At 43.1% G+C, this 113,883-nt stretch carries 120 protein-coding genes, 1 pseudogene and 3 riboswitches (2 of these 124 running past the window's edge); of the genes and pseudogenes, 77 read left to right on the forward strand and 44 right to left on the reverse strand.

The features are described from left to right. The 4 genes from CSV80_RS08045 to CSV80_RS08060 all read left to right on the forward strand — a co-directional run. Positions 1-97, forward strand: the final stretch of a protein-coding gene (locus CSV80_RS08045) for a PhnD/SsuA/transferrin family substrate-binding protein (protein WP_369802811.1). It extends 947 nt beyond the left edge of the window; only the last 97 of its 1,044 coding nucleotides appear in the window; its start codon lies beyond the left edge, outside the window; it ends in the stop codon at positions 95-97. 77 nt (positions 98-174) lie between these two features. Continuing rightward, on the forward strand, positions 175-957 hold the full coding sequence (gene phnC, locus CSV80_RS08050; protein WP_099670399.1) for a phosphonate ABC transporter ATP-binding protein: 783 nt from the start codon (positions 175-177) through the stop codon (positions 955-957). A 13-nt stretch (positions 958-970) separates the two neighbouring features. Beyond that, positions 971-1,759 carry a phosphonate ABC transporter, permease protein PhnE gene (gene phnE / locus CSV80_RS08055; protein ID WP_099670400.1) on the forward strand — a complete coding sequence of 263 codons (789 nt, stop codon included), beginning with the start codon at positions 971-973 and terminating at the stop codon, positions 1,757-1,759. After that, positions 1,759-2,607, forward strand: a complete 849-nt coding sequence (locus tag CSV80_RS08060) for an ABC transporter permease subunit (protein WP_099670401.1) — start codon at positions 1,759-1,761, stop codon at positions 2,605-2,607. The genes phnE and CSV80_RS08060 overlap by 1 nt, the downstream gene beginning before the upstream one ends. A 145-nt stretch (positions 2,608-2,752) precedes the next feature. Here the strand turns inward: CSV80_RS08060 and CSV80_RS08065 are convergent, their stop codons facing one another. Then, positions 2,753-3,403 carry an SDR family oxidoreductase gene (locus tag CSV80_RS08065; RefSeq protein ID WP_029053991.1) on the reverse strand — a complete coding sequence of 217 codons (651 nt, stop codon included), beginning with the start codon at positions 3,401-3,403 and terminating at the stop codon, positions 2,753-2,755. 138 nt (positions 3,404-3,541) lie between these two features. Here CSV80_RS08065 and CSV80_RS08070 point away from each other — a divergent pair, with 138 nt between their 5' ends. The 4 genes from CSV80_RS08070 (at position 3,542) to proS (ending at position 8,663) form a co-directional block, all read left to right on the forward strand. Beyond that, positions 3,542-4,816 carry a sensor histidine kinase gene (locus CSV80_RS08070; RefSeq protein ID WP_099670402.1) on the forward strand — a complete coding sequence of 425 codons (1,275 nt, stop codon included), beginning with the start codon at positions 3,542-3,544 and terminating at the stop codon, positions 4,814-4,816. Beyond that, positions 4,813-5,688, forward strand: coding sequence for a response regulator (locus CSV80_RS08075; RefSeq protein WP_099670403.1), 876 nt, complete (start codon positions 4,813-4,815; stop codon positions 5,686-5,688). The genes CSV80_RS08070 and CSV80_RS08075 overlap by 4 nt, the downstream gene beginning before the upstream one ends. A 98-nt stretch (positions 5,689-5,786) precedes the next feature. Then, complete coding sequence (locus tag CSV80_RS08080) at positions 5,787-7,076, forward strand: cation:dicarboxylate symporter family transporter (RefSeq protein ID WP_099670404.1); 1,290 nt, start codon at positions 5,787-5,789, stop codon at positions 7,074-7,076. Between the two features lie 150 nt (positions 7,077-7,226). Continuing rightward, the gene (proS, locus tag CSV80_RS08085) at positions 7,227-8,663 is read left to right on the forward strand and encodes a proline--tRNA ligase (protein WP_099670405.1); all 1,437 of its coding nucleotides are present in this window, start codon (positions 7,227-7,229) and stop codon (positions 8,661-8,663) included. A gap of 117 nt (positions 8,664-8,780) precedes the next feature. Here proS and CSV80_RS08090 read toward each other — a convergent pair whose 3' ends face one another. Next, positions 8,781-10,973: a DNA topoisomerase III gene (locus tag CSV80_RS08090; protein ID WP_099670406.1), complete on the reverse strand. Its 2,193-nt coding sequence runs from the start codon at positions 10,971-10,973 to the stop codon at positions 8,781-8,783. A gap of 296 nt (positions 10,974-11,269) precedes the next feature. On the opposite strand from CSV80_RS08090, the gene CSV80_RS08095 reads away from it, so the two are divergent. After that, on the forward strand, positions 11,270-11,707 hold the full coding sequence (locus CSV80_RS08095; RefSeq protein WP_099670407.1) for a GatB/YqeY domain-containing protein: 438 nt from the start codon (positions 11,270-11,272) through the stop codon (positions 11,705-11,707). 51 nt (positions 11,708-11,758) lie between these two features. Here CSV80_RS08095 and CSV80_RS08100 read toward each other — a convergent pair whose 3' ends face one another. Beyond that, entirely contained in the window at positions 11,759-12,361 is a 603-nt protein-coding gene (locus CSV80_RS08100; RefSeq protein ID WP_099670408.1) for a hypothetical protein, read from the reverse strand. A gap of 402 nt (positions 12,362-12,763) precedes the next feature. Between CSV80_RS08100 and CSV80_RS08105 the strand changes: the two genes are divergently transcribed. Next, positions 12,764-14,005 carry an acyl-CoA dehydrogenase family protein gene (locus CSV80_RS08105; RefSeq protein WP_369802812.1) on the forward strand — a complete coding sequence of 414 codons (1,242 nt, stop codon included), beginning with the start codon at positions 12,764-12,766 and terminating at the stop codon, positions 14,003-14,005. Between the two features lie 267 nt (positions 14,006-14,272). Here the strand turns inward: CSV80_RS08105 and CSV80_RS08110 are convergent, their stop codons facing one another. Next, positions 14,273-15,790, reverse strand: coding sequence for an ABC transporter permease/substrate-binding protein (locus CSV80_RS08110; protein ID WP_099670409.1), 1,518 nt, complete (start codon positions 15,788-15,790; stop codon positions 14,273-14,275). After that, entirely contained in the window at positions 15,783-16,733 is a 951-nt protein-coding gene (locus CSV80_RS08115) for an ABC transporter ATP-binding protein (protein WP_099670410.1), read from the reverse strand. Before CSV80_RS08115 ends, CSV80_RS08110 begins: the two co-directional genes overlap by 8 nt. A gap of 169 nt (positions 16,734-16,902) precedes the next feature. On the opposite strand from CSV80_RS08115, the gene CSV80_RS08120 reads away from it, so the two are divergent. The 3 genes from CSV80_RS08120 to CSV80_RS08130 all read left to right on the forward strand — a co-directional run bounded on the left by CSV80_RS08120 (position 16,903) and on the right by CSV80_RS08130 (position 19,401). After that, a complete protein-coding gene (locus tag CSV80_RS08120) occupies positions 16,903-17,934 on the forward strand; it encodes an ABC transporter permease (protein ID WP_099670411.1) in 1,032 nt (343 codons plus the stop codon). Position 17,935: 1 nt separating this feature from the next. Beyond that, a complete protein-coding gene (locus tag CSV80_RS08125) occupies positions 17,936-18,613 on the forward strand; it encodes an ABC transporter ATP-binding protein (RefSeq protein WP_099670412.1) in 678 nt (225 codons plus the stop codon). A gap of 158 nt (positions 18,614-18,771) precedes the next feature. Continuing rightward, positions 18,772-19,401: an alpha/beta hydrolase gene (locus CSV80_RS08130; protein WP_099670413.1), complete on the forward strand. Its 630-nt coding sequence runs from the start codon at positions 18,772-18,774 to the stop codon at positions 19,399-19,401. Positions 19,402-19,477: 76 nt separating this feature from the next. Here the strand turns inward: CSV80_RS08130 and CSV80_RS08135 are convergent, their stop codons facing one another. The 3 genes from CSV80_RS08135 to CSV80_RS08145 all read right to left on the reverse strand — a co-directional run bounded on the left by CSV80_RS08135 (position 19,478) and on the right by CSV80_RS08145 (position 21,106). Next, positions 19,478-20,389, reverse strand: a complete 912-nt coding sequence (locus CSV80_RS08135; protein WP_369802813.1) for an EamA family transporter — start codon at positions 20,387-20,389, stop codon at positions 19,478-19,480. Positions 20,390-20,544: 155 nt separating this feature from the next. Then, complete coding sequence (locus CSV80_RS08140) at positions 20,545-20,784, reverse strand: hypothetical protein (protein WP_099670415.1); 240 nt, start codon at positions 20,782-20,784, stop codon at positions 20,545-20,547. 16 nt (positions 20,785-20,800) lie between these two features. Beyond that, complete coding sequence (locus tag CSV80_RS08145; RefSeq protein WP_369802814.1) at positions 20,801-21,106, reverse strand: DUF3243 domain-containing protein; 306 nt, start codon at positions 21,104-21,106, stop codon at positions 20,801-20,803. A 151-nt stretch (positions 21,107-21,257) separates the two neighbouring features. Between CSV80_RS08145 and CSV80_RS08150 the strand changes: the two genes are divergently transcribed. Further along, positions 21,258-21,731 (forward strand): YflT domain-containing protein, encoded by a 474-nt coding sequence (locus tag CSV80_RS08150; RefSeq protein ID WP_158231872.1) that lies wholly within the window; start codon positions 21,258-21,260, stop codon positions 21,729-21,731. Between the two features lie 97 nt (positions 21,732-21,828). Here CSV80_RS08150 and CSV80_RS08155 read toward each other — a convergent pair whose 3' ends face one another. Continuing rightward, positions 21,829-22,038, reverse strand: a complete 210-nt coding sequence (locus CSV80_RS08155) for a CsbD family protein (RefSeq protein ID WP_099670417.1) — start codon at positions 22,036-22,038, stop codon at positions 21,829-21,831. A 173-nt stretch (positions 22,039-22,211) separates the two neighbouring features. Continuing rightward, complete coding sequence (locus CSV80_RS18000) at positions 22,212-22,334, reverse strand: hypothetical protein (protein ID WP_255397532.1); 123 nt, start codon at positions 22,332-22,334, stop codon at positions 22,212-22,214. A 145-nt stretch (positions 22,335-22,479) separates the two neighbouring features. On the opposite strand from CSV80_RS18000, the gene CSV80_RS08160 reads away from it, so the two are divergent. Beyond that, complete coding sequence (locus tag CSV80_RS08160) at positions 22,480-23,679, forward strand: MFS transporter (protein ID WP_099670418.1); 1,200 nt, start codon at positions 22,480-22,482, stop codon at positions 23,677-23,679. Positions 23,680-23,723: 44 nt separating this feature from the next. Here the strand turns inward: CSV80_RS08160 and CSV80_RS08165 are convergent, their stop codons facing one another. Further along, positions 23,724-25,373, reverse strand: coding sequence for an SLC13 family permease (locus tag CSV80_RS08165; protein ID WP_099670419.1), 1,650 nt, complete (start codon positions 25,371-25,373; stop codon positions 23,724-23,726). A gap of 255 nt (positions 25,374-25,628) precedes the next feature. On the opposite strand from CSV80_RS08165, the gene CSV80_RS08170 reads away from it, so the two are divergent. Together CSV80_RS08170 and CSV80_RS08175 are read left to right on the forward strand one after the other, a co-directional pair. After that, positions 25,629-26,708 carry an AI-2E family transporter gene (locus CSV80_RS08170; protein WP_099670420.1) on the forward strand — a complete coding sequence of 360 codons (1,080 nt, stop codon included), beginning with the start codon at positions 25,629-25,631 and terminating at the stop codon, positions 26,706-26,708. Between the two features lie 98 nt (positions 26,709-26,806). Beyond that, positions 26,807-27,085, forward strand: coding sequence for a hypothetical protein (locus tag CSV80_RS08175; protein ID WP_099670421.1), 279 nt, complete (start codon positions 26,807-26,809; stop codon positions 27,083-27,085). Positions 27,086-27,122: 37 nt separating this feature from the next. Here the strand turns inward: CSV80_RS08175 and CSV80_RS08180 are convergent, their stop codons facing one another. After that, entirely contained in the window at positions 27,123-27,830 is a 708-nt protein-coding gene (locus CSV80_RS08180) for a hypothetical protein (RefSeq protein ID WP_099670422.1), read from the reverse strand. 107 nt (positions 27,831-27,937) lie between these two features. Between CSV80_RS08180 and CSV80_RS08185 the strand changes: the two genes are divergently transcribed. The 4 genes from CSV80_RS08185 to CSV80_RS08200 all read left to right on the forward strand — a co-directional run bounded on the left by CSV80_RS08185 (position 27,938) and on the right by CSV80_RS08200 (position 32,231). Further along, positions 27,938-28,756, forward strand: coding sequence for an ABC transporter permease (locus CSV80_RS08185; RefSeq protein ID WP_099670423.1), 819 nt, complete (start codon positions 27,938-27,940; stop codon positions 28,754-28,756). Positions 28,757-28,761: 5 nt separating this feature from the next. Beyond that, positions 28,762-29,541 carry an ABC transporter ATP-binding protein gene (locus CSV80_RS08190; protein ID WP_029053964.1) on the forward strand — a complete coding sequence of 260 codons (780 nt, stop codon included), beginning with the start codon at positions 28,762-28,764 and terminating at the stop codon, positions 29,539-29,541. 32 nt (positions 29,542-29,573) lie between these two features. After that, the gene (locus CSV80_RS08195) at positions 29,574-30,644 is read left to right on the forward strand and encodes an ABC transporter substrate-binding protein (protein ID WP_099670504.1); all 1,071 of its coding nucleotides are present in this window, start codon (positions 29,574-29,576) and stop codon (positions 30,642-30,644) included. 693 nt (positions 30,645-31,337) lie between these two features. Beyond that, complete coding sequence (locus CSV80_RS08200; protein ID WP_099670424.1) at positions 31,338-32,231, forward strand: DMT family transporter; 894 nt, start codon at positions 31,338-31,340, stop codon at positions 32,229-32,231. Positions 32,232-32,280: 49 nt separating this feature from the next. On the opposite strand, the gene CSV80_RS08205 is transcribed toward CSV80_RS08200, so the two are convergent. The 4 genes from CSV80_RS08205 to hutG form a co-directional block, all read right to left on the reverse strand. Further along, positions 32,281-33,234, reverse strand: coding sequence for a DMT family transporter (locus CSV80_RS08205; RefSeq protein WP_099670425.1), 954 nt, complete (start codon positions 33,232-33,234; stop codon positions 32,281-32,283). A 4-nt stretch (positions 33,235-33,238) separates the two neighbouring features. Then, complete coding sequence (pepT, locus tag CSV80_RS08210; protein WP_099670426.1) at positions 33,239-34,465, reverse strand: peptidase T; 1,227 nt, start codon at positions 34,463-34,465, stop codon at positions 33,239-33,241. A 596-nt stretch (positions 34,466-35,061) separates the two neighbouring features. Beyond that, complete coding sequence (gltS, locus tag CSV80_RS08215) at positions 35,062-36,252, reverse strand: sodium/glutamate symporter (protein WP_099671858.1); 1,191 nt, start codon at positions 36,250-36,252, stop codon at positions 35,062-35,064. Next, entirely contained in the window at positions 36,249-37,208 is a 960-nt protein-coding gene (gene hutG, locus CSV80_RS08220) for a formimidoylglutamase (RefSeq protein WP_099670427.1), read from the reverse strand. The genes gltS and hutG overlap by 4 nt, the downstream gene beginning before the upstream one ends. 113 nt (positions 37,209-37,321) lie before the next feature. On the opposite strand from hutG, the gene CSV80_RS08225 reads away from it, so the two are divergent. Beyond that, positions 37,322-38,233 carry a LysR family transcriptional regulator gene (locus tag CSV80_RS08225; protein ID WP_099670428.1) on the forward strand — a complete coding sequence of 304 codons (912 nt, stop codon included), beginning with the start codon at positions 37,322-37,324 and terminating at the stop codon, positions 38,231-38,233. Positions 38,234-38,464: 231 nt separating this feature from the next. Further along, positions 38,465-38,707, forward strand: a complete 243-nt coding sequence (locus CSV80_RS17790) for a DMT family transporter (protein WP_233201549.1) — start codon at positions 38,465-38,467, stop codon at positions 38,705-38,707. Here the strand turns inward: CSV80_RS17790 and CSV80_RS08235 are convergent. Then, positions 38,690-39,346 carry a LysR substrate-binding domain-containing protein gene (locus CSV80_RS08235; RefSeq protein WP_158231873.1) on the reverse strand — a complete coding sequence of 219 codons (657 nt, stop codon included), beginning with the start codon at positions 39,344-39,346 and terminating at the stop codon, positions 38,690-38,692. The genes CSV80_RS17790 and CSV80_RS08235 overlap by 18 nt on opposite strands. 107 nt (positions 39,347-39,453) lie before the next feature. Beyond that, positions 39,454-39,675: a DUF2187 family protein gene (locus CSV80_RS08240; protein ID WP_029053955.1), complete on the reverse strand. Its 222-nt coding sequence runs from the start codon at positions 39,673-39,675 to the stop codon at positions 39,454-39,456. 287 nt (positions 39,676-39,962) lie between these two features. On the opposite strand from CSV80_RS08240, the gene CSV80_RS08245 reads away from it, so the two are divergent. The 7 genes from CSV80_RS08245 (at position 39,963) to CSV80_RS08275 (ending at position 45,462) form a co-directional block, all read left to right on the forward strand. Next, the gene (locus CSV80_RS08245; protein WP_099670430.1) at positions 39,963-40,226 is read left to right on the forward strand and encodes a metal-sensitive transcriptional regulator; all 264 of its coding nucleotides are present in this window, start codon (positions 39,963-39,965) and stop codon (positions 40,224-40,226) included. A gap of 90 nt (positions 40,227-40,316) precedes the next feature. Then, positions 40,317-40,796 carry a DsrE/DsrF/DrsH-like family protein gene (locus CSV80_RS08250; RefSeq protein WP_099670431.1) on the forward strand — a complete coding sequence of 160 codons (480 nt, stop codon included), beginning with the start codon at positions 40,317-40,319 and terminating at the stop codon, positions 40,794-40,796. A 45-nt stretch (positions 40,797-40,841) separates the two neighbouring features. Then, complete coding sequence (locus tag CSV80_RS08255) at positions 40,842-41,420, forward strand: sulfurtransferase TusA family protein (protein WP_099670432.1); 579 nt, start codon at positions 40,842-40,844, stop codon at positions 41,418-41,420. Then, complete coding sequence (locus CSV80_RS08260) at positions 41,417-42,538, forward strand: MBL fold metallo-hydrolase (RefSeq protein WP_099670433.1); 1,122 nt, start codon at positions 41,417-41,419, stop codon at positions 42,536-42,538. Before CSV80_RS08255 ends, CSV80_RS08260 begins: the two co-directional genes overlap by 4 nt. A gap of 57 nt (positions 42,539-42,595) precedes the next feature. Continuing rightward, positions 42,596-42,823: a sulfurtransferase TusA family protein gene (locus CSV80_RS08265; protein ID WP_029053950.1), complete on the forward strand. Its 228-nt coding sequence runs from the start codon at positions 42,596-42,598 to the stop codon at positions 42,821-42,823. Positions 42,824-42,880: 57 nt separating this feature from the next. After that, positions 42,881-43,657 (forward strand): sulfite exporter TauE/SafE family protein, encoded by a 777-nt coding sequence (locus CSV80_RS08270; RefSeq protein WP_099670434.1) that lies wholly within the window; start codon positions 42,881-42,883, stop codon positions 43,655-43,657. 260 nt (positions 43,658-43,917) lie between these two features. Then, a riboswitch (SAM riboswitch) is annotated at positions 43,918-44,021 on the forward strand. Between the two features lie 160 nt (positions 44,022-44,181). Next, entirely contained in the window at positions 44,182-45,462 is a 1,281-nt protein-coding gene (locus CSV80_RS08275) for an O-acetylhomoserine aminocarboxypropyltransferase/cysteine synthase family protein (protein ID WP_099670435.1), read from the forward strand. Between the two features lie 42 nt (positions 45,463-45,504). Here the strand turns inward: CSV80_RS08275 and CSV80_RS08280 are convergent, their stop codons facing one another. Further along, the gene (locus CSV80_RS08280; RefSeq protein ID WP_099670436.1) at positions 45,505-46,995 is read right to left on the reverse strand and encodes a glycine betaine uptake BCCT transporter; all 1,491 of its coding nucleotides are present in this window, start codon (positions 46,993-46,995) and stop codon (positions 45,505-45,507) included. A gap of 370 nt (positions 46,996-47,365) precedes the next feature. Here CSV80_RS08280 and CSV80_RS17635 point away from each other — a divergent pair, with 370 nt between their 5' ends. The 6 genes from CSV80_RS17635 to CSV80_RS08310 all read left to right on the forward strand — a co-directional run bounded on the left by CSV80_RS17635 (position 47,366) and on the right by CSV80_RS08310 (position 55,827). Then, positions 47,366-47,542: a hypothetical protein gene (locus tag CSV80_RS17635; RefSeq protein ID WP_099625366.1), complete on the forward strand. Its 177-nt coding sequence runs from the start codon at positions 47,366-47,368 to the stop codon at positions 47,540-47,542. Between the two features lie 142 nt (positions 47,543-47,684). Continuing rightward, a riboswitch (cobalamin riboswitch) is annotated at positions 47,685-47,869 on the forward strand. A 146-nt stretch (positions 47,870-48,015) separates the two neighbouring features. Continuing rightward, the gene (locus CSV80_RS08290) at positions 48,016-50,124 is read left to right on the forward strand and encodes a DUF4430 domain-containing protein (RefSeq protein ID WP_099670437.1); all 2,109 of its coding nucleotides are present in this window, start codon (positions 48,016-48,018) and stop codon (positions 50,122-50,124) included. A gap of 79 nt (positions 50,125-50,203) precedes the next feature. Continuing rightward, positions 50,204-52,540: an S-layer homology domain-containing protein gene (locus tag CSV80_RS08295; protein WP_099670438.1), complete on the forward strand. Its 2,337-nt coding sequence runs from the start codon at positions 50,204-50,206 to the stop codon at positions 52,538-52,540. Positions 52,541-52,622: 82 nt separating this feature from the next. After that, positions 52,623-53,501, forward strand: a complete 879-nt coding sequence (locus CSV80_RS08300) for an energy-coupling factor transporter transmembrane component T (protein ID WP_099670439.1) — start codon at positions 52,623-52,625, stop codon at positions 53,499-53,501. Further along, on the forward strand, positions 53,483-55,156 hold the full coding sequence (locus tag CSV80_RS08305; RefSeq protein WP_099670440.1) for an ABC transporter ATP-binding protein: 1,674 nt from the start codon (positions 53,483-53,485) through the stop codon (positions 55,154-55,156). Before CSV80_RS08300 ends, CSV80_RS08305 begins: the two co-directional genes overlap by 19 nt. After that, positions 55,129-55,827 carry an ECF transporter S component gene (locus tag CSV80_RS08310; RefSeq protein WP_099670441.1) on the forward strand — a complete coding sequence of 233 codons (699 nt, stop codon included), beginning with the start codon at positions 55,129-55,131 and terminating at the stop codon, positions 55,825-55,827. Before CSV80_RS08305 ends, CSV80_RS08310 begins: the two co-directional genes overlap by 28 nt. 110 nt (positions 55,828-55,937) lie before the next feature. Here CSV80_RS08310 and CSV80_RS08315 read toward each other — a convergent pair whose 3' ends face one another. After that, entirely contained in the window at positions 55,938-56,120 is a 183-nt protein-coding gene (locus tag CSV80_RS08315; RefSeq protein WP_099670442.1) for a hypothetical protein, read from the reverse strand. 296 nt (positions 56,121-56,416) lie between these two features. On the opposite strand from CSV80_RS08315, the gene CSV80_RS08320 reads away from it, so the two are divergent. The 11 genes from CSV80_RS08320 to CSV80_RS08370 all read left to right on the forward strand — a co-directional run bounded on the left by CSV80_RS08320 (position 56,417) and on the right by CSV80_RS08370 (position 66,377). Further along, on the forward strand, positions 56,417-57,106 hold the full coding sequence (locus CSV80_RS08320) for a response regulator transcription factor (protein ID WP_099670443.1): 690 nt from the start codon (positions 56,417-56,419) through the stop codon (positions 57,104-57,106). Continuing rightward, positions 57,084-57,263 (forward strand): hypothetical protein, encoded by a 180-nt coding sequence (locus CSV80_RS08325; protein WP_029053940.1) that lies wholly within the window; start codon positions 57,084-57,086, stop codon positions 57,261-57,263. Before CSV80_RS08320 ends, CSV80_RS08325 begins: the two co-directional genes overlap by 23 nt. Then, the gene (locus tag CSV80_RS08330) at positions 57,263-59,461 is read left to right on the forward strand and encodes a sensor histidine kinase (protein WP_099670444.1); all 2,199 of its coding nucleotides are present in this window, start codon (positions 57,263-57,265) and stop codon (positions 59,459-59,461) included. The genes CSV80_RS08325 and CSV80_RS08330 overlap by 1 nt, the downstream gene beginning before the upstream one ends. A 147-nt stretch (positions 59,462-59,608) precedes the next feature. Next, positions 59,609-59,971 carry a hypothetical protein gene (locus CSV80_RS08335; protein WP_099670445.1) on the forward strand — a complete coding sequence of 121 codons (363 nt, stop codon included), beginning with the start codon at positions 59,609-59,611 and terminating at the stop codon, positions 59,969-59,971. Positions 59,972-60,026: 55 nt separating this feature from the next. After that, a complete protein-coding gene (locus CSV80_RS08340; RefSeq protein WP_099670446.1) occupies positions 60,027-60,488 on the forward strand; it encodes a DinB family protein in 462 nt (153 codons plus the stop codon). A 1,389-nt stretch (positions 60,489-61,877) separates the two neighbouring features. Next, positions 61,878-62,222: a lmo0954 family membrane protein gene (locus tag CSV80_RS08345; RefSeq protein ID WP_099670447.1), complete on the forward strand. Its 345-nt coding sequence runs from the start codon at positions 61,878-61,880 to the stop codon at positions 62,220-62,222. Between the two features lie 15 nt (positions 62,223-62,237). Beyond that, entirely contained in the window at positions 62,238-62,870 is a 633-nt protein-coding gene (locus CSV80_RS08350; RefSeq protein ID WP_029053935.1) for a PspA/IM30 family protein, read from the forward strand. Positions 62,871-62,920: 50 nt separating this feature from the next. Then, entirely contained in the window at positions 62,921-63,622 is a 702-nt protein-coding gene (liaF, locus tag CSV80_RS08355; protein ID WP_099670448.1) for a cell wall-active antibiotics response protein LiaF, read from the forward strand. Continuing rightward, on the forward strand, positions 63,619-64,662 hold the full coding sequence (locus CSV80_RS08360; protein WP_099670449.1) for a sensor histidine kinase: 1,044 nt from the start codon (positions 63,619-63,621) through the stop codon (positions 64,660-64,662). Before liaF ends, CSV80_RS08360 begins: the two co-directional genes overlap by 4 nt. After that, positions 64,637-65,272 carry a response regulator gene (locus CSV80_RS08365; RefSeq protein WP_099670450.1) on the forward strand — a complete coding sequence of 212 codons (636 nt, stop codon included), beginning with the start codon at positions 64,637-64,639 and terminating at the stop codon, positions 65,270-65,272. Before CSV80_RS08360 ends, CSV80_RS08365 begins: the two co-directional genes overlap by 26 nt. A gap of 274 nt (positions 65,273-65,546) precedes the next feature. Further along, on the forward strand, positions 65,547-66,377 hold the full coding sequence (locus CSV80_RS08370) for an undecaprenyl-diphosphate phosphatase (RefSeq protein WP_029053931.1): 831 nt from the start codon (positions 65,547-65,549) through the stop codon (positions 66,375-66,377). A 561-nt stretch (positions 66,378-66,938) separates the two neighbouring features. Here CSV80_RS08370 and CSV80_RS08375 read toward each other — a convergent pair. Continuing rightward, the gene (locus tag CSV80_RS08375; protein WP_099670451.1) at positions 66,939-67,676 is read right to left on the reverse strand and encodes an MBL fold metallo-hydrolase; all 738 of its coding nucleotides are present in this window, start codon (positions 67,674-67,676) and stop codon (positions 66,939-66,941) included. Positions 67,677-68,081: 405 nt separating this feature from the next. On the opposite strand from CSV80_RS08375, the gene CSV80_RS08380 reads away from it, so the two are divergent. The 5 genes from CSV80_RS08380 to CSV80_RS08400 all read left to right on the forward strand — a co-directional run bounded on the left by CSV80_RS08380 (position 68,082) and on the right by CSV80_RS08400 (position 73,495). Next, positions 68,082-69,278: a class I SAM-dependent rRNA methyltransferase gene (locus CSV80_RS08380; RefSeq protein WP_099670452.1), complete on the forward strand. Its 1,197-nt coding sequence runs from the start codon at positions 68,082-68,084 to the stop codon at positions 69,276-69,278. Positions 69,279-69,361: 83 nt separating this feature from the next. Further along, positions 69,362-69,748, forward strand: coding sequence for a hypothetical protein (locus CSV80_RS08385; RefSeq protein WP_099670453.1), 387 nt, complete (start codon positions 69,362-69,364; stop codon positions 69,746-69,748). Positions 69,749-69,764: 16 nt separating this feature from the next. Then, entirely contained in the window at positions 69,765-70,259 is a 495-nt protein-coding gene (locus CSV80_RS08390) for a DUF1648 domain-containing protein (protein WP_099670454.1), read from the forward strand. 78 nt (positions 70,260-70,337) lie between these two features. Beyond that, a complete protein-coding gene (locus CSV80_RS08395; protein ID WP_099670455.1) occupies positions 70,338-72,068 on the forward strand; it encodes a DUF2207 domain-containing protein in 1,731 nt (576 codons plus the stop codon). A 23-nt stretch (positions 72,069-72,091) separates the two neighbouring features. Next, positions 72,092-73,495 (forward strand): cryptochrome/photolyase family protein, encoded by a 1,404-nt coding sequence (locus CSV80_RS08400; RefSeq protein WP_158231874.1) that lies wholly within the window; start codon positions 72,092-72,094, stop codon positions 73,493-73,495. Here CSV80_RS08400 and CSV80_RS08405 read toward each other — a convergent pair. After that, a complete protein-coding gene (locus tag CSV80_RS08405) occupies positions 73,492-74,382 on the reverse strand; it encodes a MerR family transcriptional regulator (RefSeq protein ID WP_099670457.1) in 891 nt (296 codons plus the stop codon). The genes CSV80_RS08400 and CSV80_RS08405 overlap by 4 nt on opposite strands. A gap of 119 nt (positions 74,383-74,501) precedes the next feature. On the opposite strand from CSV80_RS08405, the gene CSV80_RS08410 reads away from it, so the two are divergent. The 3 genes from CSV80_RS08410 (at position 74,502) to CSV80_RS08420 (ending at position 76,929) form a co-directional block, all read left to right on the forward strand. Next, entirely contained in the window at positions 74,502-74,948 is a 447-nt protein-coding gene (locus tag CSV80_RS08410) for a hypothetical protein (protein WP_099670458.1), read from the forward strand. Between the two features lie 207 nt (positions 74,949-75,155). After that, positions 75,156-76,226: an ABC transporter permease gene (locus tag CSV80_RS08415; RefSeq protein WP_099670459.1), complete on the forward strand. Its 1,071-nt coding sequence runs from the start codon at positions 75,156-75,158 to the stop codon at positions 76,224-76,226. 4 nt (positions 76,227-76,230) lie between these two features. Then, positions 76,231-76,929 (forward strand): ABC transporter ATP-binding protein, encoded by a 699-nt coding sequence (locus CSV80_RS08420; RefSeq protein WP_099670460.1) that lies wholly within the window; start codon positions 76,231-76,233, stop codon positions 76,927-76,929. A 430-nt stretch (positions 76,930-77,359) separates the two neighbouring features. On the opposite strand, the gene CSV80_RS08425 is transcribed toward CSV80_RS08420, so the two are convergent. From CSV80_RS08425 to CSV80_RS08440, 4 genes are read right to left on the reverse strand one after another with little or no spacing between them, the layout of a single operon-like run. After that, positions 77,360-78,376: a ThiF family adenylyltransferase gene (locus tag CSV80_RS08425; RefSeq protein WP_029053920.1), complete on the reverse strand. Its 1,017-nt coding sequence runs from the start codon at positions 78,374-78,376 to the stop codon at positions 77,360-77,362. Next, positions 78,373-79,146 (reverse strand): thiazole synthase, encoded by a 774-nt coding sequence (locus CSV80_RS08430; protein ID WP_099670461.1) that lies wholly within the window; start codon positions 79,144-79,146, stop codon positions 78,373-78,375. Before CSV80_RS08430 ends, CSV80_RS08425 begins: the two co-directional genes overlap by 4 nt. Beyond that, positions 79,143-79,349, reverse strand: a complete 207-nt coding sequence (gene thiS, locus CSV80_RS08435; protein WP_081657899.1) for a sulfur carrier protein ThiS — start codon at positions 79,347-79,349, stop codon at positions 79,143-79,145. Before thiS ends, CSV80_RS08430 begins: the two co-directional genes overlap by 4 nt. After that, positions 79,333-79,932, reverse strand: coding sequence for a thiamine phosphate synthase (locus CSV80_RS08440; RefSeq protein ID WP_099670462.1), 600 nt, complete (start codon positions 79,930-79,932; stop codon positions 79,333-79,335). Before CSV80_RS08440 ends, thiS begins: the two co-directional genes overlap by 17 nt. Before the next feature lie 70 nt (positions 79,933-80,002). After that, a riboswitch (TPP riboswitch) is annotated at positions 80,003-80,111 on the reverse strand. Between the two features lie 420 nt (positions 80,112-80,531). Between CSV80_RS08440 and CSV80_RS08445 the strand changes: the two genes are divergently transcribed. The 5 genes from CSV80_RS08445 (at position 80,532) to CSV80_RS08465 (ending at position 85,115) form a co-directional block, all read left to right on the forward strand. Then, positions 80,532-81,212 (forward strand): phosphoribosylaminoimidazolesuccinocarboxamide synthase, encoded by a 681-nt coding sequence (locus tag CSV80_RS08445; protein ID WP_099670463.1) that lies wholly within the window; start codon positions 80,532-80,534, stop codon positions 81,210-81,212. A 606-nt stretch (positions 81,213-81,818) separates the two neighbouring features. Beyond that, a complete protein-coding gene (gene ectA / locus CSV80_RS08450) occupies positions 81,819-82,343 on the forward strand; it encodes a diaminobutyrate acetyltransferase (RefSeq protein WP_233201551.1) in 525 nt (174 codons plus the stop codon). A 67-nt stretch (positions 82,344-82,410) separates the two neighbouring features. Further along, positions 82,411-83,691 carry a diaminobutyrate--2-oxoglutarate transaminase gene (gene ectB / locus CSV80_RS08455; protein WP_099670464.1) on the forward strand — a complete coding sequence of 427 codons (1,281 nt, stop codon included), beginning with the start codon at positions 82,411-82,413 and terminating at the stop codon, positions 83,689-83,691. Between the two features lie 15 nt (positions 83,692-83,706). Next, on the forward strand, positions 83,707-84,096 hold the full coding sequence (locus CSV80_RS08460; protein ID WP_099670465.1) for an ectoine synthase: 390 nt from the start codon (positions 83,707-83,709) through the stop codon (positions 84,094-84,096). Positions 84,097-84,518: 422 nt separating this feature from the next. Continuing rightward, positions 84,519-85,115 carry a superoxide dismutase family protein gene (locus CSV80_RS08465; RefSeq protein ID WP_199083951.1) on the forward strand — a complete coding sequence of 199 codons (597 nt, stop codon included), beginning with the start codon at positions 84,519-84,521 and terminating at the stop codon, positions 85,113-85,115. A 681-nt stretch (positions 85,116-85,796) separates the two neighbouring features. On the opposite strand, the gene CSV80_RS08470 is transcribed toward CSV80_RS08465, so the two are convergent. From CSV80_RS08470 to CSV80_RS08480, 3 genes are all read right to left on the reverse strand, one after another. After that, the gene (locus CSV80_RS08470; protein WP_099670467.1) at positions 85,797-86,087 is read right to left on the reverse strand and encodes a DUF2653 family protein; all 291 of its coding nucleotides are present in this window, start codon (positions 86,085-86,087) and stop codon (positions 85,797-85,799) included. Further along, positions 86,072-86,521 carry a hypothetical protein gene (locus CSV80_RS08475; protein ID WP_029053911.1) on the reverse strand — a complete coding sequence of 150 codons (450 nt, stop codon included), beginning with the start codon at positions 86,519-86,521 and terminating at the stop codon, positions 86,072-86,074. Before CSV80_RS08475 ends, CSV80_RS08470 begins: the two co-directional genes overlap by 16 nt. A gap of 98 nt (positions 86,522-86,619) precedes the next feature. Beyond that, on the reverse strand, positions 86,620-87,747 hold the full coding sequence (locus CSV80_RS08480) for a CAP domain-containing protein (protein ID WP_099670468.1): 1,128 nt from the start codon (positions 87,745-87,747) through the stop codon (positions 86,620-86,622). A gap of 119 nt (positions 87,748-87,866) precedes the next feature. Here CSV80_RS08480 and CSV80_RS18005 point away from each other — a divergent pair, with 119 nt between their 5' ends. Genes CSV80_RS18005 through CSV80_RS17500 form a run of 3 tightly spaced genes read left to right on the forward strand, consistent with a single transcriptional unit; the run spans position 87,867 to position 88,675 of the window. Further along, complete coding sequence (locus CSV80_RS18005; RefSeq protein WP_255407643.1) at positions 87,867-87,992, forward strand: hypothetical protein; 126 nt, start codon at positions 87,867-87,869, stop codon at positions 87,990-87,992. A gap of 32 nt (positions 87,993-88,024) precedes the next feature. After that, positions 88,025-88,486, forward strand: a complete 462-nt coding sequence (locus CSV80_RS08485) for a hypothetical protein (RefSeq protein ID WP_099670469.1) — start codon at positions 88,025-88,027, stop codon at positions 88,484-88,486. A gap of 21 nt (positions 88,487-88,507) precedes the next feature. Next, entirely contained in the window at positions 88,508-88,675 is a 168-nt protein-coding gene (locus CSV80_RS17500; protein WP_157129966.1) for a hypothetical protein, read from the forward strand. A gap of 397 nt (positions 88,676-89,072) precedes the next feature. Here the strand turns inward: CSV80_RS17500 and CSV80_RS08490 are convergent, their stop codons facing one another. From CSV80_RS08490 to CSV80_RS08500, 3 genes are all read right to left on the reverse strand, one after another. Continuing rightward, a complete protein-coding gene (locus CSV80_RS08490; RefSeq protein WP_009766462.1) occupies positions 89,073-89,273 on the reverse strand; it encodes a cold-shock protein in 201 nt (66 codons plus the stop codon). Positions 89,274-89,465: 192 nt separating this feature from the next. Further along, the gene (locus tag CSV80_RS08495; RefSeq protein ID WP_099670470.1) at positions 89,466-90,464 is read right to left on the reverse strand and encodes an inorganic phosphate transporter; all 999 of its coding nucleotides are present in this window, start codon (positions 90,462-90,464) and stop codon (positions 89,466-89,468) included. 13 nt (positions 90,465-90,477) lie between these two features. Beyond that, positions 90,478-91,098 (reverse strand): DUF47 domain-containing protein, encoded by a 621-nt coding sequence (locus CSV80_RS08500; RefSeq protein ID WP_099670471.1) that lies wholly within the window; start codon positions 91,096-91,098, stop codon positions 90,478-90,480. A 223-nt stretch (positions 91,099-91,321) separates the two neighbouring features. Here CSV80_RS08500 and CSV80_RS08505 point away from each other — a divergent pair, with 223 nt between their 5' ends. From CSV80_RS08505 to CSV80_RS08535, 7 genes are all read left to right on the forward strand, one after another. Further along, a complete protein-coding gene (locus CSV80_RS08505) occupies positions 91,322-92,512 on the forward strand; it encodes a chromate transporter (protein ID WP_099670472.1) in 1,191 nt (396 codons plus the stop codon). A gap of 71 nt (positions 92,513-92,583) precedes the next feature. Then, positions 92,584-93,801, forward strand: coding sequence for a multidrug effflux MFS transporter (locus CSV80_RS08510; RefSeq protein WP_099670473.1), 1,218 nt, complete (start codon positions 92,584-92,586; stop codon positions 93,799-93,801). Positions 93,802-94,350: 549 nt separating this feature from the next. After that, the gene (gene fumC, locus CSV80_RS08515; protein ID WP_099670474.1) at positions 94,351-95,736 is read left to right on the forward strand and encodes a class II fumarate hydratase; all 1,386 of its coding nucleotides are present in this window, start codon (positions 94,351-94,353) and stop codon (positions 95,734-95,736) included. An 84-nt stretch (positions 95,737-95,820) separates the two neighbouring features. Further along, entirely contained in the window at positions 95,821-96,345 is a 525-nt protein-coding gene (locus CSV80_RS08520; RefSeq protein WP_029053903.1) for a PCYCGC motif-containing (lipo)protein, read from the forward strand. A 670-nt stretch (positions 96,346-97,015) separates the two neighbouring features. Continuing rightward, complete coding sequence (locus tag CSV80_RS08525) at positions 97,016-98,008, forward strand: GNAT family N-acetyltransferase (RefSeq protein ID WP_233201552.1); 993 nt, start codon at positions 97,016-97,018, stop codon at positions 98,006-98,008. Beyond that, a complete protein-coding gene (locus tag CSV80_RS08530) occupies positions 98,005-98,679 on the forward strand; it encodes a Dph6-related ATP pyrophosphatase (RefSeq protein ID WP_099670475.1) in 675 nt (224 codons plus the stop codon). Before CSV80_RS08525 ends, CSV80_RS08530 begins: the two co-directional genes overlap by 4 nt. A gap of 61 nt (positions 98,680-98,740) precedes the next feature. Then, a complete protein-coding gene (locus tag CSV80_RS08535) occupies positions 98,741-99,178 on the forward strand; it encodes a GNAT family N-acetyltransferase (RefSeq protein ID WP_099670507.1) in 438 nt (145 codons plus the stop codon). 223 nt (positions 99,179-99,401) lie between these two features. Here CSV80_RS08535 and CSV80_RS08540 read toward each other — a convergent pair whose 3' ends face one another. The 5 genes from CSV80_RS08540 to CSV80_RS08560 form a co-directional block, all read right to left on the reverse strand. Then, positions 99,402-99,992, reverse strand: a complete 591-nt coding sequence (locus CSV80_RS08540; protein ID WP_099670476.1) for an alpha/beta hydrolase — start codon at positions 99,990-99,992, stop codon at positions 99,402-99,404. A gap of 19 nt (positions 99,993-100,011) precedes the next feature. Beyond that, on the reverse strand, positions 100,012-100,635 hold the full coding sequence (locus tag CSV80_RS08545) for a flavin reductase family protein (RefSeq protein WP_099670477.1): 624 nt from the start codon (positions 100,633-100,635) through the stop codon (positions 100,012-100,014). A 3-nt stretch (positions 100,636-100,638) separates the two neighbouring features. Further along, positions 100,639-101,532, reverse strand: coding sequence for a VOC family protein (locus CSV80_RS08550; RefSeq protein ID WP_099670478.1), 894 nt, complete (start codon positions 101,530-101,532; stop codon positions 100,639-100,641). A gap of 23 nt (positions 101,533-101,555) precedes the next feature. After that, complete coding sequence (locus tag CSV80_RS08555; RefSeq protein WP_099670479.1) at positions 101,556-102,509, reverse strand: ring-cleaving dioxygenase; 954 nt, start codon at positions 102,507-102,509, stop codon at positions 101,556-101,558. Between the two features lie 79 nt (positions 102,510-102,588). Continuing rightward, on the reverse strand, positions 102,589-103,044 hold the full coding sequence (locus tag CSV80_RS08560) for a MarR family winged helix-turn-helix transcriptional regulator (protein ID WP_099670480.1): 456 nt from the start codon (positions 103,042-103,044) through the stop codon (positions 102,589-102,591). A 357-nt stretch (positions 103,045-103,401) separates the two neighbouring features. Here CSV80_RS08560 and CSV80_RS17640 point away from each other — a divergent pair, with 357 nt between their 5' ends. Then, a complete protein-coding gene (locus CSV80_RS17640; RefSeq protein ID WP_199083952.1) occupies positions 103,402-103,641 on the forward strand; it encodes a hypothetical protein in 240 nt (79 codons plus the stop codon). Positions 103,642-103,665: 24 nt separating this feature from the next. Continuing rightward, positions 103,666-104,229 (forward strand): amidohydrolase family protein, encoded by a 564-nt coding sequence (locus CSV80_RS08565; RefSeq protein WP_199083953.1) that lies wholly within the window; start codon positions 103,666-103,668, stop codon positions 104,227-104,229. Positions 104,230-104,550: 321 nt separating this feature from the next. On the opposite strand, the pseudogene CSV80_RS18160 reads toward CSV80_RS08565, so the two are convergent. The 6 genes and pseudogenes from CSV80_RS18160 to CSV80_RS18165 form a co-directional block, all read right to left on the reverse strand. Next, positions 104,551-104,727, reverse strand: a pseudogene (locus CSV80_RS18160) (helix-turn-helix domain-containing protein); the annotation flags it as partial. Between the two features lie 6 nt (positions 104,728-104,733). After that, positions 104,734-105,138: a type VII toxin-antitoxin system HepT family RNase toxin gene (gene hepT / locus CSV80_RS08580; protein ID WP_099670482.1), complete on the reverse strand. Its 405-nt coding sequence runs from the start codon at positions 105,136-105,138 to the stop codon at positions 104,734-104,736. Next, positions 105,131-105,541, reverse strand: coding sequence for a type VII toxin-antitoxin system MntA family adenylyltransferase antitoxin (gene mntA / locus CSV80_RS08585; RefSeq protein ID WP_099670483.1), 411 nt, complete (start codon positions 105,539-105,541; stop codon positions 105,131-105,133). Before mntA ends, hepT begins: the two co-directional genes overlap by 8 nt. Before the next feature lie 149 nt (positions 105,542-105,690). Next, the gene (locus tag CSV80_RS17800; protein WP_099670484.1) at positions 105,691-106,062 is read right to left on the reverse strand and encodes a hypothetical protein; all 372 of its coding nucleotides are present in this window, start codon (positions 106,060-106,062) and stop codon (positions 105,691-105,693) included. 22 nt (positions 106,063-106,084) lie between these two features. After that, positions 106,085-106,321, reverse strand: a complete 237-nt coding sequence (locus CSV80_RS17805) for a helix-turn-helix domain-containing protein (protein WP_099670485.1) — start codon at positions 106,319-106,321, stop codon at positions 106,085-106,087. Between the two features lie 127 nt (positions 106,322-106,448). Continuing rightward, the gene (locus tag CSV80_RS18165; RefSeq protein ID WP_099670486.1) at positions 106,449-106,841 is read right to left on the reverse strand and encodes a tyrosine-type recombinase/integrase; all 393 of its coding nucleotides are present in this window, start codon (positions 106,839-106,841) and stop codon (positions 106,449-106,451) included. A gap of 184 nt (positions 106,842-107,025) precedes the next feature. Here CSV80_RS18165 and CSV80_RS08605 point away from each other — a divergent pair, with 184 nt between their 5' ends. The 5 genes from CSV80_RS08605 (at position 107,026) to CSV80_RS08625 (ending at position 113,298) form a co-directional block, all read left to right on the forward strand. After that, on the forward strand, positions 107,026-108,504 hold the full coding sequence (locus CSV80_RS08605) for an S-layer homology domain-containing protein (RefSeq protein WP_099670487.1): 1,479 nt from the start codon (positions 107,026-107,028) through the stop codon (positions 108,502-108,504). A 140-nt stretch (positions 108,505-108,644) separates the two neighbouring features. Then, positions 108,645-109,544 carry an ABC transporter ATP-binding protein gene (locus tag CSV80_RS08610; RefSeq protein WP_099670488.1) on the forward strand — a complete coding sequence of 300 codons (900 nt, stop codon included), beginning with the start codon at positions 108,645-108,647 and terminating at the stop codon, positions 109,542-109,544. Next, positions 109,544-111,124 (forward strand): ABC transporter permease, encoded by a 1,581-nt coding sequence (locus CSV80_RS08615; protein WP_099670489.1) that lies wholly within the window; start codon positions 109,544-109,546, stop codon positions 111,122-111,124. The genes CSV80_RS08610 and CSV80_RS08615 overlap by 1 nt, the downstream gene beginning before the upstream one ends. Before the next feature lie 162 nt (positions 111,125-111,286). Then, positions 111,287-111,730, forward strand: a complete 444-nt coding sequence (locus CSV80_RS08620) for an acetate uptake transporter family protein (protein WP_099670490.1) — start codon at positions 111,287-111,289, stop codon at positions 111,728-111,730. Between the two features lie 332 nt (positions 111,731-112,062). Continuing rightward, the gene (locus tag CSV80_RS08625) at positions 112,063-113,298 is read left to right on the forward strand and encodes an S-layer homology domain-containing protein (protein WP_099670491.1); all 1,236 of its coding nucleotides are present in this window, start codon (positions 112,063-112,065) and stop codon (positions 113,296-113,298) included. A gap of 267 nt (positions 113,299-113,565) precedes the next feature. Here CSV80_RS08625 and CSV80_RS08630 read toward each other — a convergent pair whose 3' ends face one another. After that, positions 113,566-113,883, reverse strand: partial view of an Nramp family divalent metal transporter gene (locus tag CSV80_RS08630; RefSeq protein WP_099670492.1) — the final stretch only. It continues 933 nt past the right edge of the window; only the last 318 of its 1,251 coding nucleotides appear in the window; its start codon lies off the right edge, out of view; the stop codon is at positions 113,566-113,568.

Genomic DNA, 113,883 nt, shown 5'->3' on the forward strand with positions numbered 1-113,883 from the left:
TAATGCAGCAGGCTTATTCTTTAAAACGGAAGAAGAGCGTTTTGTGCCAGTTGAAGACGCCTGGTTTACCCCGGTCCGAAATCTTTTTAATGAATAGGTGAGTTCAGTCAGAGCGTGCATGTAATTGTACGCTTTGATTGTATATATATTCGAATAAAAGAGGAGCGAGAAAATATGTCTTTATTAACAGTACAACAACTTGGGAAATCATATAACAATCAAAATAAAGTCTTGAAGAACGTAAACTTTGAAGTGGATGCTGGTGAATTTATTTCCATTATTGGCCCTTCAGGCGCGGGAAAGTCTACCTTACTTCGATGCATCAATCGAATGGTTGATATTGATGAAGGTGCGGTAATCTTTGATGGAGCAGATGTAGGGACGTTGAACAAAAAGGAATTACGAAAGTTACGAACGGATATTGGTATGGTTTTTCAGCATTATAATTTGGTGCCAAGATTATCTGTCATTGAAAATGTTCTGCATGGTCGATTTGGTTACAAAACGACATTGCAGGGAGTTATGGGTAGATTTACTGAGGAAGAAAAAGAGCGAGCATTTTCCTTATTGGAAAAACTGGGGATTGTTGAACAAGCCTATAAGCGCTGTGATCAACTAAGTGGTGGACAGCAACAGCGAGTGGGAATTGCACGTGCGTTGATCCAAGAACCTAAAATTGTTTTATGCGATGAACCTATCGCTTCTCTTGATCCGAATGCCTCCAAAATTATCATGGATCATTTAAAGTCCATTACGATGGAACTTGGGATTACATGCATCGTGAATCTGCATCAAGTGGAGGTGGCACGTGATTATTCGGATCGTATTATAGGGCTCAGGCAAGGACAAGTGGTCTTTGATGATGTGAGTCATCGCTTGACGAGGGAACGTACGGATGTCATTTACGGCACCAAGACAAAGCCCGTGCCAGTAGTAAGAGAACTAGCAACGGTATGAGGAGCTAACTATTGTGAATGAAAATAGAATGCGATACAAGAAAAACCAACAGATGATAGTAGTGGTCCTTCTTCTTGCGTTAGTAACGTATCTGTCATCCGTGCTCACCGACTTTAATATTTTACATGGACTCGCGACATTACCAGAAGCTTTTGTTTGGATATTTTCCAACTTGGTAGTCACTGAGGCATCACTTGAACGTATGCCAACCATTCTAGACAAATTAGTTGAAACGATCCTCATGTCTATTGCGGCAACAACAACAGCTACTATTCTTTCACTTTTCTTGGGAGTGATGGGCTCAAAATCGGTGGGGACGAGCAATTTACTTGGCATCTTGGCGAGGTTTATAGCATCTCTTTCAAGGAATATTCCCGTCGTAGCCTGGGCTTTGATTTTACTACTATCGTTTGGGCAGAACTCTTTAACAGGGTATCTCGCTTTATTCGTTGGTTCAGTCGGTTTTCTAACTCGGGCTTTCATTGAGGTCATTGACGAGTCGAGTCAAAGTGCGGTAGAAGCGTTACAAGCAACAGGTGCAACATATATCCAAATTATAATGAAAGCAGTCATTCCCGAGTGTTTACCGCAAATGATTAGTTGGATACTGTTTATGATTGAAACCAATATACGCAATGCTACGCTAGTAGGAATCTTGACAGGGACAGGGATCGGCTACACATTTGACTTGTATTATAAAACACTCAACTATCACGGGGTGGCGTTAGTTACTGTCAGTATCGTCGTGGCTGTCATCCTCATTGAACTACTTTCAAACCATGTACGGAGGGTGATTCTCTAATGCAAGCGACAACACATATGAAACGACGGAGTGATGGTCGTATTAGCATAAAGTCGGGCAATGAAGTACAGCTAATCATGCAGTTAACCATCCTCATTCTAACCGTACTGACTGTCTTAGCATTCCTGTTCTTTGACTATACAGGGCTCGACATTCAACGAGCTATAAAGGAAACAGCTTATAATTTACGGGTTATGTTTTTAGAACCTGCCCTCAGTCATTTCGGTTGGGGAGAAGCCTTCTATCAAGTGGGTATTACGCTTGGACTCGCCTTTTTATCTACGATTCTAGGAGCGGTTCTTTCGTTTTTTCTAGCACTAACTGCAGCGACTAATTTGACCAATGAATGGATCACCAAAATAGTTCGCATCTTCTTGGCCTTTATCCGTGCAGTCCCAACGGTTTTATGGGTTTTGATCTTTGCTATTGCGGCTGGATTAGGGAGTGAAGCTGCAGTGCTAGGTATGCTGTTTCATTCTATTGCGTATTTAGTAAAAGCTTTTTCTGAAGCGTTTGAGGAAGTGGACAAAGGAATTATCGAGGCGTTAAGGGCTACGGGCGCGGGTTGGTGGCACATTGTAGTACATGCCATACTTCCTTCGACATTTACATATCTTATGTCCTGGACTTTTCTGCGGTTTGAAATTAACTTTGCGGTAGCAGTTGCAATGGGAGCGGCAGCCGGAGCCGGGGGGATCGGTTTCGAGCTGTTTATGGCCTCGAGCTTCTACTTTGATTTGCGTGAAGTAGGAATGATTACATATATGATCCTAGTACTGGCGATCATACTGGAGGTCATATCGACATTGTTGAAAAACCGCTATTTTCCTGCAAGTATAAAAAATTGAGTTTGCTGCTCCATGCAAATGGAAGAGGAGTAGTAATTAGAATGATTTGTAAACTAAAGACCAACTCATTTGGAGTTGGTCTTTAGTTTATTTTTATTCCGTGATTATAGTTACTATCTAAATTGTTGATTCTATTGCTTTGCCTTTATAGCGCATCGATCGCTTCTCTAATCGGTGTAGAGCCACCAATGACTTGGAACTCTTTGCCGATCGTTGAATCGTTTTCTAAACAAGCGAAAATGACTTCTGCGATATCATCTCGTGGTACTTCGTTTGGTTCGACAGTATTCGCGGCTTTTACTTTGCCTGTTCCTTTGTCGTTTGTTAAAGCACCTGGATGAATCATCGTATAGTCTAGATCAGTCGAACGTAACCATTCATCTGCGTAGTGTTTTGCTACAACGTACGGAGCAAATGATTCTGACGCTTCCTGGATTGCTTTGCGTGTTGTGTCGTACGAACTAATCATGATGAAACGTTTAACGTCGGCTTTCTCCGCTGCTTGTATAGTTTTGATAGCGCCGTCGAGGTCAATCATCATAGTTTTATCTGGACCGGTTTTTGGGCCGGAGCCGGCTGTGAAAACGATAGCGTCTACACCATCTGCTGCTTTTACGATGTCTTCTACTTCGCCTTCAAGATCTACAAGCACGGTTTCCGCACCGATTTTCTCGAAATGTTCTGCTTGTTCTTGCTTACGGATCATTGCTTTTGCTTCAAGTGTGTTGCTATCTTGAATCAATGATACTAACTGTTTCCCGATCTGACCGTTTGCACCTACAACTAAAACTTTCATTTATTTCATCCTTTCAATATATAAATATAATAAATATTCCTTCTTACTGTACCCGTAATATCCAAGTCCAAAACTGTACATTGCTTTCCTGGTTGCTATAATACGTGTACGATTACTTATTTTATTAGGAGCAAAATAATGAATGCAAAATTAATGTGGCGCCATGTATATCAATCAGAAGCGGCAAGAATTGCATTTATTGCAATCTTGACAGCTCTTACCGGTGAATTGAAAGTGATGCCGTTTGACGGAGAAATGTTCCGTTTTGCGTTAGGCGGTATATTGTTCTTTTTACTGATTCTTATTTATCCACCTGCTTCCATTTTGCGCACAGGATTCGTTACGGCAGTTACCGTAGTAGTATTTCGCGTAACGAAAGAGATGTGGCTTGGTGCTGAGTTGTTTGAGAGTTTACAGATGCATGTACCCGTCTTTTTATTTTACTTTATCGTGGCGGTCGGCTGGCACTTCGTAGGTCTTGAAAAGTATAAATCTTTACCACTTCGACTGGGTGCATTAGCTTTCTTATTTGAAGTAGTGAGCAACACATCCGAGCATGCACTGCGTAATTGGTGGCAACATGGTTCACTACTTAATGGTAAAGAGTGGGGCATTCTAGTTGGGGTGGCACTATTGCGTAGTTTCTTCACGGTGGGGTTATATAGTTCTGTGGCGTTATCAAAAGAGAAGCAGCGTGTAGAAGAGATGCTTGGTGTGGGTTCAGAGCTATATGCGGAAGCACTGTATTTACAAAAATCCATGAACCATATAGAACAGATCACCGCGTCAAGTCATGACTTGTACCGCAAGCTTAAAAAAGAGAAACAACGGGAACTTAGCACCCAAGCGTTGCATATAGCGCAGGAAATCCACGAAGTGAAAAAAGATTCCCAACGAATTTTGGCGGGATTATCAAAGTGGACTACGCGGCAACAAGTAGAGGCATTTTATCTATCTGATTTACTCGACATGGTCGTCACTGCGAATGAAAAGTACAGTGATATGATCGGTAAGGAATGCACGGTGGAAAAAACAATTGATGGGGACTTCCAAACAGGACAGCATGTACCTTTGCTTGCTGTGTTGAACAATTTGACGGCAAACGCGGTAGAAGCTATTGAAGAAAAAGGTCATGTACACATTACAGTCGAGAGGGATGGAGCGTGGGTGCGTTTTAGTGTGTGTGATACAGGAAAAGGAATTCCTTTTGAACATGAAGACGTAATATTTGAACCAGGATATACGACGAAATTTACGGATCAAGGAACAGCAGCAACAGGTATCGGGTTATCGCATGTATGTACAATTATCGATGCGATGCAAGGTGCAATTGCTGTAGAGCGCCTAGATAATGGACTGAATGTACTAGTGGAAATCCCTATGGAATCCATTATGAAGGAGATAGAAGCATGAGATATTTTATCGTAGATGATGACAAAGCAAGCCGTGTGATGCTAAAAAATATTCTAGTAGAGCAAGAAGGGATTGTAATTGGCGAGGCTGACAGTGGAGTGAAAGCTATTCCTCAAATTCTATCCTTAGCACCAGACGTCGTATTGATCGATTTATTGATGCCAGAACTCGATGGGATCGAAACGATTCAACAGTTGAAATCGCAAGGCTACTGCGGACAATTCATTATGCTAAGCCAAGTAGTTAACAAAGAAATGGTTGGCGAAGCCTATCAAGTGGGCGTCGAATTCTTCATACATAAGCCGATCAATCAAATTGAAGTACAGAGCATCGTGCGACGTACAGCGGAACAGTTACGTCTGAAAAACTCCTTATTGACGATTCGGGAATCACTGGCGCAATTCGGTTCTGTTGAACAACCTAAAGTGCAACAATCGGTGAAAGATATAGTTCTAAAGAAGCTGCATGACATGGGAATCTTCAGTGACAGCGCGAGTCGCGACATCGTAGCCATCATGGAAGTCTTGAACGAGCAGAGAGCTGTACAACTACCGCCTTTAAAGGGGCTGTATGAATCCGCGTTGACCAAACTGGGTGTGCCAGATGGGGACATCTCCAAAGAAAGCAAGGCGATGGAGCAGAGAATCCGTCGATCAATCCTTACCGCAATGGAACATTTGGCATCACTTGGCGCAGTGGATTATACAATCGATGAATTCGAGTACTATGCACCACGCTTCTTTGATTTCCAGGAGATTAGTATGAGAATGAAACAGATTCAAGAAGAAAGTTTTGATATCAGACCTGTCAAAGTGAACAGTAAGAAGTTTCTGCATGTGTTATATATGGAGACAATGGAAGAACGGAAATAATTATTGTAGGATGTTGTAGAATTTTGTAGGGTCCCCGTAAGATATGAATAAGTTACTGAAAGAAAGCGTTTTCAGAGAACGTCAAAGGGGGATTATCGATGAAAAAGATATTTAAATTGTCTTTGGCTTACCAAATATTAATTGGATTGGTTTTAGGTATTGCAGTCGGTGCAATCTTCTATGGTAATCCTAATGTAGAGAGATACTTACAGCCAATCGGCACGATGTTCATCAATATGATTAAAATGATTGTAGTACCTATTATTATTTCAACGCTAGTAATCGGAGTAGCAGGTACAGGTGATATTAAGAAATTAGGTAAACTTGGCGGTAAAACGCTTTTATATTTTGAAATTGTAACAACGATTGCGATTATTGTGGGACTTATGTCAGCTAATATTTTCAAGCCGGGTGAAGGCATCGATATGTCTTCTCTTGAAAAGGGTGACATCTCGCAATACGTAGAAACGACAGAAGAAGTGCAGAATGGCGGCTTCATGGATGTATTAGTCGGCATCGTACCAAGTAATATCGTAGACTCGATGGCGAATGGCGATATGTTGCCAATCATTTTCTTCTCTGTGTTATTCGGTTTAGGTGTAGCTGCAATCGGAGAGCGCGGCAAACCGGTTCTGGAAGTTTTCCGAGGAGTCGCAGACGCGATGTTCTGGGTAACGAATATGATCATGAAATTTGCACCGTTTGGCGTATTCGCGTTAATTGGTGTAACGGTATCTAAATTCGGTTTGGAATCACTCATTCCGATGGGTAAATTAATGGTTCTTGTATATGCCACGATGATATTCTTCATCATCGTTGTGTTAGGTGGGATCGCGAAGATGGTCGGCGTGAACATCTTCCACTTCATGAAGATCTTGAAAGACGAATTAATTCTAGCATTTTCAACATCCAGTTCGGAAACGGTGTTGCCGAAAGTAATGGAGAAAATGGAAAAGTTTGGAAGTCCGAAAGACATCGTATCTTTCGTGGTACCGACAGGTTATTCGTTTAACCTAGATGGATCTACACTTTACCAAGCATTGGCGGCCATGTTCATTGCACAAATGTATGGAATTCAGTTGAGTATTACGGAACAAATCACATTGGTATTAGTGCTGATGATTACCTCTAAAGGAATTGCGGGCGTACCTGGCGTTTCATTCGTCGTGTTACTTGCGACACTTGGAACAGTAGGCATTCCGCTTGAAGGCTTGGCGTTTATCGCGGGTATCGACCGTTTGCTGGATATGGCACGTACGGTAGTTAACGTAATCGGAAACGCTCTTGCAACCGTAGTTTTGTCGAAGTGGGAAGGTCGCTTCGGTGAGGAAACAGTGAAGACAGAAAGCGAACCTCAATATGTCTTTGCAGAAGAGAAATTAGTTTAATTGAACGCTGTCCTCTTAATTGAGGACAGTTTTTTTACGGAGACAGACAGGCATAGTGACGACATTCAATTGTAGGAATGCTTGATTTGTTATATGATTAGCAGTATGGAATAACAAGAGTGCGGTTTTTACTAAGGAGGAAATGAAGTAATGAGCAATCAGCAAAATGATTTTACGAAGTGGTATATCGATACGATTCAGAAAGCAGATTTGATGGATTATACACCAGTGCGTGGATGTATCGCGTTTAAACCAGACGGCTATGAAATCTGGGAGCATATTCAGGATGAAATGAATCGTCGTTTTAAAGAAACAGGTCACCGTAATGCCTATTTCCCAATGCTAATTCCAGAGTCATTTTTCGAAAAAGAAAAAGATCATATCGAAGGATTCTCTCCAGAATTGCCATGGGTGACAGAAGCAGCGGGCGAGAAATTGGAAGAACGTTTGGCGCTACGTCCGACGTCTGAAACGATGATTGGTCATTTGTATTCTGACTGGATCAAGAGCTATCGTGATCTTCCAGTACTAATCAACCAGTGGGCAAACGTATTCCGCTGGGAGAAAAAGACGCTACCATTCATTCGGACATCAGAATTTTTATGGCAAGAAGGACATACTGCACACGTAGATGAAGAAGAAGCGCGCCATGAAACGATGCAGATGCTGGAAATTTACAAAGAAGTCGTAGAGGACTTATTAGCGATTCCTGTATATGACGGACAGAAAACGCCTTCTGAGCGCTTTGCGGGAGCAGTTGATACGTTCTCGATTGAAGCGATGATGAAAGATGGTAAAGCGGTACAAGCTGGAACTTCACATTATCTTGGAACAAAGTTTGCGGAAGCATTTGATATTAAATATTTAACAAAAGAAAATAAGCACCAGTTCGTGCATACGACATCATGGGGAACGTCAACACGCTTGATCGGTTCCGTTATTATGGTACATGGCGACGAGCAAGGTCTTGTATTGCCTCCGCGCGTTGCACCGACACAAGTCGTGCTAATCCCAGTTGGACCTTGGAAGAAGAATCCGGCGATTATGGAAAAGCTAGACGAGATCTACGCTGAATTAAAATCTAAAGGCATTCGTGTCCGTTTGGATGATTCGGATCAGTCTCCAGGCTTCAAGTTTAACGAGTACGAATTAAAAGGTGTTCCGGTACGTCTAGAGCTTGGACCACGTGATCTTGACAACAATCAAGCATTGATGAAAGCGCGTGACGGCGGTGAGAAAGTAGCAGTTGATCTGACTGAAGCTGTGGCTAGCATTGAGCAAGAACTACAGACGATGCAGAAGCGTTTGCTTGAAAATGCGCGTACGTTCCGTGACGAACATTCCCATACGAATATCGATACGTTAGATGAGTTGAAGAAGCATATTGAAGATAGTGCGACCAACGAAGTAACTCCAGGTTGGATCCTTGCAGGCTGGTGTGGCGATGACGCATGTGAAGAACATGTCAAAGATGAAACGAAATTTACGACACGTAATATTCCATTCAACCCACCAGCAGAGAAATCCGCTTGTATTAACTGTGGAAATGAATCGAAGCATACAGTTTGGTTTGCAAGAGCTTACTAATAGAGAAATCAAAAGCTGTCCCACGAAGTTTTGTGGGACAGCTTTTTTAATGATTTTAAGTTCAAATACTGTAGAGAGTGAAGTGTTGTGGTGGGGATTGAAGCTCCAGCTTATTTATCAGTCGTCCAACTTCAAACCTTTTAAAGCATCAGCAAATGGATTGTTGATAGGCTCATCATCATTATTCTTCTTCAAATACTTCTGTACATCACGCTTGTTGACCTTACCTTTTGAATTCTTATCGCGACGTGCCTTAAATGTAGAAAGTTTTTCGCGGTAACCACACTTACACGTAAAGATCTGTCCTTCACCTTCGCCGCGCAGCTCCATCTTCTTCTTACACTGCGGACAACGTGCGTTCGTGACACGGGAGACGTTTTTACGGTGACCACACTCGCGGTCCTGACAAACAAGCATCTTGCCATGCTTGCCGTTTACTTCAAGCATCGGCTTCCCGCAGTCTGGACATGTTTTCGTAGAAATATTATCATGCTTGAACTTTGCTTCACTCGCTTTAATCTCTGAAACAATTTCTTTCGTATAGCCTTTCATTTCATTAATGAACGCTTCTTTTTTTAACTGCCCTTTGGCAATCTTCTCTAATTTTAGTTCCCACTCAGCTGTTAGCAAAGGAGATTTCAATTCGTCCGGTACTAGCTCGAGCAACTGTTTTCCTTTGTTCGTGACGTGGATGTCTTTCCCACGTTTTTCGATCAAGAAGGAGTTGAATAGCTTGTCGATGATATCAGCACGTGTTGCCACTGTCCCTAGTCCGCCTGTTGATTTCAATGTGTCTGCGAGTTTCTTATCCTGTAATCCCATATACTTCGTTGGGTTTTCCATGGCGGATAATAGTGTGGCTTCATTGAAACGCGCAGGGGGCTTCGTTTGACCAGATGTCTCTTTGATGAGCTTGATGTCGAGCTGATCACCTGCTACTAGCTTAGGTAATAATTGTTCTTTCGTATCCTGTTCAGTTTCTTCTTCGTCGAATTGGTTGTCATACACTTCTTTCCAACCAGCAGCCAAAATCGTTTTTCCGCGTGCTGTGAACCGTTCGTCTGCTATTTTTGCATGAACCGTTAATTGTTCGTATTCATGTGCTGGGAACAAAACAGCTAAGAATCGCTTGACGACCAGATCATAGATTTTTCGCTCGCGATCAGACAATTTATCAAGAAATACGATTTCTTCTGTCGGAATGATTGCGTGGTGATCAGATACTTTGCTATCGTCAACGAATGATTTACTCGTTTTAATCGGTTTCTTCAATATTTTATTCACAAGGGAACGATATTCGCCTATACCAACTGTTTTCAAGCGCTCGGGAAGTGTTGCGACGAGATCATTTGAAAGGAAACGAGAGTCGGTGCGTGGATAGGTCAGTATTTTATGTTGTTCATATAATTTCTGCATAATGTTGAGTGTATCTTTTGCTGAGTAGCCAAACATTTTATTGGCATCACGTTGTAATTCAGTCAAATCGTATAGGCCTGGTGAGAAGGATTTTTTCGCTTTCTTCTCGACATTTTCAATTACAGCTTGTTTACCATCGACTTTTTTGACGATAGCAGATAGTTTGTCGCGGTCAAATGAACGTGTATCGCCTGTTTTTGCATCCTGCCAAGTCAGTTTTAATTTCGAATCAGACTGCGCTTCGACTCCGTAAAATGTTTTAGGTCGGAAAGTGTTAATCTCTTCTTCGCGCTGTGCAATAATTGCGACGACAGGCGTCTGCACACGTCCGCAGTTAAGTTGTGCGTTAAACTTGGTTGTCAGTGCACGCGTGGCATTAAGACCGATATACCAATCGGCTTCAGAACGTGCGACTGCTGCCTCAAATAAATTTTCATATGCTTTACCTGGCTTTAACTGGGCGAAACCATCTTTAATTGCTTTGTCCGTGACGGATGAAATCCACAGACGTTTGATTGGCTTCTTTACCTTCGCTTTTTCAATAATCCAACGAGCAACTAATTCTCCTTCACGTCCAGCATCTGTACCAATAATAATATCTGAAACGTCCGTGCGAAGCAGTTGCGCTTTTACGGCATTGTATTGTTTGCTCGTTTGTTTGATGACCGTTAGTTTCAAATCCTTAGGCATCATCGGCAAATCATCTAGTTTCCATGTCTTGAATTTCGTATCGTAGTTCTCTGGATCAGCGAGCGTTACTAGGTGTCCGAGTGCCCACGTCACAATATATTTATCGCCTTCTAAATAGCCGTTACCTTTTTTATTGCAGTTCAGCACACGGGCAATATCCCGCGCTACGGAAGGTTTCTCCGCCAGTACTACACTTTTTTTCATACAATGAACTCCTTTTTATATACATGTCGAAAAACTCCTCCAACAGATAAGGGTTCTGTCCTTATGCTATATGAAGGAGTTACTTACTAAAAAGTGTAAACCAGACCGGAAGTTTCGTCAATTAAGGCGGATGTATACGTTTTGTGAGTTCATTAATAGAGGTATAGGAGTTGAAAAGAGGAAAGTAAAGTCTACCGCTAAAAAGGGGGCGGTATTTCAGACGGAGTAAGAATACAAGACTGAATGTATGATTTTTTTGTATACTGTACGTAACACTATAGAAACGAGGGATTTCCATGTCAGAATTACAAGATCGTTTAATGGCCGATATAAGGACTGCGATGAAGGAAAAAGACACAATGAAGAAAGGTGTCATTAATTTATTGCGTGCAGGTCTACAAAATGAATCGATTGAATTAAAGCGCGAACTGACGAAAGAAGAAGAAATCAAAATCGTTCAGCGTGAGCTAAAGCAAACAAAACAATCACTCGATGAAGGTCAAAAAGCCAATCGCGAAGACATTGTGGAAGCAGAAAAAGCGAAAATCGCTATTGTCGAATCCTATTTGCCGAAACAGATGAATGTGGAAGAAGTAAAAGAATTGATTGCTTCATTAGGCATTTCAAAAGATGCCTCAATGGGTCAGACAATTGGCGTTGTAATGAAGGAAGTCGCTGGTCGTGCGGAAGGGAAGACTGTTTCGCAGGCAGTTAAAGAGTATTTGCAGAATTGAGTTACGGATATTGAACTGGCTGACAAGTAGTATGCTTGTCGGCCAGTTCTTTTATTTTTGAAATGAAGCCCGTAATACGTATACTACATCGTATTCTTTTAATTCGTCCAAGTAGCCTTCTTTTTGTTCATAGAAATCGGAAGATAATGTACTTGTCGGCGAACCATCTGTTGTAGATGTGTAAATGATACCTGCCAACAACATATTATCCGAAAGAAGTAAACCTTCTTGTGGATTGGTATTAAATAGAGTCGCCATGTCTTTCAGTGTTTTCAGCTCTTCTTGATTACTAATACTTGCAGCGCCCTTATCGTCACTTACACTTGCGGAGAATAATAGTTCTTCTTCGAGAGTTTGTGTGACTGTCAAAACGATGCTACCCTTCGTTGACTCTCCAGGCATTGGAGTGGATAGCTCACTAATTGGTTCAGCAACCTTCTTGCCTTTTTCATACTTTTCTACCCAAAGAGTTACCTTTTTATAGTTTTGATCGGCTGTATAATCAAAAACAAATGCAGTATTGGCAGCTGTTTCAAGTATTTGTTTTTCACGATCTGAAAGTTCAGGTATCGTCAATTTATTCGTATCTGTTGCCGCACATGCAGTGAGAAATAATAGGCAGCTTAAAATCGTGATGCTCATCCATTTTTTCATCGCATACGCCTCCTTCTCTTTATATTTTATTATAGCATTTTATAGTACTACCTGAAATAATCGAGTGTTTTATAAATTTTAATTGAAATGTGTCTATTTTTATTGAATAAATAATACTTAAATAAAAAATGATAATTGGTAGGGTAGATATGAGGAAATTGAAATGACTGTTAACGCTGATGATTCATAGTGTTTTCAACGTTTTATATATACAAGTTTTGAGTAGGAATTAAAAGTTTTTATGATGAATTGAATGGATTTATTAGATATTTTATTTTTACTTAAAATGAAAATAATAGTTATTAAATGGATTAATCTTTACTATTTCATAAAACATGATATTGTTGATAGAGAACAGCCTGCTTGCTAGCTAGTGAAAAGGTAGGCAAATGATAAAATGGAGTGGTAATTTTGGTAAAAAGTGCTATGATGGAAAAACAAAAACAACAAGAAGGAATTATGCAAATTCCCGAATGGTGGACTTGTCCAGAAGGGCATGAAGAATTACAAAAAGCTGCACATGCGTTAGGCAAGAAAGAACTGCTACCGCGTGCACTTATTTCTGATCAACAGAGAAGTTACCCACGTGAAAGTTTACGTGAAGTTGCGAAGTCTGGTTATTCGGCTGTTACCATCCCGGTTGAAGCGGGTGGTCTGAAAGACGGATTCACAGCATTCGCAGTACTTTCCGAAAGCTTTGCACATTATTGCCCGTCTACAACGATGTGCTGGGTTATGCATATGACAACAGCGCATACGATCTATGAAGCAGGCACTGAAGAACAGCGTCAACGTTTATTGCCACGCTTGCGTGATGGACAAATCGGTGGCCTAGCATTTAGTGAACGAGCGACAGGAGGCCACTTCTGGAATATCGGCAGTAAAGCGATACGAAATACAAATGGTTATTTGATGGACGCAGAAAAGTCATTCGTCACAAGTGGTGGAGAAGCAGACTTTTATTTAGTTGCAACGACGTCTCCTGAAACAGATGACCCTGATAATTTGATGTTCTTATTGGTCGAAAATGATCAGCGAGGTGTCGAAGCATTCCCGTTCGATGCAATGGGACTACGTGGAAACGCAAGTGGTCCGATGAACTTTAAAAATGTGCAAGTAGCTCTTGAAAACCGTATCGGTGGCGAAGGTGGCATGGGCTATTTCAACGACAACACGATCGATCCTCTATTCTTACTAGGTTCAGCAGCTTGCTGGGTCGGTATTGCACAAGGTGCTCTAAATATGGCAACAGATGGTGCTAAACGGAGAGTGCACGCAGATACGGGATCATCCGTTACAGATTACCAAGTCATTCGTCATGAGTTGGCGAAGGCGCAGATCAAAGTAGATAGCGCACGTAGTATGTTGTATCGTACAGCAGAAGCGTTGGATCGTTGCACTAAAGAAGGCAAGGAATTGTCGGAGTGTTTATATCCATTATGGCAGCTGAAGACGCATGCAGCGGATATGGTGATTGACGTTACGAATTCGGCGTTGCAAGTATCTGGCGGCCGTGGTTATATGACAGGTCAGGTAGAGAAGTTCGTACGCGACGGGCGTGCTGGTGCTATTATGGGACCAACAAACGAAGTGTTGCGTGAGTGGATCGGCCGTACAATGATCGAAGTTCCTTGGATGGATTAATAAAATAAAGTCAAAACAGTCACCGGCAGGGTATATCTGTCGGTGACTGTTTTTTAACTTATATTGATAGCGCATAGTGAGCGGGAGAGCGCTGTACAGTTTCGCTCATTAATTCGTATAAGCGATCATAGTGTTCGGTTAACCGCTCTAAGACAGGGTCTAAGCGCTCTATTAACACGTACAACCGCTCTATCTCGCTCCGGAGACGATCATACTGGTCGGATAACCGCTCAATGCGTACACTGGTCAGTCACGCCGCCTGCACTACTACTCCAACAAACCTTGTTCTTTCAAAAATGCCTTTGCAACTTCCTTCGCTTTGGCACCTTCCGCGTTTACTTGATAATTCATTTCACGCATCTCATCATCTGTCACGATTCCAGCAAGGCTATTTAACGCATCCTTAAGCTCTGGATACTTCGCTAGCGTCTCTTTACGAAGCAATGGCGCGCCTTGGTATGGAGGGAACAGTTCTTTGTCGTCTTCGAGAACTGTCAATTCATATTCGCGTAGCTCGCTATCTGTCGAATAAGCATCCATTAAATTGACTTCGCCAGCCTCTATTGCCTGATAGCGTAGCTTCGGCTCCATCGTTTGGATGGAAGGGAACGTGATGCCGTAAAGGTTTTGAATGCCTAGGTATCCATCTTCGCGGTCATTAAATTCGAGAGTGAAGCCTGCTTTTACAGCCTTTTCAACCGCAGCCAGATCAGATATCGTTTTCAGTCCGTACTCTTCTTGGAATGCTTTGGAGACAGCGAGCGTGTACGTATTGTTGAAGGACATCGGTGTTAGGAACGTCATATCAAATTGTTCGTCTAGTCCTTTTCGCGCTTGCTCATACACTTCATCGCGGTCGTTGCTGACAGCTTCATCCTTCAGGAACTCGGCTATAGCTGTACCCGTAAACTCAGGATATAAATCAATACTTCCCGATTTCAGTGCATTGAAGACGAATGAAGTTTTACCGAGCCCCGGTTTTAATTCGACAGAGAGATCGGTTTGGTCTTCGATTAATAATTTATACATATTTATGAGAATTTCAGGTTCTGCGCCAAGCTTGGCTCCGATGACTATTTCATTTTTGGAGTTACCTCCTATAAATGGTGCTGCAATCATCAAGACGGCCGCAATAATGAAAATGGTAAATGCAGTAATGGCTTTTCTGAATGAAAGACCTTCGAATATTTTTAACAGGTAATCGAAGAAGAGTGCGAGTAACGCTGCAGGTATAGCACCTAGTATGATTAATGATGGATTATTACGATCAATTCCAAGTAATATCAAATCACCTAGACCACCCGCGCCAATCAAAGCAGCTAATGTTGCGGTTCCGACGATCAGTACCATCGATGTGCGGATACCTGCCATAATGATCGGCATGGCAAGTGGTAGTTCAACTTTAATTAGCCGCTTTCGTGTATTCATTCCCATCGCAGTGGCGGCTTCTCGAAGTGAAGGATCGACTTCTTTAATGCCTGTGTATGTATTGCGCAAAATAGGTAGCAATGCATAGACTACTAGTGCAATAATAGCGGGGATTTTCCCGATACCGAACAGGGGAATTAATAGACCGAGTAGTGCGAGAGAAGGAATCGTCTGCAGTACGGCGCTGATCCCAATGACAGATTCCGCTATTTTTTGCCGATTTGTCAAATAGATTCCTAGTGGAACTGCGATTAGCACTGCAATTATTAAGGAGATTAATGAAATTTGAATATGTTCAATTAGTGCTTCCAGTAATTGACCGCGTCTGTTTTGAAATACATCCAGAAAATTATTCATTAGACGTACCTCCTTTCAGTGACTGCTCCGCTAGAAAATGAAGAATTCCTTTTCGGGTAACCATTCCAATGACTTGACCGTCTTGTTTAATCGCCACTTGATCTTCAGAAGCTAAGAACTGCAAGAGCGGCCCCCATTCAGAATCAACAGGGATCGCAAAAGATAGCGACAAATCTGTCGGAATCTCTTCTATATGATCCGCAATGGAAAATGTGCGTGCTGCAGCTGATGCTGTAAACTCGCGCACGAACGGCGAAGCAGGTTTAGTCAGGATCTCTTGTGGTGTTGCAATTTGTTCAATCTTGCCCTCATTCATAATGCAAACACGATCGCCTAGTTTAAATGCTTCCTGTAAATCATGTGTGACGAATACAATAGTTTTTTGGATTCTATTTTGTAAATCTAGCAGATCCTCCTGCAACTTTAGACGACTGATTGGGTCCAGAGCGCTAAATGGTTCGTCCATCAATAGAATATCTGGGTCTGCTGCAAGTGCGCGCACAACGCCTACTCGCTGTTGCTGACCACCTGACAATTCACTCGGTTTACGTTTTCTATACACTTTGGGATCCAATCCAACCATTTCAAGTAGTTCCGTTACACGTTCGCGGATTTTTTTCTTTTTCCAGCCGACCAATTCAGGGACAATTGCAATATTTTCTTCGATTGTCATATGGGGAAATAAAGCGATTTGCTGCAATACATAACCGATTTGCCAACGGAGCTCATGGATCGGATAATCACTGATCCGCTTGCCATCGAGCCAAATCGTCCCTTTTGTCAGTGGAATCAGTCGATTAATCATCTTAAGCGTTGTGGTCTTCCCACAACCACTTGGTCCGACTAACACAAGAAACTCTCCTCGCTTAATTTCTAAACTAACCGAATCCACGGCTAAGCGAGACATATCATAACTCTTTGATACTTCTTCAAAACGAATCATCAAAAACCCTCCTTCGTTATTACAATTTTCACATAGTGATAGAAAAATAGGAAGTCATATCTCTTTTTAAAAGTAATGAAAAGAAGTGCGTTTTCATACGCTGTTCATTTTCCGTTCATCTTAGCAAGATAGGATAGGAGTATAAAGTAAACACACGGAGGCAAACGATATGAAAATCGCTTGGAAAGAAATGAAGAAAAACAAAACTAGATTCCTGATTCTCGGGTCCATTATATTTCTCGTCAGCTTCTTGACATTTATTATTTCAGGACTGGCAAATGGATTATCACAGGATAATGCAGCGCTTATTAAAAATTTACCACAGGGGCAATTTTATTTAGATAAAGATGCAGACAAGACCTATAATCTTTCGAAAATAGATGAAGGAGTTCAGCAGCAAATCCTTATAGACAATCCTGAAGCAACTGCATTTTCGGTTCAGATGGCATTCGTCAATGACGCGGAAGATAAACAGCACAGTCTGGCATTCGTTACTTCTACCGATTCAGAGCTATTCGAAAACGTCAAAGAAGGTGAAATCGTTCTAGATCGTTCTTTACAAGAAGACGGAATTCAAGTGGGGGACGTCTTAACGAATAATCAATTCAGTGGAGAATTCGTCGTGAAAGGATTTGTTGACCAACAAAAGTACAGTCACGCGCCCGTTGCTTTCATTAACATGACGAACTATCAAGAAATTTATCGAGTGATGGAGATGCAGACGATCTTCATTCCAGGTAAAGATGCACCAACACTTAGCGCATTAGATTCTTTTTCGAATAAAGAGTTCTTACATGCCATTCCGAGTTACAGTGCAGAGCAGATGTCGTTGAATATGATCGTCTGGTTCTTAGTCATTATTAGTGGTATGTTGTTTGCTATTTTCTTCTATATGATGAACGTTCAGAAGATCGGATTGTACGGCATATTGAAAGCGATTGGTATGAAGACGATTTCGTTATTCAAGATGATTTGGTATCAGATGCTAGTCATTACCGCTATTTCACTCGCATTGTCCATTGCACTCAGCCAAGCATTTAGCTTTGTTGCCCCTGAAGGCATGCCGTTCCACTTAACGATGGATACCGTATGGATGCTATCAGCGGTGTTTATGGTGGTTGGTTTTATCGGTGCTACTATTTCAGGATTCCAAGTGAAAAATATTGAACCGCTTCAAGCGATTCAACAAGGAGAGATGTAATATGGCTGCCTTTACTATTGATGAAGTGAAAAAGACGTTCTCTAATGGGGAGATTGAAGAAGAGATATTAAAAGGTGTCAATTTGTCTTTAAAGGAAGGAGAAATTACTGCGCTGATCGGACCTTCAGGATCTGGTAAATCGACGATTCTAACTATCGCGGCAGGATTGCAAAAAGCATCCACCGGTGAGATTATGTTTGAAGGGAAAGACATGACGAAGATGAGTCAAGAAGAAGTTCGCCATATTCGGGCGACAGACTTTGGATTTGTTTTTCAATCTTCTCACTTAGTGCCTTTTTTGACGGTGGAAGAGCAATTGCAGTTGATGCTTGACGTATCAGAAACGAAAACAAGCAAAAAGGAACAGGCTAATGCAATAGATGAGATGTTGAAGTTAGTTGAAATGGAGCACCGCAAAGAGGCGTATCCTTCTTCTTTATCAGGGGGAGAGCGTCAACGCATGGCAATTGCTCGTGCGATCATCCATCGTCCAAAGATCTTGTTTGCGGATGAACCGACTGCCAGTCTTGATACGAACCGCTCAAAAGGTGTGATGGAGTTATTGCAGGAATTAACACGTACCTTAAATTTGACGACATTGATGGTGACGCATGACGAAGAGATGCTGCCGTATGTTGACCGGGTTATTACGATGCGGGATGGTTATATAGTGGAATAAGCAGTTAAACAAATCAAAGATAGCACAATTAACTGGGACGAAGTATTTGCGAAGCCAGAGAAGAAATAAGCTGTTCAACACGTCTGTCGCATAAAGTGGCAGGCGCTTTTTTTTATGGTAAACTAGTGGCATAAAGAAGAGAAAAGGGGAGAATGACTATGAAATCACCATTTACATTTACACATACAAAGCCAGGGAATACAGAGGGAAAACAACCTGCACTATTTTTACTTCATGGAATGGGGAGTCATGAAGAAGATTTACCACAACTAGTCAAAGATTTTACAGATACACATCATATTTTTAGTTTGAGAGGACCTATCGTTCATGATCCAGGCTATGCATTTTTTACGATTGAAGAAGAAGGAAAGCCGGTTCGTGAAGTATTTGATAAAGTGCTCGTCTACATCCAATCGTTCATTCGTGAAGCCATCCAAGAGTACGATCTAGATTCTGAGCGTTTGACGGTCGTAGGTTTTAGTCAAGGAGCTGTACTTGCACAAGCTCTGGGTGTAACGTTGATACCTTCACTCCATGGGGTGGCGGCACTTAGCGGGTACGTACCTGATTTCGTCAAGAGTGAATACGCAATACAGTCCGTAGAAAATCAACACATATTCATTTCACATGGAGACTATGATTATGTTATACCATCGCAATCTGGAGTGGAGAGCAAGGAGTATTTCGAGTCGCTCGGTGCGAATGTTACGTTCAAAACATATACTGACGGACATGGAGTAACGCCAAAGAATCAACAAGACTTGGTGACGTTTATTCAGTCGCTATAAGGGATCGGTCGAAATATAAAACAAACGCGATTTCACTGGATTAGTGAAGTCGCGTTTGTTTTATTCATTTTTTTGTTTACTCCACCTGTCTTAACCGTAATTTCCTCTTCACCGCAAAACGTTGCAACATAGCCGGCCAAGTCATACCGAATAACACTAGGAAAATACCTAGAAACTGCAATAGCGTTAACCTTTCGCCAAGCAACAGCATCGAAGCGATAATCGCCACGGGCAACTCGACAGCACTTAAAATAGAAGACATGCCTGTTCCGACTTTCGGCACTCCGATTGAAAACAAGAAAATGGGCAGAACGATGCCGAACACACCTAATATGGCACCATACATCCACAATCCCTCACCCAACATCCCGTTCCATATAATTTCAGGGGATTGGAAAAATGTAATGACGATTGCCGCATAAAATGACATTAAGAACAGCCGTGTCACTACATCCATACCGGGCACTGGCTTCTGATTCGCTGTAACGAATGCCGCGAAACTAAAGGCTGCAGCAAGTCCCCACGCCCACCCTTGCCATGGAATACCGCTTACATCGACGTCAATCAATCCGGCGGCTAAAATGGTTCCGCCGAATAGAAATACAAGCGACACCACTTCAGACTGTTTGGGCAAACGCTTGGCTCCTATACATTCATAAAGCATTCCGATCCATGTAAATTGAAAGAGCAATACGACCGCCAATGAAGCGGGCATATATTCAACTGCTTTCCCATATACCGTTCCAGTAATTGCCGTGAATAGTCCTGCAATTAAGACTGGGAAACTTCCACGGAGTGTCGGTACGCCGCGTTTGACTAGGATAAAAATAATAAGTGCTAATAGAAATCCTGTATAATATTGGCTTGTCACTGCTTCTGAAGCGGTGAAGCCATCCTGTATCGCCAATTTAATAATCGTTGATAAAATACCGTAACTTGCAGCTCCCAACACAACGAGCAGCGGATACATCCATAGTTTCATCCGCATAACCTCCATTTCCATCGGAACATAGTATATCATGGAAATGATTTTTCGGACTGCATAATATTTTCTGCATTTCCCGGGAAATATCGACAGCTACTGCAAATAAACAGGGGAAAGCCGTACAATGAAGTTTTCACTGTACGGCTTTTATCGGTAAATCAGTGCGGGGCGCCGTATTCGTTCGACACGCTACCGCCACTTAAACGAGGGGAGTGGTTGATTTTTTCTTTCATAAGATCTTTTCGCTGATCAGGTAAAGAAATGGAGTCGACCGTTTGCATATCTTCGTGCAAATCGAACAAACTAACTGTATTAGTCTGTAGATTTTCAGGATGTGTCTGAATCAGACGATACGTATTCGGATGATATTTAGGACTCGGGTTTTTTGTTGAAGCCACGTCTTATCGCCTCCTATTATGCTTGACGAACCATTTTTAGGAGCATATGTGCCAACGAGTGCTGCTCTTCTTTAGAACCTGAATCCCAAAGTTCTTGCAATAAATATTGCTCGCGGTTTCGAGGTTCTTCATGACGTGATAAATAATTGGCAATAAATTCAGTTGTCTTCGCCAATTGTTCATCACTCAATCCAAGGCTTTCACCTTTTTCCACTTTATTGGCTAGATAGCCTTTAAAATGATTGAAGTTCTGCAAAATCTGATCTTTCTTTTCATCGCTCATATTTGAAACTTCAGATTCCAGCTTCTTTTTTATTTCCACTAATTAACCACTCCTTTTCATTGTGATACAAATAGCTTGTACAAGAAGTGAAGAACTATGCAGAGGAAGAAATGTGTAAAGTATTTTGAATCATGTGTGAATATGATCTTCAGTGGGTAGAAGTATAGCATAGTGAAAGGGAGGTGCAATGATGGCTGATAAACAATATGAGGGCACGTTTCATTCGGTGGATAATGTCCTATATAAAATAACTGAACTTGAAGCTAAGGGATTTAAAAAACATCATATGTCTGCAGTTTCAAATGTGCGGGATGACCTGAAAGTTTTGGAAAGTGATTCTGAAATTGAGGTAATTGGTATTCAAGAAGGGTCGCTTTGGGATCATACGCGTCGATTGTTCAACAGTAAAGATGAAATGTTGACGATCTTCATTAAAATGGGTTTTACGAAACTAGAATCCAAAACCTTCTACAATGATTTAAAAGAAGGTGGTATCGCTTTGTTTGTTGATCAATTAACAGATGAAGAACGAGCGCAGTCTGTAGATCAACATGATAGTGCCCGACAACAAACAGACAGTGGTGAAAAACTGGATGGGAGTTCGAATGAAGAAGGGACTAACCCTATTCCTAATAGTCCACGAATAGGTACAGATCAATTGTGAAAAAGAAGGATCTCCCATCGTAATGGAAGATCCTTCTTTTTTATAGTGTCTATAAAACAAGTCTGCTGATTGAGCAGCAGACTTGTTATCCTACGCATTATTTTTCAGGGTGTGCTTCGTCATCACTGAAATGTTCTTTTGTTTCACCGATTTTCTCTTGTGTAGCGCCTTTTGCTTTGTCCCATTTACCTTCAGCTTGCATTTTAGTATTATCAGTGATATCGCCTACGGTATCTTTTACGCTACCTTTAATTTTGTTGCCAATACCTTTTAATTTATCTTCTGTACCGTGGTCTTGGTTACTCATACTATCTCCTCCGTTTCGTTTGTTATTATATAAATACCCGATTTTTAAAAGAGAAAACATCCATATTATTGTCGGGAAATCTTGAAAGGCTACAACATAAACTTATAAAGAGAATGAAAAACCGGAAACCTTCTGGAGGCTCCGGTTTTTCGGGTGTATGCAAATGATTGGCATTACGGATTACTGTTCATTCCTGAAAGGTTACTAATTTGCTCCATAAGTTTTTCCCGTGACTGCTTATTTCGCATGAGGTAAAGTGCACCAAGTCCGACAGCTGTCATCGCCATTTTGTTCATTTGTCTAACACCTCCAAATGGTAGGATGGCTCTTTATACAGATAATATACATATGATTTCAATATGTTCTCTACTAATTCCTGTTAAACTTTTAGTGTAGTGATATAATTTCATTATTCACATATTATCGACTGGAAGTGTCATTATGAATTCACAAGCAAAATCAACGATTCGCGAGCTTCGATTTTGGCGTATTGTCATCGGGCTAGGTATTGCTTCAGTGCTAATATTTGCCGCGATGTATGCTCTACAGCCTTTGCTACCTATTTTAACAAAGCAATTCAATGTCTCCGTATCCACTGCCAGTTTAGCTATGTCCGTCAATACAGTAGGTCTAATTTGCGGATTGGTGATACTCGGGTTTTACTCAGACCGGCTGGGCAGATCCATTTTTGTAAAAGTCTCCGTATTAGTAACGGCGCTATTATTTATTCCTATGTTTATGACGCATTCTTTTACTGTCATCCTTGTGCTGCGTTTTATACAGGGATTTGCGATGGCTGGCGTATTGGCTGCCGCTCTCGCTTATATCAATGAAGAGATCAATGAGCGGTTAGTAAGTGTGGCGACTGCGCTATATATTTCATTTAACGGCACAGGTGGGATGCTCGGTCGTTTTGTAACGGGCTATTTAGCGGAACGCTGGTCATGGGAGCTATCACTTCAGCTTCTGACGGTCATAGGTGTGGTCGTATTTATCTTCTTACTAGTTGTTTTGCCGAAATCTACTCACTTCGAGCCGAGTGTGGAGTCAATGAAAAAAGATATGGAAGGTTTCGGCGTACATTTAAAGAATCCAGCTTTGCTAATTGTCTTTGGACTTGGTATTGTACTACAGCTGAGCTTTACAGGTATGTGGACGTTTCTGCCTTTCCACTTAACGGATTCACCATTTTCGATGACGCTTGATGAAGTTTCCTATATCTATTTCGCGTATGCATTTGGAATTATAGGTGCACCGCTTGCCGGCTCTATTGCCAGTAAAGTAGGTATGAATCCTATTCGTTTTATAGGTGTTATTCTGCTGGCGGTCGGCTGTCTTCTTACCATTCCAACTACATTACCGCTAATTATTATCGGTTATTGCGTGATTTGTCTTGGCTTTTTCTCTGCCCATTCTTTAACTGCGGCTTCTGTAAGTAAAGAAGCAACGCATCATAAAGGAAGTGCATCAAGCTTGTACCTCGTTTCTTATTATATCGGGATGGCGGCAGGAAGTACGCTAGTAACGCCGCTCTGGCAGTATGCAGGGTGGACGGGTCTCGCTATGTTTTCGGCGGTTGTGCCTGTAGTCTATGTACTACTGATCCGATTACGACGTAGAGTGTTGAGTAAAGCACAGTAAATGAAAAACCAGATGCGGGAATGAGTCCCGGCACCTGGTTTGTTTTAGTCTTTAAATACTTCAGGAATGGTTTGTAAATCAATGCCCCATAGTAATGGAAGCAAGAAGTAAATACAAAGTGTTACTAGTACGACACCGACTATATTGAGTGCGAAGCCGGCTTTCGCCATATCAGGAATCCGCAGATAACCAGATCCGAAAACAACCGCGTTCGGTGGGGTGGCAACTGGCAGCATGAACGCACAAGAAGCTGCTACACCTGCTGCAATCATCAATGCGTACGGATGGAAACCGAGTGCGAGTGCCAACGAAGCCATGATTGGATACATCATGGAAGCTGTTGCTGTATTGGATGTGATTTCCGTCAAGAAAATGACCAATGCCGCAACGATCAAAATAATGAGAATAAGTGGAACGCCTTTCAACCCAATCAGCTGAGCACCGATCCATTCAGATAGACCACTGCTAACAAAACCGGCTGCGATCGCCAGTCCACCGCCAAATAGAAGTAAGATACCCCAAGGCAATTTCACTGCCGTATTCCAATCCAGCAAGTGGTCACCTTTTTTATTAACAGACGGGATGATGAACAAAATCATCGCAAACACAATGGCTATGACACCGTCACTTAAGCCGTCAATAAATTTGGATAGGAAGAACGAGCGTGTAATCCATGAAAAGGCAGCTAGAGCGAAGACGATGAAGACCAGAATCTCTTCAATAGAAGGACGTCCAAGCAATTTCTTTTCATTATCGATGACTTCACGTCCACCGGGTAATGTTTTGACTGGTGATTTATAGATGATCTTCACTAAGTACCACCAAGTTAGTAAGATGAATACCCACGCGAAAGGTACACCGAACAACATCCATTTACCAAATGATAACTCGATACCATAAATTTTATTTATAGCTCCTGCAAGCAATGTATTCGGAGGGGTACCAATCAATGTCGCAATCCCGCCTAATGAAGCAGAGTAGGCAATACCGAGCATCAATGCTTTACCAAAACCGAAGTTTTCTTTTGATGTGTCGATAGATGTATCGTCTTTTAAGGCAACAGATACTTGTGTAATGATTGCCAAACCAATTGGCACCATCATCATCGCTGTTGCGGTGTTAGAAATCCACATAGACAAAAATCCGGTAGCTACCATGAAACCAAGAACGATTTTGTCCATATTTGTTCCGATGGCAGAAATAATTGTTAATGCAATTCGTCGATGCAAATTCCATTTTTCAAGCGCGAGCGCAATCATAAATCCACCCATAAATAAGAAGATCGTTTCATCTCCATAGGAAGACGCTGTGTCTTTCATTTCCAGTCCGCCAGTCATCGGAAATAGTACGAGTGGTAGCAAGGAAGCGACTGGAATAGGAATAGCTTCCGTAATCCACCACACCGCAATCCATACGGTACTGGCTAAAATAGCGATACCGGCTGCAGATAAATCAGCAGGTTTGAAGAACAGTAGAATTAGGGAAAAGAGTAAAGGGCCAAGTACCAATCCAATGAGCTGTGTAGCTGAATAACTGCGGGAGTCTCTACCTCCTCCTTCGTGATTCACGCCAATCTTTTTACCACCTTGTCCGCCTTTTACCATTTCAGAAGTATTAGGTGCAGTAAACAATCGGAAGACATCTTTCACTTGATCATGTAGCGACCAAAGACGATTCCAAGTCTGTTGTAACATATGATCCCTTCGTTTCTACGATGTATTTCTTGAAGAGTTGCAATCTTTCCAAGACAGAACCATTTTACCGACTAAATACGACTAGGACAAGAGGAATTAAGACTTTTTCGCATAGTTAGACAATTATTGTTACAATACAGTGTAGAAATCAAGGGTTATTGTATAGCAAAGAACGAAAAGAATTTTCGACACGGATGATTCAACCGCGTATAATAAAGCTAACTATATAAATTAAACTAGAAGGGAAGTGAGCATTTGACGAAAAAGGTGTGGTTTCAGGTAGGTGTCGGTATATTGCTGGCATTGTTAATCACGAAATACTTTTTAGAAGTAAATTATATTTTTAGACCGGTTGGAGTTATTTTACAAACGATTATCATGCCATTAATCTTTGGTGGACTGCTTTATTACATAACGGTACCTATCCAGCAATACTTGGAAAAGAAAAATATGCCGAGATGGGGAAGTATTATAACGATCATGCTCATACTTGTAGCCGTTATTTGGATTTTAGTCGCAATCATTGGACCGATGGTGACGAAACAAGTGAATAATTTGGTGGACAATGGGCCAGCTCTCACCCATCAGCTCGAGCAACTGCAAGATCAAGCGATTAATCAAATGGACAATTTACCGGAAGGATTGCAAGAATCAATGAATTCAGCAGTCGAATCAATTCAAAAGTTTGCTGTGACATTCGGTAAATGGTTTGTACAATTTGTACAGTCATTCGTCCAAGCCGTAGCGTTACTGTTACTTGTACCGTTCTTCTTCTTATTTATGTTGAAGGATCACGAAAAATTTGCTCCGAGAATTTACAATGTGTTCTCCGGTAAGCGTCGTATTTGGGTAAAGAAGACGTTGGAAGATATTGACCAAGTTTTACGTTCTTATATTCAAGGCCAATTATTAATTAGTGCTATTTTAGCGGTAATTATTTTGATTGGTTACTCCATCATCGGACTTCAGTACGCTTTACTACTAGCAATTCTCGCTTTATTCATGAATATCATTCCATTTATCGGACCGTGGATTGCGGTGGCTCCAGCTTTAATCATTGCCTATTTACAGGAACCCAAATTAGTTATTTGGGTCGGAGTCGTTACGCTAGTCGCACAGCAAATCGATAGTAATCTAATTACACCGAACGTTATGGGGAAATCACTCGACGTTCATCCACTTACGATCATTACAGTATTATTAGTGGCCGGAAGTCTTGCAGGATTCCTTGGAATTTTGGTAGCTGTGCCTGCTTATGCAGTTGGCAAAGTGATTGTGCAGAATATCTATGAAATGCGAAAAGAAATTAGTGAAGCCGCCACGAAGAATGTATAGCGATAGAACTGACCTCCTAGTTTTGTAACTAGGAGGTTTTACGATGGATGAATAAAGCAAAACCGCACATTCTAACGAAAACGAAAGGGTGTTAGTCAATGCTGACGGAATTTCCGGTTATTCACACCAATGTATGGGACGCCATGTGGGGTGTTCCAGTTGTTTTGGTCGTGGTATTGATCGTCAAATGGATTTTTAAATTGCCACCTAGTTGGCTTTCAACAGTAGCCACAGTAGTCGCGCTCGCACTTTCCGTATTCATCAGTCATCCAAAGAACTTGTCTGCCGGAATTTTCATGGGTTTTTTTTATAGTGGTGCGGCAATGGGGGTTATCTATTCGACAAAGCAATCCTTTCATGCTTATCGCAAACGTTAAAAACAGGCCTTCGCATAATGAGCGAAAGCCTGTTTTTTCACGGTAATGGACAAAAACCGCAACGTATCAACCCTGGTACATCTTTAGAGAAACAGCAAGTTTTGCGAACGGCCGTATTCAATAAAGCGGATGGTTCGGAACCGTTTAAATAGCTCGCAAAACGTGAGTGATCAGCGATACCCGTCCATGTGGTATCGTTTTTTAGCTTCTCTAAATCTTCTCTTGCTTCCATTTCCGATCCTGGGTCAGACAATAATACATGATATTGCCAGAGCCAGAAGCCAAAGATACTCTCCCATAAGGTAAGAGGCGATATGGGTACCACGCTACGCAATGAAGTAATTACTGCATGTGCATCGTCCAGCACCCGTTTAATATGTGCTTGCCGGTCTTCGTCATCAATTATTTCCCAATCTGTGCTATCTACAAATATGCTAATCGTTTTATTGCCGAACTCCTCTCGTGCACCGAACTGTAGATCTTCCGCCAATCCGTTCCACATTTCGTCGTATGCAGCTAAATTATAAAGTTGCATGGCAAAAAACATGCCGAGTCGACGTACGAAGAACGAAGTTGCGACGACTTCATTCGGACTTTGGCTGACAGTCTGGGTGACTTGGACGATACTCTGTACTTTTGAGGAATCCAGTACGTCCGCTAGCGTGAAGACGGGATGTGTGGGCTGTTCCAAGTAGACACTGTAACTATTCAATTCTCTAATTTGGTCTGGTGTAAGTGTAGTCATAACTTCAGTATAATCAAACTACTTTGCGGAAACAACCCGAACATGACGCCTGCCCAACCAGTTCACTAGGCCTTTACATACAATAGGCAGTGAAGAGGTGGTGAAGAGTGAAGACTTCAGAATTGGCTCGCAATGAATCATTTGAGGTGGAGCAAAGGGAATGGAAGTTGCGGCAACGTAAAGATCACGGCAAGCAATTACTGACGATTGTGTCACCGTTATTCCTGCTGGTGCTATGGGAAGTGATGTCGAGAACAGGTATCTTGGATATTCGCTTTTTCCCGCCGCCCAGTACGATTGTGCAAACCTTTTATGACATGGTTGTGAGCGGCGTGATGGCGAAACATGTTGGTGTCTCATTGTATCGGATTTTCATCGGATTTTTAGCAGGTGTCATTCCAGGGATCATTGTCGGTTTATTGATGGGATTATACTCTCCAATCCGACATTTCGTTCAACCGATTGTCATGGCGCTTATGCCGATTCCGACGTTGGCATTATTGCCGATCATCATTATTTTATTCGGAATTGGAGATTTGTCGAAGGTCGTGACGATTGCGGGAAGTGTGTTTTTCCCAGTTGTCATTAATACGGCGGCAGGTGTATTGAATATCGATAAAATTTATTTGGATGTTGCCAATAACTATCAAACGAACCAATGGAATTTCTTCTTTAAAATTGCTCTCCCTGGGGCACTTCCCGTCATGCTCGAGGGGATCCAGATGGGGCAGGCGATTGCGCTATTGACGATCGTGGCGGCAGAGATGATGGGAGCGACTTCTGGGATTGGTTATCTGATATGGACGTCCTATAAAGCCTTCTTATTGCCCGAAATGTATGTGGGATTAATACTCATCTCCTTTTTCGGTTATTTATTCTCGCTTATTCTGCGAGCGCTTCAAAATAAATTATTGCCATGGAGGTGAATGAAATGGAGGGGAAGCCAAAGATTACCGTGGATGGGCTAATGAAAGCTTTTTATAAGAAACAGGGCAGTGTCATTGCGCTCGAAGATATTTCCCTAACGGTAGATGAAGGAGAATTCGTTTGTCTCGTTGGGCCGAGCGGATGTGGCAAGACGACGCTGTTACGTATTCTAGCTGGACTGGAACAGCCAAGTGTCGGTAGTTTTACGATTGCGACAGAAACGAATGATCGGCCGTTGCAATCGATGGTATTTCAGGAACGTGGTGTCATACCGTGGCTGACGGTACGTGAGAATGTAGCCTTCGGGTTGAAGATGCGCAACTTACCGAAAGCATTCATTACTGAACGAACGGACTTTTACTTGAAGAAGACGGGGTTAGAACGGTTTGCTTCATTATACCCAAAGGAATTGTCTGGCGGAATGAAGCAGCGCGTGAGTATTGCGAGGGCTTTTGCGAATGATCCTGAAATTTTATTGATGGATGAACCGTTCGGTGCACTCGATGAACAGAACCGCTTTATATTACAAGAAGAGTTATTGAGTATTTGGGCAGAGACGAAGAAGACCGTGTTGTTCATTACACATAGTATTGATGAGGCATTGTTGCTCAGTGATCGGATTCTATTGATGGGAGCCCAACCGGGTAAAATTATTGAAGAAATCATTATTGATAAGCCGAGGCCGAGAAAGATGGAGGATGTCCGGAAAGATCCAGAAATGGCGGCAAAATTCATCGATATATGGCGTCACTTACAAGAGGAAGTACTGAAATCAAGAGAATAAGTGATAAAAGGAGAGATGATGTGGGGAAATGGATGAAGAAGGCAGGGTTGTTCAGCCTACTATCGGTCGTATTGATGATGGGGGCATGTTCTTCGAAAGAAGTTGCGAAGCCCGTAACGAATGACGGCAAGCCGGCGTCAGGTGATTTGGCACCGCTTGAAAAACAAGCGACGGTATTTATAGCAGAAGATGGTGCTGCTTCTGGAGCTGGTTTCTATATTGCGAAAGAAAAGGGCTATTTTGACGACTACAATATACGTGTAGATTTTGCGGACTTTGCAAACAGCGATGATATGTTGCCTGCACTAGCCGCTGGTGAAGTGGATATCGCAGGTGGCGTTTCCACTGCATCATTCTTTAACGCAATCGCTCAAGGAATTGACGTACGGATTATCGCGGATAAAGGCCATAATATGCCCGGCAAGTCCTATTTCAGTTTCGTCATCGGTAATCATATGGTGGATGAAATCAAGGGGTACAGCGACTTTAAAGGAAAGAAAATCGCGGTATCGTCCCGCAACTCCATTGATGGGTATATCTATGAAGAGATGCTGAAGCATGCCGGTTTGACTGAAGACGATGTGGAGTATGTGCATATCGCGGACTTCGGTGCGATGCTTGGAGCGATTGATTCAGGAACGGTTGATGCGGCATTGAATATCGAACCGCTTATCGCGCAGGGTATCAGTAAAGGTTTTCATGTACGTTTCGGAGACGCGACTGATTATGCGCCTGAATCACAGATCGCCATGGTGTTGGCTTCACCGCAGTTCATGGCGAATGAAGAGTTATCGTTACGCTTCATGGCAGCCTATCTAAAAGGGGTGCGTGACTATAACGATGCGTTCTTTAAAGATCAAGGTAAAGAAGAGATTATAGACATCATGGTGAAACATACGGCGTTGAAAGATCCCGAGTTATGGGAGAGAGTGTTCGTGACAGGACTTGATCCGAACGGCAAGATGTTTATCGACGATATTAAGAAGCAATATGAGATGTACAAAGCGAACGGGGCGATACGTGGTGAGATCGACTTCGATAAGTCTGTTGATCCGTCGCTTGTCGAGCGTGCGATTAAAGAGATTGGGTTATACGAGGATTAATATTTGGTGGAGCTGTCGGAGAAGTCATGATGTTTGTGACTTCTGGTGATGGCTTTTTTTGCTATGGAAAGGCTGTTGGGGTAGGGATTGGCGCTTCGGAGGGGACGCGTTCCTGAGGGCCCGCGGCGAGCCAACTGTTCGCTGCGCTCTCTTAGTTGTCTCGCCTGTCGGGCTGATCCTCTGGGAGTCGCCCCTCCTACACGCCAATCCCTTGAAAACTGAGTAGATGCCACTTTCCATTGTGCATTGAATGTGGATTGTAATCAGGATTCACAGGAATTTGAACTTGGATTTAAACAAGTTTAGATTTAACAATAATTAGCACACTACAGTGTGTGACTTATAGAACCCCGCTAACAACGTAGGATTGAAGCAGAAGCTGGGACGACTCCGAGTAGACCAGCGAGAGTTGTAGCGAAGGATGGCTTTTACGAGTGGAAGAGAAGTGTTAGAAGCGTACACTTTTATAGACCGCATGGAGTGAGTCACGCCCTCCGGAAAACGTGCCTAGCTGGATCTTTAATCCCTTCGTGGATACTAGCCTACTTACACAGCAATCATCATTAGAATTTAATCACACACAAAGACGCGTTTTTATTAGCGAAAGTCGGAATTATCTATGAATTCAGCTGTAATCCGACAGAAAATCATGCTAGAATAATAGGACTGATTAGTGGAGGTATGGTGAAGGACATGAGGAAATACATAGGTGAGATTGGGTTGACGATCACCGCCATCATCTGGGGCAGCGGCTTTGTGATGAGCGCGCTCGCTTTGGAATATTACACGCCGTATCAAATATTGGCCGTACGTTTTACAATAGGGGCGCTGCTACTTAGTGTCGTTTTCCATAAACGTCTACTCCGGGTGGACAAGTCGGTTTTGTGGAAAGGTGCGTTGCTTGGTGTATTGCTGTATGCGGCATTTGCTTTGCAGACGGTAGGCTTACAGTTTACGACACCTTCGAAAAATGCGTTTTTAACCGGTGTGAATGTAGTGATGGTCCCGTTTATCGCATTCATTTTATATAAACGAAAGCTGGATACATTTGAATTGTTTGGTGCAGTACTGGCATTGATTGGAGTGGCGGTTTTATCGTTGCAGTGGTCTACCACTATTAACATTGGCGATATGCTGACGCTCGGTTGTGCTGTGATGTTTGCGTTTCATATTTTTTACACGGCACGATTTGTCCGAACGGAAGATGCTATTTTGCTAACGCTATTGCAAATGGCTATCGCCGCCGTGATCAGTTGCTTGACTGTTATCGGAATGGGCGAAACGTCATTTTCCATGGAACCAAAGGGTATAAGCTCGGTGCTGTACTTAGCTGTATTCTCTACGACTCTGGCATTCTTGATGCAAACAGTTGGACAGAAACACTTATCGGAAACGAAAGCAGCCATTATATTATCGACAGAATCTGTTTGGGGCATGATTTTCTCCGTTGCCCTCGCCTATGAACTGTTGACATTCCGCATGTTCCTAGGTGCACTCATTATCTTCATAGCGATTTTATTATCAGAGGTCAGACCTCAACTGTTGAAAAAACGTATCCCCTCACAAGTAAAAGAACATGAAATTTGAAAAAAGGGTTGCCCGACAAGTCATCAACTGACTTTTGGACAACCCTTTTCTATGTTTTCTTTGCGACCAATGAAGTTTGATAACTATGCAACGACATGCCTCCGATAATTACCAGCACGCCGACTAACGAAAGAGCGCTCGGTAATGGCAAGCTAAGCAATAGCATCTCACCAAGCATGGCGAAAATTAATTCAACGGACTGCGTAGCCTCGACAGCCGCCAGTTTCCCTTGATCATGTTGCACCATATCCGTCGCCATGAAGAATAATGAAGTGGCGATTACGCCTGAACTGACTGAGACAATTAATGACTGCACGACCTGGCTTAGAGAAGGCAAGCCGACAGTTGCCGCTGCATAGACCGCTAGCAGTAACCAAATAGGTATCGTCATCAGTGTCATCGCCAGTACACGCTGGAACATATCGAGCCGTCCACCTAGTAGATTCATCATTTTTCGATTGCCGAGCGGGTAGGAGAACGCAGCAATGACAAGCGGCAAGGTACCCAGGAGAATCGTTTTCGTCGATACACTTCCTGCATGTGGGATCTGGATCAGCACAACACCGACTAAGATGACCAGTGAAATGACCAATGATGCTGTAGGAATGCGGTGACGAATCGTGCGTGTTTCACCAGTCTCCGTCTTGGCTTGGAACGTGAAGAAGGGTGCTAGCAACACACCAGCGACGATTGTCATCTGCCAAGTTCCCGCAACGAGCCATCCCGGACTATAGCCGGCTGAAAACGTCAGCGGACCATAAAACAGGACGAAAGCTACGAAACTCCAGATGAAAAAGGGCCAAGGTGCCGCAGTCATCTCTCGTTTTACACCAGACAAGCCGCCGCGCATGGCTACGATGACCACTAGGAAGGGCACCATGAAGAAATAACGCAATGATGCACTCCACATCCAGCTGCCGCCATCAAGTTCCATCGATCGGTTTAGCACAAAAGTAACCGCAAAAAAGAGGGCGGATAATATTCCAATTCCAATTGCCTTCATACACTTAACCTCGCTGTTCTTGGAGCTTCAGCGCTTCGATAATGACTTGTGTAGCTTTCGCCATATTGTCTGCTGAGATAAATTCGTATTTACCGTGGTAATTTTCACCGCCTGTGAAGATGTTTGGCGTTGGCATTCCCATATAGGAAAGTTGTGAACCATCTGTACCACCACGAATCGGTGCGATTTTCGGTTCGATATCGAGACTACGGTAGACGTCTGCCATTACGTCGACGATTTCCATGACAGGCGTAATCTTCTCGCCCATATTGAAGTACTGATCGGTTACTGTCAGCTCCACTGCATGTTCACCATGCTTCTCTTGAAGGCGTGTAGCGGTATCTTGTAAGAGTTGTTTGCGAGCTTCAAAAAAATTCTTGTCAAAGTCACGAATAATATATTGATAGGTAGTTTTTTCTACAGAACCATTTGCTTCCATTAAATGAATGAAGCCTTCATAGTTCTCTGTTTCCTGCGGGATATCATGTTCCGGCATGGCTTGATGGAACTCTGCCGCGATTAATAGGGAGTTGACCATTTTATCTTTTGCAGTTCCCGGATGCACATTCGTTCCATTAAACGTTACTTCTGCGCCCGCAGCATTGAAGCTTTCATACTGAAGTTCTCCAAGCGGTCCACCATCCATTGTATAGGCGAAATCTGCACCGAATCGTTCTACGTCGAACTTATGAGGGCCGCGTCCGATTTCTTCGTCAGGTGTGAAGCCAACTCGTACTTTGCCGTGTTTGATTTCGGGGTGCTCAACTAAATAATGCATAGCTGTCATGATTTCCGCGATACCGGCTTTATCATCAGCACCTAGTAATGTCGTCCCGTCCGTCGTGATCAGCGTGTGGCCTACGTAGTTGTTGAGCTCAGGAAAAGCTTGTACGCTCATGAGGGTTGTTTCATTTAATGAAATGTCTTTACCGTCATAGTTATCGATGCGTTTTGGATTGACGTTTGTCCCCGTGTAGTCAGTCGCTGTGTCGACGTGTGCTAGGAAGCCGACTGTTGACAGTTGTTTGTCGGTGTTAGCCGGTAATGTGCCGAATAGGTAGCCGTTTTCGTCCACCGAGATATCTTTGAGACCGATGTCGGCCATTTCTTTTTCGAGCACACGCAGCAGGTCCCATTGTTTTGCGGTGGACGGTGTCGTGTCCGAAGCAGCGTCGGATTGTGTGTCGATTTTAGCATAGCGGATGAGTCGTTCAATCAGTTCTTCTTTCAAATAGCAGGCTCCTCTCAAGATACGAATTAATGTTTTCATTTTAACAGAGGTGTGTGAATATTTCGTTTAAAATGAATAAAAAAAGAACCGAGAGTTTCGGTTCTTGGAAATGGTGTAGAGTTAATTGCTGTTGGGGTTGGGATTGGTGCTTCGGAGGGGACGCTTTCCTGAGGGCTCGCGATGAGCCAACCAGGTCGCGAGCTCCCTTTTGGTTGTCTCATCTGTCGAGCTGATCCTCTGGGAGTCGCCCCTCCTACACGCCAATCCCTTACAATCAGAGTAGGTAATACTTATTGAAGTCAATGAAATTAGTGTTGTTACTGGTTCTGTACTTTAACTTTAATAAGTTGAAATACAACAATAGTTCACACACTACCTACAATGAGGGAAGTAAGTGCCTACACTCGGTAAGTAGGATTGAAGCGGAAGTTGGGGGCGACTCCCGATGGATCAGCGAGAGCCTTGAGACCCTGGACGAAGCGAAGCGCAGGAAGCGGCTCAAGCCGAGCCCATGGGAAAGCGTCCCCCAACTGGAGCTTCAATCCCCACGCACTCACTAATTAGCTTACATTTTTAAAGCGTTTAATTTACGACCATCAATTAAATATATTAATCGTAGTGATGATGATCGGCATCGAGACGACGTCTATGAGGAAGGCGCCTACGATAGGGACGATCAGGAAGGCTTTGCGTGACGGGCCGTAGCGTCCTGTAACGGCTGCCATGTTCGCCATGGCGTTTGGCGTCGCACCCAGACTATGACCTGCGAAACCAGCGATCATGACCGCTGCATCGTAATCCTTACCGAGCAAACGGAACAGGATGAAGATCGCAAACAATGCAACGAAGATCACTTGTACAAAGACGATCAGCAACAATGGAAGCGCCAAATCTGCGACTTCCCATAGCTTGATGCTCATTAACGCCATCGACAAGAAAATACCAAGTGATACGTCGCCAATCAAATTGATGCTCGTCATATGAACCGCATCTTCCTTCACGCGGTCCACAATATTTCGAACGATAACTGCAACGAACATTGCACCTACGTAACCTGGCATGACGAAACCAGTAGCGCTAGAGAACAGATCACCGATAAACGTACCGCCTGCGATACAAAGTGTAATCAATAACGTCTGTGTCAGGAAGTTATCGGTGTTGATTGGTTTTTCCAATGATTCCACGGAATAGGCTTCTTCATGCTCGACTTCCGTAGATTTTAAATCATATTTATTGATCAAGTATTTAACGATAGGACCACCGATTAGACCGCCTGCTACGAGTCCAAAAGTAGCCGCCGCAATACCAATAGATAGTGCAGAATCAATCCCGAGACTTTCTAACGTTTCCCCGTAAGCAGTTGCACCACCGTGCCCGCCCTCCATCGAGACAGCGCCAGCCATCATACCGATCAACGGATGCAGACCGAATATATAGGACATGGAGACACCTATGGCGTTTTGAGCCAGTGCTAAGAATCCACAAGCTGCCCAGTAGATCATCAATAATTTTCCGCCTAGACGGATCAGACGAAAACTAGCACCAAGACCGACTGTTGTGAAAAATGTCAGCATAAATAAATTTTGCAGTGATGTGTCCAATGTGAAACTTAGTAAATTGAAGTACTTCAAAATAGTCGCTAAAAACGCGAATAGTAAACCGCCGACAACAGGGGCAGGAATACAGAATTTCTGGAGAAAGCCGACTTTACGGACTAACATCGTACCCAGTGTTAGGAGAGCTAACGCTAAAAACAGCGTAGAGATTTGATTTAGCTCAATTGTCATGTGATTCGACCTCCCAGCAATGCAAAGATTGCTTCATTTGTAAGATAGGCCCCCAGCTTAACCGTTTGATTATGATGATCAAGTGACGGATTTATTTCGGAAATGTCAAATGAAAGGGTTTTCTTATGTGATGCAACAGTCTGAATGAAAGAGCGGACAATCAACGGATCCAATCCGAAGGGAGACGGCGCACTTACACCTGGAGCATACGCAGAATTCAGGACATCCGAGCACAATGTTAACAAAATAGCGTCCTGTTTATCAATGAATAACTGTATTTTTTGTAATGTATCGTCTAAAAGACTTGTCGTAATCTCTTGTTCCGTGACATATGTCACGCCTTTTGCATCGGCTTCTGCGAATAATGCGTCCGTGTTGCCAAATTCTTGTATTCCTAGCACGAGGTAGTCAACATTCGGATCAGCGTCGAGCATCTGCTTGAACATCGTGCCCGAAGAAGGTTGTTCATCGTAGCCGCGCAAATCGAAGTGGGCATCAATATTTATGACACCGAGTTTTGCGTCAGGGCCAAGGAAGTCTCGAACTCCAGTATAATGACCGTAAGCGGTTTCATGTCCGCCGCCTAAAATAACGGGCTTCGTGTGATAGAGAAGGCTCTTTTGAACGACTGCGCCTAATTCAGCTTGCGCTTGTTCTAGCTGACCGTCCTCACATACGACAGTACCTACATCAACTAGCTGACAGTCAGTGGGCAAGCGCCAAGGTAGTTTCGCTAGTTCATTACGTAATGCATTCGGTCCTTCTGCAGCACCGAGTCTGCCATTATTTCGACGTACACCTTCTTCGGAAGAAAATCCGATGAGGGTACAAGTTTTATTGGTAGCGCTTTCTTTTATTTCAGAAAATTGAATAATTTGATGCGTTCGGAATGCAGCTCTGTCGGTCTCGCTATCGGTACGACCTGCCCAGTATTTTTCATTTGATGGGATTAACAATATACTTCACCCTTTCCAACGTGATATTCTTACTATACTGGTTTGTACTTATTAATTCTAATACATGTTTTTCATATATTCATGCATACAGACTATAAGTGGAGGTGAGATGAATGGAATTCAAGCAATTGCAGTATTTTGTCATGGTGGTGCAGCAGTCCAGTTTTTCTGAAGCGGCCAAAAAACTTCATCTTTCACAGCCTTCGCTCAGTAAAGCAATCAAGAACTTGGAATTTGAAGTAGGATTTCAGTTGCTTGAACGAACGACCAAGCGTGTCCAATTGACGGAATCGGGTAGCGTGATTTATGAACGTGCATTGCAAATTCTCCATGAGACAGATATTTTACAGCAAGAAATTAAAGAAGTGAAGTGGACAGGCAGCGGAAGTGTGCAGATCGGTATGATTGAATCGGTGAAAAATTGGCTTCCTTCTATACTACTTACATACCGCCAAGAGTTTCCATCGATGCATGTGAAGTTAATAGAGGTGTTAGGCCGCGGAGATGTTGAACGAGCGCTCCGTCAATACGCTGTCCATGTCTGTTTAACCAATCAATTTATAGAGGCTTCGGATATCGTCACGATTCCTTTATACCAAGAGCAATTGGCAGTTGTCATGCATCCAGAACATCGTTTGGCAGGCAAGGATTCTATTACGCTAGCCGGTCTAGAAGATGAGGCATTCATTGTCACGAGTGTTGGATTGCAAACTAGACAGGATATTTTTGCTGCGTTTGCTGAAGAAGGCGTGCGAATGAATGTATGTTACGAAGTAGAGCGTTTTGAAACGATTGTGGAGTTGGTACGGGAGAATATTGGAATTTCGATTATTCCACAAAAATATTTTGCGCATAGGCCCGATCCAACTATTGTCATAAAAACAACAAATTCGAAGACGTTGACACGCACAGTGTATCTCACTTATTTGAAAAAACGTTATATGCCACCAGCTATTGAGGTGTTGATCGATAGTATACAAATGCAGCGTGACTCTTCTGTAAAGTGGAAAGAAGGGGAGAACTAAATGAATACGTTTTTATTCGGTATTTTAGTTGTCATTACGACTGCTTTAATGGCCTCGTCATTTGCTATTGGGACACTAGTATAGAAGCTTTGTTACCGCTTGCAACAGCGGGTTGGAGTGATGTGCGGTCATTTGCATTTGAAAAACGGGTACGGTATTAAGGTTTTTATCTGCAGTAGCGTAGGCTTGCGCGACGTTGCTTGGCAAAGTACACGGCTATCGTTTTGATACATGGGTGATGACTGCCTATCAAATGCTATTTGGTTTTATATATTGCAGACAAGAAATCCCAAAAGAACGAGTGCATTTCTGTTTTTGGCACCATTCTTCGGGACATTGTCGGGATGGGTTCTGTTGGAGGAAACGTTATCAATGTCATTCATTTTAGGAGGAATGCTCATCAGTTTGGGAATATTCCTCGTGAACTGGCGCAGCAAACGAGTGTTGAATAGAGGACTAGTTGACTTGCCATAGACGACAATAGGCTTCAAGTTCGCTGAGGAATGCTTGTACTTCTTTCGTGTTAGAATGGGCTACCGTATAAAATGTACGTTGGATAGGCGTAACGTTATAATCGAGTACGGTTAGTTCACCTGTTGCCAGTTCATGTTTGCAACTATGGCGCGATAAAATAGCGATGCCTAGTCCGCTAAGAACAGCTTGTTTGATACTTTCCGGCGAGCCTATTATAGTAGGCTTTACTTGTACTCCATATTGTTGAAGAGCTTGATCAATCAACGGACGGCTAGGATCTTCCGTGTCGGGCAAGATCCAATGCGTATTTTGCAAATCTAGGATGGACGAGCTTCTCTTATGTGCGAGCGGATGCGTGGCGGAAGCAAAGAGTAACAGTTCGTCTTGCATAAATGCTTTTGACGATGATAAGTTGTCCAGTTCACTGCAACCGACATCGGCCTTATTGCTTTTTAGTAATCGCATAATTTTAGAAGATGGAGCGGTCGTCAGTTCCAGTCGTATGTCGGGATACTTCGCGTGAAGCCGAGTGAGGACGTCGGGTATAATAGCTTGCGAAATAACCGGTGAAGCGGCAATGCGTAAAGTTCCTTTTAGTGCCGTTGTTTGCGTTAAATTTACCTTTGTACGATCGGTCAAATCAATCATCTCCAAAGTGTGTTTTTATAGTGAACGTTCTGCGGGTATGACTTGTTTTTGTGTGAAAAAATAGCCTTGCATTAATCTGCAAGGCATCGAACATACAATTATAGAACTGTGTAATTTTTGTGTGCGACGACAGTCATGTTGGAAGCTGCTCCAATGTTTTCTGCGTCTTCTTCAGAAATCTTCACAATGACGGAGTTTTCGAGAATCTTGTGTATAGTTCCGGAAACTTCATGTTCATTACGGTTGAAAGATATGACTTCGTCTACATACCGTGATGCTACAAAATCAGAAACTGGACGATCTTTTCGTGGGAATGCCAATCGAATCAACTCCTTCAGTAGTATGGAATCTAGTTTGTCGTAATTTGTCAATAAAATCAGACGGAAAGTACGTACAATAGCTTACTAGAACTAGTATAACACATTTCGGGAAATTAATCATCATACTAGAGTTATGTCGAATGAGCAAGTTTTGCGAAGAATCATTTATGGGAGTTGCCTGTTTCCATCCCCAGAGCTAGCATAGAACGGATGTTAGGCAAATCAATTGATTGACAGTATACCTATTGGGGTATATTATAAAATGAATAGTTAGGAGGTTGAGTGATATGGAATACGATGATAAAGTCAAAAATCGGTTAAAGCGTCTAGAGGGTCAAATCAAAGGCGTCTTGCGTATGATGGAAGAAGGCAAGGACTGTAAAGAAGTAATCACGCAATTATCGGCCAGTCGTTCTGCTATTGACCGTACAATTGGTGTAATCGTGAGCTCGAATTTGATCGCCTGCATGGAAAATATAGACGACGCAGATGATCGTACGCATGAATCCATCATTAATGAAGCGGTGGATCTTTTAGTAAAGAGTCGATGAGCAACATCACTTGACTCTTTTTTTTACAACATATAATATACCCCTATAGGTATTTAATATAATGATTTTCAAAACGAAGGGGACGAGAACATGACGGAGCAAAAGAAAACAACGATTGTATTATTCAGTGGAGATTATGATAAGGCCATGGCGGCTTATATAATCGCGAACGGCGCAGCAGCGTATGATCATGAAGTAACGATTTTTCATACATTCTGGGGATTGAACGCATTGCGGAAAGACGAACCGATTAAGGGTAATAAAAGCTTCATTGAAAAGGCTTTTGGAAAAATGATGCCACGTGGAGCAGATCAAATGGGATTATCCCAAATGAACTTTGCAGGAATGGGTCCTAAGATGATCAAGCAAGTGATAAAAAAGCATAACGCGATGACATTACCGCAACTGATCGATATGGCAATAGAGCAAGATGTAAGATTGATCGCCTGTACGATGACAATGGATTTACTAGGACTTGGTGAGGATGAACTTCTTAAAGAAGTCGAGTATGGCGGTGTAGCGGCATACTTAGGGGAAGCACAAGACGGTCAAGTGAATTTGTTTATTTAATTTTTTTATAAAAATAGATACCCTCGGGTGTATAGGAGGAATAAAATGATTCAGTCAGATAAGGTTTTAGATGCAAAAGGTCTTGCTTGTCCAATGCCGATTGTGAAGACAAGAAAGATGATGAAAGATATGGAAGACGGCCAAGTGCTTGAAGTCCAGTCTACAGATTCAGGCACCACTGCAGATTTACAGGCGTGGACGGAAAGTGCGGGTCATCAATACGTAGGGAATGTGAAGGAAGCAGATGTATGGCGCCACTTCGTACGAAAAGCAGGTCAGGGCGATCAGTCACAAAAAGAATATCCGGTTACAGTCGACAATGATCAGTTGTTAGAACGGCTGCAACACCCTAACGCTGTGTTAGTAGATGTTCGTGAAGAAGCTGAATATGCATTTGCTCATATACCTGGGGCCCTATCTATACCTCTAGGTCAGTTGGATGAACGTATGGCGCACTTGAGTAAGGACCACAAGTACTTTGTAGTATGCCGAACAGGTAACCGCAGTGATATGGCGTGCCGAAAACTAGTCGCAAATGGATTTGAACGTGTCACGAATGTAATTCCTGGCATGTCGGAATGGAATAGCGAGACAGAAAATACAACAGGAGGTATGAATAAATGAGAACCATTCAATCAAGTGAAGTAGCAAAGCGCGTCATTGCGAAGGAATCCTTATTCATTTTGGATGTGCGAAATGAAGGTGCATTTGAAGATTGGAAAATCGAAGGGGAGCAAGTGCGCCATTTGAATGTACCGTACTTTGATTTATTGGATGGCATTGAAGAAATTGAAGATCAATTGCCAAAAGATGAAGAAATCCTAGTTGTCTGTGCAAAAGAAGGTTCGTCCATCATGGTGGCGGAAATCCTGGAAGAGGCAGGCTTCCCAGTAGGTTACCTTTCAGGTGGAATGAAAGCTTGGAGCGAGTATCTTGAGCCGGTGAAAATTGCCGATTTGAAATCGGGTGGCGAGCTCTATCAATTCGTCCGTCTTGGTAAAGGATGTCTTTCCTATATGGTCATGTCTGGTGGGGCAGCGGCAATCATTGACGCAACACGTATGACGGATGTGTACTTGGATTTTGCTACGCAGCGCGGTATCAAGATCACAAACGTACTTGATACGCACTTGCACGCTGATCATATTTCGGGTGGTCGTCAGATTGCAAGAGCCACGGGTGCAACGTATTGGCTGCCTCCGAAAGATGCAGAAGAGGCAGTATTTGAATATGCAGCGTTAGAAGGTGATACATTCATTCAGATAGGTGATACAAAGATTGATATTCAAGCACTTTATTCGCCAGGACACACAATTGGTTCGACTTCATTTATCGTCGATGACAGCTATTTGATGACAGGCGATATTCTGTTTATTGATTCGATTGGACGTCCAGATTTAGCTGGTTTAGCGGAAGATTGGGTAGGTGATTTACGTGAGTCTTTGTATAGTCGCTATAAAAAATTATCTGAGGACTTAATAGTCTTACCAGCACACTTCATGATTATAGATGAGTTGAATGAAGATGGTAGCGTGGCGGAGAAGCTTAGCGTATTGTATGAAAAAAATCATGGCTTGAATATTCAGGATGAAAAAGAATTCAGAGAATTAGTTACTGATAACTTGCCTCCACAGCCAAATGCATATCAGGAAATTCGCCAGATGAATATGGGGAAAATTGAGCCTGATGAAGAAACGCAACGCGAGATGGAAATTGGCCCAAATCGCTGTGCGGTACGGTAACTATTTAGTTGAATTTGTAGTGAAAACAAAAAAACAAATTAAAAGGAGAAGATATATATGAGTACAACAACATTTTTAGACGCAAAAGGCCTGGCATGTCCAATGCCGATCGTACGTGCAAAGAAAGCCATGAAGGACTTGCAAGCAGGAGATATTCTTGAAATTCATACGACTGACAAAGGATCAGTATCCGATCTGACTGCATGGGCGGCTTCTGGTAATCATGAAATCAAAGATCAGCAACAAGAGTCCGATGTCTTTAAATTCTGGATCCAAAAAGGGTAAACTACGGATAGAGGGAATTGCTGTCTCCCTCTTTCATTAGGAAGAAGGGAGAACATCATGACCATTCCATTTATTATCACGATCTTCCTCATTGGATTCGTCGGCTCGTTCCTTTCTGGTATGATGGGAATTGGCGGCGCAATTGTTAAATATCCAATGTTGCTATTTATCCCTGCACTACTGGGTTTTGCTGCGTTTACACCACATGAAGTTTCTGGAATTACTGCAGTTGAAGTGTTCTTTGCATCACTTTCAGGAGTTTTAGCGTATAGAAAGAGTAATCTAATCTTGAAGCCACTTGTCCTCTATATGGGAATCAGTGTATTAGTCGGTAGTGTGATCGGCGGCGCCGGTTCTAGTATGCTATCAGAAGCTACGGTCAACATTATCTATGGTATTCTAGCCGTTATGGCGGCAATTATGATGTTTATTCCGAAAAAGGGTCTTGACGATCAGCCGGTTGATGAGATTACATTCAATCGCTTCGTTGCTTCTAGTGCTGCCTTTATTGTCGGCTTGGCAGCTGGGATTGTCGGAGCTGGTGGTGCATTCATTATGGTACCGATTATGCTCGTGATACTAAAAATTCCTACACGCGTTACAATCGCTACATCACTCGCGATTACGTTATTGTCATCAGTAGGCTCAGCATCAGGCAAGCTCTTAACAGGGCAAGTACCCTATGGACCGGCTCTCATCATGATCGCCGCAAGCATCATCGCGGCTCCGATCGGTGTAAAAGTCAGTCGTAAAGTAAACACCAAAGTATTACAAAGCATTCTAGCCGCGCTAATCATGGCCTCCGCCGTAAAAATATGGTGGGACATATTTTAAACAAGCACAATCGCCAGCACATCGTTCACTGAACATGTGCTGGCGGTTTTTCGAATGGAGTCGCAAGTAGAAACTTCATTAAACTCACTACGGCGTTTGTGGATGGCTCCCGTAACGTCGATTTACAGTGCTTTCTTCCCTCTTACTTTCAATTCAACATATTGAAAGTAATGCTAATTTCGAAACATTCTATTAAATTCTTGCAATAGACTAGGAATAGCCGTATACTATTTTTCAACGATGGAAAACGAATAGACACACTCTTATCAAGAGCGGCGGAGGGATTAGGCCCTGTGATGCCCGGCAACCGGCGAAAGCAAAGGTGCTACTTCCTACAAACTCTCAGCAGTTTGGAAGATAAGGGAGGAATGAGCGAAAGCAGAGCCCTCTTCTTATTATGGAAGATGGGCTTTTTCTATATATATCGAGGGAATCTCACTCCTGCGTTTTTCTTGTCTAGTCCCAGAGGGAAGATATTTGGGGCGTTTCGGTGTTCCATCAATACATGAAAAAGGGGAATGGTTATGACGAATTTACAGCCAGAAACGATACTATTACACGGAGGGCAAAAACCGGATCCGGAAACAGGCTCACGGGCTTTACCGATTCATCGTACGACTTCTTATGTATTCAGAGACACAGAACACGCACAAAACTTATTTGGCTTAAAAGAAGCAGGCAATATCTATACAAGAATTACGAACCCGACAGTAGCTGTCTTCGAAGAGCGTGTCGCACAGCTAGAAGGCGGAACAGCAGCAGTTGCGTTGTCTTCGGGAATGGCGGCAATTGCATTCTCTATTATGAATATTGCCGAAGCAGGCGATGAAATCGTTGCAGCGAGTAATCTTTACGGTGGTACATACAATTTATTCGCCGTTACATTACCGCGCTACGGGATCACAGTGAAATTTGTTGACGCATCTGATCCAAAGAACTTTGAAGCAGCTATTACGGATAAAACGAAAGCATTGTTTGCAGAAACAATCGGTAACCCAAGCTTGCAAGTGCTGGACGTGGAAGCTGTCGCGAACATTGCACATGAAAATGGCATCCCATTGCTAGTAGACAATACATTCCCATCTCCATATGGATCAAATCCAATCGAGTACGGGGCGGACGTAGTCATCCACTCAGCAACAAAATGGATCGGCGGACACGGTACGACCATCGGTGGTGTAGCTGTGGATGCAGGGAAATTCGACTGGACACAAGGTAAGTTCCCAGGCTTTACAGAGCCGGATGAAACGTACAATGGCTTACGTTATGGAATCGACACGGCTGCTGCAGCTTTCGCAACGAAACTGCGCGTGCAATTGCTAAGAGACTTCGGCCCGTGCTTGTCGCCGGACAGTGCATTCAACTTGTTGCAAGGTTTAGAAACACTTCATTTACGCGTGCCACGCCATAATGAAAATGCACAAAAAGTCGCGGCATTCTTGCAAGATCATCCGGCAGTAGAGTGGGTAACGTATACGGGTCTAGAAGATCATCCAACAGCGGAATTAGCAAATAAACATTTGAAAAATGGTTATGGCTCAATTATTGTATTTGGTATCAAAGGTGGACGCGATGCAGGAAGACAAGTAATCGATAATGTAGAAATTTGGTCTCACGTAGCGAATGTGGGAGATGCAAAGTCATTAATCATTCATCCGGCATCTACTACTCATCAGCAGTTGTCTGTGGAAGATTTAAAAAACTCAGGTGTCAGCGAAGAGCTAATCCGCTTGTCTGTGGGGTTGGAGTCAGTAGACGATATTATCGCAGATTTGAAACAAGCAATCGAAAAAGCCGCAAACTAATACAAAAAAATGAACACTACGCATGTGCGCAGTGTTCATTTTTTATTTTCGTTTAATTTTTCTTCGCTCTTCCTTCAAAGATTTGAATAGCGAAGTGACCATCATGATCAGTATGATGGAGAAAGGTAAGGCGGCTATGATGATAACATTTTGAAGTGCGTCCAAACCACCAACATACAATAGAATAATCGCGATGGCGGACTGAATGACACCCCAGACGACCTTCAAGTTATTAGGTGGAGTCAATGAGCCATATGATGACTGCATACCAAGTACGAATGTAGCCGAATCCGCTGATGTAATGAAGAATGAAGTAATCAGCAAAACCGCGACAATTGAAATGACGAATGACCAAGGTAATCCACTAAACATCTCAAAAATCGTCAATTCTGTTGCCGTAGATGCTAAATCGATAATACCTGCTTTTTGTGTTTCAATAGCTGTCGTACCAAACGCTGAGAACCAAATCATACTCAATACAGTCGGTACAACGAGCACGCCGATCATGAATTCGCGAATCGTTCTTCCTTTTGAAACGCGGGCAATGAACATTCCAACGAATGGTGACCAAGCTATCCACCAAGACCAGTAGAATAGTGTCCAGTCATTCAACCATGAACGGTTTTCAGGCGTAAGTGGTGCTGTGCGGAAACTCATACGAATGAGGTTTTCTAAATATCCACCGATAGAATCAGTGAACATATTGAAAATCAGCAATGTTGGACCGAGTGCAATGATAAAGACCAACAGTGTAAGAGCTAATACCATATTTGTATTCGATAAAATACGAATCCCTTTTCCGAGACCGCTCCAAGCGGATAGTAGGAATAATACAGTAACGATCGCAATGATAATAAACTGAGACCAGAAACCGATCGGAACACCAAATAAGTAATTCAAACCAGCGTTAATTTGGACTGCTCCAAATCCGAGTGATGTGGCGACGCCAAAAACAGTAGCAAAAACTGCAAAGACATCGATTACAGTTCCAAGTTTGCCTTCTACGCGATCACCGAAAATCGGACGAAGTGTAGCGGAAATTAAACCAGGTTGACCTTTGCGGAACTGGAAGTATGCTAGCGCTAAAGCGGTCATACCATATATAGCCCATGCGTGGAAGCCCCAATGGAAAAATGTTGAACGCATCGCTTCTTTATACGCTTCTTTCGTTTCAATAGGCGCAGTAGCTGAACTTACCGCATAATGCGAAAGAGGTTCCGCAGCTCCATAGAACACGAGCCCAATTCCCATACCCGCAGAAAATAGCATGGCAAGCCAAGAAAATATGGAAAACTGTGGTCTGTCACTGTCTTTCCCCAATCGAATCCTGCCGAGCGGACTGAATATCAAATAGACTGAAATGAAGAATAGCATAGAAACTGTCAGTAAATAATACCAGCCGAATGAATCCGAAATCAGATTCCTTATATTGAGCGTGATCGCCTCAAAGTGTTCGGGAGCGATTACACCATAACCGACTGCCAATATGACAGCTACTAATGTAATATAAAATGTTGATGAAACTTTTTTCATAGGCACTCCTTTTTAAAATGTAGTTTGTGAAACAATCGAAGTAACTAATCAAGATTGTAGAATAAAATTGCACACATACACTTGACAATACCCATCTAGTCGTTCGTGTAAACGCTAAGTATATGACAGTTTGTTTACAATGTCATCACAAGTGAAAATAAAAAAGACGAGAAAAATTCATTCTCGTCCGATATGTAAGTAGGTACTGTAGTGCAATTCATGTACTTGCACAGAATCATCAGCCTGCTCTTGTGATAGTATACATGAAAGTTAGGGTTGATTTCCAGCCAGAAGAACAATTTGCTTTCATACAACAAGAACCGTAGCCATGTTATACTATAGAAACAAATGAAATGAGGAGGGGATTTTCATGCAGTATTCACAACCTAAGATGCTTCAGCTCGTAAAGCATAGCCCAGAGTTAAACAGACGATTGAAAGAGATTATGAAAGAACATGAGCTAGAGAAAAGCTTTGCATTGAAAGCACTTTATCATGCAGAAGTGAAAGACGGCGGAGTCTATCAGCGAGATTATCAGGAGCTGTAAACCTCCACTCACTTATAAAAGCACCTAGTGTAATAAATAGTATTCATTAAAAGACTGATGGAAGATTCCTTTCGTCAGTCTTTTCTACTGTTCTTTTGAAATAATCAAAATTAGCGAATGGCAATGTGGTATACTATGGTAAAATTGAATAGAATATTTTGGTTCTTTACATTACTGTAAAGATGAAAAAGGAAACAGGTGAAAATCCTGTACGGTCCGGCCACTGTAAATGGGTAATATCTTCAGAATACCACTGGTGAAATACTGGGAAGGTTGAAGATGTGATGATCCATAAGTCAGGAGACTTGCCAAAATAACATGCGTTACGCCTCCCAGGAAGAGGTATGCATATTGTATTGGATAAATAATTAAGTTATTACAGGAGTCCGTCTATACATAGTGCCCTTGTCTCTTTCTGGAGGCAAGGGCTTTTTTACGTTCAATTTATCAAACTAGTACAAGGGGGAAGTCATTTGTTTAAGCGTTATGTATCGATCATCGCAAGTGTTTTACTAGCAGTAACGATGCTGTTGCCGACGACCAGTTCAGTTGCTTTAGCGAATTCGGATGTACAGCAAAGTAAAATAAGCACGCAAGCCGCTAACTACATGGTGGATGTGGAAGTAGAAGGTTTATCGGGAGTAATTTTAAAAGAAGCGATTCAAGTTACAGAAGGGCAAAATGCGTTAGATGCGTTGAAGAAGGCACTTACTAGCCAGAACGTAAAATATACTGTGCAAGAAAGTGATTACGGGGCGTACGTAACATCTATTAATAATGAAGAAGCAGGAACATTAGGTGGTTGGGATGGCTGGAATTATACAGTAAACGGACAAGCACCTTCTGTTGGAGCTGCTGCTTATGTAGTAAAAGATACTGACGTGGTGAAATTTTTCTATGGCCGTTGGGCTGCTATCTCTACGACTACACAGGTTATAGAACATAGTGAAAATCCTGCAATTACGGTGAATCTAATTGGCGATACTTTTACACCGGCAGCGCTAGAGCCGGCAAATTGGACTGTTGGACAATCTAATTTGACAATTTCTACAGTTACTCAAAATACGGATCAGCAAATAACGATTCAATTAAACGGTAAAGTAGACCGTGAAAACTTCTCGCTAGTTGCATCAGAAGAAACAGTTGTAGGAAAAGCGGCAGATGCACTACAAATTACAGTAGTTGCGAGTCAAGCAAGCGTACCTGAAGCGATTGAGAAAGTGACAAATTATATACTGAGTAAATCTGTATCGAGCGAGTGGACGGCAGTCGGTTTAGCAAAAGCAGGAGTAGCTGTACCGGACAACTATGCAGTCATATTTGAACAAAATGTCCAACAACAGATCGTTGAGAACTCGGAACGTCTAAAAATTACAGATGCAGAACGTTTGACGATAGCCGCGGCAGCGATAGGGAGAGATCCTAAGAATATCAATGGTATCGATTTACTCGATAAAATTTATAACAGTATAGATATAAGAAACGTAGATACGATGACTCGCCAAGGAACGAATGGTTTAATATTTGCGTTAGTTGCACTGGATACGAAAAACTATGAAGTTCCAAAAGATGCACGATGGAATCGCGAAAAGATAGTTGAGGCTCTTTTAAGCTATCAAAGAGCAGATGGTGCTTGGAGTTTAGCTACAAGCAATACAGGCGCTGCGAGTTACGATATGACGGCAATGGCTCTTATTGGATTAGCTCCTTACAATGAACAACCAGCTGTCAAAAAAGCTGTTGAGAAAGCAGTTACTTTCTTGTCTGAAAGCCAAGGTCCTACTGGCGGATTTAATGAAACATTCGTAGGTGGCATTTCTAGTGAAGCCACTTCGCAAGTCATCATTGGTTTGACAGCAAATAACATCGATCCACAAGGTGAACAGTTTACAAAGAACGGCATCAACTTGATAGATCACCTGTTAAGCTTCCAAACAGAAAACGGAGGCTTCAAGCATACTATGACAGGTTCGACAGACGGAATGGCTACAGAACAAGCGATTCAAGGTCTTGTCGCATTTGATTTATTTACAAAAGGCGAAGGACGACTGTATGATTTTTCGGAAATAGTCACGCAACTTGAAGTTTTAAGTCATTCAACTCTTCAAGGAATTGTTAATAATAGCCTTCTAAATGTGCAGAAAAACAAAAATGAAGCATGGTCTTCTGTCTTTATTGAAAACACGGAAATAATTGAAGGATATTATATTGTACAAGCGGGAGAACAAGGGACTAAAAAAGAAACGTTGATTCCTGAAGGGACGAAAAAAGTATTCATAGTAGATAATGATCGTCCATATCGTTATTTCGATGCCAAAGTAGTAGAACCCACTCATACATTTACAGTCACGTTCAACAAAGAAATACAGGACTCAAAAGCGAATTTGGATAAAATCTATGTAGAAGATATTACAGGTAAGCGCGTACCGGTCACAGTGAAAGCGAACGGTTTGAAAGTTACTGTGACACCGGAAGCCAATTATATAAAAGGTCAGTTATATTCTTTAGTTGTGATTGAACCAGTTTCTATAGAAGGAAAAACATTAAAACAAGCAGCTCGTAAACTATTCATCATTAAATAAGGAGGTATGCGTTATTTCTATCATCAAAAATTTCACGAAAATAACGGCAGCATTCGCATTAGCGAGTGCCGCTATCCTTATGCCGGTTGCACCTTCATTCGCAGAGCAACCGACTCCGATTTATGAAAATCAAGCAGCACAGACACTACAGCATTCCATCACGATTTCCAATACAGAAGTTCCGATGCCGTTGTCTACCGTCGAAGTACAGGAAGGCGATACAGTTTTAAGTGTACTCAAGCGGAATGTTGAATCAAGAGGGATTCAAATGGAATACAGTGGCGGTGAAGGCGCGACAGCTTACGTAGAAGGGATAGATAATGTATATGAATTCGACCGCGGACAAGGCAGCGGTTGGATGTACAGCGTCAACGGTATCTTCCCGAATCGTGGAGCGGGCGTCATCAAGCTCATCCCTGGTGATAAAGTGGAGTGGAAATATACGACGGACTTAGGTAAGGATCTAAACGCCGATCTGTTTCCTTTCCGTGAAGACTTGGAGCCAAAAATTTCAGTGTCAGGTGTTACTTCGGGAGCAACAGTTACGAAGTCTACCCTTTCATTCCAAGTAAACGCAGCGAGTTATTTCGGAACAGCACTTCAACCGACAGTCACTGTAAACGGCAAGCAAGCGGTCGTTACAGGGAACACAGTAAATGCGGTATTGCAGAGTGGTGATAATAATATCGTCTTACAGGCAACGGATGCGAAGAACGATTCGGTTACAAAAACAGTGAAAGTGACGTATGCACCAATCGCTAACCCTGAACCGAACCCGTTACCAAATCCAGTTCCGAATCCGAATCCATCACCGGAGCCTCCGGTAGTGAAACCAGGTCCAACACCGGAAACGCCGTCTACTAAAGATTACTCAAAGCTTGTCACTTCAGCCATTAACGAGGCAAGTGCGCAAATGCTTGCAGGATCGATCGACAGTGAGTGGCAGGCAATCGGACTTGTGAAAGCGGGCAAGAAAGTACCTGCGTCTTATACAAAGGAATTCTACGAACATTTACAAGACCAGGTGATTAGCAGATCCGGCAAAGGTCGAATGAAGATTACTGATGTACAACGTTTAACAATGGCTGCCGCAGCAATCGGCATTGATCCAATGAATGCGGATGGCAAGGGCTTTAACTTAATCGATAAAATTGTAAATAGTGAAAAGCATATGACAGGTGCTGATAGCCTGACATACCAAGGTAATAACGGCATCATTTTCGCGTTGATTGCACTCGATACAAAAGGCTACCAAGTACCAAGCAACTCGAAATGGACACGTGAGAGCCTAGTTGCAGAGTTATTGAAATACCAGAAAGATGACGGGTCGTGGAGCTTGTCGACGAGTAAAGAAGGCTCGACAAGCTATGACATTACCGCAATGGCTTTGATAGGCATTGCACCTTACACAGATAAGCCGGAAGTTCGTAAAGCGATGGATCGTGCAGTGAAGTTCCTCGCGAATGAACAAGGTCCAACAGGTGGATACGACGAAGCGTTCGTTGGCGGTATTTCCAGTGAAGCGACGTCACAAGTAATCATCGGTCTGACTGCAAATCAAATCGATCCGCGTATACCGATGTTTACGAAGAACGGCATCAACTTGATCGATCACCTTTTGAGTTTCCAAACAGCTGATGGTGGCTTCCAGCATACAGCAGGAGATAGCCGCTCGAATGCAATGGCCACGGAGCAAGCGTTGCAAGCTTTGGTAGCATTTGATTTATTCACAAAAGGCAAAGGGGTATTGTACAACTTTAAAGAGATACCTGTTGTTCCGGCGCCAAAGCCAGATCCTGAACCAACACCTGATCCAGATCCGAAACCAGAGCCAAAACCAGAGCCAAAACCAGAACCAGAACCGACTCCGACTCCGACTCCACAGTTTACGGATATTCATACACACTGGGCAAAGGATTATATTAATCAAGCAGTAGAGCAAGGAATCGCGAACGGCTATAAAGACAATACGTTCAAGCCGAATCAATCACTGACTCGTGCACAAGCGGTATCTATTTTAGTTCGTGCATTGGATTTGAAAACGGACAAGAAAGCACCATTCCCTGATACACAAAAGTATGCTTCAAGTACACAAGAAGAAATTGCAGCTGCATACCATCATGGTTTAGTTAAGGGGAAAGACGGCAAATTCATGCCTGCGCAAGAAGTAACGCGTGCACAGATGGCGCTCATGTTATACCGTGCGTATGAAGTGAAGAATGGCGAAATGTATAAGTTCGACAAAATGGCGCCTTTCCGTGATATTCGTTCATATAATATGGAAGCTGTAAAAGCGATGAGCATGCTATATGATCTGAAGATGGCAAAAGGGGAGAATGGCAACTTTATGCCGAGTAACTCTACGTCTCGTGCACATGCTATGAAAATGTTAATAGAGTTTTTGAACACAAAATGATCACACAATCTTGCACCCGCGCGGTGCAAGATTGTCTGTTTTTAACGTGGAATGTTTTTAGAGAGTGGAGAGGGGAAGGGTTATGGGCGATGGAATTCAGGCAATTCACCCTTTCGTGATGTTTTTTTATTATATTTGCCTTGGCTTTTTTGCGATGTTTTTTAATCATCCGATCTTTTTGCTGGCGGGTTGCCTTGCATTAATTGCGGTCAATCTATCACATGACGGCGGGCATGCGATGAAGCAGTGGGCGCCGTTGATGGTGACTATGACTGCGCTGATTATTGTGATCAATCCCTTGCTTAACTCAAGAGGGACGCATGCATGGTTTGATTTCTTTGGAAAAAAAGTGACGTTAGAAGCGATGCTCTATGGTGTCGTAACGGCGATGTCGTTGTTGATGATTCTTCTACTATTCGTTTCATTGAATATCGTCTTGAACGGTAATAAATTATTATATATCTTCGCAAGAATCCTCCCGAGGACCGCATTTCTCATTATGATGTCCATCCGTTTTGTGCCGTTATTGAAAAGGCGGTTAACCGAAATCCAGGATGTTCAGCGTCTGAAGGGCATGACGATGACACAAGGAACATTGCGTGAGCGTGCGAAGAGCGGGATGTCGATGTTACAAATTCTGCTATCTTGGTCGTTGGAAGAAGCTGTGGAAACGGCGGATTCTATGAAAGCACGGGGGTATGGGTCTGGTACAAGACGTCCGTATATTCCGTATCGCATGACGAAGTCAGATAGACGTTGGTTGAGTTATTTACTCGTAGCTTTCGTTATGTGCGGCACGGGTGGATTTATCGGCTACGGAAAGATTGTCATTTATCCGGAACTTGGTCTATTACATCTGTCGTCGCTTGATTGGTTCGTATTCGCTTGCTGCATGGCCGTCGCGCTGTTTCCGCTATTTGTAGAAGGGAGAGAACAACTGAAATGGAATTATTCAATTTGAATCACGTCTCGTTTTCTTTTCCGAATACAGATCAGCATGTGCTGAAGGATATTTCACTTTCCGTCAATGAAGGCGAGTTCCTTGTCATTGGAGGCGCTAGTGGCAGTGGTAAAACGACTTTATTGAAATTATTGAAGAGGGAATTGACGCCGACAGGAAAACTTGAAGGGGAAATTTTCTATAAAGGTAAGTCGATCAGTGAGTGGGAAGAGAGGCAGATGGTTGAGCAAGTTGGTTATGTGTTCCAGGATCCAGACAATCAAATCATCATGGATGAAGTGATGCAAGAGATTGTCTTTGGACTGGAGAACTTAGGGTACTCTACTTTTGAAATGCGTAAACGGGTAGCGGAAATGGTTCACTTTTTCGGAGTGGAGGACTTGCTGAATGCCAAGCCTTCCGAATTGTCAGGCGGTCAAAAGCAGTTATTGAATTTATTGTCGGTACTACTTATGAAACCGCGTGTGCTATTGCTTGATGAACCGACATCACAACTCGATCCGGTAGCGGCAAAAGAGTTGGTGCTAATGCTTGAGCGTCTGAATAAAGAAACGGGCATGACGATTGTATTGGTTGAACACCGTTTGGAAGAATTGTATGCAGTGGCGGACCGGATCGTACTGATGGAATCAGGTGAAGTTCGGTACGAAGGAGACAGTCGTCAAGTCATTGGAGAGTTATATGCGGATCATGCGACACATTTCTTTCCGTACTTACCTACATTCGCACGGCTCTATATGGAATTTGAAGAGAAACCTATTATTGCGGCAATTCCTCTGACGGTGAAAGAATGTAAGCAGTGGATCGGTCGTGAAGAGCGTGAAATGATGCCTGTTGAAGCGCATTCAGATCTCTCGAAAGAGCGATGGATACTCGAAATGGACGATGTGTTTTTCCAGTATCAAAAGAAAGCACCATTCGTCTTGAAAAGTTTTACGTTACGCATCCCTAAAGGTCAGTTTTTTGCAATGGTTGGTGGAAATGGCAGTGGAAAGACGACTGCTTTGCGCGCAAGTATCGGCAGTATAAAACCGCAACGTGGCAAGATTCGTTTGAATGGGCAGGATATGAAGAGGATGAAGGATTCTGAGTGGCTTGGAAAAATTGCGTACTTACCACAAAATCCACGAACGTATTTTGTCCAACAAACGATTGAAGAAGAAATGCAAAATATCGGTGAGCGCTTAAAACTATCCAATGTAACCGAACGGATGCATCATTTGCTTGAAGCGTTTGGTATTTCTCATTTACGTACGCGTCATCCATATGACTGCTCGGGTGGGGAAGTCCAGAAAGCGGCACTTGCCTGTATTTTGCTAGGTGAACCCGAAATGTTGTTTATCGATGAACCGACGAAGGGGATGGATCCGGTTTCCAAGCAGCATTTAGGCGAGTTGTTGTATAGTTTGCAGCAAGACGGACTGACCATCTTCATGGTAACGCACGACATCGGCTTTGCAGCGAGTTATGCAGAACGGTGTGCGATGATGTTCGACGGAGAAATTGCAGCGGACGGGACACCGGATGAATTATTCAAAGGCAATTATTTCTACACGACGGCGATCAATCGTGCGACGCGGGAAACAAAACAGCCTGAAGTTTTGACGTATGAGGAGGCTGTAGCGACATGGGCCGTTCGCGAAAGTATTTATTAATTGTTTCATTAATATTATTATTGTTACTTGTCGTTTCCATCGTATTCTTTCATTATAGAGCGTATTTATTACTCAGTATGATCATGATTGCGGCTATTATGATTCCATTTTTCGCACGGTTTGAGTGGCGGGACGTAGGGGGAAGAGAGGTCGTCTTGCTGGCAATGCTTGCGGCGATTGCGGCAGTTGGACGTGTTCCATTCGCTGGACTTCCAAGCATTCAGCCAACTTCGTTCATCATCATTATGGCAGGGTTGGTATTTGGTGCGGAGTCAGGCTTCATCGTTGGAGCGGTCGCGGCGATTGTCTCAAACTTCTTTCTCGGTCAAGGGCCTTGGACACCATGGCAAATGTATGCGTGGGGCATGATGGGAATGACTGCCGGCCTATTGCGTAATACCGCATTTATGAAGACATTGTGGGGAAAATGTACATTTGGTTTCGTCTGGGGCTATATATTCGGATGGTTCATGAATACGTGGGTCCTTGTAGGAAATATCGAAGCATTGTCTTGGAAATACGTTGCGGGGATTTTTGCATCCAGTATCTACTTCGACCTCGCACATGCCTTATCCAATGTGTTTTTCATTATCGTATTTGGAGCTAGTTGGATAAAAATTTTACAACGCATTCAGCGGAAGTATGGATTGCTATATGAACAGTCCAGTTAACCGATGTACATACTACACAAAAAAAGAGTAGCCAGAATTGGCTGCTCTTTTTTATGTGATGAATGAAAAGGAATGATTGTATTCGATAACAATACCTTCTCCTTCAAAAATCACGAAGGATTAAACGGTTGATTACCTTCCGTCTGCTTATTCTTTTTTGAATTCGTATTATTCTTCTTAGCTGCATCGTTCTGTCCAATCACATCAAAATCGTCAGGACTCAAATCATATCCGAAGCCATACTCCTCACGCATGTTCTCAGTATTCTTCTTATTATTCTTTTTATTAGGCATATTCGTCACCTCCATTATAAGAGTGTGGCATTCTTATTCAAGATTATACATCAGCTATGAGCGGTTGTGACGGTGTATAGAGCGGTTGGATGTGTTCTATGAGCGCTTGTGTGGCATGATAGAGCGCTTGGCCGTGTTCTATGAGCACTTGTGGATTTTTAAGAGCGGTTAAGGCAGTTTAATGAGCGCAAAAGAATTTATTCGAATACATCTTAAGATTTTCTTCATACTTATCCTCAGTCTTTGTTAAGAGTGGGGTGGTAGAATGAAGTTATTAGTGAGACGGGGTGACGTACATGGCAGAGTTTACAGTGCTTGTGGCGGATGACGATAAGGAAATTCGCGAGGGAATTGAGATTTATTTGAAAAATGAAGGATATCGTGTACTGAAAGCGAAAGATGGTCAAGAAGCGCTAGAGTTACTTGCGTTGAATGAAATCCATTTATTAATTTTAGATATTATGATGCCGAATATGGATGGGATCACGGCAACATTCAAGATACGGGAAGTGCAAAATATCCCGATTATTATGTTGAGTGCGAAAGTGGAAGACTCGGATAAAATCCACGGCTTGTCAGTTGGGGCAGACGACTATGTCACGAAGCCATTCCATCCGCTTGAGTTGATGGCTCGTGTGAAGTCGCAACTTCGCCGGTACGTTCAGTTAGGGACATATGAAGGGCAAAAAATTATTGAAGTAAACGGCCTTGTATTAAATGAAGAAGAGAAGGAACTGACGGTGGAAGGGACGCCCGTTCGGCTGACTCCGATTGAATTTAAAATAACGGAACTACTGATGAAACATCCAGGACGCGTATTCTCAATTAATGAAATATATGAACGCGTGTGGAATGAACAAGCATATAACGCAGAAAATATCGTAGCGGTGCATATTCGAAAAATCCGTGAGAAAATCGAAGCGGATCCGAAAAATCCGCGATATGTGAAGGTGGTGTGGGGCGTTGGCTATAAAATCGAAAAATAGAAACGGCTTGGTTGGTTCACTCATTGCCATTGCATTAGCCCTTGGAAGTCTAATGTACTGCGCTTCCTTTACGGTTGATCTCTTCCTAGACGGCTGGGAACGATTAAACTTGGCAACTCATTACTTTGGTCGAATTATTAGAGGAGGAACCGTGTGATGAACAAAAATATAAAATTGGCCATCTGGTCCGCACTCGTGACACTTGTATTGATCGCGTTGCCGTCCATCATTCATTATGCACCACAGCTTGTTGGCAAATCGTTTACCGACCAAGAAGATTTTACCTATAGAATGGAACAAGCATATGATAATCTTTCGGCTACCGTACTTAATCCAATTGACCTGAAAAAAGCGGAGAAAGAATTAGTGGTTTCACAGGATGAAATTGAAGAATATCGACAGCGATACGGTACGCTTTCTGAACAGCTTGATAATATCCAGCAACAATATGCAGAACGAATTGCGGATGCGAAAAGCGAGGAAAATGAAACTTTACTATTGGCTTTGGTTAAAGAGCGGAATACGAAACTAGAAGATATTCAAAAGAATTTTGAAAGCGATAGCTATGTGGAAGACAAAATTCATTCGGAAAAGGCAAAAGCTTTAGCGCGTCAGATTAAGGAGACAGAAAATAATCGCCAAACGAATATTCCGATTGCCTATGATCTCGTGAATGTTGAAACGGGTGAACGATTTACTCGGGGCGATGTCGAGGTAACGGCGCTCTTCCATCAAGACTTTACTGATGCAACAGGATATTTCAAGGCGAACTCGGCTGTGTATGACAATGGGTACTCTGACTATTCAATGGAACAAGGATCGATGTTCACAGATGACGATGTGGAAGGCATTAGCAACCCTCCCCAATATTTTGAAGGAACAATTATTATTCCCTCGGACGCTACGGTATCAGGGGCAATGGCCAAGGAAAATGATCAATTCATCCGTGGGAAGTATATGGTATATGGATTGTGGGTTCTCGGTGTGCTTGCGCTCGTGGCGTTGTTTACAGTGATGAAGTTTCAGAAGGAATGGATACTCCAGTCGAGATTGGCTACTACGTATTCACGATGGAAACTAGATGTGAAAGTAGTTCTTTTACTACTGACTGCTTTTATACTGACACTTTACATCGAATCGGCGATCTTCAACCTTTTCAATCAGTTTAGATATGTAAGCTTGGGGACGATTAGTAATATGGCCGTCAGTTTCTTGCTGATAGGTGTATTGTTTACCGCGCTGTTGGCGTTTCAGGCTGTTCATTTATTTAGGTTATACCGTGAACCAGAACGACTAATGAAGGATTGGCGTGACAGTTATACGGTACAATTTGCACACGATAGTAGAGACACATTCAGCAATCGTACGGTTGGTGTACAGTTGTCGCTGTTACTCATCATCTTTTTCCTTGCCGGTTTAGGCTTGGTGGGTGTATTCATGCAACCGGTGCTCATAGTAGTGTACGCTTTCTGTGTATTATTTGTCGCGCTACCCGCATTATTCATTTTCGTGAAAAAAACCGCCTATTTGAATCGGATATTGGCTGCAACCAACGATATGGCGGCGGGGCATCTGACGCAGGCAATACCGGTCAAAGGTAAATCGCAGCTTGCGAAACATGCAGCGAATTTGAATAATCTTCGCGAAGGTGTTCGCGTGTCGATCAATGAACAAGCGAAAAGTGAACGGTTGAAAACAGAGTTGATCACGAATGTCAGCCATGACTTACGGACTCCGCTTACCTCCATTATAACGTATACGGATTTATTGAAAGATGAGACGTTAACTGCGGAGGAGCGTGCGAAATATGTTGGCATTTTAGATCAGAAATCACAGCGCTTGAAAACGCTCATTGAAGATTTGTTCGAAGTTTCAAAAATGGCAAGCGGCAATTTAGAAATGGTGAAGCAGCGTGTGGATTTGAATCAGTTGATCCAACAAGCGTTGGCAGAACATGCGGAACAATTTACTGAGCAAGACTTGCATATTCGAACTACTTTACCTGAAGAACCGGTCTTTGCGATGGTAGATGGACAAAAATGGTGGAGAGTACTCGATAACCTGCTCATCAATATCTTGAAGTATTCATTGCCGGGTACGAGAGTATACGTCAATCTTCAGCAAGTGGGATCGACTGCACGTATCGTGTTGAAAAATGTGGCGAGATACGAACTTGGCGATACTACGGATGAGTTATTTGAACGCTTTAAGCGCGGCGATGCATCCAGACAGACGGAAGGTTCCGGTTTAGGATTGGCTATTGCTCAATCTATTGTCGAGCTGCATGGCGGCCGGATGGAAGTGGAAGTCGATGGAGATTTATTCAAAGTGACGATTGATGTCGTAAGTGGGTAAATTAGCACGGAGTAAGATGGGTTAAAATTCCTGTCTTATTCTTTTTTTGATTTTTAAAAGGAATTAGTTTAGTTTATGGCGAATATGGGTATGTATAGAGAGTGCGGTCTATAAATTATGGATTGCATGAAAGGGAGGAATGGTTATATGACAATCGTTGACGGAAAGTATCCAAACAAAAAAGATCTAACTCCAAAAGTGGAAGAGATTAATGAGGAACAGTGTGTGGTCGAAGGTGTAGTAGTACCAGATGAACTACCTCTTGCCGATCCAGCAGATTCTGATTCAAGTGTAGCATTTAGAGAAAATGCACAGGATGAAACGGGAGAACATAAACCCTCCGCTTACAGTCAAAATAAATCACCAAGCCAAAATTATCATGATCTAACACCCGGTGAAAAGTTCCCGTATGGAGATCAGGAAGAATATAATCGTAAATACAACCACGAAGCGCATGACCAGTGGAATGAGCATAAGAATATCAAAAAGAACGAAGAAGATAAATCGTAAAGTCAGCCTGCCTAAGTGCAAGGCTGTTTTTAGATTAGAAGAAAGGATGGAATGAATGGGTGCATTGCAACAATTCTCCTTGGCAAGAGGGTATACATTGGGCCTCATTAAACGAGTAGATGAACAGGTGTGGGATGCTCAATCTGAAGGCTTTTCTAATACCATACGATGGAACGTAGGACATTTTTATTCATTGACTGAAGATCTTCTTAACCGCGCAATGAATGACTACCCAGTCGACAAGCTGGAATGGGCAGAATTCTTTGCGCCAGGAACGAGCCCATCTACTTGGCCAAGCACTCCTCCAGCGAAAGAGGAGTTATTCGCTGCGATGAAAGACCAAGGCAAGCGAATTTCGCAACTGACCGAACAACAGTTGGTGCATCAATTGAGTACACCCATTTCCATTGGAAAGTTCATTACGATGGAGACTGCGGAAGAAGTTCTACAGTTTCTGACATGGCATGAAGGTATGCATGCCGGTTTGATTGATGGTCTACTTAAGGCAAATAAATAAATTCGAATATAGCTGTTCAGGAGATCATAATGGATTTCTTGAGCAGCTTTTTTGTATTGGAATAGGGATTTATTCAGTTGGTAAGTAAGGAGTGGGATAGGGCGGTTCCGGATAGTTGTTTTTACTCGTTGAAGTTCTGTCGGATTACGTTTCTGTTAAGCGTGCGTAATAAGTGGCGTTGGGTTGTGGTTCTTGCGCGTGCTTTTTCTGTTTCCTTTTTGATCAGGAGGTAGTTGTTTAGCTGGCGGTGTAAGTGGAGAGTTCATTGTCCCCACTCCGGCGCTGGTGGATGGCTTTCGCGAGGAGCCACAGACAGGAAGTTCGCCTGTCTTTGTCTCATCGCTACGCCCACAGCAGGCGCCTTCGTTGCATCGGGTGTAGGGCAGTTCGTATACTTCTTTTTCAAAAATAAAAGATCAATATCACTAAGTCACTGATTTTATTCTTGTTAGAACCACAATCAATATTAAAGCTACTCAGTAGCGCAGGCACAACTGCGGGGTAGGCCGTGGCCATGAGACAACTGGCGGCACTTTGCCAGCTGGCTCCTGGCTGTAGGCAATCCCCCACGTGCCTGCGCGGGTCCAGAAAGCGAACACTCACTAACTTCAATGCCTAACAGCCAGTCGAGCAACGCCCCAACAAAGAGCGACAAAGACCCGCAGCCGCCTAGTCTTTCGGTCAACCGCGTTTAAAGGTTGGGTACTGTACGCAACTAATTATTTTGCTTTCCTACTTAGAACCACAACCAAAATAACTACCACTTAGTAGCGCAGGCACAACTGCGGGGTAGGCCGTGGCCATGAGACAACTGGCAGCACTTTGCCAGCTGGCTCATGGCTGTAGGCAATCCCCCACGTGCCTGCGCGGATCCAGAAAGCGAACACTTACTAACTTTAATGTCCAACAGCCAGTCGAGCAACGCCCCAACAAAGAGTGACAAAGACCCGCAGCCGCCTAGTCTTTCCGCCAACCGCGTTTATAGGTTGGGAACCGTACGCAACTAATCATTTTGCTTTCCTACTTAAAACCACAACCTAAATAATTTCCACTTAGTAGCGCAGGCACAACTGCGGGGTAGGCCGTGGCCAGGAGACAACTGGCAGCACTTTGCCAGCTGGCTCCTGGCTGTAGGCAATCCCCCACGTGCCTGTGCGGGTCCAGAAAACGAACACTCACTAACTTCAATACACAATAACCAGTCGAGCAACGCCCCAACAAAGAGTGACAAAGATCCACAACTGCATAATCGTTCTGCCAAAACAGTCCCTAGTCACGATACCTACTCACACTCAGCCTTAAGTCTGAGTAAGAAATCCGCTATGGGACCGTCGGAGAAAGCCGGAATTCATTATAAACTAAGGTTACAAATGAAGGGAGGACATCAACATGAAAAAACTTGGACTACTATTACTAGGAATTGTGGCAGGTTTAACCCTAGCGTTAAACGTAGGCCCCATCATCGCATTAGCAGTTACAGGTGCAATCGCGCTTGTCAGCTACCACTACTGGAGAAAGAGCCACTCGATGTTCGCGAAAGTATTTTGGATGACGATATTGATCATCAGCGTAATCGGCTCGATTTCAAACATCGGTGCATTCATCGGGATCATCGCTTTGATTGGAGTCTATTATGTATATCGCAAATGGAAAGACCGCAATGTAAACCCGAACGTTATATCCAATGACCCGTTCACAAATTTCGAACGCCAGTGGAATGAACTTACAAAATAAAAGGAGAGATGCAGTATGAACGCATTTTGGCATAAATTGAAATATACAGTACAAGAAGACTTGAATAGTTTGATGGATAAACCACGAAAGAAAGAAAATCCGCTCGAGTTATTGAATCAATATTTCCTAGATGCACAAAAGCAAACAGCGGAAATTGGTAAGTTGCTTGAACGTCAGGGTAGACTGAAAGAAGAATTGGAAAACGAATGTCAGGATGCGGATTTGATGGCGGTGAAACGTCGTCGTCAGCTAGAACTCGCTGAAGCAACAGGAGATGCAGAGTTGATCGCATTTGCGCAAGAAGAAGTAGAAGCTTATGAAGGACGAGTTGCCCGTTTGTCTGCGAGCATCCAAGACGCTACGCAAGAATTGCTGTCATTGGAACGAAAGTTTGAAGAGATGAAGCATCGCGTGAAGGATATGCGTGTTCGTCAGTTGCAATTGATGGGCAAAGAGAACGTGACGCGTGCGCAGGAAAAGATGAATCGATTCGTTAAGCCGGATCAATCGTTTTCAACACTTGACGACTTGCATTCGTACATCGAAAATCTTGGTGGTGGAACGAGAACGTCACAATCGCACTCGTCAATGGAGCAGCGTTTAGATTCATTAGAGAAATCTAACGCAAAATCTCAAGATATTGTGTAAACTATAAGAGGAAGCATCGCGCTTCCTCTATCGAGAAGGGAGAGAATGGAATGGCTAAGAGGGACTCTACTAAAGTTTCGGTATATTTACTTGCTCTTTTGGCAATTGCTTTCGTCGAATCCATGTTGTTTTCAAACGGTAATTTCATCTTCCTCCTTCTCGGTTGGGGATTTCTCGATTATGGTTATCGAAAACGCGGAAAATGGACAGCAATCACAGGTATCGTCTTCATAGTGATCGCGCTTTTGACGTTATGGAGTGTACGTCTGCTGATTTTAGCAATTGTATTATATATTATAATGAAATTATGGAAAGGCACGCCGGCCAGTGAAGTATTTGGTGATTTGCAAAAGCCTCGGGTTAGACGGTCGCAAGGTATGTGGAGGAACCGCTTATTCTCGGTCCAATCCACGCCATTTGCGACGTATGAGTGGGAAGATATGCATATGCAAGGGTTCTTTGGTGATGTGCATGTCGATGTGACGGATACAGTATTGCCTAAAGGCGCTTCATTTATTTCAATTCGGCAAATCTTTGGCAAAGTGCGTATTGAACTGCCTTATGATATTCCGGTGCGAATTCATTATGCCACGCTGTATGGTGAAGCGAATATTTTAGGCGAGGCCTCACAGCAATTATTTAATGAAACGATACAAGAACATGATGGCTATGAAACGAAGCGGTCGAATGATCCCGAGTTGATTATATCGGTGTTTACTTGGATTGGCGATGTGGAGGTGCGTAGAAAATGAAGGCAATCATTGGTCGCACCATTTTCTTAACGTTGACGTTTAGTACGATCGTCGCGGTCTTTTCCTATTTGTTCTTTGCTTTATCCATCGCTGAATATCAGAGGTTGCTACTCGATACAGAAGCTGCAGATATGCCGTTGCTTGTCTGGTTGTTTACAACGATTTTCATCATCAGCTTAGGACTTGCAAGCTGGATCAGTCTGAACAGCAGGACGAGAGAGAACATCATTATTGGGAAACTACAAGATTTGTATGCTAAACAGGAATTTACGAGCTCGAATAAAATGAAAAAACAAACGAATCGTTCCATTGAACAGCTATATGAAGTACTCGAAGCACAGCGTAATAGTTTGCGTAAGATTACGGATGAGCGAGTCGAGACACAAGATAAAATTATTCAGGAACGTATTGTTCAAGAACGCCAAAGATTGGCGAGAGAACTACATGACTCTGTGTCCCAACAATTGTTTGCGGCGTCCATGCTGTTGTCGGCACTTGCGGAACAAGCGGAAGAAGGTCCGATCCGCAAGCCATTACAGCAAGTGGAACGAATGGTTCAGCAGGCGCAGTTAGAAATGCGGGCGTTGCTTCTTCATTTACGTCCGGCTGCACTGCATAACCAAACGCTTGCAAAAGGTCTTGAAGAGTTATTGAGTGAATTACAGGAAAAAGTGACGTTCGATATTACACATCGTTTAGAAGATATTGTGCTTTCTAAAGGTGCGGAAGATCACTTATTCCGAATTGCGCAAGAAACATTATCAAATACACTTCGCCATGCGCAGGCGACGGAAGTAGAAATTTTATTGATTGAACGTGATGGATTGGCTATTTTACGCGTGCAAGATAATGGTGTAGGGTTTAAGCAAGATGACGGCAAAGGCGGATCATACGGTTTGCAAAATGTGAAGGAACGTGCGATTGAGATAGGCGGCAGTTGTAAGATTGTCTCGGTGCCATCTCAAGGAACGATCGTGGAAGTAAAATTACCGATTTTGAAAGGGGAGCTGACGGATGATTCGAGTGCTGTTGGTAGATGATCATGAAATGGTGCGCATTGGCGTATCGACGTATTTACAGATGCAGCCAGATATCGAAGTGATTGCGGAGGCAGAAAATGGTCAGATCGGTGTCGTAAAAGCACTGGATTTACGTCCGGATATTATTTTGATGGACATGGTCATGCCAGTTATGAACGGCGCTGAGGCGACGGCTGCGATTATCGACAAATGGCCGGAAGCGAAAGTCATTATCGTCACCAGCTTCCTCGACGATGATAAATTATATCCCGCACTTGAAGCAGGGGCTGTCAGCTATATTTTGAAGACGTCCAATGCGAAGCGTGTGGCGGATGCAATTAGGGAAACGATGCAGGGGCAAACTGTGCTCGAGCCGGAAGTGACGTCTAAAATGATGACAAAAATGCGCGGTGGTCAAACACATGCCTTGCATGAAGATTTAACCGATCGTGAGCTAGAAGTATTATTATTATTGGCTAAAGGTAAATCCAATCAGGAAATAGCGGATGAACTATTCATTGCGTTAAAGACTGTTAAGACTCACGTCAGCAATCTATTATCGAAATTGGAAGTTCAAGACCGCACACAGGCGGTTATTTATGCGTTTCAAAATAAATTAACGAATTACTAGTCTACAAGTGAAAGCTACGACATATTAGTAGATAGACGATAAAACTGTGGATAAAAAGTATTTATAATGAAAATAGTCTGAAATTACTAACTTCCCCACAATCTATCCACGCACTATGTGCATAACTATTCAGTTATATGCAGAAATAAAAAAAGTATGCACATGTGGATAAAAATATTCTGTCTGAAACTTATCCACTGCTTGTTACGTCATGGTAAACTGGATAACAGAAAATAGAATAGCAGAAGGGAAGCCTTCGCGGAAAGAGAGTCATATGGAATTATTTGATTTAATTAAAGCGTTGATTTTAGGATTCGTAGAAGGAATGACGGAATTCGCGCCCGTTTCTTCGACAGGTCATTTGATTATTGTCGACGATATGTGGTTGAAGACGGAAGAATTCCTTGGGAAATATCCCGCGATTACATTTAAGATAGTGATTCAGCTCGGTTCAATCTTAGCTGTAGTCGTTGTATTTTGGAAACGGCTATTTAGTTTAGTCGGTTTGTATAAAGTGGATAGCGGAGTGAAGATGAGTGAACGCTTTAATTTGCTACACGTCATCGTAGGTATGTTGCCTGCTGTAATTTTCGGTTTTGCGTTCAAGGATTTGATCGATGATTATTTATTCGGTGTGGAAACGGTTATTTATGCGCTAGTTGCTGGTGCATTGCTGATGATTGCTGCGGATAAGTTTGGGCCGAAAAAACCGCGGGTACAGACGTTGGATCAGATTACATATAAACAAGCATTTACAGTTGGACTGGTTCAGTGTTTGTCGTTGTGGCCAGGGTTTTCTCGTTCGGGCGCGACGATTTCCGGAGGTGTATTGTTCGGCATGAATCACCGGACGGCTGCTGATTTCACGTTCATCATGGCGGTTCCGATTATGATGGGCGCGAGCCTGGTGTCGGTGATGAAGAACTGGGAGTATATGTCGATGGATGACATAGGGTTTTACGTGGTTGGTTTCTTGAGTGCGTTTGTGTTCGCGCTGATTTCGATTCGTTTCTTCCTGAAGTTGATTTCAAAGGTCAAGTTAATGCCATTTGCGATTTATCGTATTGTGCTGGCAGCGATCTTGGCAGTGATCGTGTTTTTATAAGAAGTTAGGAGACCTTTGCGGTATTTGCAGAGGTCTTTTTTGTGCTGAGAGGCTGTTGGGGTGGGGGGGTGGCGCTACGGAGGGGACGCTTTCCTGAGGGCTCGCGGTGAGCCAACCAGGTTGCGAGCTCCCTATTGGTTGTCTCACCTGTCGAGCTGATCCTCTGGGAGTCGCCCCTCCTCCGCGCCAATCGCTTGCAATCTGAGTGGATGACACTTTCTGTTGTGCATTGTATGAGGGATTGTAATCTAGTTTTTATTAGCTTTTGACCCAACTTTGACTTAACTAGGTTCAAGGTTTTTTATTCAATCACATACTATTGATAGTAAGGGATATGCGTCTTTCACTCTATAGTTAGGATTGCAACGGAAGATAGGGGCGACTCGATGGATCAGCGCGGGCCTTGAGACCCCGCATTGATGCCTTAATTTCTGCAAAGTACACAGAAATACGGCAAAGCTAACCCTTCGCTGTTCGCTTGGCTCAAGGTCGCGCCCATGGGAAAGCGTCCCCTATCTGGAGTTGCAATCCCTTCATACTCAACAGTTTACTATTCCAGCTTTAAAGCACTGCATACGTCTTTCCTACTTCTGCAATTTCCGCCAAACCACTAAACGTTTTCTTTGCTTCATTTAATATTTCACTAATATCACCATGATGTGGCAGGTGGGTGAGGATGAGTTGCCCCACTTCTGCTTGCTCTGCCAGTGCGCCTGCTTGACTGCCGGCTAGGTGACCTGGTGATTTACCGAGGTGTTCTTCGTATAGATTGGCCTCGCAGAATACGATGTCTGCGTGTTGCGAGAACGTCACAAGCTTGTCGGACCATTCCGTGTCGGCTGTGAAAACCGCGGACTGACCTTCTACTGTGAACTTCATTGCGAGGCAGTAGACGGGATGGACGGTTGGACAGAATGTGACGGTAAATGGACCGATTTCTACAGATTGATTTTCTTGAATTTCGATACCGCGTGTTTGTTCTTTATACGTCAGCTTCTCAAACTGTTCTTTGTCTCGTGCGTGACTATAAATTGGCAAGACGGGTGACGGTTGTCCGAGATAATACTGGATCAAACGGCTGTACTGTAGGCTGCCGATGTCCGCGATGTGATCCGCGTGATAGTGGCTGATGACAACTGCATCGAGCTGGTTGAGTGCGATGTGATTTTGGAGGGATGATAGTACGCCGCTGCCGCAGTCGAACAGGCAATGGAATCCTTCGTGTTCGATGAGAAATGAAGAGGTGGCGCTGTTGGCTTTCGGATAGCCGCCCCAGATGCCTAAAGGGATGATGTTCATGTGCATGCCTCCTGTTTGGTTATTGTGGTACTTTCATTGTAAATGAAGGATGGGTAAATGTCGTAAAAATAAGTAGTTTTTCAAGATGCCGACTCTAAGCGCCACCTTTCACTTTTGTGTCATCCAGTTCCAGCGGCTAGGATCTCGGGTCATAAGTCGTGCTGGTCGTGAGGCAAAAAGCGCCTCAAGTCCAGCCCGTCTTATGCCTGTCGATCCTAACGAGCCGCTTTCACTTTTGTGTCATCCAGTTACAGGTGGCAGAGTCTCGGGTTATAAGTCAAAGCTGCTGTGCGGCAAAAAACGCCGCTTCGCATCTTCGTCTTATGCCTGCCGACTCTAAGCGCCACCTTTCACTTTTGGTTCATCCATGCGATAATGGAGAAAATACACTTTGAGGATGACGATATGAGTAAATTAGTTGAAATACAGTTAAATGCACAGGGCACGGTGGCTTTGAAGAAGGGGTATCCTTTGATTTTAAAGGATGCTGTGATGACAAGTGAGATTCAGGCGAAGGAAGGTAGTTTGATTCGTTTGACGGATCGGTACCATAAATATTTGGCTACGGGTTATTATGGAATTCAAAATAAAGGTATCGGCTGGGTGCTGACTTCGAATGAAAGAGAAGAGATTGACTTTGATTTCTTCGATCAGAAAATGGCGACGGCTTTTGAGCGTCGTGAGGCGTATGCTAATGATCCGGATACGACGGCTTACCGTTTGTTTAATGGGGAAGGCGATGGAATCGGTGGTTTGACGATCGATTATTTCGATGGCTACTATATGGTTAGTTGGTACAGTGAAGGTATTTATGCGTTCCGTCACCATGTCTATAATGTTTTGGATAAGCGTGGGGATTATAAAGCGGTCTATGAGAAGAAGCGTTTTGATTCGAAGGGGCAGTATGTCGAGCAGGATGATTTTGTTAAAGGAACGCCTGGAGACTTCCCAATCATTGTTAAGGAAAATGGCATGAGCTTTGCGATTGATTTGAATGATGGCGCGATGACTGGGATTTTCCTTGATCAGCGTGATGTACGCGAGACAATTCGAGACAACTACTCGGATGGTCGCGAAGTGTTGAATACGTTCTCTTATACAGGGGCGTTTTCGGTTGCGGCTGCTCTAGGTGGTGCGGTGAAGACGACGAGTGTGGATTTGGCGAAGCGTAGTGTCGCAAAGACTATTGAGCAGTTCAGTGTCAATGGTATCGATTACGAGCAACAGGATATTAAAGTAATAGATGTCTTTGATTATTTCCGTTATGCGAAGCGTCATGACATGAAATTCGGACTAGTTGTACTGGACCCGCCGAGCTTTGCGCGTTCGAAGAAGTACACATTCAGTACAGCGAAGGATTATCCTATGCTGATGAAAGAAGCGATTGCGGTTACGGAGAAGAACGGTATTATTGTAGCTTCTACGAATAACGCGAGCTTTAGTATGAAGAAGTTCAAAGGCTTTATTGAGCAAGCATTTAAAGAGACAGATATACGTTATAAAGTACTGGAAGAATCCTCATTACCAAGAGATTTCCGTACGCCACGCGACTATCCAGAATTTAATTATTTAAAAGTAGTTATCGTGCAAAAGTTACGTTAATTCGTCACGAAAACGTGGGGTGACAATGTCAATATTTCCTAGTACGATGGATTCAATGAAGTCGTGAAACGGGAGGAAGGCATATGAAACAACTACTTGCGCTGTTGGCTGTGATGTCCATCTTAGTACTAACTGGCTGTTCCAACGTATATAGTCACGAAGACGGCTACCGCATGGCAATCATCAATCAAGGGTTCCCTGTTCCGAAAGAAGCGTATGAAGTGAAAGCTGAGGATTGCGTAGGAGAGATTTCTAAATCGGCGAAGTATAAGTTGAAGGGAATTGGTGACTCCGAAGGCAATCCGCCAGATCATTATTTGCGTACGATTGAGGAATGGGGCTGGACGGAAATGATGGAAGACCGCAGAGGATCCATTCATTTCTATGAGAAACAAGGTAAGATCATGTCGCTTAATATGAAAGAGAACGTCTTTGATGTATTTGAAATGACGAGTGCAACGGAATCATAAGTAAGGTGGCGAGGGTATGGAGACGAAAAAACCGAAGCTGGACATAGAGAAACCTGTTGTTGCGAAAGCGTTCGATGTGTTGGTTATCGCTTTATTTGCTGCCGCTCTCGTCTATTTAGTGCTGCAGTGGGATCAATTGCCGGACCGTATTCCTGCGCATTTTGGTGCGGGTGGGGAAGTGGACCGTTATGGTTCAAGAATGGAATTACTGCTGTTGCCAATCATAGGTGTGGTCATGTGGGTAGGGATGTGGATGCTGGAGAAGTATCCGCATGCGTATAATTACTTGAATTTACGTCCTGATAACGTAGAAATTCAATACCGCTATGGTGTGCTATTTATGAACGTCACTAAAAACATTTCGACACTATTATTTGTCTTTTTAATATGGCAGACGACCAATATCGCTTTGTCTCGAATCGATTCATTAAACATGCCCATCTTCATCACGATACTCGTACTACTATTCGGTTCGATGGGTGTCTATTTTTATAAAGTAATGAAATTGTAGTGTATTTCCAAGATTCTGCCAATAAATGAATCTAATAATCACCTCTTATCGTATACTCATGATAAGAGGTGATTTTTTGTGAAATGGAAACTGTTACTTGTCGCTTTACTAGCTTTCCTTGTTCTGCCGACGACAGCTGGAGCTGTAGATTTCAGCATTTCGGATGTGAAAATCAACGCGCAGTTGGAACCGGATGGCACTGTTCAGGTTAAGGAGCAGCATATGTATGATTTTGACAGTGAATTTAACGGGATCATTCGAGAAATTCAACCGAAAAGAGGGGCTTCAATTAAAGACTTTACTGCCTTTGAAAAGGGTAAAGAGTTAGAAATCGAGAAGCGTGATACTGAATATCGTGTACACCGCAAAGGAGACAGTGAAGTCATGATCTTCGATTTGCAGTACACCATTAGGAACGGAATGGAAAAATATAATGATGGCGCGCAGTTTTACTGGCCATTTTTTGACCGTCGTAATGAAACCGATTATGGCAATATGACGATTGCAATAATGCCTCCTAGCCGAGCGTCTGATGTGATGTTCATCGGCTATGATAGTGCAGAAAATACAGGGAAAGTACAAGCGGATGGAACGGTCGTATTTTCATTAGGAGAAGTCCGTGCAGGTGATAATGGAGATATTCGTGTAGTTTATGAATCGTCTTTATTTCCAGAAATGATTGCAGTAGATAGTGACATCCGTCCGACGTTGAAAAAGGATCAAGAAATGGCAGCTATGTTACGTCAGGAGTTCATACAGAATCAAAAGATGATCGGCACTGTGGGTAGTGTGAGTGCAGTGGCGGGTATTCTTGGAGTCGGTTTTATTGGATTCATTGCGAATACTAGGAGGAAAAGATACGTTAAGGAAGCGCACTATCAGATGGAATCGAATGGTTTCTACGTTCCTTTGAATGATATAAGCTTACCTGCATTACTTCTTTTCAAGAATGGAGTAGCTTCCGTCGAGCTGATGTCCGCGGCGCTTCTTGATCTCGTCCGTAAAGGGAATGTGAAACAACTATCTGATGAGCAGTTTGAGTTGGTCGATGCGAATGTCCGATTAGAACACGAGAAGCAACTGATTCAGTTGTTATTTTTCCAAATCGGCCATGATCAAAAGTTTACATTGAGCGAGTTGAAAAGTTACACAAAAGAAAAGAAGAATTATGAAGCATTTGATAAAAAGTTTGTCATGTGGAAAGATCTTTTAAAAGCAGAATTGAATGAATATGATCTGAAGGTCAAGACTACGAAAGAACGTGTAATCTTAAGTCTAATCGGTGTGCTTGGGATCGGATTCGCCATCTCCTTTATCAATTATGAATTGTATGTACAGCTAGTCATAGTCGGTATTTTGACGTTGGTTGCATTTGGATTCGCCTTGTTTTACAGTCCGTATAATTATGAAGGGACTTTGCTCAAGCTCGAGTGGGATCGAGTAGGTCAATGGATGAAGGAACTAGATACGAAGAAATGGGAAGGACTATCGCTTGATGATCGATTCCGTGTGTTGATTTACGGAGTAGGTGTGAAGCATCCTGAACTGGATTCGTATTATAAGGATTTCGTCAGTGCCCAGAAGCTGCTTAATCAAAATCGTACGCGTAACGAAGATAGATATCGACAGGATACAGGAGACGCGCAGTATGAAAACTCTTATTACGGAGGCGCGGTCTATAATCCGGTATTCCTCGCAGGTTCTTTCAACCAAGCGTCGTCCAATGTATCAAACAACGCTCCAAGCAGTGATAGTAGCAGTGGAGGCGGAGGAACCGGTGGTGGAGGCGGTGGATCGGGTGCATTTTAAGGGAAGTATAAGGAGTGAACAGAGTGAGTAAAACAATAGTTTGGTTCCGAAACGATTTGCGTTTGCATGATCATCCAGCATTGGTGGAGGCGGCGGCACATGGTGAAGTGTTGCCCGTTTTCATTTTGCCAGAAACGCGGTATGCAGCTTCCGATTGGTGGTTACATCACAGCTTGCTGGAAATAATCGAGCGTTTTGCGGAGCAGCAGACCCAGTTCGTGGTCAGGCAAGGACAACCTGTTGAACAGTTGATGAAGTTGATAGATGAAAGCGGGGCTGATCAGCTTGTTTTCAATGAATTGTACGATCCGGAAAGCCGTGCAGCAGAACGTGAAGTAGCAGAGGCTTGTGAGAAAAGGCGTGTTCAAGTGCGTTCATTCCAAGGGACACTACTCGTTGCGCCTGATGCGATTTTTAATAAAACGAATCAGCCATATAAAGTATTTACGCCGTTTTGGAAGCGACTGCGCCAAGAGCCGATCGCGACACCGCTTGCGGCGCCTGAACTCGTGCCGTCTACTGCTACACTACAGTCCTTGTCGTCAGATCAATGGGGCCTATTATCGGATAAACCTTGGTATGACAAGCTTGCGATTCATTGGCGACCTGGAGAAAAAGCCGCAATAGAATGCTGGGAAACGTTCCGAGATAGTGGATTCTACGATTATTTAGTGGAACGGGACCTTCCTGCGAAAGCTAGTGTTTCACGAATGTCGCCTTACTTGGCTTGGGGAAATGTCAGCGTACGTTCGCTATGGCATGGCGCGGTAGCAGCAGCGGAGGACGTCGGTGATCAGCAAGTGGAAGCTTTTATTCGGCAATTGGCGTGGCGGGATTTCGATAAGTACCAGCTACTGTACTTTCCGGAGATGTTGACGAAACCTGTGCGACCCGAGTTTGAAAAGTTTCCGTGGCAACCAGCAGATGGTCAGTTGGAGGCATGGAAAACAGGGCATACCGGCTATCCGTTAGTCGATGCGGGAATGCGGGAATTATGGGAAACCGGCTATATGCATAACCGTGTGCGGATGGTCGTAGCTTCTTTTTTGATCAAGCATTTATTGATCAATTGGCGGGAGGGCATGGCGTGGTTTGAAGAGACGTTGGTGGACTTGGATTTAGCGAACAACGCGATGGGATGGCAATGGGTGGCGGGCAGTGGCTTTGATACCTCGCCATATTTTAGAGTGTTTAATCCGATTCTTCAGGCGGAGAAATTTGATGGAGAAGCGCAGTATATAAAAAAGTGGCTACCCGAGTTAACGGATATGCCAGTAAAGTATGTATTTCAACCGGCAAAAGCACCGAATGATGTGTTGGAATCAGCAGGAGTTACGATTGGAACAACTTATCCCGCTCCGATTGTTGACCACCAAGCTGCCCGTGCACGTGCATTGGCAGCGTATGATACATGTAAAAACTCTTAAATCTCGTCAATCGATTCAAGTAGATGAATATGTTGTAGATGTAGCCGATCCGCCCAAATGAACGCTCCATATCCGCCCAGATAAAATTCGGTACTAGGATGTTGGCCCGCAAACTCGTCCAACTCCTGTATCATCTGCGGATCTTTCTCAAACGGAAACGTAGTGGATGCCGACAGCAACACTTTGACAGGCTGGATTTTTTCTACAAGAGACTGGATAGCGCCAGGAGCTGGTGTAGATCCAATCATCGCTGTACGCCAACCTTTGAGCATTAGTTGCAGTAAAATAATATGCACCGGAATTTCATGTGATTCATGTGGGAGGCAAGCGCCTAGCAATATGGGTGAGTCTTCCCGATAGTGAAAGTTGCGACGTAGCTGAACGAGTTGATCCCGTACAACCAAACTCGACAAGGCTTCTTGATATTCATCCCATTCACCACTTGCCCAGTGATCGCCTACTTGCTGTAAGAATGGAATAACGATTTGCTGCAGATAGTGTTCAAGTCCTAATCGATGATAGGCCGCTTGTAAGGAGAAGTTTAATTCTAGCTCATCACAATTTTTACCGTGACGCAATAAGTCGCTCAGTGTATCTTCTAAATAGGGATTTTCAGGATTCGATGGAATAGTGGAGTTCTTCTGGGATTTTGCCATTTCAGCCGCTTGTGATAGCGCAAAACCATCTTCTGCATAGCGCTTCATTAGCAAAAATAACCGAATGTCCTCATCATGATAGATTCGATAGCCATTATCGAGACGCTGTGGAATCACGATGTTATAGCGCTCTTCCCACTTCCTCAAGACTTGCCTCGACAAGCCTGTTTGATCTGCAACCTGTTTAATTGTATACGTGGGGGTTTCAGACGACGGCTTCAAAGCAATCAACCTTTCTGTGTACTAGAATTAGCGATCAATCATCGCTCTGTTCTCCATGTCTAACATTATACATAGATTTGACGAGACAAGTCAAACCTGTTATTTTTACATTCTAGGAAGGAGTCAAAATGAAAACTACATATATTGTACAAGGTACGTGGATCGGTATCATAACGGGTATTTTTCTCGCTGTTTTTTTAAAAGCGGTGCAGTCGATTACAGGGCACAAAGTATATACGTTGTTGTTGAATGTAGATTACATACCTATTATAAAAGAGTATGCATTACCAGAAGTAATTGAAGTGTTTTTTCATCTGATTGTTTCGGTGGTGCTTTGTATCATACTGGCAATGTTGTACGATAAAAGTAGTGGTTTCATCCGCAACCATGCGATTCTATTCCCCTTTTTAGTGAATGTCGCCATCGGTTTAGTACTGTATCCGACGACTTCGTTTTCTGACAGAACACCAAATGTCACGAACATGGTTTCCTTGTTCTGGTGGATTGCTGGACACGCTGTATATGGTTTCTTCGTAGGGTTTTTGATCAGTAGGAAATCAAAAAGTAAAAAGTAGGTCTATGCAGTCAATTATTCTAGTATTTATAGTTAGAACTATGTATAATCAACTCATATAAACATTATACAAAGTGTAAACAACTAAGAAAATAGCAGTTTGTTCGTGTCGGTAGAATAAAACGGAAGATCAGACTATGAATTATATTGATTCATGGCATATCGAAAGAAGTAGCTATAAATATCCGATTAAAAGGAGTGAGAATGAATGTTTTTAGCCTGGAGCGAAATCAAGAAGAATAAATTACGATTTTTACTCATTACATCGATTTTGCTATTGGTGTCGTTCCTCGTGTTTTTCCTATCCGGACTGGCAAATGGATTAGCCAGCATGAACAGGGAAGCGATTGACACATGGAAAGTCGATGCGGTTTTACTGACAGAGGAATCGGATAAGAGCTTATACGAATCTGCACTCAACAAGGAAGTAGCCGATGAACTGGATGCGAAAGAAACGGCTGTTGTCAGCCAAATGGGTGCCATTGCGAACAATGGTGATACCAAGCAAAATGTTATGCTCTTCGGTATTGATAGGGAAGAGTTCATTAAGCCAGAAGTTAGTGAAGGAGACCCAACGTTTTACGTTCAAAACGGCGTCGTGGCATCCGACGTGTTGAAAGATGAAGGCTTTAAGATCGGAGATACGCTCGAGTTGTCATCATCTGATACGGAACTGACGATTGTCGGCTTCACGGAAAAAGCGCGTTTTAATGCATCGCCTATTCTCTACATGAAGTTAAATGATATGCAGAAAATTAAATTCGGTGACGCCTATACAATGAATAAAGACGTAGTCAATGCGGTTGTCGTCAAAGATAAAAACTGGGATACACTATCCTTGCCCGACAATACGGAAATCATTGAAACAGAAACGTTTATCGAGAATCTGCCGGGCTATACAGAACAGAACTTGACATTGACCTATATGATTTACTTCCTATTTGTCATTTCAGCTGCAATCGTTGCGATTTTCTTGTACGTATTGACAGTACAGAAAATCAGCATGTTCGGTTTGATGAAAGCGCAGGGGATTTCCAGTGCTTATTTGGCAAGATCGGTTGTCGCACAGACATTCATTCTTGCGCTAATCGGGGTTGTCCTCGCCTTTGGTCTAACGTTACTTGCGGGAAGCTTCCTGCCGAATGCAGTTCCTATCATGTTCGATATACCTACCATGATGATTTATGGTTTGATTTTAATAGTAGTGGCGATTCTCGGAGCTGTCATTTCGGTTTGGACGATTATCCGAATTGATCCGCTCGAAGCGATAGGGGGGTAAGACGATGGTACTGGAATTACGAAACGCGAAAAAGACGTTCGGTGAAGGCAATACGCTCGTTGAAGCGATGAAGGAGACCAATTTCTTAGTCGAACGTGGCGAATTGGTCGCAGTCATCGGTCCATCGGGTTCAGGTAAAAGTACGTTCCTGACGGTGGCTGGCGGTCTGCAATCTCCAAGCGAAGGGCAAGTCATCATTAATGGCAAAGAGTTATCGCAGTTGAATGAAAAGCAACGTTCTAAAGTCCGATTACAGGAAATTGGTTTTATCTTGCAAGCTTCCAACCTCGTGCCGTTTTTAACTGTCGATGAGCAGCTGGAATTGCTGAATAAAGTGAAAAAAGATAATATGTCGAAAGACGAGCAACGTAAGCTTTGCGAGGATTTAGGTATTACTAAGTTACACAAGAATTATCCTTCCGATTTATCGGGCGGCGAGCGGCAGCGTGTGGCGATTGCCAAAGCGTTATTCAGTAAGCCATCCATTCTTTTAGCAGATGAGCCTACCGCTTCACTCGATTCTGATCGAGCGTTTGAAGTGATGGAGTTGTTGCGTAATGAAACGAAGTCTAATCAGACGGCGACCATTGTTGTGACACATGATGTACGGTTGATTAAGTACGTGGATAAAGTGTACAAAATGACGGATGGTGTGTTGAAGCTGGAGAGTACGGCTGAGAAGGATTTGGGTTTGACTGAGTGAGTGGGATGTAGAATAAGTAATGAAATAAACGCTTCAGACGGCCGTTTTATGGCTTTCTGAAGCGTTTTTTTATTGGTGGGATTGTGGGGGCGCGCTCTATGTTCGATGTGGAGCGCTCTATGCGATGTGTTAACTGCTCTATATAGCGGGTTAACCGCTCATAAAACTGTGGGAGCGCTCAATATAACCGGCTATCCGCTCTATGTGATGTGTTAACCGCTCAATCCAGAGTTTATTCTTGGAGCCGCTCATAAAATCGTAGGAGCGCTCAATGCTGCGGGCTACCTGCTCAATGCGACACGCTAACCGCTCAATCCAGTGAGTTAAGTGCTCATAAAATCGCACGAGCGCTCAATGCCGCCAGCTACCCGCTCTATCAGACACGTTATCCGCTCATGAAACTATGCATGACTGCTCTATTCTCCAACCATCACCCGAGCAAACCAGCCACAATCTTCCGAGCAGCCGTGATATCCTTGGTTCCATGCACCAACATCCGGCCATCGCGGAATAACACGAGGCGATGGTCGTTATATTCACAGGAAACCAAATAAGGGTTTTGTTTTAAATTAGAAACGATATCGCGGATGGATTCGGCAAATGGTATTAGTTCTACTTGTCGGTTTTTCGGCCATGTCAGTTGCACGGTGTCGCGTCCGCACAGTACAGCGGTCCGCATGACTTCATTAGCAGACAGATAAGGATAGACTGGGGTGTCTGAGCAACTTGGACAACCGGGTTTCTTCATGCTTTGCACGTTCATTGCGGCGCGTTCGCCTGTCCATAGATCAACGGATTCGAGGCGGGGTTCCATCGTCGCGCCCGTTATACACTTCAGCAGTTCGGCGGTTTGACGAGCGGCAGTTGTGACAACGATTGGCGAGATGACGCCGACTGTATCGCAAGTCAAAGACTGTGGCGGCAAAGCTTCGAGCAGACAATGCAGGCAGGGCGATCCTTCTTTTACACCGATAGGAAACGTCAGCCCGTAGCTACCGACGCAAGCACCCATGAAGAATGGTATGCCGAGTTGTAATGCAGCGTCGTTTGCTAGTAACCGAGTTTCTATATTATCTGTGCCGTCGAGAATGAACTGATGTCCTTCGAATAACTCGAGGACGTTTTCAGGCGTTACATCCGCCACAATCCCGCGAACTTTCACATCGCTATTGATAGCACGTAATCGACTTTCCGCTGCGATCGCTTTCGGCAATTGATTGATCACATCTTGCTCTGTATATAATTGTTGTCTATGAAGATTAGTCCACTCCAAAATATCGCGATCGACAATCGTCAGTTCGCCGACACCTGCACGCACCAGCATCTCCGCTCCGGAAGAGCCGAGTGCACCAGCTCCTAGGACGAAAACTTTTGCTTCGCGGATACGTTGTTGCCCAACTAGTCCGATAGGTGCAAACAACTCTTGCCGAGAATATTTACTGCTCAATTTGTCACGAGCCCTTCAGTCGGACTGCTAGCTACGCCATAATCGCGTACTGGCATACGTCCTGCCTTATAGCCGAGACGACCCGCTTCAATCGCCAACTTCATTGCCTCTGCCATCATGACAGGATTTGCGGCTTCCGATACTGCGGTATTCAGTAAAACGCCGTCTGCTCCGAGTTCCATCGCAAAAGCCGCGTCTTTTGGCGAGCCGACGCCTGCGTCAATGATGACAGGTACATTGGATTGCTCAATAATAAAGGATAAATTCAGTGGGTTCAGAATGCCTCTGCCCGAACCGATCGGCGCAGCACCCGGCATGATAGCGTGAACACCTAATTCACATAGTTTTCTTGCAAGCACTACGTCGTCTGACGTATAGGGTAATACAATGAAGCCTTCCTCTAACAGCATTTCAGACGCGCGTAATGTTTCCACGGGATCGGGGAGCAATGAACGGCTACACCCGATGATTTCCACCTTTACCATGTCGCAAAGTCCGGATGCTTTTGCGAGACGTGCGATATGTACAGCTTCTTCTGCTGTGCTCGCTCCTGCCGTATTCGGTAGCAATGTATAGCGCGTTAAATCTAGTTGTTCGAGGAAATTGGGCTGTGACTTCTCAAAAATATCCATGCGTCGTACCGCGAACGTCAGGATCTCTGCTTCTGATACCGCAACTGCTTGCTTTTGTATTTTAAATGAAGGATATTTCCCCGTACCTAGTAATAACCGTGAAGAGAATTTTTTATCTGCTATTTTTAACATTTTCATCCGCCTCCTACAAAATGTATGATTTCAATTTGGTCTCGGTCCATAATTGGTGCGTCATAGTAATCTTTCTGCAAAATTTCTTTGTTTTTCTCCACAATCAAAATACGATCGCCAAGTCCTAAATGCTCAAGTAACTGCTGAATCGTCCCTACTTCCGGAACGACCGAATACGATTTTCCGTTCAAATCAATCATTTTCTCCATCAGACGACACTCCATTTCTATAACTTTGTAAGACTTTTAGTGAACGCATAGGGGATAATACGGCAGCACCTGCTACATTGTTTCGCTGTAAATTGGGCAAGTGACGCGGCTGAATTCCACCGATCGCATACACGGGAATCGAACTACACTCTGCAATAGAAAACAATTCTTCCGTGCCGCGCGCTGGCAATCCGGGCTTCGATTTCGTCGCGAAAATATGCCCGTACAAAAGCCAGTCTGCTCCTTCTTTCACAGCTTCCTTTGCTTCTGCCAACGAATGAATCGAGCAACCGAATGCCAGCTCAGGAAATTCTTGATGTGCATCTGGTAAAGACATGCCATAACCGGTCAGCTGTACTTTTGATAAGTTCAGCCTGCTAGCTAGGTGAGGTCTGGCATGTAGAATGAGCTTGTTGAGTGGAAATCCAGCACTTGCAAGGCGCGTGACTATATTTATAAGCTGTTCATCTGTCTTGGACTTTTCCCGCAAAATGATGGCGTCAAGAAACGGTGCAGTCTGCTGCAAGTGTAGCGTAAGTTCATCAATTGAAAGACGGTCGTCGGTCACGCCAAGTAATTCCATTCATTCCCCTCCAATAGAAAAAACCACTTCCCGAATCGGAAAGTGGTAGAAATGTCGACAGAAATACGTACGGTACGACTCGCCACTTCCCTCCGCAGGTGCTAACCTGTTCAGGTGATAAGGGTTTCAGAGCCACACTCTTTTCTCAGTCCTTGTGAAGGATTCCCCTAATAGTCAAAATATTTGGTTTTCACAACTAGCTTATCATGTGTGTGGCGGAATGAAAAGAGTTTCTTTTACATATGTACTCATTCAGCGATTTGATTACCGATACCGATTTCTACACCATTTACAATGATTTCCATAATTTTATTGTTTCAAAGGATGCTTGCTTCTTGTAGAGCCGGTTCAATACTTGCCTTGATGGAAGAGTACGTATTTCAAAAAGCGCTCCGAATTAAAGGTAGAAGGTAACCGTATGAAAGTATATGATTCATTTCCTCCTCTTTAAAGTGTATGTGTGATCCTAAGTATAAGAGTATTTTGTGAAATCTGTCATGATGCCTATCAACTTTCGTCAAACAATACTTTTTCTTCTCGTCAAAGTGCTTTATACTGAATAGGTAGTACACATTTATGAATAGAGGAGAATCGTACGGATGAAATTAACCTATTCTGGTAAAACGAAAGACGTCTACCGCTTGGAAGATGGCCACGTGCTATTGAAATTCAAGGATGATGTAACAGGGGAAGATGGTGTATTCGATCCAGGTGCTAACACAGTAGGCCTGACGATTGATGGTGCTGGGAAGTCTGGACTTCGCATGACGAAATACTTTTTCGAGAAATTGGAGGAGCAAAACGTACCAACACATTACATCAATGCTGATCTGGATGAAGTGACGATGACGGTGAAACCTGCTACGGTCTTTGGTAAAGGATTAGAAGTGATTTGTCGATACCGTGCGGTCGGAAGTTTCTTGCGCAGATTCGGTGCGTATGCTGAAGAAGGGCAAGTATTGGATGCTTTCGTGGAAGTGACGCTAAAAGACGATGAACGTCAAGATCCACCTATTTCAGAAGATGCTTTGGCGCAACTTCATATTTTAACGCATGAAGAATACGCAACGCTTAAAGAATTAACTCAGCAAATTTCTGAAGTCGTTCGATCAGAGATGGCGGAAAAAGGGTTAGAGCTATATGATATCAAATTGGAATTTGGTCGCGATCCTGAGCGAAACATCATGTTGATTGATGAAATTTCAGGTGGTAATATGCGTGTTTATCAAGGGGATACATATATTGCACCAATGGAATTAGAAAAGATATTATTTTCATAAAATTCAACCGGAAACGAAAATTGTTTCCGGTTTTTTATATTCCCTCTTAGGCTATACGCTGACTGACTTATCAGTACTTTACTTTTTAATCAAATAAATAAATTGATATATTTACTGTTGACAACGTTTTCAGAGTTTCCTATAATTACAACCAGTGTCAGAGGAGACACATAGTTTGCTTCTTCACCAGTGTGTGAACGTTGGTTGGATGAATACGTATGGTAGTAAATTCAAGATATTGAAAGTGTCTTTCATATCAGCGAATCTTTAATATATCTGCTGTTTCCATGAACAAAAGCTCCCCGCTTTTGTAAAGGCGCTCTTTTTTGCACTTCATACCGCAAGGCAGAAAGATAGCACCCATAGTAGCCAGCACGAATCTCCATTTTGGCTTTTCTACGTAAGTACCCTTGCTATATCCGCTAGATTCATAAGAAGAATCTGCCGAGCGTGTTTGCTCGGTCCTTAAAACCTCACATTGATGACTATTCGACGAACGTATTTCAGTTAGATGGTGTTCTCGGATGAAGAAGCACACATCTTAGAGAATTTCAGATGATGAAAATTTGTAAAACTACATGTAAGAGAACTTGGAGGAGAAACTGTTTGGAAACTAAACACAAAGTTTCGATTGCAGGGCTAGATCCGAACGATCCGTATTCATTTCGTATTCCGACTGTAGAAGATGGAAAGTTCATCTGGCAGCTCATTAAGGATACGAAAATACTCGATTTGAATTCCTCCTACAGTTATTTGCTGTGGGCAGATCAATTCAGCGACACGAGTATCGTAGTAGAAGATCACGGAAAGCTTGTCGGCTTCATTTCAGGCTTTATTCAACCAAAAGCGCAAGATACCTTGTTTATCTGGCAAGTGGCAGTCGATGAATCTGTACGAGGTAAGCGTTTGGCTTCTCGTATGTTGCATACGATTTTGCAAAGTGATGCATGTCGGAATATTCGGTATCTAGAAACAACAGTTACGCCATCTAATATTCCGTCAACAAATCTATTTAAAGGCTTAGCACGTGACTTAGGGACGGAATGCACGATCACAGATGGTTATACGAAAGATCAATTCCCGGGTGGCGGGCACGAATCAGAAAAACTGTTCCGCATTGGACCATTCTGAGAAACTGGCCGATTGCCGCAACTTGACACTGGAAAAATACAGAATCTAACGGAGGAATTAATTACACATGGTACTGACAAAAAGTCAGAAAGTAATGGAAGTATTCGAGAATCGCGAGTCGCAAGTGAGAAGTTACAGCAGAAGTTTCCCAACAGTATTCAACAAAGCAAAAGGCTATAAGATGTGGGATACGGAAGGTAAAGAATATATCGATTTCTTTGCCGGCGCAGGTGCTTTGAACTACGGCCACAACAACGAAAAAATGAAAGAAAAGCTGATTGAATATATTCAAGATGATGGAATTTCACATAGTTTAGATATGGGCACAACGGTTCGAAAAGAATTTCTTGAACGATTTAACGAAGTGATCTTGCAACCGAGAAACATGGACTATAAAGTAATGTTTCCTGGTCCTACTGGGACGAATACAGTCGAAAGTGCACTGAAAATCGCCCGCAAAGTAACGGGACGACAAAATATTGTAAGCTTTACGAATGGTTTCCACGGCATGACGCTTGGCGCATTGTCTGTAACAGGCAACGCATACAACCGCGGTGGAGCCGGAGTGCCGCTTAACAATACGACGTCTATGCCGTTCGATACGTTTTTAGAAGAAGATCAATCCTTAACCTTTCTCAAAAAATATTTAGCTAATGCCAGCAGTGGTTTAGATTTGCCAGCAGCTATGATTCTCGAAACGGTACAAGGGGAAGGCGGCATTAATCCCGCAAGCTTTAAATGGTTGCGTGAAGTAGAACGTCTCTGCAGAAATTACGATATCTTACTAATTGTCGATGATGTTCAAGCAGGTTGCGGTCGAACTGGAACATTCTTTAGTTTTGAACCAGCTGGCATTAAACCTGACATCATTTGCATGTCAAAATCCATTGGTGGCTACGGATTACCATTAGCACTCACGCTGATCAAACCAGAATACGATACATTCGGTCCAGCTGAGCATAACGGAACATTTCGCGGTAACAACATGGCCATCTTAACAGCGACTGAAGCTTTATCGTACTGGGAAACAGATGAATTCGCTAAATCGGTACAAGAAAAATCCAAGCTCATCACGAAGCGGATGGAAACCATCGTCGAAGACTATCCGCAGTTGAAAGCTACAACTCGTGGCCGTGGCTTCATGCAAGGAATCGTTTGTGGTGAAGGCAAGGAAGACTATGCAGATAAAATCTGTGCAAAAGCATTTGAAAAAGGTTTGATCATTGAAACGTCTGGACCTGAAGGCGAAGTCGTCAAATTCCTCGGTTCATTGATTATAGATGAAAAAGGTATTGATCAAGGATTCGATATTCTAGAAGAAGCGATTGAAGAAATCGTAAAAAACTAAGGGAGAGAATGTTCAGTGATAGTACGTACAGTAGATGAAATTATTGGTAGCGAAAATGAAACGAAAGCAGAAACGTGGGCAAGCCGACGTTTCTTACTGAAGAAAGACAATATGGGCTTCTCGTTCCACGAAACGATTATTTACGCTGGAACGGAAACGCATATCCATTATCAAAACCACCTAGAAGCTGTATACTGTGTGGCGGGCGATGGTGAAATCGAAACGATCGCGGACGGCAAAGTCTACCCAATCAAAGATGGCACGATGTATGCGTTGAATGAACACGACGAGCACTATTTACGCGGTGGAAAAGATGACATGCGCTTGATTTGCGTCTTTAATCCGCCAGTCGTCGGGACGGAGACGCACGATGAGAATGGTGTGTACCCGCTGATTGAAGATTGAGTGTTGTGGAATGTATTGTGGTTAGAGAACGCTCTGAGGGTGGTTCCTTGGAGTGTTTTTTATTGTTGGGAGAGGGGCGGTGAAGGTGGACGCTCATTAATTTGGCTGAGCGCTCTATTTTGTGGCGTATCCGCTCTTAGTTTCTGGTTGCGTGCTCTATGTTAGGCGTTAAGCGCTCAATGTTATGCTTGATCCGCTCAAAGTCAGTCGTAAAGCGCTCAATGTGACGTTGCATCCACTCAAAGTCAGACGTAAAGCGCTCAATGTAACCCTACAACAGCTCTATTCAACTTGAAATCCGCTCTTAAAACTTCAGCGGCATGTTAGAAAACCATAAAAGTGGGTACACTCACACTATGGGTTCATTATCAAAACCGAAATGAACTGCAATGTACATAACTTACACAAGGAGGAATTTAATTATGTGGAAACTACCGAGTATCGTATTGGGCTCAGCGTTACTGATGGCGGCTTGTGGAGGCACGGCGGATGAAGAAAAAGAACCGGTGAACGGCAGCAGTGATCCGGTTGTGGAAGAAGAGGGAACAGCGGAACCTGAAGTAATGGCACCAGTCATGAATGTTGACGGGGAAGAAATCGGTTCCGTAACGCTTACGCAAGGACCGTCTGGTGTAGCGATGGACGTTGACGTAACGGGCCTTGAGCCGGGTGAACATGGTATGCACTTCCATGAAACGGGCGTCTGTACAGCACCGGACTTTAAAGAGTCTGCTGGCGGTCACTTCAACCCAACGGATAAAAAGCACGGATTAGAAAATCCAGAAGGACACCATGCAGGGGACTTGGAGAATCTTGTGGCGGATGAAGATGGAAACGCAAAAGTTACTGTGACGACAGATGCGGTTACGCTTGAGTCTGGAAAAGATAATTCATTACTTGATGAAGACGGATCCGCGTTGATTATCCATGAAGGTGCGGATGATAACATCACAGATCCAGCGGGCGATTCAGGAACACCATTTGCTTGTGCAGAGATTACATCTGAGAAAATGAAGTAATAAATAAAGTAGGATGTCCCGGAGTTTTGGGGCATCTTTTTTTTGTGTAGTGTTTGAATTTGTTCAAGTTCAAGTTCTAGAGCAAGTGCTTGGGAAGAGTAAGTTACTTAGGAAGTGCGAAGGGATGGAAGCTCCAGTTGACGGACGCTTTCCCATGGGCTCGCGGTGAGCCAACCAGTTCGCTGCGCTCCTTTTGGTTGTCTCACCTGATCGAGCTGATCCTGCGGGAAGAGCCGTAACGAAGAACGGCTTTTGCGAGTAAAAGCGAAGCGGTAGGAGCACATCTTTGCACTTCGCCGCCATCTTCCGCTTCCATCCTACGTTGATTGTGCGGGTACTTAGATCACTCACTGTAGGTAATGTGAGAATTATTGTTTTGTCTTAACTTATTTTAATTCAAGTGCAGAAGTTCAAAAGTGGATTACAACACTTACTTTAATGCACGACAAAAAGTATCACCCATTCGCATTGCAAGGAATTGGAGCGTAGGAGGGGCGACTCTGGGAGGATCAGTGGGACAGGTGAAACACCCAGCGAGCGAAGCGAAGGGGTGTGGTTCACCGCCCACCCTCCAGAAAGCGTCCCCTCCGAAGCGCAAATCCCAACCCCAACCCTAGCCTCTCCAATTCAATAAATTGAACACAAAAAAGAACGCCCTCCCGGAAAGGGGCGTCCTGTTGATTATCGAACGATCGCGATAATCCCTTCTTCATCATCCAGCTTCAGCTGAATGCCTGCTGCCATCGGATCCTGATCGAGATACTGCTCGATCCAAAGGCGAAGCGCTTCGACGAGACGGGAGGTATCCAAGTGGTACATCTTGCCATGAAGCTCGGCGTCTGCTGAAAACCCAGTGTCATCATCGTAAGCAAGTTCGACTTCCACGTCGTCTGGCATTGCACGTGACTCTTTTGCAATCAATACACATACTGCATTTACTACGTCTTGTTCGTAGATTATCTGTTGTTCCATTGATTCATATCCTCATTGCGTTTACGCTCTTTCTCTTTGAAGATCGCGAAAATCTTCCGAACCATGTAAATGATGAAGACAATCGCTAACACGTTAATTAGCAAGCCCATAATGGATCCAAGCATACCCATATTCGCAAACAAGCTGCCGAATAATAGACCCGCCAGTCCACCAACCAATAGACCTTTCATCAAGCCGCCACCCATACCGCCTGGCTTCTTCGCTGTGTTACCTGCTGTTGCTTTATCATTACTTTGATTAGTATCTTGTTTCTTTTCAGCTTTATTCGGTTGCACACGATTAGGTGTACTGAAGCTCTTCTTACCAGACTTATAGCCACGTGCTTCGGCAGTAATTTCATCTTGGAAGATGATGTTTCCAAGTGGTGACAAAATCAACGTCGCGGCCAAGAAAAATGCAGCAAATTTTTTCAATTGATAATCTCCTTTAATGCTGTAATGAAGGTCTTCGATCTACCAAAGTCCTTCTCTTTATTTTACTGGATAACTGTCCGTAATGAAAGGAAATTCCCTTATTTGGCGAAGAAGTTTTCCGTATAAAATGGCTGTTCTTTGTCGTTAAAATCTACACCGATCCCAAGGAACTGGTAGTCGCGGATTAATATGTTTTCACGGTGGCCTTTCGAATTCATTAGCCCTTCATGCGCAAAAATACTGCTAGATTGACCGTAAGCTAGATTTTCACCGGCACTGACGAATTGGACGCCTTGCTTTTTCATGCGGTCGAAAGGGGACTCGCCTTGTAAGTTTTCATGACTGAAGTAATCTTGCACTGCCATATCGGTACTATGCAGACGTGCCGTTTCAGATGCGAGTTCATCCCATGTTAAAATGGAACGACCGTGTCGAACTCTTGCCGCGTTCGTCAAATCAAATAGTTGCATCTCAAAGCCTTTGCGCATCGCATCGTTTTGAGGAGCATAGAGCGCGGATTTTTTTTGCTCTAACGAATCCGAAATCAATTGTACTGCAGTTACGGTATTCTCTTTATGCAAATCATAAAAGACATACATATAGAGACCATCCGAATGAAAGATGTCCATGCCTTCATCGTTTTGCAACTTATAAATGTTCGTACCTTTACGTATTTCAGAAATCGGTTCACCGAGCTCTTCACGTACTTCCGATTTCGGCACACCGTATTCGATGCCGATAGATGAAGCGATCAGACGATCATTTGTATAGATCGCATTGACGCGACGTTTGATATCGTATGACAGCATGACAAAGTTCTGATAGTTGTCATGGAACGTCAACCATTCCGTACCATATTCATTGACGGACTTCCGCATAGGGTCACCAAGCTTTTCCTTCACTTGCGCTTCGGTTGTACCAATTTCAATATTGTGGATAGAAATAATGCCTGTTGCCGGCGTATCGAGCACGGGTTGGGCGACTTCCTCTGGGGGACTGCTTCCGACGGCTTTATCGGAAACGAATGTAATTAAATCGACAATCGATTCTTTTGTATAGTCAAGCGCAGATCCAACTACTTCCTCGTTCAGCACGGTTTCTACTTTGGCATCAAGCGGGTCGAGAAACGATAAGTCCACATATTGCGATACAGGACCTTCCCATAAGGGCTTGAAAGCGTAGAGTAGTACTGCGAGAAAGAGGAACTGAAACAGGCGTTTTATCATAAGAAACCCACTCCTCCATTACATTATACTCTGTTTGTACCTTGGCAATACAGCAGGAACTATGAAATGTTGAAAAATATCCTCAATAGTAGCGGGAAAAAGGGTATACTAAAAAAAGAATGGAAAGTTTGGAAGGAGTGGATGGCATGTTCGGTGGTGTGAGCAGTGTACCTTCCTGGTTTTATATAGTTGCATTTGCAGTCGTTATATTGCTTGTCCTCATTACGGAATGGCGGACAAGATGAGGATCGAATTTCATTAGAAAGAAGGAATAAATATGTTAACATTTGAAGAGAAACAACAGATTATAGAAGAGTTCCCGGAGTTAGTGAAGAAAGAAGTGTCTATGAAGCGCTTGAACTATCATTATGAAGAGTCTTTGTACGATAAAACGGTGGTCGTGCAGCATTTGCACCCGAACGGTAATGCATTTGTCTACGTGGCAGACGTTGAAGGCTATGAAGCGGATGACCGCGGTCTAGTCAATGTACGCGAATATTCTGCGGATGAATTCCGTGCAGTGATCCGTGCGGCAATTGAAGGGTTGGCGACAGAAGTCGAGGAACCTGCAACTATCGCCGAGACGTGGCAGAATTCCAATGGTCAGATGCTGACACTTCTCGAAGAAGATGGCTTCTTTAATATTTATCATGAAGTAAACTTGGAAGAGGGCTTTGGAGATTATCAAGAGGCGGCAAGTTATTTGAAAGAAGAAGGCTTTTCCGTCAAAACGAAATAACAGCTACAGAGGTGATATCGAATGAAAGGTAAAACAGTTGCCATTTGGCTGGTCGTGGTGTTAATTGTGGCGGTAGTGGGCGTCGTGTTAATGGTTCAGGCTACTTTCAAAAATAATCCTACACAAAAAAATCATCAATCAATGGACAACCAGTCGTATACCGAAATCGGTACGTTTGGCTGGCAATAATAGTAAGAGTGGCTGCCGGGGATGTACTATTCCCGGCAGTTTTTTCGTGTGGCGTCATGGAGTGCAGGGCGAAGTCGCAACCGCGCCAAACCAAACCTCAAAAAGCCGCTCAAGTATTCCAGACAACACGGAGGGAATCTCTAGAGGCTTCATGTTCATTTCATCGCACTATATTTCTAGTTATTCGAACAATATAGGCTGTTACCAACTAGTTTCATTTAATATTATTGGGTTATCAACTTCCCGAAACGTCATTCCTCTTCATTCTATGATTGAAAATAGTTATTGTCATTTCTATGCTGATCAGAACAATGAACTATAGCGAAGTGTTACAGAAATATGGAAAGAAATGCACAAAAAAACCACTTCCTAAAAGGAAGTGGTTTGTATAGGCAAATTAGTTTTTAGTAACGTTAGTTGCTTGAAGTCCGCGTTGTCCTTGTTCGATTTCGAAAGACACGTCTTGACCTTCTTCAAGAGTTTTGAAGCCATCACCTTGGATAGCTGAGAAGTGTACGAATACGTCGTCGCCATCTTCACGTTCGATGAAGCCATAACCTTTTTCTGCGTTAAACCATTTTACTTTACCTTGTTCCATGTTTGTTTCCTCCTCGTGCACACTCGTGTACACCTTGTATTACTATCCTTGCTCAATTTCTAAAAAACGGTCGAGATAAAATCGTAGACCAACGTCGAACAAAAATAATTCTTCTTTATCATAACAAAAAAAGGCAGACATAGCAAGTGGAAAGATTAGTTCAATGGAAGAACGCCTTGGATTTTCCAGCTGTTATAGGAAAAGTGCGAATATTTTATAGACGACTGCAGCCATTAAAGCGGAGATCGGCATCGTGATAATCCACGTCAAAACAATCTTCTGTGCGACTCCCCATTTCACACCTTTCAAGCGCTGCGCTGAACCAACACCCATAATAGAAGATGAGATTACGTGTGTCGTGCTGACAGGTAAATGAAGAAGGGTAGCACCGAAAATAATGACTGCGGAGTTTAAATCTGATGCAATCCCGTGAATCGGTCGGATCTTCATTATCTTGCCGCCGACGGTTTTAATTATCTTATAACCGCCGATCGACGTACCAATTCCCATCGCAGTAGCCGCCGCAATCCGTACCCATAGCTGAATATCATCGGTTGTCTGTAATTCTGCTGCTATCAAGGCCATCGTAATAATCCCCATCGCCTTTTGCGCGTCATTCGTACCATGTGTGAACGATTGAATCGCAGCCGTGCCGATTTGCATGTAGCGGATACGACGATTGGCTTTAAATAAATTACGATTCTTTAATACCGTACGTAATATGGTCATGACAATAAATCCACCGACCAATGCAATGATAGGAGATAGCAACAATGCCTGAATGATTTTAATGAAGCCGCTATAATTCAGAATGCCAAATCCCGCTGCCGCAATCGCTGAGCCGGCAATAGATCCGATCAATGCATGCGAAGAGCTGGAAGGGATTCCGAAATACCACGTGACCAAGTTCCAGATGATCGCGGAAACGAGTGCTGCCAAAATAACGAGAGAACCATTTTCTAATAAAAATGGATCGACAATATCTTTTGTAATGGTTTTTGCGACGCCCGTGAATGTCAGTGCACCGACGAAGTTCATCGTGGCGGCGAGCATAATTGCAGTTCGAGGTTTCAGTGCGCGTGTCGATACCGAAGTAGCGATCGCGTTGGCTGTATCGTGGAAACCGTTGATGAAGTCGAACGCCAAGGCAAATACCACGACGAGAATGGTGAGTATGAGAATCGTATCCATCGGTTAGGACTCCTTACGCGTTGCGCATAATGATGGTTTCGATATTATTTGCCACGTCTTGACAAAAATCTGCGGTATCTTCAAGCAGTTCATACAGATCTTTCAATTGAATGATGCGGATTGGATCTTTTTCGCGAATGAACATTTGCTTAATGGAAGTTCGCAACACTTCGTCGCAAATCCGTTCGTACTCTTTAATCTGCACAGCATGCGTACGCATTTCCACTAGCTTTTTCTTCGTCAGCAATTCCATTGCCAAAACGATTTCATCGGTACTTTTCATAATGTTGACTATGAACTTCTGCATGTATTCATCGATTTTAATGAGAGAGAACATCTCCAGGTTAGCCAGAAAATGCTCCATGCCATCGAGGATATCATCCATTGCAATCGCGATATTCAAAATATCTTCCCGTTCGATCGGCGTCATGAACGAGGTATTTAGTTTTGTGATTAATTCATGAATTAACGTGTCACCAGCTGTTTCATATTCCTTCATTCGAATGCTGACATCTTTCAGATCTGAGACAGAATCGACTTTAAAATTATTCGCATAGTGCATAGATTCCTGCACATGCTTTGCGATGTCCAATAAAGCTGTGAAAAACGGATCGGGTTTACGTGGACCTAGCATCTCAATTCCTCCATCTATTGTTGACATCGATAGTGATTACATCATACAAAAACTGTGCGAAAAAAGATAGCGAACGGTGTAGAATTTGAGCAGAATTTCAATTAGTCCTTTGTTTGTCCATCTATTGTTAAGTTATCGTTAAATTCTACTAAATCCATTGAAAATTAATGTAGACATGAGATGATCGGCAGTAAAGTATTACATAAGATGAAAGGAGATCAAAATGAAGAATAATACGGCTTCTTCTGTAAAGAGACTAGTAGAACTATTTATCGTATCTCTTAAACTAGGACTGACCTCATTTGGCGGACCAACTGCGCATTTAGGTTACTTCCATGAAGAGTATGTACGAAAACGTAAGTGGATGGATGAAAAAGGGTATGCGGATTTAGTAGCGTTGGCGCAATTCCTTCCAGGTCCGGCAAGCAGTCAGGTAGGTATTGGAATCGGCGTGGCGCGTGCAGGGGTAGTCGGTGGGCTAGTTTCCTTTCTAGGTTTCACAATGCCGTCCGTAGTGGCGTTGATCTTGTTTGCCACGCTTCTAGCTGGTTCAGATATTAGTGAAGCAGGTTGGTTGCATGGGTTGAAGATCGTGGCTGTGGCGATTGTTGCACATGCGATAGTAGGGATGTCGAAGAATTTGACACCGGATGTTAAGCGAAAAGCCATCGCATTACTAGCGCTCGTCGTTACACTTTTATGGCAAGCGGCTTTTACGCAAGTCGGTGTAATTATACTAGCGGGACTCGTGGGCTTATGGCTATTCAAGGTTCATGACACGTCAGATGGTGTTTCGTCCAAATTCCTCGTATCGAAGAAAATGGGAATCATTTGTTTCACACTGTTTTTCACTTTGCTCGGTATGTTACCGTTGCTTCGGGAACTGACGGGGTCTTACTGGATTGCCGTATTCGATAGTTTTTATCGGTCGGGTGCGCTCGTATTCGGTGGAGGACACGTCGTCTTGCCTTTATTGGAACAGGAATTGGTACCAGTGGGGTGGATTGGAAATGAGTCATTCCTAGCGGGTTACGGTGCTACGCAAGCAGTTCCAGGACCATTGTTTACGTTCGCTGCCTATCTAGGAGCCGTGATGAACGGTTGGCAAGGCGGGTTATTCGCGACGGTTGCAATTTTCTTGCCTGCCTTTCTATTGATCGTCGGAGCTCTGCCTTTTTGGGACGTTTTACGCAATCATCCGAAAATCAGAGGAGCAGTCATGGGAGTCAATGCCGCGGTCATCGGAATTTTACTCTCGGCATTATATAATCCAATTTGGACAAGCTCGATTTTGCGGGCAGAAGACTTCGCATTAGCGGCAATTTTATTCAGCATGCTAACCTTTTGGAAGATGCCTCCGTGGATCGTCGTGCTAGTCGGTGCGTTAGGCGGAACTATATTGTCCATATGGTAGATAGATAACCCAATGCGGCTGCTTTTTTGCTATACTGAATGAATTCTATAGAAGAAAAGGGTTATGTACATATGAATACTTCATTACAAAAAAAGATTCCCATGCCGACAGTTTGGCTCGTAGTATTGCTCGGCTCGCTGTCAGCATTCGGCCCACTATCGATGGATATGTATTTGCCGGGATTGCCTATTGTGGCGGAGGATTTAAACGCTTCGACGTCACTAGTTCAATTAAGTCTGACGGCCTGTTTAATCGGCTTAGGCGCAGGTCAGCTCATTTTCGGACCGTTAAGTGATATTTACGGCAGACGCAAACCGCTCGTCATTACACTCAGCGTGTATGCAATCGCTTCCGTCTTATGTGCGTTTAGTCCGAACATCTGGATTTTTGTTGCATTACGTTTCGTTCAAGGTATGACAGGGGCTGCGGGAATTGTGATCGCGAGAGCTTGCGCACGTGACTTATATGTAGGAAATGAATTAACTAAATTCATGGCGATGCTGTCGATCGTCAGTGGAGCAGCACCGATTCTTTCACCAATTGTAGGTGGTGTCGTGCTGAACTTTGCTTCGTGGCCAGCGGTGTTCTTATTACTCGGAATCATCGGTTTGTTGATGTTTTTATCAACGGCATTTTTCTTGCCGGATACGTTGCCGGTTGAAGAACGTGCAGAGAGCGGAATGCTTGCGGTCGTCAAGACGTTTAGTGGTCTACTGAAAGATAAGTGGTTCATAGGTATCGCGTTGACGCAAGGCTTGATCATGTCGAGCATGTTCGCGTACATTGCGGGATCTCCGTTCGTTTTACAAAATATTTATGGTGTCACGGCGCAACAGTTTTCCTTGTTCTTCGCGCTGAACGGTGTCGGGATTATCACGGCAGCGCAATTGACAGGTCGACTTTCGGGTAGAATTCACGAGGTGAAGTTCTTGCGCGCAGGCGTGTTGCTTTCATTCGCGGCTAGTATTTTACTTCTATTGACTGTCTGGAATGAATGGCCGCTTGCCGTAATTGCGACGGCGTTGTTCTTTATGGTGTCGAGCGTTGGTTTGGTGTCGCCAGCGTCGTTTTCGCTTGCGATGCAGAGTCAGGGCAAGTCAGCAGGAAGTGCAGCGGCGTTTCTCGGGCTGATGCCATTCATCGGCGGTGCAACGGTTTCGCCGCTAGTAGGACTAGCGGGAGACAGCTCGGCTTGGCCGCTTAGTATTATAGTATTGACATGCAGTACGGGTGCTTTGGTGATTTTCTTTACAGTGGTTCGGAAGGCGTTTCGTATGCAAGAGGTTTGAGTGAAGAGGCTGTTGGGGTAGGGATTGGTGCTTCGGAGGGGACGCTTTCCGGAGGGCGGGCGGTGAACCACACCGCTCGCTTCGCTCACAGGGTGTTTCACCTATCCCGCTGATCCTCCAGGAGTCGCCCCTCCTACGCACCAATCCCTTGCAATGCGAGTGGGTGATACTATTTGTTGTGGATTGAAGTTAGTGTTGTAATACTCTTTTGAACTTCTGTACTTGAATCTAAATAAGTTTAGACAATACTTCACACTCTACATACAGTAAGTGATCTAAGTACCCGTACTATAAAAGTAGGATGGGAGCGGAGGCTGGCGGCGAAGTGCAAAGATGTGCTCCTAACGCTTCGCTTTTACTCGCAAAAGCCGTTCTTCGTTACGGCTCTTCCCGCGGGCCCATGGGAAAGCGTCCGCCAGCCGGAGCTTCCATCCGATCGTACGCACTAGATAACTCCCACTCCCAACCCTTTTTAATTCAAATCTGCTCGGAAATAGGGCATGATAGAGATAGAGAGTCTGATTATTACTTTGAGAGGTGGATGTAAAGATGGAATATCGTATTGAGCATGACACGTTCGGAGAAATACAAGTACCAGCAGATAAGTTATGGGGAGCGCAGACGCAGCGCAGTAAGCACAACTTTAAAATCGGCGGGGAACGCATTCCGCTTGGTGTAATCCAAGCCTTTGCCCATTTGAAAAAATCAGCAGCGATCGCAAGTCATTCATTCGGCAATCTATCCGAAGTTAAAATGAAAGCCATTAAAGCAGCAGCAGAAGAGGTTATCGAAGGCAAGTGGGACGAGCACTTCCCGTTAGTCGTTTGGCAAACAGGAAGCGGTACGCAGTCGAACATGAACATGAACGAAGTACTCGCTAACCGTGGTAACCAGTTGCTTGAGGAGTGGGGCGAGGAAGAACGTCTACATCCGAATGATGATGTCAATAAATCACAAAGCTCCAACGATACATTCCCGACAGCGCTTCACGTGGCGGGTGTTATTGCGGTAGAGCGCGAAGTATTGCCGGCAATTGACAAACTAGCAGCAACACTTCAAAAAAAATCCGAAGACTTCGCGGATATCATCAAAATTGGACGTACGCACTTGCAGGACGCGACGCCATTGACGTTAGGCCAAGAAATCAGCGGTTGGCACAAAATGCTAGAGAAAACACACAGCATGCTGGAAACTAGTGTCCAGACAATGAAAGAACTTGCAATCGGCGGTACAGCAGTTGGTACAGGACTTAACGCACCAGCTGGATTCGGCGATAAAGTGGCGGAAGAGATTTCAAAATCTGTCGGCATTGAGTTTACATCTGCACAAAATAAATTCCACGCATTGACGAGTTATGATGAAGTCGTCTATACACACGGCGCACTGAAAGCATTGGCTGCGGACTTGATGAAAGTAGCGAATGACGTACGTTGGTTGGCAAGTGGTCCACGTTCAGGTATCGGCGAAATTACGATTCCAGAAAACGAACCAGGTAGTTCAATCATGCCAGGTAAAGTGAACCCGACACAAAGTGAAGCATTAACGATGGTTGTAGCACAAGTAATGGGTAACGACGCAACAATCGGTTTTTCTGCGAGCCAAGGGAACTTTGAATTGAACGTCTTCAAACCTGTTATTATCTACAACTTCCTACAATCAGCGAAATTACTTGCTGACGGTATGATTAGCTTCAACGACAACTGTGCGGTAGGAATTGAACCGAACCTTGAAGAAATCGACAATAAAGTGAAGAATTCATTGATGCTAGTAACGGCTTTGAATCCACATATCGGCTATGAAAATGCGGCGAAAATTGCGAAGAAGGCTCATACAGAAGGTACAACGCTGAAAGAAGCGGCACTTTCTACTGGTTTATTGACAGAAGCGCAATTTGACGAATATGTAGATCCAAGCAAGATGACGGGCAACTCATAATTGTCATGAATTTGTACGCTTGTTTTTCCCGCAAACCTTGTATACTAAAGGCATAACCTCTATACGAAGGAGTCAGGAATATACATGAAAAAGAAGTTACTTGCAGGACTGGCTGCGTTGACAGTAGCGCTTGCGGCATGCGGAAACGGCGCTACAGAAAAACCTGCTGAAGTAGATCCACAAGATGTAAGGGCAGAAGCAGGACATGATCACGCAGAGCATTTGCCGAATGGCGACTTGCAGGAAGTAACCGCTTCAGCGGACATCTTGCCTTCATTCCTAGATGATAAGCCGGAAGATATGCGCATGATCTATCAAGTGGCGGGCAACGCAACGGACATTTTGGAATACATGCCTTGCTATTGCGGTTGCGGAGAAAGTGCCGGACACAAGAGCAATATGAATTGTTTCTTAGATGAAGTACGCGAAGACGGCTCCGTTGTCTGGGACGATCACGGCACACGTTGCCTAGCTTGCCTGGAAATCGCAGTGAAATCCGTACAAATGAAGCAAGACGGCATGTCCATGAAAGAAATCCGTGATGCAATTGATACGGAATACGGTAACGGAGACTATGCGAAACCTACGGATACTCCAATGCCGGTTTGATTGATTACTTAGGCTGCAGATTCACTCTTTTAATGGGAGTGGGTCTGCAGTTTTTTTGTGTTTGTGCTCAATGTGGATGCGTTTTCGCTCATAGTTTGTGGTTGAGCGCTCTATGTGGGTGTGTATCCGCTCAATGCTGCCGCGTTTTCGCTCATAGTTTGCGGTTGAGCGCTCTAAGTATGTGCGAACGCGCTCAATACTGACGCTTATCCGCTCATACTTCAATGGTTAAACGCTCTAAGTGGATGCCCATCAGCTCCGCTCAATGCGGCTGTGTTTGCGCTCATAGTTTTGGGTTGAGCGCTCTATGTGAGTGCGTACGTGCTCAATGCTGCCGCGTATCCGCTCATAGTTTTGGGTTGAGCGCTCTAAGTGTGTGCGTACGTGCTCAATACTGCCGTGTATCCGCTCATACTTCAATGGTTAAACTCTCTAAGTGGATGCCCATCAGCTCCGCTCAAAGCCGACGTGTTTCCGCTCATATTTCAAGGTTAAGCGCTCTATGTAGTTGCGTATCCGCTCAATGCCAACACACATCCGCTCATACTTCAAGCACAACCGCTCAACACCAGCAATCCATCCCCCTAAAAACACACCACATCCATTCATTTCATTGGCAAGCTAAATGGATGTGGTATAATTTAGTTAAATTAGGCAGGAGGGGATTCTGATGATTCATTTTGTACAATTTGAAGAGCAGTATATACCGAAGATGGCCTCGTTATTAGCGGCGAGACATGCAGATGAACGACAGCGTTTTCCGTTTTTGCAGGAACGCTTCGAGGACATTGAACAAGCAGAGGATCGCTTGCGTGAAGAATTGGAAAAACCGTATACAGGGGGACTCGTGACGTTGCGTGACGAAGATGTCATTGGCTATTTATTATACGAATACCGTCAAGATGTTACTCGCGGACGTACGGTGTATGTTGGGTATCCGTCATTTGTCATTCATGAAGATGAGCATCCAAGATTGGCGCGGTTGATGTACACGGAAGCTGGTGCGGAATGGGTTCGCAATGGCTACTTCGAACATGTCATGGATATTCCGGTTGGTAATGATGAATTAATTCTTGAAATGCTGGAGCAGTCGTTTCATTTCGAACAGCGCTTTGCGGCGTTGTCACTTGAACACTATCGTGCACAGCCGGGAGAGAATAGTCTCGTGAAGATGAAGGAACTAGTAGGGGACGAGCAAAAAACACTGCACAAGATGGCGCCTTGGAACAGTTTGCATCAAGCGAAAGCTCCAGCGTGGAAACCGATTACACAAGAAGCGTTGGATGCAGAGCGCGATGTATTTGCGGCGTATGAAGGAAAAGAAGGTACGCGTAGCTGGGTCGCTGAGCAAGATGAAGTACCTGTAGCTTTTCATTTATTTACACCGGCAGATGCACGGCATGCGATGACGACGCCGGATGAGTCGGCAGTGCTTGTACAGGCGACGACGAATATTGAGTTGCGTGGACAAGGTATCGGCAAGTCGATTGCGAACCACAGTTTCACGCAAATGAAAAATGCGGGCTATAAATATGTTATGACGGATTGGTTGACAGCGAATCATTTGGCATCGTATTTCTGGCCGAAGCTCGGATTCCGTTCGTACATAATTCGCATGGCGCGTACAGTGGATGCACGAATCTCATGGGCGGACGGACAATGACGGGCGTGAAGTTCGTCACATCGTGGAGTGGCGGCAAGGATTCTGCGCTTGCAGCGTATCGCGCAATCCGAGAAGGAAATACGCCGGCGATGCTATGGACGATGTTTGATAAAGATGAGCCGCATTCCAAGTCACATGCATTACCACTGGAGATTGTTCAAGCGCAGGCGAAGCAGATGGACGTTCCGCTGATGATCCGAAAAGCAGACTGGGCTGGCTATGAAGTGCAATTCATAGATGCTATGCGCGTTGCTAAAGCACATGGTATTCATAAAGCAGTGTTTGGCGACATCGATTTAGAAGATCATTTGCTGTGGGTACAGTCGATGTGTGCCAAGGTCGGTATGGAAACGTATCATCCACTTTGGGAAGAACCAAGACGTAAGCTACTCGAAGAATTCATTGCAGAAGATTTTGAAGCCTATGTGATCGTGGTCAATACAAAGATGATGCCAGCGAAATTTCTCGGCAGACGTTTCACGATTGAATTGATGAATGAACTCGAAGCACTCGGCATCGATAGCTGTGGGGAGTCAGGGGAATTCCATACTGTCGTCGTCGATGGACCGATTTTCAAGGAACGTATTCCTGTGAAAATGAGTGAAACTATTGAAAAAGATGGCTATGTATTTTTGAAGTGCGAGATTGAACAAGAAACTTCCACAGATTGAGAGATCATCTGTGGAAGTTTCTTGTTTACTGAATAAAAGTAGAAAGAGGAGTGGATGTATGATGAACATTAAGAAAATAATTACAGAAGCAGATCTTCAAAAGTCTTTTGACATACGAAAAGCGGTATTCGTCCAAGAACAACAGGTGCCGGAAGAGGACGAGTTTGATGAATTTGATGTATTGAATGAATTATGTGAACATATTTTAGTGGAACATGAAGGACAAGTGATCGCATCAGGTAGATTGAGAGTAGTAGATGGGGTCGGAAAGTTAGAACGTATTTGTGTGCTAGCCTCTCATCGAGGTTTAGGTGTTGGAAAGGTAATTGTTGAAGGTTTAGAAGATGTCGCGAAGGAGAAGGAAATCGCTTCGTTGAAATTGCATGGACAGACACATGCGGAAGAGTTTTATCGTAAACTTGGATACGAAACTACATCTGATATCTTTATGGAAGATGGCATACCGCATATTGTAATGGAGAAAGAGTTGGCTATGTAGTGTGAAATTAGACTAGTTCAGTAAAGAAATGCCCCTAAAGTTAGAAGTTTAAATCTCACTTTAGGGGCACGGTTTATTCTTTGTTTATCCACTTTGTAAGAAAGTCTGAATCCTACATAGCTTACTTACGTAATTGGATTTCAATAATAATTTTTCCTTCATCGCCTACTATACTGTGTGTTGTGTCAACGTTCCATATTGCTTTGGATTACATAGATCGTGCTTAATTCAACCAGTTTTTCGCTTGCTGTGCGACTTCCTGTGTCAGGCTGTGTCCGTTCACCCAAGCTGTTGTAACATTCGCGCCTCTTTCTTTGAAGAGATTAATGACTCGCTTGCTTTCTGATTCTGGCACAATCGGATCACCTTCTCCTAGTGATAGGAATACTTCTACATCGCTGAAATCTTGTTTTTCTTCTAAACTTGCAGGATACAGTGGTGCGAATAATGCTGCTTTTTTGAACGTTTCTGGTTGCTTGAGCATCATTTGAATGGCAATGTTCGAGCCGTTTGAGAATCCGACCAGCACCGTATCTTCCATTTTGAAATCATACTCTTTTGCTTTTTTTTCAATAAACTCATACAGTTCATTGCCGCGAAACTCAAGATCTTCCCAGTCGTACTGACCTTCACCGTGACGTTTGAAGAATCTATTCATTCCATTTTCCTGCACATTACCTCTAATGCCTAACACGTTATATTCGGGATTAAGTAGTTCGGCAAGGGAGACTAAGTCTGTTTCTGTACCACCTGTGCCGTGGAGTAATACGAATACCGGTGCACCTTTTTTCTTTTCGTTGTAAATATATTTCAATACATGACAACTCCTCTGATTATTTAACGGGCCGTTCAACCGTAAAGAGCTTGCCTATTTCAGCATAATCATTACCAGCAAGTCTGCTTACAGCGTGCAATTTCAACGGGTCAATATAGCCGTTATGATAAATCGTTTCATCAATATGATAGTGTTGTACTTTCAGCAGTAAAACGTCTGTAGTTGCGATATTATCCTCATTGTAAATGACCAATGAATCGTATAATTCTGTTTCAAATCTTATTTTGGTTTCATTTACTCCAGGAACTTGGATAGCTTTTGAGTCTACTGTTGTAAAACTCGATATATCCAGCTCGCTTTCGTCCGGTCCTAGCGGTGCGGAAGTTGCATTTGCTGCTTCTACGTTATCCGTGTCAACGACTTGCACTACGGCTTCTTTATTCTCGTAAATATTTCTCGCCGTATCTTTCGGTTTTCCATCTACCCGCTGCACTGCGATGGACAGCATAGGAGGGTCATACGTGACGATGTTGAAGTAGCTAAATGGCGCAATATTAATAACACCTGAATTAGACTTCGTGGAGACCAATGCGATCGGTCTTGGGATAACGGAACCAATCAGAAATTTCTTCTTTTCTTTTGCCGTCAGATCTTGCGGAGAGAAATGAAGTATTTTATTCATATACTATACCTCCAATTTCGGCAGCAAAGTTTCGTATTCCTGTCTTTTGTGTTCATATTGCTCCGGTAATTTCAGCATGGAACCAAGTGATTTCATATCTTCATCTATATCGAATCCCGGACCTTCTGTCGCGAACTCGAATACGACATGTCCTTTTTCTCTAGTATAGATCGAGTTGAAGTAATTTCTGTCTTTTACTACAGTGACACCAAATTTAGCATCTGTAAGTGCATCCTGCCATTCTTTCAATGAATCCTTATGCGGTACGGACCACGCGATGTGGTGGACCGTTCCAATACCGAATCTACCAGCAGGCTGTGGAGGAGTAGCCGTAATAATATGGTGCTTTTCCTTGCCTACTGTTTCAAAGTGGTGATTCTGATCATCTATATCTAGTTCATTTAAACTCATAAGATCTGTCAGTAGATCATTTGTGCCTTGTTGATTTCCGGACCATAACACCGCTCCGTGGAAATCAACTATGTCATAATGATCTGCAGCTATTTCGCCTTCAACAATCGCCAGCTCGAGTCCATGAACATCATCGAACTCCAGCGTCTCTTTACCGAAAAGCTGAGTCATTTCAATGGGAACATTTCGAGCAGTTAAATGCTCTTGCCAATACCCCATGCTCCCTTTAGATACTCTGAAAGCAATTCGTCCGACCTGACCACTGCCTTTTCTGCCGTAATTATTATTGGTCCAAGGGAAGAATGTAATGACCGTACCAGGAGTTTCATTATGATCTCCGAAATACAAGTGATAAACACCTGGATCATCAAAGTTTACCGTTTGTTTAATTAGACGGAGTCCCAAAACATCTCTATAAAATTTCAGGTTTTCATTGGGATCTCCCACAATAGCGGTTATATGGTGGATTTTTTTAATTGCTTCCATTTATAAAACTCCTTTTAAAACTGTTATGACCGTGTTGTATCAAACGGACGAATTTGTGATTCAATATATTCACGTTTCGGCTCAAGGAATGGGGGAAGTGATAAGTCTTCACCTAAAGTTTCGTATGGCTCATCCGTCATGAAACCGGGGCCGTCTGTAGATAGCTCGATAAGAATATGACCGACACGTGTATAAAGTGCTTCAAAGTAAAAGCGGTCTACGTGACCGGAATGTTGCATTCCCATATCATTGTATTTGGCTTCCCAGTTTTTAATCGCTTCATGGTCCTTCACTCTAAACGACACGTGATGCACCTGGCCGTAGCCTTGATGGCTTTGTGTTGTATCATCATTTCGTAAAATAACTTGTCCGCCGTTGCCACCTTCACCTACATCAAAGAGTGTCACGTTCTCTTCTTCAATAATTGGTTTCATACCATACACATCAGTTAGCATTTTCTTAAAATCTTCGAAATAGCTAACTGTAATTTCAATCGGCCCTAAACCATAAATCGCGTATTCTTCAGGTACTGGTCCGTTTTTCCAAGGTGTACCTGGTGCAACGCCTTCATTATTTTCATCAGAGAACAGTTGATATTTCTGTCCGTCAGCTTCTTGGAAAGGTAGTACTTTTTTGCCGAAAAGCTCTTGAATGCCGTCGTTTTCTACATCAAACTCCTTGAAGCGATCTAGATAATATTCAAGTGCTGCATCGGTAGGTACGCGCAGTCCTGTTCTGGAAATCGAGTTCGTTCCCGGCGTTCCTTTTGGGTTGTTCGGGAAGTCGAAGAATGTCATGTCAGTCCCTGGTGACCCGATATCATCCGCGAAAAATGTGTGATACGTATGGATATCATCCTGGTTTACCGTTTTCTTCACCAATCGCATGCCAAGTACGTTTGTGAAAAAATCATAGTTTCTCATAGCGTTATCTGTCATTGCGGTAACGTGGTGAATTCCTAGTAATTCGTTTGTCATGTAATAAAACCCCTTTGTAATTTATAATTAATTGATATGTTACTAATTCGAGATATTCGATAAAAAACTAGAGTAAACATTACATATTTTGTGCATGTAAACCTAATTTTTTTAACTGTGCAATTAGTTGTTCTTTTTCTTGTATATCTAGTCCACTAAAAATTTCTTTTATTGCTTTCTTGTGTGGGGGAAAGATCTCATTCATCAGTTCCGTCCCATCTGTTGTAATAGACGCATATGTTACACGTCGATCTTTTGGACAAGGTTTTCTTTTTATTAAGTTTTTCTTTTCTAGTTTATCTACAACGTATGTGATGCTACTACTCGCAATCAATATTTGCTCGCCGATTTTTTGTATCGGTTGATCACCTTTACTATAAATTAACTCTAAAACAGCAAACTCTGTTGGATTTAATCCTGAGCGTTTGATATCTTCTTCCGCGCGTACTTTAATGGATTGCAAAGCTCGAGTTAAAACTATAAATGCCTTTAGTGACAAATCTTCTTCATAAATTTCTCTATTTTGATTGTCCATGACGTTCTCCTTTTATCTCGAATTCAAGGTAATCATATACTATACACCATACGATGTCAACCCATTCGTTGTTTGCGTCAGGGACGTTATGACGTATACAGCATGTTATTACGTTGCGTGAAGAGGAGGCTAACTGTACTACATAATTAGCCAACCATACACTACCGCCTAGTAGTAGACTTCGATACATAGTAGTTTCAAAGTGCTGAATCATTCTGGAAATTAAGGACAAAATAACTCGCATCATGATAAACAAGGATAGGCAGATCAAATAGTGTTGAGAGTAAGAATTATTTTACTTCAATCACAACTGCTATACTCATGACTATAACAACGGATAAAGGAGTAATGTACTTTATGAAAAAGTTTATAAATGCAAATATATATGGGGACGCAGAATCCCATGAGTTTTTAGTAGAGAATGGTCAGTTTAAAGCAATAGGTAATGATCTAGGCAACACAGATGAAGTGATTGATTTACAAGGTCGTTTAGTATTACCGCCTTATGTGGACCCTCATCTACACTTGGATTATATCTTTTCGGGGTTAGGCGAAGGAAATGCAAATGTATCCGGGACGTTATTTGAAGGCATCTAGCGGTGGAGTGATAATAAGAAATCATTGACTGAAGAAATGGTGCGTGAACGTGCGATAAAAAGAATTCAAAAAGAAGTGAGTAAAGGGGTTCAATTCATTCGTACGCATGTCGACATTACAGATCCAAATTTAACGGGCATGAAAGCGTTAGTAACATTGCGTGAAGAATTGAAAGATCTCGTTACATTACAACTCGTAGCCTTTCCTCAAGAAGGGTTCTTTAGATATGAAGGGGCAGAGCGTTTAATGGAAGAAGCACTTGAAATGGGTGCGGACGTAGTAGGGGGAATTCCTCACTTTGAAATTTCCTATGAACATGGTGTGGAATCATTGCGACGTATTGTCGACATGGCCATCAAGCACAATGTGATGATTGATATTCACTGTGATGAAAACGATGATCCAAATAGTCGATTCTTAGAAGTGTTAAACGCGCTCGTTATGGAAAAAGACTATGGTATATATACAACGGCCAGTCATACATGTAGCTTCGGTTCAGTCGATAATAGCTATGCCAATAAAATGTTAGGTTTATTTAAAGAATCACAAATCAACTTTATTTCTTGTCCAGGGGAGGATTTTTTATAATTTATATAAGTGATTTGAAATTCTTATACTGAAAATGTATGTGTAAACTGAATCAACCGATGAAGGGGGAGTGGTTTGAACCCGTTGATCTGCACTCACCGGCTGTAGCGAAGATCAACTAGCCAACTACAGAGAAGCCTCTTCCATAAACGCATCCGATTATTTAGCACTTGCCCTTTTCATTTCAACTCTAATAAGTAATATAGTGAAAAATCCTAACACCGAAAAAACTAAAGTAGCACCCGTAATTGTCCAATTCACTTCTCCATTTTTGAGAAAGCTCACAAGTAAAATCCCTGACAAAACACCAGCAACAAGCATAAAATAACCTTTCAAATCCAGGAACTTCAACTGTTTACTATTTTGAATTATCTTTTCCATCAAATCCTCATGACTCCTTTATAATTCATCGATAGTGATATCAAACAGATCACTTAATTCAATTATCACTTCGATGCTGGGATAATTTTCACTAGTTTCCCATTTTGAAACTGACTTACCTTCCTAAAGAATGCGTAAGACGATTTTCGTATAGTCTTTAAAGTCGTTAATATGCTTTTCTAAAATGGCTTCCAAAATCTCTAAGTCTATTGATTGATAATCATGTACCGCAATATTTCGAAAACCTACCATATTCATCAGTGTGCCGGCTAATGATTCATCAATAATAGTAGCTTCTTGCAACATCTTAAATGCATCACGACTTGCTTTTGGTATACCTAACTTCTTTTCACTAATGATGTGCATAGCCAAATCGATACTAGCTTCACATGCACGCTGAATATTTAAAATAATGCTATCTTGCTTAGTGAAATCCTTTAGATTATCTACATTCTGATCATATACTTCATGAACACGATTCACACAACGTTCGATGGTTGTCACTTTATTTAAAATCACATCATTCATCGCCGAACACACTCCCTCTTTCCTGAATGCTTTGTAATACATCTGCTCGTTGCTGGTTAAGATTAATGTACATACTAAAAGCCTTCATTCGCTGTTTTAAAAATTCATTTTCATCACGACAAGAAAGTAACTTACCGGTTGAAAAAATTTGCATAGCAAATACTGTATCTACCTCACGAATATTGACTAAATCGACTTCCCTTTTAGCAACTTGTGCTAGTTCACCCGCTAGTATAAAACGTTCATATGATGAAAGTAATTCAACTGCATAATAACCCAAATCAATATCACTGTCTTCTCTAGCAGTGCCTTTTGCATAAGATCCAAATAATAAAATAAATGACGAATTTACTCGATCATTAAGAATGTCTACGAGTTCTTTTTTTATTTCTTCAGATAGCATGACACCCACCACTTTCGTCTGTTTTATCTATTATAAAAGGAGTAACCAAAAATGGCTACTCCTCCCTCATCCCCACTCGTTTCTTATATAACGCTTTGCCATTAACGGACCCGATTGCAGTATATACCTAAGAGGGTTAATCCAAAATTTTACTTACCTGATAACCTTGGTGTCCTCCAAACTGGAATAAAAAATTTAATATTTATAAATCCTACAATCCCAGTCCCGTATATCATTACGATTAAGGTATTTATACCTCTTTCGGAAGGCAACATACCATATAAAAAGTAAGAGAAGACAAACAACAAATCCAGCCAAATAACTTTTTTTGACCCAAACTTTTCATTAAAATAATCCCATGACCCTATGAATGTTATGACTACTCCGATTAGAAACGGGAAACTCCACCATACTTTTGGATACCAATCAGGCATTGAACCAAGCTCAGCCATATCTACATTCATGTAACCCAAAAAGCCAATTAACATAAGAACTCGACCAAAAACAGCTGCCAATTGCATTTTTATATCTTTTTGACTTCGTTCAATTCGAGTTTCTACGTTTTTTTTGTTCCTCTATATATTTCTCTAGTGAAGTTAATTCTTTAATATCACTATCAAACAAGTGACCCAATTTTATCAGATTATCCATTGACGGTTCTGATTGATTTGTTTCCCATTTTGATACTGCCTGCCTACTTACTCCTAACTGTTCGGCTACATATTCTTGCGATAATTTTAAGTTTTTTCTTTTATTGCTAATATTAGAACCTAACGACATAATGCAACACTCCTTTTCCAATATGATTATTGTAATACTATTGGTTTTACAGGTTGCACACCACCAACCAAAGAGCAACTATTGGTTGCAACTGCTTGATTTAACGCATTTATTCAATAAAATGACCCTATTGTTGTATGAGTACATGTGCAATATATATTCCGTTGCTTGGAGTGTAGGTGCCGACTCCGAGAGGATCAGCGTGCGCCTTGAGACCCTGGACAGGTGCCTTAATTTCTGCAAAGTACACAGAAATACGGCCAAGCCCTCCGGAAAGCGGGGCACCGTTGTGAATCAGATGAGTAGCATAACTATGTCGCAATTGATGAGGGTGTATGGATTTATTAATGCCTGAGCATTTCGATACACGCTTGAGGGTATAACGCAGTGTATCGATGCTCATACGTTTCTTCGGATTCCGCTCGGTGACGAATAGGCAGGGGTCCTGATTGTCTCGTATCACTTGGAACTGTTGCAGTTTTCCCTGTTTCTCGATAATCTCAAAACGTTTCGTATTCATACTAGGACCCTCCTTTATATGAGTCTTACTATACAGTGTACTGTTTGATTATTCAAAAAGTCGTTGATTTTCACGTAAGTAGTGCATTTCTCCAGAAGGAAATTAATTCAAAAAACTTTGAAACTATTTCTGTAATTCTACGTCTGTACGGCATACTACTAGATTATAGAGAGGATGAAGTCGAATGAAGAATAAAATCATAGCGGTACTAGGTGCGATTTTGCTAGTATACGGTTTTCCTTTATCAAGCGCAGCTGCAGGCAATTCAGGATTTCCGGACGTTCCCGCTACGAAGCATTTCGCGGAAGCAGTGAATGACTTGGCGTCACGTAATATAATTGGAGGCTATCCAGACGGAACATTCCGTCCGAGCGAATCGATTACGAGAGGGCAGGCGGCTGCCATTATCGTGAAATTAACGAAACTTGAGACTACGAACATAAAAGATCCGAAATTCAAAGACGTTTCGACTGCAAATGGTTACTATAAAGCGATTGCGGCATTAGCACAAAAAGGTGTCATCAACGGCTATGGTGACGGGCGATTCGGACCGAACGATTCTATTACACGTGCGCAAATGGCTTCGATCATTATCAAAGCGTTCGAATTGCCGCTATATCGTGATCCGGATTATGGTTTTAAAGACGTTGTGCATAAAAACGGCCACAGAGATGGAATATATAGTTTGTATCAACTCGGGCTGACAACAGGTACGTCTCCAACGACATTCAGTCCGAATGCTTCGATTACAAGAGGTCAAGCAGCAAAACTACTGAAAGCAGCGGAAGATGTGAAGCCGGGGATTCTAACGATGCATGCGAAAGATTTTAAATGGAAGAGATTCAACGATGTCAGCAAAACGAACTCGGATGTATTCGATGTCGTGGCAGACAGTGAAATACCGAGTCAAGTCAATTTGAAGACGATGATTCATATTGTGCCGAAGAAAGAAGGAACGGCTACACTGACATTTTCAGGAGCACCTTCATCCGATACATCCGATAAAAATTATAGAAAATACTATGTACATGTCAAAAAAGTGAAGGGTGCATGGGATATTTCATTGGAAGAGACAACTGATATCTATTCGACACCAGCAGAACTGTGGATGCATTATGAAAGAAGAGAAAACAACGAAGCGTTCATAGATGCAGAGTCAATTTCTTTATCTACAGAGGATGGGGAACTGGTTGAGGAACATGTGAAATTTGAGCGATGCGAAAATGATACGCTTCAATATTGTCATGTGATCTATTTTGATCAGCCAGGGAAATTCATTGCGACGGTTAAGTATGTGGACGGCAAGGAAATGCGTTATTACGTTACGTCTACTGAGCATAAAGATCAATTTTATTATTACACGCACATAACACCGATCAAGCCGAACGAAGTGTTACAGATTTGGGATGGCGCTCTTCTTGGCAAGCATGTGCTGCCTAAGGGAAGTGAGGAAATTGCGACCGTGACGCGAGATCCGGGGACGAATGTGTTCCGTATTACGCCAAAGAAAACAGGAGAATTCTTTGTGGACTTCCCGGATAGTAAGGTAGCACCAGGTAGTCATAGGATTTACTACGGTATTACGGTCCGAGTGAGTAAATTAGGGCCTTATCTGCATGTGTATGCGGCTGTTAGTGAAGAAGATGATATGGTGTTTGATTAAATGGATAGGTAGTAGGATAGCAGGCATGCGTCGCGTGTCTGCTTTTTGGTGTAAATAAATAAAATGTCTCCAGCATGATCGTCATATGCTACACTACAGTCAACAACAAGCTCTGACTCAAACTACGGGAGGGCATGCAGATGAATGTAATTGAGATGAAGCAAGTGACGAAAACTTTTGGTAAGCATCAGGCGTTAGATGGACTGGATTTAACAGTGAAGAACGGTGAAGTGTTTGGCTTCATCGGGCCGAATGGGGCAGGGAAGTCGACGGCGATTCGGGTTTTGCTCGGCATGCTTCGTGCTACGAACGGAACGGCGACGATTTTTGGCAAGGATGTATGGCGAGACGCGGTGGACATTCATCGACGAATTGCGTATGTGCCGGGAGACGTGAATTTGTGGCCGCAGCTGACGGGCGGCGAAGTGATTGATTTATTCGCGAGTTTGCAAGGGAATGTCCATGAACAAAAGCGTGAAGAGTTACTTGCGCGTTTTCAGTTGGATCCGACAAAGAAGTGCCGAACGTATTCGAAAGGGAATCGACAAAAAGTTGCTTTAGTGGCGGCGTTTGCTTCCGATGCGGAATTATTTCTGCTAGATGAACCGACGTCTGGACTCGATCCTTTAATGGAAAAAGTGTTTCAGCAATGTGTGGCAGAAGTGAAAGCGGAGGGGAAGACGGTGTTGCTGTCGAGCCATATTTTATCCGAAGTCGAGAAGCTATGCGATCGCGTGGGCATCATCCGGCAAGGGCGTCTGATCGAGTGCGGTACGTTGAATGAACTACGGCATTTGACACGGATGCAGCTGACAGTGGAGACGAGAACTCCGATTGAGTCGCTCGCTTCGTGGCAAGGTGTGCATGATGTAGTACCGACAGAAGATGGCTGGACATTTTATGCGGATGCAGAGGAAATGGAAGCGATTATGCACAAGCTAAGCGCGCACGGTATACGAAAGATCGAAAGTGCTCCGCCTACGCTTGAGGATCTATTCATGCGGCATTATGAAGAAGCCGTGGAAGGTAGGGACGTGTGATGAAGGGGGCCCCATTTGCAGGTGTTCTTCGTCTATCCCGATTCATGATCCGGCAAGATCGCATGCGTTATATGTGGTGGCTAGTGGGAATCACGGCCATGACGCTTATCGTACCGCCTGCTTTTAATGAATTATATCCGACCGAGCAAGATCGTAATCTACTGGCGGAAACGATGAAAAATCCCGCGATGGAGGCAATGGTAGGTCCTGGAAATCTGGCGAATTACACGCTGGGCGCCATGGTTTCCCATCAGATGCTGTTGATGACCGCCATCGCAGTCGCCATTATGAATATTTTATTGATGGTGCGCCATACGCGGGCAGAGGAAGAGGAAGGGCAGGCGGAATTACTGCGTTCGTTGCCGATTGCCCGGCATTCACAACTGACGGCTTCGATACTTACGCTGTTCGGTGTCAACTTGTTACTGGCGTTGCTAATCGGCGTGGGTCTGTATAGTCTTTCATTCGACAGCATGGGGGTGTCTGGATCAGTTATTTACGGTGCGTCGCTTGGTGCGGTCGGCTTATTTTTTGCAGGAGTGACAGCAGTTTGCTCGCAACTCTCGGAAAGTTCGCGGGGGGCAGTCGGTCTGTCGTTTACCGTGATGATCGGCTGTTATGTATTACGGTCAGTTACCGAGTGGATTCCACCGTTTGGCTGGCTTACGCAAGTTCAGCCGTACAGCGACAATAACTGGTTGCCGGTAGGGGGATTAGTCATCACAAGTCTTGTATGGTTTGCGTTAGCTATCATTCTGCAGGGCAAACGCGATATTGGTTCAGGCTTTCTTCCGTCCAGAAGCGGTCGTGCACATGCTTCCATTCTGTTGCGTCATCCGATTGGACTCGCGTGGCGACTACAAAGAACCGCGTTCATTTCATGGTCGATTGGCATGCTAGTACTCGGGTTGTCTTACGGTTCCGTTCTCGGAGATTTGGATTCGTTTTTTCAAGATAATGACATGCTCGCTTCCATGATTGTAGCGGATGAAAATAGTCCATTGACTGCGCAGTTTTTACCGATGCTAATGGCGGTACTTGCATTTATCAGTACGATTCCCGCATTACTTTCCATTCATAAAGTAGTCGGCGAGGAGCGGAAATCGCGTGTAGATAATATACTAGGGCGCGCTGTATCAAGAAATAAGCTACTAGTTTCCTATTTGGTGTTGGCGTTGTGCACTGGATTTCTGATGCTGAGCTTCTCGGCACTCGGTTTATGGTTAGCCGGCACCACATCGATGGAAGATCCCTTCACGTTCTTCACCGTATGGCAAGCTAGTATCGTTCATTTTCCAGCGGTGGTCGTGATGATGGCGATTAGCACGTGTTTGATTGGGATCGCACAAAAAGCGACGGGTTTCATTTGGCTCTATTTATTTTACGGATTCCTTACGCTGTATTTAGGCGGCTTGTTCCAGTTTCCTGAATGGATGGAAAAGCTTTCGCCATTCGGCTTTGTTTCCAAGTTGCCAATTGAGGACATGAACTGGCTGCATGCGGGAGGATTGGTGGCAGTGGCTATTGTTTTGCTTCTCTTCGGTATCAATCGATTTACTAATCGAGATATAGAAGGATAGGGATTTATCTTCTAATCATGAAATTTACTTCCAATTTCGCCTAATTCAGCACAAATCGATAAAAGTACTAGTTTTATCGAAAGGAATATATGTAAATGATTACCTGAAATAACAATTAATGCTACTGTGAGTGAAGTTTGGTTGGATTTTCAGGAGGTTGTCATGAGTATAAATCAAGAAACAAAAATAGTTAACGCAGACCCTTCTGCAATAGGACTGTTTGGTTTAGCAATGGTAACACTCGTCGCGTCGTCACAAAAACTTGGCATCACGACAGATGTTTCATTTGTTATCCCTTGGGCAATACTTCTCGGTGGTTTCGCTCAATTATTTGCTTGCGTGATTGATACGAAACGCAATAACACATTCGGTGCTACCGCATTCGGTGCATTCCCTCAGCAATTGGCGGCCTACTCAGAAATGATTATTTCATTGCTATCGTTCTACGGAGCAGGGGCAGCGGTTCTGAACGAACATTTCGGCAGGGAATTCATACCGGTCGGAAAGCCATTTGGCATCTTCAAGAAGTCGGATGAAGCGAAGGCAACATCTGTACGTCCTGTGAAAACAGGTGAAAACTTTAAAGTGAAAAACACGTTTAGTTAATTTAAAACCAACCAGACACGAGTAAATCAGTACATGATCTATACAAAAAGCATCTACGTTTACGCAGATGCTTTTTTTGTGTATTTCATATATTAAACAGTTTCTTTACTATTATTTTGTTTAACTAGTAAACCGCCTTCGCCTTTTAGATAGTTAATCATACCTTCCGCCGCACGGTAAGCAAATGCACCAATTGTTTCAGTTGGATTGGATTAACTGATTTGATGCTTTTCCTTAATTAAATGAAAGTGTCTATGTTTTCAGGCAATTTATTGGTAATATGATAGTAGAAAGATTTTTAAATCTACTAACTAACGGAGGAGTGGGAGAGTATGAAGAATACGTTACGAGTTCTACTATGGACAGCATTCGCGTTGGTTCTATCGCTTGTTTTTGCAAATTTCAATGAAGCTTCAGCAAAAGAGTTCAAGGATGTATCGAAAAAGCATCCGAACTACACCGCGATTCAAGAAATGCAGAAAGCGGGTTATATCAATGGTTATCCTGACGGAACATTCCGTCCAGGTGAACCGGTCAGTCGTCAGCACGTAGCGTCTTTACTCGATCAAGTGTTGAAGTTTCCGCAGCCGCCTACCGATAAATTGGTCTTTGCTGATGTGCCGAAGAACCATATGTATTATAAGCCGATCATGAAGTTATACAACAAGGGGATCATCAGTGGAGGACTGGATAAGAAATTTAATCCGAATGCATCCATCACAAGAATCCAGATGGCGAAGATGCTGGATTTGGCGTTTGAGTTCCATATGAAGGAACCAGCACAGTTTGAAGATCTCAGTTTCTTGCATTGGGGATACGTACACGCTAGTGCGTTGTATTCTAATGGTGTAACGAAAGGAGATCACGGAAAGTTCCTCCCGAATCAGTCCGTTACACGTGCGCATTATGCAGAGTTTTTGTATCGTGCGATGAAAGTGGGTAAAACTCCTTCTGGCAGTGTGGTCAGCAAAGAAAAAGCGGTCGATTTGACTATGCGTTTACCTATTGTGATTGAAGGGATTCGTATTCAAGGAAAAATAGATAATCAATCATACAGTCAACTTCGCTCAAAGCAGTTGCCCTACGCTACACAAGCGTTTGTGGATGGCTTGCTGAAAGAAGATTACCCGAGCGTTTGCACACATTGTGATTCGTTTTTATTCCCTGGTTTAACAATCGAACCTTCCATGCGGTTCGACTATACACAACCAGATGCCAACACACTTCACGTCCATACCGTTTCATTTAGTAATCTTTTAATAGGTGGCGGCTTTGTTGATTATGTGTTTAAGAAAGAATCGGGTAGTTGGAAGATGGATAATTTTTCTGGTGCAGCAGTCGGGAAAAAGAATTTTGAGCTGACAAGACAAGAGGCAGAGCGTGTAGTGAAATTGAATTATCCTAACTCTACAAAAGTTCGAATCTCTTACGTGTCACAAACTAAAGAAACAGGGGAAGATCCTGTTACGAAAGAGAAGTATTCATTTACGCAATACAAATTTAGTGTAGACTCTGAAAATGGCCGTGAGACGGTTCGTGTAAATTCAGACGATGGTTATGCTTACTAGTAAACAATGATAATATGATCCACACTAGCGTTCTGCCGTTTTGGCAGAGCGCTTTTATGAGCGGTTGAAGATGGGGATAGAGCGGATACACGAATGCATAGAGCGGTAGTGGGGCGTGATTGAGCGGTAACACGACTACATAGAGCGAATACGTAGTCTCATAGAGCGCTTCGCGGTATTTAATGAGCGGATAATGAAATAGAATCTCTTACATACACGAAAAAAGCGTCTCACTTTTTAAAGTGGGACGCTTTTTTGCAACCATTCTTACAAGTATACTCGAACCGCATCCACTAAACTATAGCCACCTAGGAAAATCGCGATCAAGATGACGATAGCTCCAATGACATTGAGTAAAGTTGAGTTGCGCTGATCTCCGAGTAATTGTTTATTATTCATAATCATAAATAGGTAAATCGCTACAATTGGAAGCAGAATTCCATTCAGCGCCTGTGCTGCTAGCAATACATCAAGTGGACTGAAACCAATTGCCGATGTGATAATACCAATGATAATAACACCGGAGAATACCATTTTGAACTTTTTATTCTTCATTCCGCCTTCCCATTTTAACACACTGCTAAT

This window comes from Sporosarcina sp. P12(2017), from assembly GCF_002743035.1.
In the GTDB taxonomy this organism is placed as follows: Bacteria; Bacillota; Bacilli; order Bacillales_A; family Planococcaceae; genus Sporosarcina; species Sporosarcina ureae.

Excerpts from the sequence above, each read along its gene's own strand:
- CSV80_RS17790 (WP_233201549.1), top strand. The coding sequence starts at position 38,465 with ATGGGTGATGACTGCCTATCAAATGCTATTTGGTTTTATATATTGCAG.
- CSV80_RS08340 (WP_099670446.1), top strand. The coding sequence starts at position 60,027 with ATGGGTGCATTGCAACAATTCTCCTTGGCAAGAGGGTATACATTGGGC.
- CSV80_RS18000 (WP_255397532.1), bottom strand. The coding sequence starts at position 22,334 with ATGAACAAAATGGCGATGACAGCTGTCGGACTTGGTGCACTTTACCTC.
- CSV80_RS08550 (WP_099670478.1), bottom strand. The coding sequence starts at position 101,532 with ATGGAAGCAATTAAAAAAATCCACCATATAACCGCTATTGTGGGAGAT.
- fumC (WP_099670474.1), top strand. The coding sequence starts at position 94,351 with ATGGAATATCGTATTGAGCATGACACGTTCGGAGAAATACAAGTACCA.
- CSV80_RS17500 (WP_157129966.1), top strand. The coding sequence starts at position 88,508 with ATGAAAGGTAAAACAGTTGCCATTTGGCTGGTCGTGGTGTTAATTGTG.
- CSV80_RS08190 (WP_029053964.1), top strand. The coding sequence starts at position 28,762 with ATGGAGGGGAAGCCAAAGATTACCGTGGATGGGCTAATGAAAGCTTTT.
- CSV80_RS08065 (WP_029053991.1), bottom strand. The coding sequence starts at position 3,403 with ATGAAAGTTTTAGTTGTAGGTGCAAACGGTCAGATCGGGAAACAGTTA.
- CSV80_RS08135 (WP_369802813.1), bottom strand. The coding sequence starts at position 20,389 with ATGCGGATGAAACTATGGATGTATCCGCTGCTCGTTGTGTTGGGAGCT.
- CSV80_RS08350 (WP_029053935.1), top strand. The coding sequence starts at position 62,238 with ATGAACGCATTTTGGCATAAATTGAAATATACAGTACAAGAAGACTTG.
- CSV80_RS08320 (WP_099670443.1), top strand. The coding sequence starts at position 56,417 with ATGGCAGAGTTTACAGTGCTTGTGGCGGATGACGATAAGGAAATTCGC.
- CSV80_RS18005 (WP_255407643.1), top strand. The coding sequence starts at position 87,867 with ATGGAAAGTTTGGAAGGAGTGGATGGCATGTTCGGTGGTGTGAGCAGT.
- CSV80_RS08615 (WP_099670489.1), top strand. The coding sequence starts at position 109,544 with ATGAAGGGGGCCCCATTTGCAGGTGTTCTTCGTCTATCCCGATTCATG.
- CSV80_RS08275 (WP_099670435.1), top strand. The coding sequence starts at position 44,182 with ATGACGAATTTACAGCCAGAAACGATACTATTACACGGAGGGCAAAAA.
- CSV80_RS08445 (WP_099670463.1), top strand. The coding sequence starts at position 80,532 with ATGAAATTAACCTATTCTGGTAAAACGAAAGACGTCTACCGCTTGGAA.
- CSV80_RS08390 (WP_099670454.1), top strand. The coding sequence starts at position 69,765 with ATGGAGACGAAAAAACCGAAGCTGGACATAGAGAAACCTGTTGTTGCG.
- CSV80_RS08090 (WP_099670406.1), bottom strand. The coding sequence starts at position 10,973 with ATGAAAAAAAGTGTAGTACTGGCGGAGAAACCTTCCGTAGCGCGGGAT.
- CSV80_RS08345 (WP_099670447.1), top strand. The coding sequence starts at position 61,878 with ATGAAAAAACTTGGACTACTATTACTAGGAATTGTGGCAGGTTTAACC.
- CSV80_RS08410 (WP_099670458.1), top strand. The coding sequence starts at position 74,502 with ATGAAAACTACATATATTGTACAAGGTACGTGGATCGGTATCATAACG.
- CSV80_RS17805 (WP_099670485.1), bottom strand. The coding sequence starts at position 106,321 with ATGTCGTTAGGTTCTAATATTAGCAATAAAAGAAAAAACTTAAAATTA.
- gltS (WP_099671858.1), bottom strand. The coding sequence starts at position 36,252 with ATGACAATTGAGCTAAATCAAATCTCTACGCTGTTTTTAGCGTTAGCT.
- CSV80_RS08485 (WP_099670469.1), top strand. The coding sequence starts at position 88,025 with ATGTTAACATTTGAAGAGAAACAACAGATTATAGAAGAGTTCCCGGAG.
- CSV80_RS08605 (WP_099670487.1), top strand. The coding sequence starts at position 107,026 with ATGAAGAATAAAATCATAGCGGTACTAGGTGCGATTTTGCTAGTATAC.
- CSV80_RS08385 (WP_099670453.1), top strand. The coding sequence starts at position 69,362 with ATGAAACAACTACTTGCGCTGTTGGCTGTGATGTCCATCTTAGTACTA.
- CSV80_RS08535 (WP_099670507.1), top strand. The coding sequence starts at position 98,741 with ATGAACATTAAGAAAATAATTACAGAAGCAGATCTTCAAAAGTCTTTT.
- CSV80_RS08560 (WP_099670480.1), bottom strand. The coding sequence starts at position 103,044 with ATGGACAATCAAAATAGAGAAATTTATGAAGAAGATTTGTCACTAAAG.
- CSV80_RS17635 (WP_099625366.1), top strand. The coding sequence starts at position 47,366 with ATGCAGTATTCACAACCTAAGATGCTTCAGCTCGTAAAGCATAGCCCA.
- CSV80_RS08365 (WP_099670450.1), top strand. The coding sequence starts at position 64,637 with ATGATTCGAGTGCTGTTGGTAGATGATCATGAAATGGTGCGCATTGGC.
- CSV80_RS08130 (WP_099670413.1), top strand. The coding sequence starts at position 18,772 with ATGAAATCACCATTTACATTTACACATACAAAGCCAGGGAATACAGAG.
- CSV80_RS08095 (WP_099670407.1), top strand. The coding sequence starts at position 11,270 with ATGTCAGAATTACAAGATCGTTTAATGGCCGATATAAGGACTGCGATG.
- CSV80_RS08375 (WP_099670451.1), bottom strand. The coding sequence starts at position 67,676 with ATGAACATCATCCCTTTAGGCATCTGGGGCGGCTATCCGAAAGCCAAC.
- CSV80_RS08165 (WP_099670419.1), bottom strand. The coding sequence starts at position 25,373 with ATGTTACAACAGACTTGGAATCGTCTTTGGTCGCTACATGATCAAGTG.
- CSV80_RS08200 (WP_099670424.1), top strand. The coding sequence starts at position 31,338 with ATGAGGAAATACATAGGTGAGATTGGGTTGACGATCACCGCCATCATC.
- CSV80_RS08545 (WP_099670477.1), bottom strand. The coding sequence starts at position 100,635 with ATGAATAAAATACTTCATTTCTCTCCGCAAGATCTGACGGCAAAAGAA.
- CSV80_RS08160 (WP_099670418.1), top strand. The coding sequence starts at position 22,480 with ATGAATTCACAAGCAAAATCAACGATTCGCGAGCTTCGATTTTGGCGT.
- CSV80_RS08360 (WP_099670449.1), top strand. The coding sequence starts at position 63,619 with ATGAAGGCAATCATTGGTCGCACCATTTTCTTAACGTTGACGTTTAGT.
- CSV80_RS08125 (WP_099670412.1), top strand. The coding sequence starts at position 17,936 with ATGGCTGCCTTTACTATTGATGAAGTGAAAAAGACGTTCTCTAATGGG.
- mntA (WP_099670483.1), bottom strand. The coding sequence starts at position 105,541 with ATGCTATCTGAAGAAATAAAAAAAGAACTCGTAGACATTCTTAATGAT.
- CSV80_RS08295 (WP_099670438.1), top strand. The coding sequence starts at position 50,204 with ATGCCGGTTGCACCTTCATTCGCAGAGCAACCGACTCCGATTTATGAA.
- CSV80_RS08500 (WP_099670471.1), bottom strand. The coding sequence starts at position 91,098 with ATGCTAGGTCCACGTAAACCCGATCCGTTTTTCACAGCTTTATTGGAC.
- CSV80_RS08205 (WP_099670425.1), bottom strand. The coding sequence starts at position 33,234 with ATGAAGGCAATTGGAATTGGAATATTATCCGCCCTCTTTTTTGCGGTT.
- CSV80_RS08335 (WP_099670445.1), top strand. The coding sequence starts at position 59,609 with ATGACAATCGTTGACGGAAAGTATCCAAACAAAAAAGATCTAACTCCA.
- CSV80_RS08115 (WP_099670410.1), bottom strand. The coding sequence starts at position 16,733 with ATGATTCGTTTTGAAGAAGTATCAAAGAGTTATGATATGTCTCGCTTA.
- CSV80_RS08280 (WP_099670436.1), bottom strand. The coding sequence starts at position 46,995 with ATGAAAAAAGTTTCATCAACATTTTATATTACATTAGTAGCTGTCATA.
- CSV80_RS17640 (WP_199083952.1), top strand. The coding sequence starts at position 103,402 with ATGAAAAAGTTTATAAATGCAAATATATATGGGGACGCAGAATCCCAT.
- CSV80_RS08465 (WP_199083951.1), top strand. The coding sequence starts at position 84,519 with ATGTGGAAACTACCGAGTATCGTATTGGGCTCAGCGTTACTGATGGCG.
- CSV80_RS08245 (WP_099670430.1), top strand. The coding sequence starts at position 39,963 with ATGGAATACGATGATAAAGTCAAAAATCGGTTAAAGCGTCTAGAGGGT.
- CSV80_RS08380 (WP_099670452.1), top strand. The coding sequence starts at position 68,082 with ATGAGTAAATTAGTTGAAATACAGTTAAATGCACAGGGCACGGTGGCT.
- CSV80_RS08530 (WP_099670475.1), top strand. The coding sequence starts at position 98,005 with ATGACGGGCGTGAAGTTCGTCACATCGTGGAGTGGCGGCAAGGATTCT.
- CSV80_RS08175 (WP_099670421.1), top strand. The coding sequence starts at position 26,807 with ATGCTGACGGAATTTCCGGTTATTCACACCAATGTATGGGACGCCATG.
- CSV80_RS08080 (WP_099670404.1), top strand. The coding sequence starts at position 5,787 with ATGAAAAAGATATTTAAATTGTCTTTGGCTTACCAAATATTAATTGGA.
- CSV80_RS08265 (WP_029053950.1), top strand. The coding sequence starts at position 42,596 with ATGAGTACAACAACATTTTTAGACGCAAAAGGCCTGGCATGTCCAATG.
- CSV80_RS08300 (WP_099670439.1), top strand. The coding sequence starts at position 52,623 with ATGGGCGATGGAATTCAGGCAATTCACCCTTTCGTGATGTTTTTTTAT.
- CSV80_RS08260 (WP_099670433.1), top strand. The coding sequence starts at position 41,417 with ATGAGAACCATTCAATCAAGTGAAGTAGCAAAGCGCGTCATTGCGAAG.
- CSV80_RS08305 (WP_099670440.1), top strand. The coding sequence starts at position 53,483 with ATGGAATTATTCAATTTGAATCACGTCTCGTTTTCTTTTCCGAATACA.
- CSV80_RS08100 (WP_099670408.1), bottom strand. The coding sequence starts at position 12,361 with ATGAAAAAATGGATGAGCATCACGATTTTAAGCTGCCTATTATTTCTC.
- CSV80_RS08495 (WP_099670470.1), bottom strand. The coding sequence starts at position 90,464 with ATGGATACGATTCTCATACTCACCATTCTCGTCGTGGTATTTGCCTTG.
- CSV80_RS08525 (WP_233201552.1), top strand. The coding sequence starts at position 97,016 with ATGATTCATTTTGTACAATTTGAAGAGCAGTATATACCGAAGATGGCC.
- CSV80_RS08610 (WP_099670488.1), top strand. The coding sequence starts at position 108,645 with ATGAATGTAATTGAGATGAAGCAAGTGACGAAAACTTTTGGTAAGCAT.
- CSV80_RS08255 (WP_099670432.1), top strand. The coding sequence starts at position 40,842 with ATGATTCAGTCAGATAAGGTTTTAGATGCAAAAGGTCTTGCTTGTCCA.
- CSV80_RS17800 (WP_099670484.1), bottom strand. The coding sequence starts at position 106,062 with ATGCAATTGGCAGCTGTTTTTGGTCGAGTTCTTATGTTAATTGGCTTT.
- CSV80_RS08430 (WP_099670461.1), bottom strand. The coding sequence starts at position 79,146 with ATGAAAATGTTAAAAATAGCAGATAAAAAATTCTCTTCACGGTTATTA.
- thiS (WP_081657899.1), bottom strand. The coding sequence starts at position 79,349 with ATGGAGAAAATGATTGATTTGAACGGAAAATCGTATTCGGTCGTTCCG.
- CSV80_RS08270 (WP_099670434.1), top strand. The coding sequence starts at position 42,881 with ATGACCATTCCATTTATTATCACGATCTTCCTCATTGGATTCGTCGGC.
- CSV80_RS08420 (WP_099670460.1), top strand. The coding sequence starts at position 76,231 with ATGGTACTGGAATTACGAAACGCGAAAAAGACGTTCGGTGAAGGCAAT.
- CSV80_RS08480 (WP_099670468.1), bottom strand. The coding sequence starts at position 87,747 with ATGATAAAACGCCTGTTTCAGTTCCTCTTTCTCGCAGTACTACTCTAC.
- CSV80_RS08060 (WP_099670401.1), top strand. The coding sequence starts at position 1,759 with ATGCAAGCGACAACACATATGAAACGACGGAGTGATGGTCGTATTAGC.
- ectB (WP_099670464.1), top strand. The coding sequence starts at position 82,411 with ATGGTACTGACAAAAAGTCAGAAAGTAATGGAAGTATTCGAGAATCGC.
- CSV80_RS08180 (WP_099670422.1), bottom strand. The coding sequence starts at position 27,830 with ATGACTACACTTACACCAGACCAAATTAGAGAATTGAATAGTTACAGT.
- CSV80_RS08470 (WP_099670467.1), bottom strand. The coding sequence starts at position 86,087 with ATGGAACAACAGATAATCTACGAACAAGACGTAGTAAATGCAGTATGT.
- CSV80_RS08310 (WP_099670441.1), top strand. The coding sequence starts at position 55,129 with ATGGGCCGTTCGCGAAAGTATTTATTAATTGTTTCATTAATATTATTA.
- CSV80_RS08120 (WP_099670411.1), top strand. The coding sequence starts at position 16,903 with ATGAAAATCGCTTGGAAAGAAATGAAGAAAAACAAAACTAGATTCCTG.
- CSV80_RS08415 (WP_099670459.1), top strand. The coding sequence starts at position 75,156 with ATGTTTTTAGCCTGGAGCGAAATCAAGAAGAATAAATTACGATTTTTA.
- CSV80_RS08195 (WP_099670504.1), top strand. The coding sequence starts at position 29,574 with ATGAAGAAGGCAGGGTTGTTCAGCCTACTATCGGTCGTATTGATGATG.
- CSV80_RS08155 (WP_099670417.1), bottom strand. The coding sequence starts at position 22,038 with ATGAGTAACCAAGACCACGGTACAGAAGATAAATTAAAAGGTATTGGC.
- CSV80_RS08505 (WP_099670472.1), top strand. The coding sequence starts at position 91,322 with ATGAAGAATAATACGGCTTCTTCTGTAAAGAGACTAGTAGAACTATTT.
- CSV80_RS08070 (WP_099670402.1), top strand. The coding sequence starts at position 3,542 with ATGAATGCAAAATTAATGTGGCGCCATGTATATCAATCAGAAGCGGCA.
- CSV80_RS08625 (WP_099670491.1), top strand. The coding sequence starts at position 112,063 with ATGAAGAATACGTTACGAGTTCTACTATGGACAGCATTCGCGTTGGTT.
- CSV80_RS08110 (WP_099670409.1), bottom strand. The coding sequence starts at position 15,790 with ATGAATAATTTTCTGGATGTATTTCAAAACAGACGCGGTCAATTACTG.
- proS (WP_099670405.1), top strand. The coding sequence starts at position 7,227 with ATGAGCAATCAGCAAAATGATTTTACGAAGTGGTATATCGATACGATT.
- liaF (WP_099670448.1), top strand. The coding sequence starts at position 62,921 with ATGGCTAAGAGGGACTCTACTAAAGTTTCGGTATATTTACTTGCTCTT.
- CSV80_RS08330 (WP_099670444.1), top strand. The coding sequence starts at position 57,263 with ATGAACAAAAATATAAAATTGGCCATCTGGTCCGCACTCGTGACACTT.
- CSV80_RS08315 (WP_099670442.1), bottom strand. The coding sequence starts at position 56,120 with ATGCCTAATAAAAAGAATAATAAGAAGAATACTGAGAACATGCGTGAG.
- CSV80_RS08555 (WP_099670479.1), bottom strand. The coding sequence starts at position 102,509 with ATGACAAACGAATTACTAGGAATTCACCACGTTACCGCAATGACAGAT.
- hepT (WP_099670482.1), bottom strand. The coding sequence starts at position 105,138 with ATGAATGATGTGATTTTAAATAAAGTGACAACCATCGAACGTTGTGTG.
- CSV80_RS08075 (WP_099670403.1), top strand. The coding sequence starts at position 4,813 with ATGAGATATTTTATCGTAGATGATGACAAAGCAAGCCGTGTGATGCTA.
- CSV80_RS08620 (WP_099670490.1), top strand. The coding sequence starts at position 111,287 with ATGAGTATAAATCAAGAAACAAAAATAGTTAACGCAGACCCTTCTGCA.
- CSV80_RS08225 (WP_099670428.1), top strand. The coding sequence starts at position 37,322 with ATGGAATTCAAGCAATTGCAGTATTTTGTCATGGTGGTGCAGCAGTCC.
- CSV80_RS08370 (WP_029053931.1), top strand. The coding sequence starts at position 65,547 with ATGGAATTATTTGATTTAATTAAAGCGTTGATTTTAGGATTCGTAGAA.
- phnC (WP_099670399.1), top strand. The coding sequence starts at position 175 with ATGTCTTTATTAACAGTACAACAACTTGGGAAATCATATAACAATCAA.
- CSV80_RS08520 (WP_029053903.1), top strand. The coding sequence starts at position 95,821 with ATGAAAAAGAAGTTACTTGCAGGACTGGCTGCGTTGACAGTAGCGCTT.
- CSV80_RS08250 (WP_099670431.1), top strand. The coding sequence starts at position 40,317 with ATGACGGAGCAAAAGAAAACAACGATTGTATTATTCAGTGGAGATTAT.
- CSV80_RS08440 (WP_099670462.1), bottom strand. The coding sequence starts at position 79,932 with ATGGAATTACTTGGCGTGACCGACGACCGTCTTTCAATTGATGAACTT.
- CSV80_RS08510 (WP_099670473.1), top strand. The coding sequence starts at position 92,584 with ATGAATACTTCATTACAAAAAAAGATTCCCATGCCGACAGTTTGGCTC.
- CSV80_RS08150 (WP_158231872.1), top strand. The coding sequence starts at position 21,258 with ATGGCTGATAAACAATATGAGGGCACGTTTCATTCGGTGGATAATGTC.
- CSV80_RS08490 (WP_009766462.1), bottom strand. The coding sequence starts at position 89,273 with ATGGAACAAGGTAAAGTAAAATGGTTTAACGCAGAAAAAGGTTATGGC.
- CSV80_RS18165 (WP_099670486.1), bottom strand. The coding sequence starts at position 106,841 with ATGAATACGAAACGTTTTGAGATTATCGAGAAACAGGGAAAACTGCAA.